Origin of the sequence: Citrobacter sp. Ca225, assembly GCF_030337175.1 — a bacterium.
In the GTDB taxonomy this organism is placed as follows: domain Bacteria; phylum Pseudomonadota; class Gammaproteobacteria; order Enterobacterales; family Enterobacteriaceae; genus Citrobacter_A; species Citrobacter_A amalonaticus.
Window position 1 is genome coordinate 1 of the sequence record NZ_JAOWCD010000090.1, and the last position, 115,343, is coordinate 115,343.

99 protein-coding genes and 5 pseudogenes (1 of these 104 running past the window's edge) are annotated in these 115,343 nt (G+C 54.4%); 50 read left to right on the forward strand and 54 right to left on the reverse strand.

The genetic code is table 11. The features are described from left to right. Both OGW13_RS16695 and OGW13_RS16700 read right to left on the reverse strand, forming a co-directional pair. A pseudogene (locus tag OGW13_RS16695) lies at nt 1-413 on the reverse strand (IS5-like element ISKpn26 family transposase); the annotation flags it as partial. 69 nt (nt 414-482) lie between these two features. Next, nucleotides 483-1,037: pseudogene (locus tag OGW13_RS16700) on the reverse strand (molybdopterin-dependent oxidoreductase); the annotation flags it as partial. A 477-nt stretch (nt 1,038-1,514) separates the two neighbouring features. On the opposite strand from OGW13_RS16700, the gene OGW13_RS16705 reads away from it, so the two are divergent. The 12 genes from OGW13_RS16705 (at nt 1,515) to pmrB (ending at nt 17,971) form a co-directional block, all read left to right on the forward strand. Further along, nucleotides 1,515-2,465, forward strand: a complete 951-nt coding sequence (locus OGW13_RS16705; RefSeq protein ID WP_109739563.1) for a nickel/cobalt transporter — start codon at nt 1,515-1,517, stop codon at nt 2,463-2,465. Nucleotides 2,466-2,586: 121 nt separating this feature from the next. Continuing rightward, nucleotides 2,587-4,218, forward strand: coding sequence for a sensor histidine kinase (locus tag OGW13_RS16710; RefSeq protein ID WP_044264069.1), 1,632 nt, complete (start codon nt 2,587-2,589; stop codon nt 4,216-4,218). Then, nucleotides 4,215-4,934, forward strand: a complete 720-nt coding sequence (dcuR, locus tag OGW13_RS16715) for a two-component system response regulator DcuR (RefSeq protein ID WP_042999101.1) — start codon at nt 4,215-4,217, stop codon at nt 4,932-4,934. The genes OGW13_RS16710 and dcuR overlap by 4 nt, the downstream gene beginning before the upstream one ends. Before the next feature lie 635 nt (nt 4,935-5,569). Continuing rightward, the gene (gene dcuB / locus OGW13_RS16720; RefSeq protein ID WP_042999100.1) at nt 5,570-6,910 is read left to right on the forward strand and encodes an anaerobic C4-dicarboxylate transporter DcuB; all 1,341 of its coding nucleotides are present in this window, start codon (nt 5,570-5,572) and stop codon (nt 6,908-6,910) included. Nucleotides 6,911-6,986: 76 nt separating this feature from the next. Next, entirely contained in the window at nt 6,987-8,633 is a 1,647-nt protein-coding gene (fumB, locus tag OGW13_RS16725) for a class I fumarate hydratase (protein ID WP_042999099.1), read from the forward strand. A gap of 144 nt (nt 8,634-8,777) precedes the next feature. Continuing rightward, nucleotides 8,778-9,413 (forward strand): DUF2238 domain-containing protein, encoded by a 636-nt coding sequence (locus OGW13_RS16730; protein WP_042999098.1) that lies wholly within the window; start codon nt 8,778-8,780, stop codon nt 9,411-9,413. A gap of 230 nt (nt 9,414-9,643) precedes the next feature. Beyond that, nucleotides 9,644-11,911 (forward strand): arginine decarboxylase, encoded by a 2,268-nt coding sequence (gene adiA / locus OGW13_RS16735; protein ID WP_125340059.1) that lies wholly within the window; start codon nt 9,644-9,646, stop codon nt 11,909-11,911. A 333-nt stretch (nt 11,912-12,244) separates the two neighbouring features. Further along, nucleotides 12,245-13,006 (forward strand): AraC family transcriptional regulator, encoded by a 762-nt coding sequence (locus tag OGW13_RS16740; protein ID WP_042999096.1) that lies wholly within the window; start codon nt 12,245-12,247, stop codon nt 13,004-13,006. A gap of 128 nt (nt 13,007-13,134) precedes the next feature. Then, a complete protein-coding gene (gene adiC, locus OGW13_RS16745; RefSeq protein WP_042999095.1) occupies nt 13,135-14,472 on the forward strand; it encodes an arginine/agmatine antiporter in 1,338 nt (445 codons plus the stop codon). 98 nt (nt 14,473-14,570) lie between these two features. Next, nucleotides 14,571-16,214 carry a phosphoethanolamine transferase EptA gene (gene eptA, locus OGW13_RS16750; RefSeq protein WP_200050783.1) on the forward strand — a complete coding sequence of 548 codons (1,644 nt, stop codon included), beginning with the start codon at nt 14,571-14,573 and terminating at the stop codon, nt 16,212-16,214. Continuing rightward, on the forward strand, nt 16,211-16,885 hold the full coding sequence (gene basR, locus OGW13_RS16755) for a two-component system response regulator BasR (RefSeq protein ID WP_042999093.1): 675 nt from the start codon (nt 16,211-16,213) through the stop codon (nt 16,883-16,885). The genes eptA and basR overlap by 4 nt, the downstream gene beginning before the upstream one ends. Beyond that, nucleotides 16,886-17,971, forward strand: coding sequence for a two-component system sensor histidine kinase PmrB (pmrB, locus tag OGW13_RS16760; RefSeq protein ID WP_287116308.1), 1,086 nt, complete (start codon nt 16,886-16,888; stop codon nt 17,969-17,971). It begins immediately after the preceding gene. On the opposite strand, the gene pmrR is transcribed toward pmrB, so the two are convergent. Both pmrR and proP read right to left on the reverse strand, forming a co-directional pair. After that, nucleotides 17,968-18,057 (reverse strand): LpxT activity modulator PmrR, encoded by a 90-nt coding sequence (gene pmrR / locus OGW13_RS16765; RefSeq protein WP_042999091.1) that lies wholly within the window; start codon nt 18,055-18,057, stop codon nt 17,968-17,970. The genes pmrB and pmrR overlap by 4 nt on opposite strands. A gap of 60 nt (nt 18,058-18,117) precedes the next feature. Beyond that, nucleotides 18,118-19,620, reverse strand: coding sequence for a glycine betaine/L-proline transporter ProP (gene proP / locus OGW13_RS16770; protein ID WP_042321219.1), 1,503 nt, complete (start codon nt 19,618-19,620; stop codon nt 18,118-18,120). A 701-nt stretch (nt 19,621-20,321) separates the two neighbouring features. Between proP and kdgT the strand changes: the two genes are divergently transcribed. Beyond that, complete coding sequence (gene kdgT / locus OGW13_RS16775; RefSeq protein WP_042999090.1) at nt 20,322-21,320, forward strand: 2-keto-3-deoxygluconate transporter; 999 nt, start codon at nt 20,322-20,324, stop codon at nt 21,318-21,320. A gap of 17 nt (nt 21,321-21,337) precedes the next feature. On the opposite strand, the gene OGW13_RS16780 is transcribed toward kdgT, so the two are convergent. Together OGW13_RS16780 and crfC are read right to left on the reverse strand one after the other, a co-directional pair. Beyond that, nucleotides 21,338-22,228, reverse strand: a complete 891-nt coding sequence (locus tag OGW13_RS16780) for a diguanylate cyclase regulator RdcB family protein (protein ID WP_061069537.1) — start codon at nt 22,226-22,228, stop codon at nt 21,338-21,340. Continuing rightward, on the reverse strand, nt 22,225-24,579 hold the full coding sequence (gene crfC / locus OGW13_RS16785; RefSeq protein WP_042999088.1) for a clamp-binding protein CrfC: 2,355 nt from the start codon (nt 24,577-24,579) through the stop codon (nt 22,225-22,227). Before crfC ends, OGW13_RS16780 begins: the two co-directional genes overlap by 4 nt. 529 nt (nt 24,580-25,108) lie before the next feature. Between crfC and OGW13_RS16790 the strand changes: the two genes are divergently transcribed. The 16 genes from OGW13_RS16790 (at nt 25,109) to phnP (ending at nt 37,067) form a co-directional block, all read left to right on the forward strand. Further along, a complete protein-coding gene (locus OGW13_RS16790) occupies nt 25,109-25,444 on the forward strand; it encodes a zinc ribbon domain-containing protein YjdM (protein ID WP_287116309.1) in 336 nt (111 codons plus the stop codon). Nucleotides 25,445-25,525: 81 nt separating this feature from the next. After that, a complete protein-coding gene (gene yjdN, locus OGW13_RS16795) occupies nt 25,526-25,972 on the forward strand; it encodes a VOC family metalloprotein YjdN (RefSeq protein ID WP_044257322.1) in 447 nt (148 codons plus the stop codon). 132 nt (nt 25,973-26,104) lie between these two features. Continuing rightward, complete coding sequence (gene phnC / locus OGW13_RS16800; protein ID WP_109739568.1) at nt 26,105-26,893, forward strand: phosphonate ABC transporter ATP-binding protein; 789 nt, start codon at nt 26,105-26,107, stop codon at nt 26,891-26,893. A gap of 148 nt (nt 26,894-27,041) precedes the next feature. Beyond that, nucleotides 27,042-28,058: a phosphonate ABC transporter substrate-binding protein gene (gene phnD, locus OGW13_RS16805; protein ID WP_042999084.1), complete on the forward strand. Its 1,017-nt coding sequence runs from the start codon at nt 27,042-27,044 to the stop codon at nt 28,056-28,058. A gap of 97 nt (nt 28,059-28,155) precedes the next feature. Further along, on the forward strand, nt 28,156-28,935 hold the full coding sequence (phnE, locus tag OGW13_RS16810; RefSeq protein WP_042999083.1) for a phosphonate ABC transporter, permease protein PhnE: 780 nt from the start codon (nt 28,156-28,158) through the stop codon (nt 28,933-28,935). 20 nt (nt 28,936-28,955) lie between these two features. Further along, complete coding sequence (gene phnF / locus OGW13_RS16815) at nt 28,956-29,681, forward strand: phosphonate metabolism transcriptional regulator PhnF (protein WP_044257327.1); 726 nt, start codon at nt 28,956-28,958, stop codon at nt 29,679-29,681. After that, complete coding sequence (gene phnG / locus OGW13_RS16820; RefSeq protein WP_044257329.1) at nt 29,682-30,134, forward strand: phosphonate C-P lyase system protein PhnG; 453 nt, start codon at nt 29,682-29,684, stop codon at nt 30,132-30,134. Then, entirely contained in the window at nt 30,131-30,715 is a 585-nt protein-coding gene (gene phnH, locus OGW13_RS16825) for a phosphonate C-P lyase system protein PhnH (protein ID WP_042999080.1), read from the forward strand. Before phnG ends, phnH begins: the two co-directional genes overlap by 4 nt. After that, the gene (locus OGW13_RS16830) at nt 30,715-31,782 is read left to right on the forward strand and encodes a carbon-phosphorus lyase complex subunit (protein ID WP_222167474.1); all 1,068 of its coding nucleotides are present in this window, start codon (nt 30,715-30,717) and stop codon (nt 31,780-31,782) included. Before phnH ends, OGW13_RS16830 begins: the two co-directional genes overlap by 1 nt. A 46-nt stretch (nt 31,783-31,828) precedes the next feature. Then, nucleotides 31,829-32,620: an alpha-D-ribose 1-methylphosphonate 5-phosphate C-P-lyase PhnJ gene (phnJ, locus tag OGW13_RS16835; RefSeq protein WP_231622300.1), complete on the forward strand. Its 792-nt coding sequence runs from the start codon at nt 31,829-31,831 to the stop codon at nt 32,618-32,620. Further along, nucleotides 32,617-33,375 (forward strand): phosphonate C-P lyase system protein PhnK, encoded by a 759-nt coding sequence (phnK, locus tag OGW13_RS16840; protein WP_061069534.1) that lies wholly within the window; start codon nt 32,617-32,619, stop codon nt 33,373-33,375. The genes phnJ and phnK overlap by 4 nt, the downstream gene beginning before the upstream one ends. A 72-nt stretch (nt 33,376-33,447) precedes the next feature. Then, nucleotides 33,448-34,134 carry a phosphonate C-P lyase system protein PhnL gene (phnL, locus tag OGW13_RS16845; protein ID WP_099433565.1) on the forward strand — a complete coding sequence of 229 codons (687 nt, stop codon included), beginning with the start codon at nt 33,448-33,450 and terminating at the stop codon, nt 34,132-34,134. After that, nucleotides 34,131-35,267 carry an alpha-D-ribose 1-methylphosphonate 5-triphosphate diphosphatase gene (gene phnM / locus OGW13_RS16850; RefSeq protein ID WP_044328957.1) on the forward strand — a complete coding sequence of 379 codons (1,137 nt, stop codon included), beginning with the start codon at nt 34,131-34,133 and terminating at the stop codon, nt 35,265-35,267. Before phnL ends, phnM begins: the two co-directional genes overlap by 4 nt. Nucleotides 35,268-35,269: 2 nt before the next feature. Next, on the forward strand, nt 35,270-35,824 hold the full coding sequence (gene phnN / locus OGW13_RS16855) for a ribose 1,5-bisphosphokinase (protein WP_130097436.1): 555 nt from the start codon (nt 35,270-35,272) through the stop codon (nt 35,822-35,824). After that, entirely contained in the window at nt 35,811-36,245 is a 435-nt protein-coding gene (gene phnO / locus OGW13_RS16860) for an aminoalkylphosphonate N-acetyltransferase (RefSeq protein WP_044257341.1), read from the forward strand. The genes phnN and phnO overlap by 14 nt, the downstream gene beginning before the upstream one ends. Before the next feature lie 63 nt (nt 36,246-36,308). Then, nucleotides 36,309-37,067, forward strand: coding sequence for a phosphonate metabolism protein PhnP (gene phnP, locus OGW13_RS16865; RefSeq protein ID WP_090050336.1), 759 nt, complete (start codon nt 36,309-36,311; stop codon nt 37,065-37,067). Here phnP and yjdP read toward each other — a convergent pair. After that, complete coding sequence (gene yjdP / locus OGW13_RS16870) at nt 37,064-37,399, reverse strand: DDRRRQL repeat protein YjdP (protein ID WP_042999071.1); 336 nt, start codon at nt 37,397-37,399, stop codon at nt 37,064-37,066. The genes phnP and yjdP overlap by 4 nt on opposite strands. A gap of 277 nt (nt 37,400-37,676) precedes the next feature. On the opposite strand from yjdP, the gene fdhF reads away from it, so the two are divergent. Continuing rightward, nucleotides 37,677-39,824: a formate dehydrogenase subunit alpha gene (gene fdhF, locus OGW13_RS16875; RefSeq protein ID WP_080343192.1), complete on the forward strand. Its 2,148-nt coding sequence runs from the start codon at nt 37,677-37,679 to the stop codon at nt 39,822-39,824. A gap of 103 nt (nt 39,825-39,927) precedes the next feature. Then, complete coding sequence (gene yjcO / locus OGW13_RS16880; RefSeq protein ID WP_042999069.1) at nt 39,928-40,617, forward strand: Sel1 family TPR-like repeat protein YjcO; 690 nt, start codon at nt 39,928-39,930, stop codon at nt 40,615-40,617. Between the two features lie 97 nt (nt 40,618-40,714). Here yjcO and gltP read toward each other — a convergent pair whose 3' ends face one another. The 7 genes and pseudogenes from gltP to nrfA all read right to left on the reverse strand — a co-directional run bounded on the left by gltP (nt 40,715) and on the right by nrfA (nt 48,609). Continuing rightward, the gene (gltP, locus tag OGW13_RS16885) at nt 40,715-42,025 is read right to left on the reverse strand and encodes a glutamate/aspartate:proton symporter GltP (RefSeq protein WP_042999068.1); all 1,311 of its coding nucleotides are present in this window, start codon (nt 42,023-42,025) and stop codon (nt 40,715-40,717) included. 397 nt (nt 42,026-42,422) lie between these two features. Continuing rightward, the gene (gene nrfG, locus OGW13_RS16890) at nt 42,423-43,031 is read right to left on the reverse strand and encodes a heme lyase NrfEFG subunit NrfG (RefSeq protein WP_044264103.1); all 609 of its coding nucleotides are present in this window, start codon (nt 43,029-43,031) and stop codon (nt 42,423-42,425) included. Further along, a pseudogene (gene nrfF / locus OGW13_RS16895) lies at nt 43,018-44,917 on the reverse strand (heme lyase NrfEFG subunit NrfF). Before nrfF ends, nrfG begins: the two are co-directional and overlap by 14 nt. 26 nt (nt 44,918-44,943) lie before the next feature. Then, nucleotides 44,944-45,900, reverse strand: a complete 957-nt coding sequence (gene nrfD, locus OGW13_RS16900) for a cytochrome c nitrite reductase subunit NrfD (protein WP_042999064.1) — start codon at nt 45,898-45,900, stop codon at nt 44,944-44,946. Continuing rightward, nucleotides 45,897-46,568 carry a cytochrome c nitrite reductase Fe-S protein gene (gene nrfC, locus OGW13_RS16905; protein WP_042999063.1) on the reverse strand — a complete coding sequence of 224 codons (672 nt, stop codon included), beginning with the start codon at nt 46,566-46,568 and terminating at the stop codon, nt 45,897-45,899. The genes nrfD and nrfC overlap by 4 nt, the downstream gene beginning before the upstream one ends. Next, on the reverse strand, nt 46,565-47,128 hold the full coding sequence (gene nrfB / locus OGW13_RS16910) for a cytochrome c nitrite reductase pentaheme subunit (protein WP_042999062.1): 564 nt from the start codon (nt 47,126-47,128) through the stop codon (nt 46,565-46,567). Before nrfB ends, nrfC begins: the two co-directional genes overlap by 4 nt. A 44-nt stretch (nt 47,129-47,172) precedes the next feature. Next, a complete protein-coding gene (gene nrfA, locus OGW13_RS16915; RefSeq protein ID WP_042999061.1) occupies nt 47,173-48,609 on the reverse strand; it encodes an ammonia-forming nitrite reductase cytochrome c552 subunit in 1,437 nt (478 codons plus the stop codon). Between the two features lie 429 nt (nt 48,610-49,038). On the opposite strand from nrfA, the gene acs reads away from it, so the two are divergent. From acs to actP, 3 genes are all read left to right on the forward strand, one after another. Then, a complete protein-coding gene (acs, locus tag OGW13_RS16920; protein WP_044257356.1) occupies nt 49,039-50,997 on the forward strand; it encodes an acetate--CoA ligase in 1,959 nt (652 codons plus the stop codon). Nucleotides 50,998-51,232: 235 nt separating this feature from the next. Then, on the forward strand, nt 51,233-51,547 hold the full coding sequence (locus tag OGW13_RS16925; protein WP_042999058.1) for a DUF485 domain-containing protein: 315 nt from the start codon (nt 51,233-51,235) through the stop codon (nt 51,545-51,547). Then, a complete protein-coding gene (gene actP / locus OGW13_RS16930) occupies nt 51,544-53,193 on the forward strand; it encodes a cation/acetate symporter ActP (RefSeq protein ID WP_042999057.1) in 1,650 nt (549 codons plus the stop codon). Before OGW13_RS16925 ends, actP begins: the two co-directional genes overlap by 4 nt. Nucleotides 53,194-53,235: 42 nt before the next feature. Here the strand turns inward: actP and OGW13_RS16935 are convergent, their stop codons facing one another. Further along, nucleotides 53,236-53,925 carry an LrgB family protein gene (locus OGW13_RS16935; RefSeq protein WP_044257358.1) on the reverse strand — a complete coding sequence of 230 codons (690 nt, stop codon included), beginning with the start codon at nt 53,923-53,925 and terminating at the stop codon, nt 53,236-53,238. Beyond that, nucleotides 53,918-54,328, reverse strand: coding sequence for a CidA/LrgA family protein (locus OGW13_RS16940; RefSeq protein ID WP_042999055.1), 411 nt, complete (start codon nt 54,326-54,328; stop codon nt 53,918-53,920). The genes OGW13_RS16935 and OGW13_RS16940 overlap by 8 nt, the downstream gene beginning before the upstream one ends. Before the next feature lie 103 nt (nt 54,329-54,431). Between OGW13_RS16940 and OGW13_RS16945 the strand changes: the two genes are divergently transcribed. Continuing rightward, nucleotides 54,432-55,334: a LysR family transcriptional regulator gene (locus OGW13_RS16945; protein ID WP_042999054.1), complete on the forward strand. Its 903-nt coding sequence runs from the start codon at nt 54,432-54,434 to the stop codon at nt 55,332-55,334. 368 nt (nt 55,335-55,702) lie between these two features. Here the strand turns inward: OGW13_RS16945 and mgtU are convergent, their stop codons facing one another. The 4 genes from mgtU to OGW13_RS16970 form a co-directional block, all read right to left on the reverse strand. Continuing rightward, nucleotides 55,703-55,789, reverse strand: a complete 87-nt coding sequence (mgtU, locus tag OGW13_RS16955) for a magnesium transporter protection protein MgtU (RefSeq protein ID WP_252869633.1) — start codon at nt 55,787-55,789, stop codon at nt 55,703-55,705. A 12-nt stretch (nt 55,790-55,801) separates the two neighbouring features. Further along, a complete protein-coding gene (gene mgtR / locus OGW13_RS16960) occupies nt 55,802-55,894 on the reverse strand; it encodes a protein MgtR (protein ID WP_094030729.1) in 93 nt (30 codons plus the stop codon). A gap of 18 nt (nt 55,895-55,912) precedes the next feature. Continuing rightward, on the reverse strand, nt 55,913-58,645 hold the full coding sequence (mgtA, locus tag OGW13_RS16965; protein ID WP_287116310.1) for a magnesium-translocating P-type ATPase: 2,733 nt from the start codon (nt 58,643-58,645) through the stop codon (nt 55,913-55,915). A gap of 155 nt (nt 58,646-58,800) precedes the next feature. Beyond that, the gene (locus OGW13_RS16970) at nt 58,801-59,496 is read right to left on the reverse strand and encodes an MgtC family protein (protein ID WP_042999052.1); all 696 of its coding nucleotides are present in this window, start codon (nt 59,494-59,496) and stop codon (nt 58,801-58,803) included. A gap of 107 nt (nt 59,497-59,603) precedes the next feature. On the opposite strand from OGW13_RS16970, the gene OGW13_RS16975 reads away from it, so the two are divergent. Continuing rightward, on the forward strand, nt 59,604-59,741 hold the full coding sequence (locus OGW13_RS16975) for a hypothetical protein (protein WP_155273573.1): 138 nt from the start codon (nt 59,604-59,606) through the stop codon (nt 59,739-59,741). 491 nt (nt 59,742-60,232) lie between these two features. Here the strand turns inward: OGW13_RS16975 and OGW13_RS16980 are convergent, their stop codons facing one another. The 4 genes from OGW13_RS16980 to soxR all read right to left on the reverse strand — a co-directional run bounded on the left by OGW13_RS16980 (nt 60,233) and on the right by soxR (nt 65,112). After that, nucleotides 60,233-61,879, reverse strand: coding sequence for a Na+/H+ antiporter (locus tag OGW13_RS16980; protein ID WP_042999051.1), 1,647 nt, complete (start codon nt 61,877-61,879; stop codon nt 60,233-60,235). A 149-nt stretch (nt 61,880-62,028) separates the two neighbouring features. Then, the gene (gene ghxP / locus OGW13_RS16985; protein ID WP_042321123.1) at nt 62,029-63,378 is read right to left on the reverse strand and encodes a guanine/hypoxanthine transporter GhxP; all 1,350 of its coding nucleotides are present in this window, start codon (nt 63,376-63,378) and stop codon (nt 62,029-62,031) included. Between the two features lie 346 nt (nt 63,379-63,724). Beyond that, nucleotides 63,725-64,393, reverse strand: coding sequence for a glutathione S-transferase family protein (locus OGW13_RS16990; RefSeq protein ID WP_109739577.1), 669 nt, complete (start codon nt 64,391-64,393; stop codon nt 63,725-63,727). A gap of 254 nt (nt 64,394-64,647) precedes the next feature. Then, nucleotides 64,648-65,112: a redox-sensitive transcriptional activator SoxR gene (gene soxR, locus OGW13_RS16995; protein ID WP_042321119.1), complete on the reverse strand. Its 465-nt coding sequence runs from the start codon at nt 65,110-65,112 to the stop codon at nt 64,648-64,650. Between the two features lie 86 nt (nt 65,113-65,198). Here soxR and soxS point away from each other — a divergent pair, with 86 nt between their 5' ends. Then, a complete protein-coding gene (soxS, locus tag OGW13_RS17000) occupies nt 65,199-65,522 on the forward strand; it encodes a superoxide response transcriptional regulator SoxS (RefSeq protein ID WP_042321117.1) in 324 nt (107 codons plus the stop codon). Nucleotides 65,523-65,524: 2 nt separating this feature from the next. Here the strand turns inward: soxS and pdeC are convergent, their stop codons facing one another. Next, complete coding sequence (pdeC, locus tag OGW13_RS17005; RefSeq protein ID WP_042999049.1) at nt 65,525-67,111, reverse strand: cyclic di-3',5'-guanosine monophosphate phosphodiesterase PdeC; 1,587 nt, start codon at nt 67,109-67,111, stop codon at nt 65,525-65,527. Between the two features lie 596 nt (nt 67,112-67,707). On the opposite strand from pdeC, the gene OGW13_RS17010 reads away from it, so the two are divergent. Both OGW13_RS17010 and OGW13_RS17015 read left to right on the forward strand, forming a co-directional pair. Further along, on the forward strand, nt 67,708-67,989 hold the full coding sequence (locus OGW13_RS17010; protein ID WP_042999048.1) for a YjcB family protein: 282 nt from the start codon (nt 67,708-67,710) through the stop codon (nt 67,987-67,989). A gap of 558 nt (nt 67,990-68,547) precedes the next feature. Beyond that, complete coding sequence (locus OGW13_RS17015; protein ID WP_287116321.1) at nt 68,548-71,256, forward strand: cation-transporting P-type ATPase; 2,709 nt, start codon at nt 68,548-68,550, stop codon at nt 71,254-71,256. Between the two features lie 65 nt (nt 71,257-71,321). Here OGW13_RS17015 and OGW13_RS17020 read toward each other — a convergent pair whose 3' ends face one another. The 3 genes and pseudogenes from OGW13_RS17020 to ssb1 all read right to left on the reverse strand — a co-directional run bounded on the left by OGW13_RS17020 (nt 71,322) and on the right by ssb1 (nt 73,038). Beyond that, nucleotides 71,322-71,753, reverse strand: coding sequence for a universal stress protein (locus OGW13_RS17020; protein ID WP_042999046.1), 432 nt, complete (start codon nt 71,751-71,753; stop codon nt 71,322-71,324). Nucleotides 71,754-72,040: 287 nt separating this feature from the next. Beyond that, a pseudogene (tnpA, locus tag OGW13_RS17025) lies at nt 72,041-72,304 on the reverse strand (IS200/IS605 family transposase); the annotation flags it as partial. Between the two features lie 206 nt (nt 72,305-72,510). Further along, nucleotides 72,511-73,038 (reverse strand): single-stranded DNA-binding protein SSB1, encoded by a 528-nt coding sequence (ssb1, locus tag OGW13_RS17030; protein WP_042999045.1) that lies wholly within the window; start codon nt 73,036-73,038, stop codon nt 72,511-72,513. Between the two features lie 252 nt (nt 73,039-73,290). Between ssb1 and uvrA the strand changes: the two genes are divergently transcribed. Then, complete coding sequence (uvrA, locus tag OGW13_RS17035) at nt 73,291-76,113, forward strand: excinuclease ABC subunit UvrA (RefSeq protein ID WP_042999044.1); 2,823 nt, start codon at nt 73,291-73,293, stop codon at nt 76,111-76,113. Nucleotides 76,114-76,154: 41 nt separating this feature from the next. Here uvrA and OGW13_RS17040 read toward each other — a convergent pair whose 3' ends face one another. The 5 genes from OGW13_RS17040 to dnaB all read right to left on the reverse strand — a co-directional run bounded on the left by OGW13_RS17040 (nt 76,155) and on the right by dnaB (nt 81,439). Then, nucleotides 76,155-76,511 (reverse strand): MmcQ/YjbR family DNA-binding protein, encoded by a 357-nt coding sequence (locus OGW13_RS17040; RefSeq protein WP_042999043.1) that lies wholly within the window; start codon nt 76,509-76,511, stop codon nt 76,155-76,157. Between the two features lie 126 nt (nt 76,512-76,637). Next, nucleotides 76,638-77,351, reverse strand: a complete 714-nt coding sequence (gene aphA, locus OGW13_RS17045; protein WP_287116311.1) for an acid phosphatase AphA — start codon at nt 77,349-77,351, stop codon at nt 76,638-76,640. Nucleotides 77,352-77,524: 173 nt separating this feature from the next. Further along, nucleotides 77,525-78,718: an aromatic amino acid transaminase gene (gene tyrB / locus OGW13_RS17050; RefSeq protein ID WP_046401383.1), complete on the reverse strand. Its 1,194-nt coding sequence runs from the start codon at nt 78,716-78,718 to the stop codon at nt 77,525-77,527. A gap of 130 nt (nt 78,719-78,848) precedes the next feature. Beyond that, a complete protein-coding gene (gene alr / locus OGW13_RS17055) occupies nt 78,849-79,928 on the reverse strand; it encodes an alanine racemase (RefSeq protein ID WP_054176724.1) in 1,080 nt (359 codons plus the stop codon). Between the two features lie 95 nt (nt 79,929-80,023). Next, a complete protein-coding gene (gene dnaB, locus OGW13_RS17060; protein ID WP_042321088.1) occupies nt 80,024-81,439 on the reverse strand; it encodes a replicative DNA helicase in 1,416 nt (471 codons plus the stop codon). 64 nt (nt 81,440-81,503) lie between these two features. On the opposite strand from dnaB, the gene OGW13_RS17065 reads away from it, so the two are divergent. Further along, nucleotides 81,504-82,487, forward strand: a complete 984-nt coding sequence (locus OGW13_RS17065; protein WP_287116312.1) for a quinone oxidoreductase — start codon at nt 81,504-81,506, stop codon at nt 82,485-82,487. A gap of 179 nt (nt 82,488-82,666) precedes the next feature. Here OGW13_RS17065 and pspG read toward each other — a convergent pair whose 3' ends face one another. The 3 genes from pspG to OGW13_RS17080 all read right to left on the reverse strand — a co-directional run bounded on the left by pspG (nt 82,667) and on the right by OGW13_RS17080 (nt 85,433). Continuing rightward, a complete protein-coding gene (gene pspG, locus OGW13_RS17070) occupies nt 82,667-82,909 on the reverse strand; it encodes an envelope stress response protein PspG (RefSeq protein WP_044257370.1) in 243 nt (80 codons plus the stop codon). A 133-nt stretch (nt 82,910-83,042) separates the two neighbouring features. Further along, nucleotides 83,043-84,038, reverse strand: a complete 996-nt coding sequence (gene dusA, locus OGW13_RS17075; RefSeq protein WP_042999037.1) for a tRNA dihydrouridine(20/20a) synthase DusA — start codon at nt 84,036-84,038, stop codon at nt 83,043-83,045. A gap of 84 nt (nt 84,039-84,122) precedes the next feature. Beyond that, complete coding sequence (locus OGW13_RS17080; RefSeq protein WP_044253349.1) at nt 84,123-85,433, reverse strand: conjugal transfer protein TraF; 1,311 nt, start codon at nt 85,431-85,433, stop codon at nt 84,123-84,125. Nucleotides 85,434-85,714: 281 nt separating this feature from the next. Here OGW13_RS17080 and zur point away from each other — a divergent pair, with 281 nt between their 5' ends. Continuing rightward, nucleotides 85,715-86,230, forward strand: coding sequence for a zinc uptake transcriptional repressor Zur (gene zur / locus OGW13_RS17085; RefSeq protein WP_042321076.1), 516 nt, complete (start codon nt 85,715-85,717; stop codon nt 86,228-86,230). Nucleotides 86,231-86,307: 77 nt separating this feature from the next. Here the strand turns inward: zur and OGW13_RS17090 are convergent, their stop codons facing one another. The 4 genes from OGW13_RS17090 to OGW13_RS17105 all read right to left on the reverse strand — a co-directional run bounded on the left by OGW13_RS17090 (nt 86,308) and on the right by OGW13_RS17105 (nt 89,158). Continuing rightward, nucleotides 86,308-86,517, reverse strand: a complete 210-nt coding sequence (locus tag OGW13_RS17090) for a CsbD family protein (protein ID WP_043001802.1) — start codon at nt 86,515-86,517, stop codon at nt 86,308-86,310. Between the two features lie 130 nt (nt 86,518-86,647). After that, nucleotides 86,648-87,973: an MATE family efflux transporter DinF gene (dinF, locus tag OGW13_RS17095; RefSeq protein ID WP_287116313.1), complete on the reverse strand. Its 1,326-nt coding sequence runs from the start codon at nt 87,971-87,973 to the stop codon at nt 86,648-86,650. Between the two features lie 85 nt (nt 87,974-88,058). Continuing rightward, on the reverse strand, nt 88,059-88,667 hold the full coding sequence (gene lexA, locus OGW13_RS17100; RefSeq protein ID WP_042321072.1) for a transcriptional repressor LexA: 609 nt from the start codon (nt 88,665-88,667) through the stop codon (nt 88,059-88,061). Between the two features lie 122 nt (nt 88,668-88,789). Continuing rightward, a complete protein-coding gene (locus OGW13_RS17105) occupies nt 88,790-89,158 on the reverse strand; it encodes a diacylglycerol kinase (protein WP_042999034.1) in 369 nt (122 codons plus the stop codon). Between the two features lie 170 nt (nt 89,159-89,328). Here OGW13_RS17105 and plsB point away from each other — a divergent pair, with 170 nt between their 5' ends. After that, complete coding sequence (plsB, locus tag OGW13_RS17110; protein ID WP_042999033.1) at nt 89,329-91,749, forward strand: glycerol-3-phosphate 1-O-acyltransferase PlsB; 2,421 nt, start codon at nt 89,329-89,331, stop codon at nt 91,747-91,749. Between the two features lie 130 nt (nt 91,750-91,879). Here the strand turns inward: plsB and ubiA are convergent, their stop codons facing one another. From ubiA to malK, 5 genes are all read right to left on the reverse strand, one after another. Further along, nucleotides 91,880-92,752 (reverse strand): 4-hydroxybenzoate octaprenyltransferase, encoded by an 873-nt coding sequence (gene ubiA / locus OGW13_RS17115; protein WP_044253361.1) that lies wholly within the window; start codon nt 92,750-92,752, stop codon nt 91,880-91,882. Nucleotides 92,753-92,764: 12 nt separating this feature from the next. After that, nucleotides 92,765-93,262: a chorismate lyase gene (gene ubiC, locus OGW13_RS17120; protein ID WP_042999031.1), complete on the reverse strand. Its 498-nt coding sequence runs from the start codon at nt 93,260-93,262 to the stop codon at nt 92,765-92,767. A gap of 179 nt (nt 93,263-93,441) precedes the next feature. Beyond that, entirely contained in the window at nt 93,442-94,386 is a 945-nt protein-coding gene (gene malM / locus OGW13_RS17125) for a maltose operon protein MalM (RefSeq protein ID WP_044253364.1), read from the reverse strand. A 107-nt stretch (nt 94,387-94,493) separates the two neighbouring features. Next, nucleotides 94,494-95,819, reverse strand: a complete 1,326-nt coding sequence (locus OGW13_RS17130) for a maltoporin (RefSeq protein WP_042999029.1) — start codon at nt 95,817-95,819, stop codon at nt 94,494-94,496. 74 nt (nt 95,820-95,893) lie between these two features. Then, nucleotides 95,894-97,003 carry a maltose/maltodextrin ABC transporter ATP-binding protein MalK gene (malK, locus tag OGW13_RS17135; protein ID WP_042321056.1) on the reverse strand — a complete coding sequence of 370 codons (1,110 nt, stop codon included), beginning with the start codon at nt 97,001-97,003 and terminating at the stop codon, nt 95,894-95,896. Between the two features lie 369 nt (nt 97,004-97,372). Here malK and malE point away from each other — a divergent pair, with 369 nt between their 5' ends. The 3 genes from malE to malG all read left to right on the forward strand — a co-directional run bounded on the left by malE (nt 97,373) and on the right by malG (nt 101,228). Continuing rightward, the gene (gene malE / locus OGW13_RS17140) at nt 97,373-98,563 is read left to right on the forward strand and encodes a maltose/maltodextrin ABC transporter substrate-binding protein MalE (protein ID WP_042999028.1); all 1,191 of its coding nucleotides are present in this window, start codon (nt 97,373-97,375) and stop codon (nt 98,561-98,563) included. 126 nt (nt 98,564-98,689) lie between these two features. After that, a complete protein-coding gene (malF, locus tag OGW13_RS17145; RefSeq protein WP_287116314.1) occupies nt 98,690-100,234 on the forward strand; it encodes a maltose ABC transporter permease MalF in 1,545 nt (514 codons plus the stop codon). Nucleotides 100,235-100,337: 103 nt separating this feature from the next. Beyond that, the gene (malG, locus tag OGW13_RS17150) at nt 100,338-101,228 is read left to right on the forward strand and encodes a maltose ABC transporter permease MalG (protein ID WP_044253369.1); all 891 of its coding nucleotides are present in this window, start codon (nt 100,338-100,340) and stop codon (nt 101,226-101,228) included. Nucleotides 101,229-101,320: 92 nt separating this feature from the next. Here the strand turns inward: malG and psiE are convergent, their stop codons facing one another. Then, nucleotides 101,321-101,731 carry a phosphate-starvation-inducible protein PsiE gene (gene psiE, locus OGW13_RS17155; protein ID WP_042999025.1) on the reverse strand — a complete coding sequence of 137 codons (411 nt, stop codon included), beginning with the start codon at nt 101,729-101,731 and terminating at the stop codon, nt 101,321-101,323. A gap of 140 nt (nt 101,732-101,871) precedes the next feature. Here psiE and OGW13_RS17160 point away from each other — a divergent pair. Further along, nucleotides 101,872-102,382, forward strand: a pseudogene (locus tag OGW13_RS17160) (GNAT family N-acetyltransferase). Between the two features lie 10 nt (nt 102,383-102,392). Beyond that, nucleotides 102,393-102,857 carry an acyltransferase gene (locus OGW13_RS17165; RefSeq protein WP_287116315.1) on the forward strand — a complete coding sequence of 155 codons (465 nt, stop codon included), beginning with the start codon at nt 102,393-102,395 and terminating at the stop codon, nt 102,855-102,857. Between the two features lie 12 nt (nt 102,858-102,869). On the opposite strand, the gene OGW13_RS17170 is transcribed toward OGW13_RS17165, so the two are convergent. From OGW13_RS17170 to pgi, 5 genes are all read right to left on the reverse strand, one after another. After that, nucleotides 102,870-104,966, reverse strand: a complete 2,097-nt coding sequence (locus tag OGW13_RS17170) for a YjbH domain-containing protein (protein ID WP_090050358.1) — start codon at nt 104,964-104,966, stop codon at nt 102,870-102,872. Further along, complete coding sequence (locus OGW13_RS17175) at nt 104,966-105,703, reverse strand: capsule biosynthesis GfcC family protein (protein WP_042999021.1); 738 nt, start codon at nt 105,701-105,703, stop codon at nt 104,966-104,968. The genes OGW13_RS17170 and OGW13_RS17175 overlap by 1 nt, the downstream gene beginning before the upstream one ends. Further along, nucleotides 105,700-106,338: a YjbF family lipoprotein gene (locus OGW13_RS17180; protein ID WP_042999020.1), complete on the reverse strand. Its 639-nt coding sequence runs from the start codon at nt 106,336-106,338 to the stop codon at nt 105,700-105,702. Before OGW13_RS17180 ends, OGW13_RS17175 begins: the two co-directional genes overlap by 4 nt. 63 nt (nt 106,339-106,401) lie before the next feature. Next, nucleotides 106,402-106,644 carry an exopolysaccharide production protein YjbE gene (gene yjbE / locus OGW13_RS17185; RefSeq protein ID WP_042321038.1) on the reverse strand — a complete coding sequence of 81 codons (243 nt, stop codon included), beginning with the start codon at nt 106,642-106,644 and terminating at the stop codon, nt 106,402-106,404. Between the two features lie 404 nt (nt 106,645-107,048). Continuing rightward, nucleotides 107,049-108,695, reverse strand: a complete 1,647-nt coding sequence (pgi, locus tag OGW13_RS17190) for a glucose-6-phosphate isomerase (protein ID WP_042999019.1) — start codon at nt 108,693-108,695, stop codon at nt 107,049-107,051. A 293-nt stretch (nt 108,696-108,988) separates the two neighbouring features. Here pgi and lysC point away from each other — a divergent pair, with 293 nt between their 5' ends. Next, nucleotides 108,989-110,338, forward strand: a complete 1,350-nt coding sequence (gene lysC, locus OGW13_RS17195) for a lysine-sensitive aspartokinase 3 (RefSeq protein ID WP_042999018.1) — start codon at nt 108,989-108,991, stop codon at nt 110,336-110,338. A 97-nt stretch (nt 110,339-110,435) separates the two neighbouring features. Here the strand turns inward: lysC and OGW13_RS17200 are convergent, their stop codons facing one another. From OGW13_RS17200 to OGW13_RS17210, 3 genes are read right to left on the reverse strand one after another with little or no spacing between them, the layout of a single operon-like run. Continuing rightward, nucleotides 110,436-111,221 (reverse strand): nucleotidyltransferase domain-containing protein, encoded by a 786-nt coding sequence (locus OGW13_RS17200; RefSeq protein WP_287116316.1) that lies wholly within the window; start codon nt 111,219-111,221, stop codon nt 110,436-110,438. A gap of 6 nt (nt 111,222-111,227) precedes the next feature. Next, on the reverse strand, nt 111,228-112,454 hold the full coding sequence (locus tag OGW13_RS17205; RefSeq protein WP_042999016.1) for an RtcB family protein: 1,227 nt from the start codon (nt 112,452-112,454) through the stop codon (nt 111,228-111,230). 5 nt (nt 112,455-112,459) lie between these two features. After that, entirely contained in the window at nt 112,460-113,587 is a 1,128-nt protein-coding gene (locus OGW13_RS17210; protein ID WP_044264155.1) for a slipin family protein, read from the reverse strand. 451 nt (nt 113,588-114,038) lie between these two features. On the opposite strand from OGW13_RS17210, the gene rtcR reads away from it, so the two are divergent. Beyond that, on the forward strand, nt 114,039-115,343 hold the 5' portion of the coding sequence (gene rtcR, locus OGW13_RS17215) for an RNA repair transcriptional activator RtcR (RefSeq protein WP_222167490.1). It continues 276 nt past the right edge of the window; the window shows 1,305 of its 1,581 coding nt (coding positions 1-1,305); its start codon is at nt 114,039-114,041; its stop codon lies beyond the right edge, outside the window.

Sequence of the window (115,343 nt, forward strand, 5' to 3'; positions counted from 1 at the left end):
TGGGTCATCATGACGCCTGCTTCGGCCAGCCAGCGATTGATGGTCTTGAACAATTGACGGGCCAGTTGATGCTGCTCGAGCAGGTGGCGGAAATTCATGATGGTGGTGCGATCCGGCAGGGCGCTATCCAGGGATAATCGGGCAAACAGGCGCATGGAGGCGATTTCGTACAGGGCATCTTCCATGGCACCGTCGCTCAGGTTGTACCAATGCTGCATGCAGTGAATACGCAGCATGGTCTCCAGCGGATAGGGCCGTCGGCCATTGCCCGCCTTGGGATAAAACGGCTCGATGACAGCGGTCATATTCTGCCATGGCAGAATCTGCTCCATGCGGGAGAGGAAAATCTCTTTTCGGGTCTGACGGCGCTTAGTGCTGAATTCACTATCGGCGAAGGTGAGTTGATGGCTCATGATGTCCCTCTGGGATGCGCTCCGGATGAATATGATGATCTCATATCAGGAACTTGTTCGCACCTTCCTTAGCAGACGTTTCCAGGCAGGCGTGCCCTGGGTATGATAATAAGCGCCCGACTGATAATTATAATAAATTGCCTCACGGCCATATTTTTCCGTCACGCGTTTTAATTCTGCAGCGATAAATGCTGTCGCTTCATCCCAGGAAATACGTTTGAATTTCCCTTCGCCACGTTTACCTACGCGTTTCATCGGATATTTAATCCGGTCCGGACTATATACCCGCCAGCGACTGGAACGACCGCGCAAACACGGACGAATCTGATGTTCGCCAAATACCGCGTCGTCTTTTGCATCCTCCGGTTCAATACGCACGATGCGGTCATCTTTAACGATCACTTTCAGCGGGCAACGGCTGCCACAGTTGACCAGGCAGGCACTGTGGCGAACGGTTTCGCCATTTCCGCCTTGCGCAGGAGCGTCAGTCGTTTCAGCCTGCGCGGTGGTAGAGAAAGGCAACGTAATCGCGTTACTGAGTGCAACAGCGGCACCTATTTTTGCGGTGCCTGTCACCGCATCCCGTCGGGACAGCGTTGTGTTTAGCCACTTTTTTATTTCCATCTTTTTTCTCACATTGCATCCATAGTTATTATTAATAAGTAATCATATAGGGCTAAACACGGCTGATGGTTGATTATGATCAAACGCGCTTTTATGGAAAAATAAAGTGGTAAAACCATGACACTCTTATCATTTTTCATCTGATAAAAAGCAGTGATTTAACTGAAAATGACATTTTTGTAAACATATAAGAGATAAAAACAGAACAACAGCATAATCATTGTATAGTTAATTATATTGCGATTATATATTCCGTCAGGCAAGCGCAATAAAATTCTTATTTTTGGAACGTATGCCAAAAAGAGTATTCCTGGTCAAAATGAATATTCCTGGCGTTCAGGAACATATTACTTTTTATGCTAATTTAGCAATAATATGATTTTTTGTTATACAAAAAGAAGAAAGCCTTCTGCGTGAACTGAGTTCTTACCGTAAACGGGCTATACTGTTTCATCATCCCCATAGCCAGACTGAATCATGATCGTATCCGGACGCCATCCCTCTCTGCGCCTGTCGCTGGCAGGACTCCTGACGCTGACACTGTTTGGGATCGGCTATACCCTGCATCTGCACTGGGGAGCATTTATTCAGTGGTGTCTGGCGACGCAAATCACCCTGCATCGCTATCTGGTGATGTATCTGCTGCAGTTGAATAATCATCAGTACAGCGGCGGTTTCTGGTTACTGACGGGGGCGTTTCTGTACGGCGTACTGCATGCCATCGGACCGGGACACGGAAAGTTCATCGTGACGACCTATCTGAGTACCAATAAGGAAAGCCTGCTGGCTGCTCGGGTCGTGCCTTTTATTGGCAGCCTGATGCAAGGAGTCAGTGCGATCCTGTTTGTGTTTATCCTCGCGATTGGCTTTAACCTGGCAGCCGGCGATTTAAGCACCAGCCGATGGTACGTTGAAAAAATCAGCGCTGCGCTGATCGCCGGATTCGGCGCGTTTCTCATTTATCAGGCACTTAAATCCATACGCCCGATAACCTTCACCCGATTTACTCCCTTGCATAGCCATGACGAGAAGTGCGGCTGCGGACATCACGGCGTCGGGCAGACGCTGGTGGACGGTAACTGGAAAACCCGGCTGGGGGTGATTCTCGCCATCGGCGCCCGACCATGCAGCGGGGCAATCATGATCCTGCTGTTTTCCAATGCTCTCGGTATCGTCACCTGGGGCATTGCAGCGGTGATGACCATGTCCTTTGGCACTGCGCTGTCGATCATGGGACTGTCTCTGGCGGTACGTTATGCCCGAAATCAGACACTCACATGGTTCGGTACAGGACATCCCGCTCTGAAATGGCTTGCGCCTGCAGCGAAAATAGTCGGCGGTGTGGTGCTGATCCTGTTTGCCACAATTCTGTTCTTAACGGTGATCCCGATTAGCGCCAACGGCGATTATATTGCCGCAGGTTGCTGATCCGACCTGCGTAATAATGATCCGATAATGGGACACCTGCCCCAGTGAATTTCCCTGCCACCTTTGAATTACGCGTCCCAATAGGGATAATATCCACACGAACTGTGAACCCGGGACCACCATGAGACACTCCCTGCCTTGTCGCAAGCTACGTGAACGGCCGATGAAACTCGGTACGACGGTGATACTGATGGTCAGCGCCGTGTTGTTTTCTGTCTTGCTTGTCGTCCATCTGTTCTACTTCTCACAAATCAGCCACATGACGCGTGATGCGCTGGCAGACAAAGCGCTGGCCGTTGCCCGGACGCTGGCAGACTCGCCGGAGATCCGTGCGGGGTTGATGAAAAAACCCGAGGATAGCGGGATTCAGGCGATTGCCGAAGCGGTGCGCAAGCGAAACGATATGCTGTTCATTGTTGTCACCGACATGAAAAGCCTGCGTTATTCTCATCCGGAAGCCCAACGCATCGGGCAACCATTTAAGGGCGACGATATTTTGCTGGCGCTGGATGGCAAAGAGAATATCGCCATCAACCGGGGCTTTCTCGCCCAGGCGCTGCGCGTTTTCACCCCCATTTATGACGACAATCACCACCAGATTGGGGTGGTGGCAATCGGCCTGGAACTGAGTCGGGTGACCGAACAGATTAACGACAGTCGCGGCAGCATCCTCTGGTCCGTACTTTTTGGCGTGCTGGTTGGCCTGCTGGGAACATGGGTGCTGGTGAAAGTGCTCAAACGCATCCTGTTTGGCCTGGAACCGTATGAAATTTCTACCCTGTTTGAACAGCGCCAGGCGATGCTGCAATCAATCAAAGAGGGGGTCATCGCCGTTGACGACAAAGGCGAAGTGACGTTAATCAACGAGGCCGCCCAGGAGTTGCTGGATTACCGTAAGTCACAGGATGACCCCCAGTTTTCCACGCTCAGCCATGCATGGTCGCAGGTGGTGGATCTCAGCGAAGTGCTGCGCGACGGTACGTCGCACCGCGACGAAGAGATCAACATCAAAGATCGGTTGCTGCTCATTAATACCGTCCCGGTTCGCAGCGACGGCAAGATTATTGGCGCGATCTCCACCTTCAGGGACAAAACGGAAGTTCGCCAGTTGATGCAGCGACTGGATGGCATGGTGAACTATGCCGACTCACTCCGTGAACGATCCCACGAATTCATGAATAAATTACATGTGATTCTGGGATTGTTACATCTGAAGAGTTATAAGCAGCTTGAAGACTATATTATTAAGACGGCAAACAACTATCAGGAAGAGATCGGCTCACTGTTAGGCAAAATTAGATCGCCGGTCATTGCTGGCTTTTTACTTAGTAAGATTAATCGCACATCCGATTCAGGGCACAAACTGGTGATTAGCCATGACAGCCAGGTACCGGACAGCGGCAATGAAGATCAAATTGCGGTATTGATTACCGCGCTCGGAAATCTGATTGAAAACGCGATCGACGCGTTAGCACAGCAGTCAGGAGGTGAGATCAGCGTCTCCTTATACTATCGCAATGGTTGGCTACATTGTGAAGTCAGTGACGATGGTCCCGGCATTGAACCGCACCGCCTTGACGCTATTTTTGATAAAGGCGTCTCGTCTAAAGGAACTGAACGCGGCGTTGGTTTAGCGCTTGTTAAACAACAAGTTGAAAGTCTTGGTGGCAATATTTTTGTGGAATCCGAACCTGGCGTTTTCACACAATTTTTTGTACAAATACCCTGGGATGGGGAGAGGGCCAGCACATGATCAATGTCTTTATTATCGATGACGACGCCATGGTCGCGGAGTTAAATCGCCGCTATGTCGCACAGATCCCCGGTTTTCAGTGCTGCGGAACCGCCTCAACGCTGGAAAAAGCCAAAGAGGTTATTTTTAATAGCGATGTTCAGATTGACCTGATTCTGCTGGATATTTACATGCAGAAAGAGAACGGGCTGGACCTGCTCCCGCTTCTGCATGCCGCCGGCTGCAAAAGCGATGTCATTGTCATCTCTTCTGCCGCCGATGCCATGACGATCAAGGATTCGTTGCACTACGGCGTTGTAGATTACTTAATCAAGCCGTTTCAGGCCTCACGCTTTGAGGAAGCCCTCACCAGCTGGCTGCAAAAGAAAAGGGACATGGATAAGCACCAGTATTATGAGCAGTCAGAGCTGGACCAACTGATTCACGGCAATGCGTCCAGTGAGCAGGACACCCGCCGCCTGCCGAAAGGGTTGACGCCGCAGACGCTGCGCACGCTGTGTCAGTGGATCGATGCACATCAAGATTATGAGTTTTCAACCGATGAACTGGCAAATGCGGTGAATATCTCTCGCGTCTCCTGCCGCAAATATCTTATCTGGCTGGTCAACTGTCATATTCTGGTTACCAGCATCCATTATGGCGTTACGGGCAGGCCGGTTTACCGTTACCGTATTCAGGCAGAACATTATTCTTTACTTAAGCAATATTGTCAGTAGAAGATAAATCTTAACCTTGCATTATTTCGTTATATATTGGTAACAATTATTACAATAATGAAAAAATAAAAAGGTTAAGGTTACTTCCTGCAAATTCAGAAATTGTGCCAGATCAAATATAATTGCATCATTCCACATTTTTCAATGCGTTATTATTATCCGACACGCCATTGTTTTTAATTTCAAAAACGCTAACAAAAGTTAATAAAGTATTATCCCCTGCGCAGAGTGTGTATTTTTAATCACAAAGGAGTAGTCTGGAAATAACCGGACGGATTAACAAAAACGATAAACGGTAGCAACGGAGCTCATGCTACATCTTAAGGATAAGCACACTCTGTGAGCAGATGATATGTTCATGTTTTTCATAAAGATACAAAAAATAGCCCGAACCTGCCTCTGCTCTTCTTTTTCAACACTGCCCATCGCCAGAGAGTCGTGCTCTCTGAAAACAGCCTGAAAAAAACGATAAGAGTTTTCCTGTCCTTAGGAATAACGTTATTCGATGTTTAAAAACTAATCGCACTTTCAGACGAAACGAATATTAGCCAGGCTCTGCGCCCATTACACAAAAAACAGAACATGGCTGTGATCCATTTATCAAAATTGACTGGTTTTATCGCGAGGGTAAATAAATGCTATTTAGTATACAACTTCTCATAATATTAATATGTTTGTTTTATGGTGCCAGAAAGGGCGGTATCGCGCTGGGTTTGTTAGGCGGTATCGGCCTGGTCATTCTGGTGTTCGTTTTCCACCTCCAGCCGGGTAAACCACCGGTTGACGTCATGCTGGTGATCATCGCCGTGGTCGCGGCCTCAGCAACGCTACAGGCCTCAGGCGGTCTGGATGTGATGTTGCAGATCGCAGAGAAACTGCTGCGCCGCAACCCGAAATATGTCTCTATCGTTGCCCCGTTTGTGACCTGTACCCTGACTATCCTGTGCGGTACCGGCCACGTGGTCTACACGATTCTGCCCATCATTTACGACGTGGCGATTAAAAATAACATCCGCCCGGAACGTCCGATGGCCGCCAGCTCCATCGGCGCACAAATGGGGATCATTGCAAGTCCGGTATCGGTGGCGGTGGTTTCTCTGGTTGCCATGCTGGGTAATGTGACGTTTGAAGGCAAACACCTCGAATTCCTCGACCTGCTGGCGATCACTATCCCGTCCACGCTGATTGGTATTCTGGCTATCGGTATTTTCAGCTGGTTCCGTGGTAAAGATCTGGATAAAGATGAAGACTTCCAGAAATTCATCTCCGTACCGGAAAACCATCACTACGTGTATGGCGATACCGCTACGCTGCTGGACAAAAAACTGCCGAAAAGCAACTGGCTGGCGATGTGGATCTTCCTTGCCGCCATTGCTGTCGTCGCTATCCTGGGTGCCTTCTCTGAACTTCGCCCTTCATTCGGTGGCAAAGCGCTGTCGATGGTGCTGGTTATCCAGATGTTCATGCTGCTGACCGGCGCACTGATTATTATCCTGACCAAAACCAATCCCGCTTCAATCTCTAAAAACGAAGTCTTCCGTTCAGGTATGATCGCGATTGTGGCGGTGTACGGTATCGCCTGGATGGCGGAAACCATGTTCGGCGCGCACATGACAGAAATCGAAGGTGTGCTGGGTAACATGGTGAAAGAGTATCCGTGGGCCTATGCGATTGTTCTGCTGCTGGTGTCTAAATTCGTTAACTCTCAGGCAGCGGCGCTGGCGGCTATCGTTCCGGTCGCGCTGGCGATTGGCGTTGACCCGGCCTACATCGTGGCGTCTGCCCCGGCGTGCTACGGCTACTACATTCTGCCGACCTATCCAAGCGATCTGGCCGCCATTCAGTTCGACCGTTCAGGTACCACCCGCATTGGTCGCTTCGTCATCAACCACAGCTTTATTCTCCCGGGTTTGATTGGCGTGAGCGTCTCCTGCGTCTTTGGCTGGATCTTTGCTGCCATGTACGGATTCCTGTAAAGGTCTCCCGCGTGCCGTCCGTCACCGGGCGGCACGTCACTTATGATATTAAAAGAAATCAATAGGCTGGAAGCACATGTCAAATAAAGCGTTCTTCTATCAGGCACCTTTCCCGATGGGGAAAGACGAAACAGAGTACTACCTGCTCACTTCCGATTATGTCAGCGTGAGTGAGTTTGAAGGTGAGTCCATACTGAAGGTTGAGCCGCAAGCCCTGACGCTGCTGGCGCAACAAGCCTTTCACGATGCCTCCTTCATGCTCCGCCCCGAACATCAGCAACAAGTCGCCTCCATTCTTCATGACCCCGAAGCCAGCGAAAACGATAAATACGTTGCCCTGCAATTCCTGAGAAACTCTGAAATCGCCGCCAAAGGCATTCTGCCGACCTGTCAGGATACCGGCACGGCGATTATCATGGGGAAAAAAGGCCAGCGTGTCTGGACTGGTGGCGGTGATGAAGCGGCGCTGTCAAAAGGGGTGTACAACACCTATATCGAAGACAATCTGCGCTATTCGCAAAACGCCGCGCTGGATATGTACAAAGAGGTGAATACCGGTACCAACCTGCCGGCACAGATCGACCTCTACACCGTCGATGGTGATGAGTATAAATTCCTGTGCGTAGCGAAAGGCGGCGGTTCCGCCAACAAAACTTACCTGTACCAGGAAACCAAAGCGCTGCTCACCCCGGGCAAGCTGAAAAACTTCCTCGTTGAGAAGATGCGGACGCTGGGAACAGCAGCCTGCCCGCCGTACCATATCGCCTTTGTGATTGGCGGCACTTCTGCAGAAAGCACGCTAAAAACCGTGAAGCTCGCCAGCACGCATTACTACGATGCGCTGCCGACCGAAGGCAACGAGCATGGTCAGGCGTTCCGTGATACACAACTGGAACAGGAACTGCTGGAAGAGGCACAAAAACTCGGTCTTGGCGCGCAGTTTGGCGGTAAATATTTCGCCCACGATATCCGCGTGATCCGCCTGCCGCGTCACGGTGCCTCCTGTCCGGTCGGCATGGGCGTTTCCTGCTCGGCGGATCGTAACATCAAAGCCAAAATCAACCGCGAAGGGATTTGGATCGAAAAACTGGAGCACAACCCAGGTCAGTACATCCCGGAAGCGTTGCGTCAGGCCGGTGAAGGCGAAGTGGTGAAAGTTGACCTCAACCGCCCGATGAAAGAGATCCTGGCACAGCTTTCACAGTACCCGGTTTCCACCCGTCTGTCGCTGACCGGAACCATTATCGTCGGTCGTGATATTGCGCATGCGAAGCTGAAAGAACGTATCGACTCTGGCGAAGGGTTGCCGCAGTACATTAAAGATCACCCGATCTACTACGCCGGTCCGGCAAAAACACCGGCGGGCTATCCTTCAGGCTCATTAGGCCCGACCACCGCAGGCCGAATGGACTCCTATGTTGATCTCCTGCAATCGCACGGCGGCAGCATGATCATGCTGGCAAAAGGCAATCGCAGCCAACAGGTGACCGATGCCTGCCATAAACACGGCGGCTTCTATCTGGGCAGCATTGGCGGCCCGGCAGCGGTCCTGGCGCAACAGAGTATCAAGCATCTGGAATGCGTTGAGTATCCGGAACTGGGTATGGAAGCGATCTGGAAAATTGAAGTGGAAGATTTCCCGGCGTTCATCCTGGTCGATGACAAAGGCAATGATTTCTTCCAGCAGATAGTGAACAAGCAGTGCGCTAACTGCACGAAATAACCTCTTCGGCCCGGCACCGGACTGCTCTCAACGTTTGAAGGCAGTCCGGTGATCCCCCCGGGCCACCTTTTCCCGTCATGGCTGGCATTGAATTTTCGACCACTTCGGTGAATAGTAGCCTTTTCCATCACTTGCGAAATCACCATGATCCGCACATTAAACCCCACCCTGCTGAATATCGGCGCACTGATCCTGACGCTTATCCTGATCTACACTGGCTTCTCGGCAGGTGAGAAAACCACCTGGCTGATGGAAGTTACGCCGGTCATTATTGTGATACCGCTGCTGCTGACAACCGCAAAGCGCTACCCGCTCACTCCTCTGCTTTATACCCTGATTTTTTTCCACGCCATCATCCTGATGGTGGGCGGTATGTACACCTATGCCAAAGTCCCTGTGGGCTTTGAAGTGCAGGAGTGGCTGGGCTTAAGCCGAAATCCGTATGATAAGCTCGGCCATTTCTTCCAGGGCCTGGTTCCGGCACTGGTGGCGCGCGAAATTCTGCTACGCACAAAGAGTGTTCGCAGCGGTAAGATGCTGGCATTTCTGGTTTGCTGCGTGGCGCTGGCGATTAGTGCCACCTATGAGTTAATTGAATGGTGGGCCGCGCTGGCGATGGGACAGGGCGCGGACGATTTCCTTGGCACGCAGGGCGACCCGTGGGATACCCAGTCAGACATGTTCTGCGCGTTGCTGGGTTCATTGACTACGGTAACGTTGCTGGCGGGAGTGCATAGCCGTCAGTTGCAGCGCTATGGATTAACGCCCCCCGACGCATAACGTATTTATCTGCCGGAGGCATACACAGGCTCCGGCGATATCACTATCAGCTCAAAAAATAATTCAGCTGTCGATAAACCATCGCCAAAAACGGCTGGCAAATCACTTTAATCCATTGTTTATAAACAATTATTGATGAATCCCCGTCGTTTCGCGCCCTCTTTACACCTTTTTTAGTCAGGATAATACTTGCCCGCATCACAGATTCCTCCACAACCGGGTAAGAGATGATGAAAGTATTAATTGTTGAAAGTGAATTTCTGCATCAGGACACCTGGGTTGGCAAGGCCGTGGAACGTCTGGCAGACGCCTTAAGTCGGCAAAATGTTGCCGTCATTAAGTCCACGTCTTTCGACGACGGCTACGCCATCCTGTCGGCAAACGAAGCCATTGATTGCCTGATGTTCAGCTATCAAATGGAACAGCCTGATGAACATCAAAATGTCAGAGAACTGATCGGTAAGCTTCATGAGCGCCAGCAAAATGTGCCGGTCTTTCTGTTAGGTGACAGAGAGAAAGCCACCGCCTCGCTGGACCGCGATATGCTGGAGCTTGTCGATGAGTTCGCCTGGATCCTCGAAGACACCGCTGACTTTATCGCGGGGCGCGCGGTCGCCGCCATGACCCGTTATCGTCAGCAACTGCTGCCGCCGCTGTTTAGTGCGCTGATGAAATATAGCGATATCCACGAATACTCCTGGGCTGCACCGGGCCACCAGGGCGGCGTTGGTTTTACCAAAACGCCTGCCGGCCGCTTCTATCATGATTATTACGGCGAAAACCTGTTCCGCAGCGACATGGGGATTGAACGTGCTTCGCTGGGTTCTCTGCTCGATCACACCGGGGCCTTTGGCGAAAGCGAAAAATATGCTGCACGGGTCTTTGGCGCAGACCGTTCCTGGTCCGTCGTGGTCGGGACATCCGGCTCCAACCGTACCATTATGCAGGCCTGTATGACCGATAACGATGTGGTGGTGCTGGACCGTAACTGCCATAAATCGATTGAACAGGGGTTGATCCTGACCGGGGCGAAACCGGTGTATATGGTGCCCAGCCGTAACCGCTACGGCATCATTGGCCCTATCTACCCACAGGAAATGCAGCCGGAAACCTTACAGAAAAAAATCAGCGAAAGCCCGCTGACCAAAGAGAAGACAGGACAAAAACCGTCTTATAGCGTGGTGACCAACTGTACCTACGACGGTGTCTGCTATAACGCGAAATCCGCACAGGCGTTACTGGCGCAAACTACCGACCGCATTCACTTCGACGAAGCCTGGTACGGCTACGCCCGCTTTAACCCGATTTACGCCGACCACTATGCGATGCGCGGTGAACCGGGCGATCACAGTGGTCCTACCGTTTTTGCCACCCACTCTACGCACAAACTGTTGAACGCCCTCTCTCAGGCGTCTTACATCCATGTGCGTGAAGGTCGCGGCGCAGTGAATTTTTCCCGCTTCAATCAGGCGTACATGATGCATGCCACCACCTCGCCGTTGTATGCCATCTGCGCATCCAACGATGTGGCGGTGTCCATGATGGACGGCAACAGCGGCCTGTCGCTGACTCAGGAAGTGATCGACGAAGCCATCGACTTCCGCCAGGCCATGGCGCGTCTGTATAAAGAGTTCAGCGCCGACGGCGACTGGTTCTTCAAGCCGTGGAACAAAGAAGTGGTCACCGATCCGCAGACCGGGAAAACATTCGATTTTGCTGACGCACCGGCGAAACTGCTGGCAACAGACCAGAACTGCTGGGTGATGCGTCCGGGCGAATCCTGGCACGGCTTTAAAGACTTACCCGATAACTGGAGCATGCTTGACCCGATCAAGGTCAGCATTCTCGCACCGGGGATGGGTGACGACGGCGAACTGGAAGAGACGGGGGTGCCTGCCGCGCTGGTCACCGCCTGGCTTGGACGTCACGGAATCGTGCCAACCCGCACCACCGATTTCCAGATTATGTTCCTGTTCTCGATGGGCATCACCCGTGGGAAATGGGGAACCCTGATCAACACCCTGTGCTCATTTAAACATCACTACGATGCCAACACCCCACTGGCGCAGGTCATGCCGGAACTGGTCGACGAACACCCTGAAACCTACGCCAATATGGGCATTCACGACCTGGGCGATCGGATGTTCGCCTGGCTGCGGGAAAACAACCCAGGCGCGAAACTCAACGCCGCCTATTCCGGCCTGCCGGTTGCCGCAATGACGCCGCGTGAAGCCTATAACGCTATCGTTAACGACAACATCGAAATGGTGGCCATTGATAAACTGCCGGGTCGCATTGCAGCAAACTCGGTGATCCCTTATCCGCCGGGAATTCCGATGCTGCTTTCCGGAGAGAACTTCGGTGATGAAAACAGTCCGCAGGTGGGCTATCTCCGCGCCCTGCAATCCTGGGATCACCACTTCCCTGGTTTCGAACATGAAACCGAAGGCACTGAAATCATTGATGGCGTCTATCACGTAATGTGCGTGAAAGCGTAAATCAATTCCGACGACTGCGTCATGACATGGCCACCCTGACGCAGCCTGGTTTAGGCCGTAGGGTTATGACGAGCGTTTCCTGAGTATTGCTGAGAAAAACTACCATTGTCATACCTTTTTGCGCGGGTGCTCCCCGCGCTTTTTTTATCCCTTATGCATGGTTTCCACCGCGTAAAAGTTTCTGTACATAGCAATTATCTGTCGCCTATTGTATTTCCAGACAAAACCATTATTTTAATGCGGACTTCATTCGTCATACAAATCGAAATATCTGCTTTATCTCTCCCCTTTGGCGAGAAAGGATATTTTATGTTCATATTCGGGAGTTAGGGTATGAGAATTTTCAGCAATAATCCTTGCATTGTCGTGTTAACCGAAAAAGACGTTTGGCTACGAGTAAACGGTAAAGAGGCTATCAATTTAAAAGCGAATCATATGGCACTCATCGCCTGTGAAAACAATATCATCGATATCTCATCGATTAATAACGCACTGGTCGCACATATTAGCCGAGATATAATTAAAGATTATCTTCGCTTTTTAAATAAAGATCTTTCAAATATTCCACTCTGGCAACGGAGTTCCTCACCGGTATTAACCGCTGAATGTGTGACCCCCGATGTCTTCCGGGTGGCAGCACAACACAGCATTGCGCATACCGACAGCCCTGGCGAAGAAGAACGTACACGCTGCCTGTTGTTCGCCGTGTTATCCCGCTTTCTCGACAGTAAGAAGTTTTTGTCCCTGCTGATGTTTATGTTGCGAAACCGCGTCAGCGACAGCGTTTACCATATTATCGAGAGTGACATTCATAAAGCATGGAATCTTAATCAGGTCGCCCGTTGTCTCTGTCTGAGTCCAAGTTTGCTAAAGAAGAAACTCAAAAGCGAAAATACCAGCTACAGTCAAATCATCACCACTTGCCGCATGCGCTACGCTGTTAATCAACTTCTGATGGATGGCAAGAATATATCCCAGGTCTCCGAACTGTGTGGTTATAACAGTACATCTTACTTTATCTCTGTGTTCAAAGAGTATTATGGCATGACCCCGCTACATTATGTCAGCCAGTTTAAAGACCGTACGGCAGCGTGATTTTTGAGCATTTTGTAATGAGCTACGATAATATCAGCATTAGCGATAACCCACGTCGCACATAATTCAACCGACACCTGAAGGCGTATTATGAGACATCATTTATTGTTCCCTTCAGGAGATTAATTATGTCCTCGGATGCTGATGCTCACAAAGTGGGCTTAATCCCCGTCACCTTAATGGTGTCGGGGAATATCATGGGTTCAGGGGTTTTCCTGCTCCCTGCGAACCTGGCCGCCACCGGCGGGATTGCAATCTACGGATGGTTAGTCACGATTATCGGCGCGCTGGCGCTGTCGATGGTCTACGCAAAAATGTCGTCCTTAGATCCCAGTCCCGGCGGTTCTTACGCGTATGCTCGTCGTTGCTTTGGGCCGTTCCTCGGTTACCAGACCAACGTGCTGTACTGGCTGGCCTGCTGGATCGGTAACATCGCGATGGTGGTTATCGGCGTCGGTTACCTGAGCTACTTCTTCCCCATTCTGAAAGATCCGCTGGTGCTGACCCTGACCTGCGTCGTGGTGCTGTGGATCTTCGTTCTGCTCAATATTGTCGGTCCGAAAATGATCACCCGCGTTCAGGCCGTCGCCACCGTGCTGGCGCTGGTCCCCATCGTCGGTATCGCGGTGTTTGGCTGGTTCTGGTTCCGTGGCGAAACCTACATGGCGGCCTGGAACGTGAGCGGCATGAACACCTTCGGCGCGATTCAGAGCACCCTTAACGTCACCCTGTGGTCATTCATCGGGGTCGAAAGTGCCTCGGTAGCGGCAGGGGTGGTCAAAAACCCGAAACGCAATGTGCCGATTGCCACCATTGGCGGGGTGCTGATCGCGGCTGTGTGCTACGTGCTCTCCACCACCGCCATCATGGGGATGATCCCTAACGCCGCGCTGCGCGTCTCCGCTTCACCGTTCGGTGATGCGGCACGTATGGCGCTGGGTAACACCGCCGGCGCGATTGTCTCCTTCTGCGCGGCAGCAGGCTGTTTAGGTTCGCTGGGCGGCTGGACGCTGCTGGCCGGACAGACTGCAAAAGCCGCCGCCGATGACGGTCTGTTCCCACCGATTTTTGCCCGTGTAAATAAGGCGGGCACACCGGTTGCCGGGCTGATTATTGTCGGGATTCTGATGACTATCTTCCAGTTCAGCAGTATGTCGCCGAACGCCGCGAAAGAGTTTGGTCTCGTCTCTTCAGTGTCCGTCATCTTTACGCTGGTGCCCTATTTGTACACCTGTGCCGCGCTGCTGCTGCTCGGTCACGGACACTTCGGCAAAGCGCGTCCGCTCTATCTGCTGGTAACCTTTGTGGCCTTTATTTACTGCATCTGGGCAGTGGTGGGGTCCGGCGCGAAAGAGGTGATGTGGTCATTCGTGACCCTGATGATCATCACCGCGCTGTACGCCCTGAACTACAACCGGATCCACAAAAACCCCTTCCCACTGGATGCGCCGGTTAACCGCAGTTAATCCCCTCTTTTACACGATGAAGCCAACCTTAAGTTCTTAAGGTTGGCTTAACTTTACTTTGCGAGGATCTGCGCTAGTTAGTCTACGGAAGCTCCACCATGTTAAAGCGCATTGTCAAAAGACCTCTTCTCAGCCTGCTGGCCTGGTTACTACTGGTTTCATTCTATTTGTCTGTTTGTCTGAACATCGCGTTCTACAAACAGGTTGTGCAGGATCTGCCGCTGGATTCCCTGCGTAACGTGCTGGTCTTCTTGTCGATGCCGGTCGTGGCGTTCAGCGTCATGAATATTGTCCTGACGCTGGCCTCTTTCCTGTGGCTGAACCGCCTGCTGGCCTGCCTGTTTATTCTAATGTCCGCGTCGGCGCAGTATTTCATCATGACCTACGGCATCATCATTGACCGCTCAATGATTGCCAATATGGTGGATACGACGCCTGCCGAAACGTTCGCCCTGATGACGCCGCGAATGGTGCTCACGCTCGGTCTTAGCGGCATTGTGGCGGCCATCGTTGCCTGCTGGATTAAAATCAAACCGACCACGCCTGTCCTGCGCAGCGTGCTGTATCGCGCTGCCAACGTGCTGGTATCCGTGTTATTGATCGTGCTGGTGGCGGCCTTTTTCTATAAAGATTACGCCTCACTGTTTCGCAACAATAAAGAACTGGTCAAAGCTCTCAGCCCGTCTAACGGCATTGTCGCCAGCTGGTCATGGTACTCCCATCAGCGCCTCGCGCACCTGCCGCTGGTACGCATCGGGGAAGACGCCCATCGTAATCCGGTGATGCAGCAAGAGAAGCGCAAAAATCTGACTATCCTGATCGTCGGTGAAACCTCACGTGGCGAAAACTACTCGCTCGGCGGCTACTCCCGCAAAACCAATCCGCTATTGGCAAAAGATAATGTGGTTTACTTCCCACGCACCACGTCGTGTGGTACCGCTACGGCGGTCTCTGTACCGTGCATGTTCTCTAACATGCCGCGTAAGCATTACGACGAAGAGCTGGCGCAGCATCAGGAAGGGATGCTCGATATTATCCAGCGCGCGGGCGTTAACGTACTGTGGAATGACAACGATGGCGGCTGTAAAGGCGCCTGCGATCGCGTGCCGCATCAGAATATGACGGCGTTAAACCTGAAAGGGGAATGCATCGACGGCGAATGCTATGACGAGGTTCTGTTCCACGGTCTGGAAGAGTACATCAACAACCTGCAAGGTGACGGGGTGATTGTACTGCATACCATCGGCAGCCACGGCCCGACCTACTACAACCGCTACCCGCCGCAGTTCAGGAAATTTACCCCAACCTGCGATACCAATGAAATCCAGACCTGTTCACAGGAACAATTAGTGAACACGTACGATAATACCGTGCTGTATGTCGACTATATTGTTGATAAAACAATTAATCTTCTGAAAGCGCATCAGGATAAATTTACCACCAGCCTGGTGTATCTTTCCGACCACGGCGAGTCGCTGGGTGAAAACGGCGTTTATCTGCACGGCCTGCCGTATGCCATTGCGCCAGACTCCCAGAAGCATGTGCCGATGCTGCTGTGGCTGTCAGAGGATTATCAGCAGCGCTATCAGGTTGATGCCAGTTGCCTGCAAAAACAGGCGCGTACTCAGGATTACTCGCAGGACAATCTTTTCTCGACCATGCTGGGACTGACCGGCGTACAGACCACGCAATATCAGGCCGCAGATGATATTCTGCAGCCCTGCAGGAGAACCACGCAATGAAAATACTGATTGTTGAAGACGATACGCTGCTTTTGCAGGGCCTGATTCTGGCGGCACAAACCGAAGGGTACGCCTGCGATGGCGTGTCGACCGCCCGTGCGGCTGAGCAATGTCTGGAAACCGGTCATTACAGTCTGGTGGTGCTGGACCTCGGCCTGCCTGACGAAGATGGCCTGCATTTCCTTGCTCGCATCCGGCAGAAAAAATATACCCTGCCGGTGCTGATCCTTACTGCGCGGGACACGCTCGGCGATAAGATTTCCGGGCTGGACGTCGGGGCCGACGATTATCTGGTGAAACCTTTTGCGCTGGAAGAGCTGCACGCCCGGATCCGCGCGCTGCTGCGTCGTCACAATAACCAGGGCGAGAGTGAACTGGTCGTCGGCAACCTGACGCTGAACATGGGCCGTCGACAGGTGTGGAAAGAGGGAGAGGAGTTAATTCTTACCCCTAAAGAGTACGCGTTGCTGTCGCGTCTGATGCTGAAATCGGGAAGCCCGGTGCACCGGGAAATTCTCTATAACGACATCTATAACTGGGATAACGAACCGTCCACCAATACCCTGGAAGTGCATATCCATAACCTGCGCGATAAAGTGGGCAAATCCCGTATTCGTACCGTGCGCGGCTTTGGCTACATGCTGGTGGCGACCGCGACTGAGGAAAGCTAATTGAATCTGAAGCGTTTTCTACGCCAGCCCATGACCCTGCGTCGGCGGCTGATGATCACCATCGGCATGATTTTGCTGGTTTTCCAGCTTATCAGCACCTTCTGGCTCTGGCATGAAAGCACTGAGCAGATCCAGCTGTTTGAACAGGCGCTACGGGATAACCGCAATAACGATCGCCACATCATGCATGAAATCCGCGAGGCGGTCGCCAGTCTGATCGTCCCCAGCCTGTTTATGGTGGGGTTAACGCTGTTCATCTGCTATCAGGCCGTTCGCCGCATTACCCGTCCGCTCGCCAACCTGCAACACGAATTAGAAACCCGCACGGCGGATAATCTCTCCCCTATCGACATTCACAGCTCAACGGTCGAAATTGAAGCGGTCGTTTCGGCGCTCAACCAGTTGGTCAATCGACTGACCACGACCATCGAAAACGAGCGTCTGTTTACCGCCGACGTGGCGCACGAACTGCGAACACCGCTATCGGGCGTCCGTTTGCATCTGGAACTGCTGTCAAAAGCGCATCACGTGGATGTCGCGCCGCTGCTGGGTCGTCTTGATCAAATGATGGACAGCGTCTCGCAGCTTTTACAACTCGCCCGCGTGGGTCAGTCTTTTTCATCGGGAAATTATCAGCATGTCAGATTGCTGGAAGATGTGATCCTGCCATCTTACGATGAGCTGAGCACGATGCTGGTACAGCGCGAACAGACACTCCTGCTGCCTGACAGTCAGGACGATGCGGCTGTTCAGGGCGACGCGACGCTGCTGCGGATGCTGCTGCGTAATCTGGTGGAAAATGCCCATCGCTACAGTCCGGAAGGCACCACCATCGCCATTACGCTGAACGTTGATGACGAAGCAACAATGACAATGGCGGTAGAAGATGAAGGACCGGGGATCGATGAAAGCAAGTGCGGCGAACTCAGCAAAGCCTTCGTCCGCATGGACAGCCGTTACGGTGGAATCGGTCTGGGGTTAAGCATCGTCAGCCGCATTACGCAGCTGCACCACGGGCAGTTTTTCCTGCAAAATCGCAGTGGAACCACCGGAACCCGCGCCTCGGTGCTGTTGAAGAAGGTTTAGTAGGTTGAGACCCAAATGTACAGGAAGCTACTGACAATCAGTACGCTGAATACGGTCGTGACACTTTCATAAATACGCTGTTTCATCACACTCTCCTCCAGGGTATGGAAGAGAGTGTGCCAGTCAGAGATTAAGCAAACCTTAATTTACTCGTCAATTCGCGGATGCTGCTGCACCAGGCGCGTACGCTTCGCCTGCAGGTCCGCAATCTCCTGATCGATATCCTCAATTTTCTGCTCGATATTATCGTAGTGTTCACCGAGAATTTCTTTCGCTTCCTGAATATCCGAGGCGGCGGGCGTTGCCCCTTTCAGCGGCTGATTCGCGGTCTCTTTCATGGTGATACCGGTAATGAAACCAATCACCGCAATCACCATCAGGTAGTAAGCAGGCATCATCAGATTCTGCGAGCTTTCCACCAGCCAGGCCGCCAGCGTTGGCGTCAGACCGGCAATCAGTACCGAAATATTAAATGCCGCCGCCAGCGCACTGTAACGAATATGTGTCGGGAACATAGCTGGCAGTGAAGACGCCATGACCCCGGTGAAGCAGTTGAGGATCACCGCCAGCATCAGCAGACCGGCAAAAATCAGGCCGATAATATTACTGTTAATCAGAATAAAGGCCGGGATTGCCAGGGCAAACAGCGCGATGCTACCCATGATCACGAATGGACGACGACCAAAACGGTCACTCAGTAGTCCCATCACCGGCTGGACAAACAGCATCCCGATCATAATGGCGATGATAATCAGCACGCCGTGATCTTCAGAGTAATGCAGGTTATGCGACAGATAGCTCGGCATATAGGTCAACAGCATGTAGTAGGTGACGTTGGTAGCAATCACCAGGCCAATACAGGCCAACAGGCTGCGCCAGTGCTTAGTGGCGATCTCTTTAAAGGACACTTTTGGTCCGTCCTGCAAGCCTTCGCGGTCGCCCTGTTCCAGCTTATCGACGTGCTGCTGGAACGCCGGGGTCTCTTCCAGTGCATGACGCAGATAGAGTCCGATAATCCCTAACGGCAGGGCGATAAAGAACGGAATACGCCAGCCCCATTCCAGGAAGTTCTCTTCTCCGACCACCGTCGAGATCAGGACGACCACACCCGCCCCCAGCACGAACCCGGCAATGGAGCCGAAGTCCAGCCAGCTTCCCATAAAGCCGCGTTTACGGTCCGGGGAATATTCGGCCACAAAAATAGACGCGCCGGTGTACTCACCGCCGACGGAGAAGCCCTGCGCCATCTTACACAGCAGCAGCAGGATGGGTGCCCAAATGCCTATCGAGGCGTAGGACGGTATCAGACCGATACAGAAGGTACTGATCGACATAATCACGATGGTGATGGCAAGAATCTTCTGGCGACCATATTTATCGCCGAGCATACCGAAGAACAAACCACCGAGCGGACGAATCAGAAAGGGAACAGAGAAAGTAGCAAGGGCGGCAATCATCTGCACGCTGGGGTCAGCCCCCGGGAAGAACACTTTACCTAATGCGTAAGCAACAAAGCCATAAACCCCAAAATCAAACCACTCCATCGCATTACCCAACGAAGCAGCGGTAATCGCCTTTCGCAATTTACCGTCATCGATAATCGTGACATCACGAAGCGTAATCGGTTTTACTTTTTTCCTTTTCAGCATAGCTGTCCTCGTAGACTAAGCCCTGTCTCGCGGCATATCGACTGCACTGGCGCACTGGGCGCAACGTCACCGTCGAGCGCGGGGTTGCTCAGACGCAACTCCTGTAACAAGCGTAGCAGGTTTACTTACACGGACTGGTTAAGGTCTGTACAACCGAACCTGTTGACGCCTGATTTGGGCGGTTAATGAGCTATCTACCCTACCAGTGTTTAAAATTGTGATCAACTTCACATATATGTTTAGGTTTCGTCAACGGAGGTAAATAAGGTGATCCTGAGTCTCTTTTTTTAAAGCACAGAGTTGTTCTTTTTTACGTTTTCGACCTCTATTTTGTTGTGCTTGCTTCATAAAAAGTCACTGCAGTTATTATTATTCTGCCAGGCAATTCCCTCTCATTTTTCACAACTTCTTTACGGTAATTTTAAATATTCAGATCGCGCGGGAATGTTTACATTGATTATGTGACAAAGATAACTAAAACAGCGTTTCGTTTTGATTGAATCAACATTCCAATGAATGCAAGATAATAGTCGTTGCAATACCACCGGGAAGCGAAAAACGCCGATACACGGTGCAATCGCTACGTAGAACATAAAGAGAATGTAGGTTTCCCTGCCTTCTTTTCAGATACAACCTTCTGAATTTTAATATTTTTTTGCCACCTTACCCGTATGTTCCACGGGCAAGAAGTGAGGACATTTATGAGAATTAAAGCCACCATTGAACGCATCCCTGGTGGGATGATGTTGATTCCATTGCTGCTGGGTGCGGTTGTAAATACCCTGGCACCGAATACCGGTGCTTATTTTGGTTCCTTTACAAAAGGCATGATTACCGGCACGGTACCAATTCTTGCTGTGTGGTTTTTCTGTATTGGTGCATCAATTGATTTACGCGCAACCGGTACGGTTCTGCGTAAATCCGGCACGCTGGTCATTACCAAAATTGCCGTGGCGTGGGTAGTGGCAATGATTGCCGCCTCGTTTATTCCGGATACCGGTATTCAGACCGGTTTCTTTGCCGGTCTTTCCGTACTGGCGATTGTTTCCGCGATGGATATGACCAACGGCGGTCTGTATGCCAGCCTGATGAACCAGTACGGTACGAAAGAAGAGTCCGGCGCGTTCGTTCTGATGTCGCTGGAATCCGGTCCGCTGATGACAATGGTGATTCTGGGCGCTGCGGGTCTGGGCTCCTTTGAACCGCATCACTTTATCGGCGCAGTACTGCCGTTCCTGATCGGCTTCACGCTGGGCAACCTTGACCACGATCTGCGTGCGTTCTTCAGCAAAGCAACGCCGGTACTGATTCCGTTCTTCGGTTTTGCGCTGGGTAACACCATTAACCTGGGTGTGATTGTTGATACCGGTCTGTTGGGCATCCTGCTGGGTGTGGCGGTCATTGTCATCACCGGTATTCCACTGATTATTGCGGACCGTGTGATCGGTGGTGGTAATGGTACTGCAGGTGTCGCGGCGTCCTCTGCGGCAGGTGCCGCCGTTGCCAACCCGGTGATCATCGCGCAAATCAACCCGGCGTTTGAACCGGTTGCCGCCTCCGCGACGGCGCTGGTCGCTGCCAGCGTAGTGGTCACGGCGATTCTGGTGCCGATTATTACCGCGCTCTACGCCAAACGCTTCGCCAGGCTACCGGCTCCTGCTGGTGTGGAAGAAACGACAGCGGAATCCGCACACCACTAATCATCAGCCCTCTCCTCTCAAAACCTGAGGGGAGAGGGTGGAAACACCTCTTCAACCATCGCATCCACCAGTCGCTTTGCCGAACAGAGTCGCGGCATACCCAACGCAACCGGCTGCCAGCGCTGCGTCACAGACCAGCACACCGGATGTTTATCCGCCTCACACCAATCTCCCAACCAGCTCAGCATGTCGCTGTACTCACCTGAACCGGCGGTCGCGGTGGTACTCAACCACTGATGATAATAGTGACGCGTCGTCGGTGCGGCATTGATACTGTGGGCCAGATAGTTTGTCGCCATCGCCCGGAGATTATCTTTCAGCATCGCTGCCACGTCAGGATTCGCCAGACGACAGGCATCGCCAAACGGTCCCCAACGCAACTCTTCGAGCGCAATAAAACACCGCCCCGGCAGCGACCATCCTTCATACGCCCCCGCCAGCCATCGGGTAAATACCTGTTCACTGTGTTCCCCGGCCTGAACCGTGAGACCACGCTGGCTCAGCGCCTTCTCCTTCCAGGCACTGCGCTGGCGAAACCACTCGCTGAGGGTGGTAAGTTGCTGAACCAGTCCTGGGACGGACGGTCCGCGAGAGAGATCCGTCTGTTGAAGGACCTGAAGTCGCGCAGCGATCCGCGTCAGCGCCAGATGCCCCGGATCGAGCATACCCGCCAGCTTTTCCACCAGCTTCAGGCGCATCATCAGATGCTCGCTGAACATCCCGGCCATCGCCCACGCCCGCAACTGCGTCTGGGACAGAATCTCCTGCGTCAGGCGCTCGCGAAACTGCTGCTGTTGCAATGTGCCGTCAGCCCGTTTCGGTTCTTCTCCCTGAACCAGATCGACCATAAACTTCGGGTGGATACACTCCAGCGTCCGTCCGGGGCCTTCCAGTAACGCGTTTGTCATGTGTGTTCGGCCACAAAAAGGGTTTGAATGTCGTCACGGAGCAGGCGAGAGTCTTCATAGATCCAGGCGGTGGTGGCAATACTGTGCTGCAACTGCTGACTCAGACTCTGAACAGCTGATTCATTCTGCTGACGAACCAGCAAACTCTCGCGCAGGCTCTCCTGTAATCCCGCCAGGCACAATGAGAAATCGGCAAAAAACGTTGCCATACCTGCCGTAACTGAAACATCGACCTGCGCGGCTAAAGCTTTACGAATTTGTTGGCAGAAGTGGCTGACGTACTCTGCCAGACTCTGGTGCAGCGCATTAATATCAATCAGATAGCGTGTCTTCGCTTCGACATAATCATTCCAGCCCCAGTTCGGCTGATTCAGCCAACGAGAGAAGGTTTCACGCACCCCACTCACGCGAGGTTCGTCACTTTCGACGCGGTCCTGCTGGGCAATCGCCTCGCTGAATAACTGGCGCGTCGTGAAGTTAAACATGGAGGCGTGAAAGGCCGGAAAGCTGATTCGGGGGCGAAACCCCGCATGACTCAACTCCTCTTTCACCCGCATTTCGATAGGGCGCATCGCCTCATTCAGTGACCGGCTGAGCGTGGCTTCCAGTTGTTCAAAACGCATCGCCAGGTCGCGGCTGATGTTTTCCTGCGCCGCCAGCAGGACGCCCTCACAGGTGGAACGTAGTTTACTGAGGATCACCTGCGCCTGCGCTTCGTCATGCAGCACCAACACCTCTCCGTCAAGCTCCGCCTGCGGCAGCGGCGACCAGCTATCGCCACACGACAATTTCAGGATCTGTTCACGGCTGAAAAAAGTCCCGATGTTGCGCAAGATCGTGGCCTGCTGCTGGTTGAGAAAGTCGTTGGCCGACGTCAGCGCCAGCCCGACCTCATGGCGGATCTCGTCGCTGACGCTGTCCTGGCTCACTTTCAGTTGCTGCATGTCCGCTTCCAGACGCATGATATTTTGCTGCAGCGTGTCAAAGGCCACCGTCAGACAGTGATAGCGGAAATCCAGATATTCGCGGGCGCTGTGGGCGTAATTCAACAATTTATGCGAGGCGGAACGCAGCGCATACAGCGACGCATTGGCATAGGCGGCATGAATTAAGGTCTGAATCGGCTGTTCAAACAACGAATCTTCCCACAGCAAATCCGCCGCATGACGCAGGTGTTCGATATCATCCAGATCGGCGCTTCGCCAGCGCCGACCGAGCGCGGCTTCAGCAAAGTCCTGTACCCAGCGCTGCTCTTCGTGATCCGGCAGATGACCGTGGTTTGCCAGCTCATGGCGTGCCCGATTGGCCAGATATCCCCACATCGAGGAGACCGGATAAATCTGCGCCGGGTTAATACAACCCTTCATCAGGGTACCGGAAATCAACGCCCTCACCTGTTCTTCATCATCGCTGTTGCGATCTTTCTGGTCGAATTTATTCACCAACGCATACAACGGCACCGATTTTCCCACTGCGGCAATGGCCTGACGCACCTCTTCATCGGAAATCGATTTCAACTGCGTATAGTCCATCACCGCCAGAACGGCGGAGGCGCGAGCCAGTTGCTCATTGAGCATTTTTTGCAGATGCGGCTGCCCGGCTTCATTTGGCCCGGGTGTGTCCAGTAACGTCAGTTGACCCGGATAGTTCTCCAGCCCCGCCAGGTGCACAAACTCCACCTCAATCACCGGAATATGTTCAATCGCCGCATAGGCAGAAAAGGGAAAATCGACCTCCAGCGCTTTCGACAGGCGCACCAAATCGTTAAGGCTTTTCAGGCAGTGAAAGATCGGCTGTGCACCAAGATAATGGCGCTCAAACGCTTCCCCTCTTTCGATGCGCTGCATGAGGCCGTTCATGTCTTTATCAATTTCCAGCACCTGCGTCAGATTCTGCCGATCGCAGGCGCGCATGCTCTCTTGCAGGGTCTTCATCAGCGCATCGATGGGCGCAACGTGGGAAAAATGCAGCACCGGTTCTTTCTGACCAGGCGTATGGCGAATGAGTGTCGGCAGCGCGGTCATTGGACGGTTGCGATTGGGCAGCACCTCCGTGCCGACAATCGCATTGATCGTCGTCGATTTTCCCGCTTTCATGGTGCCGACGATCGCCAGCACCATTTCCAGTCGCGAGATTTTTCGCAACTCATTGTTCAGCGTGGCCTGCTGGGCCTCGACACCCCGGGTACTGAAATGCATGGGCTGAACGTTGAGATCGTCCTCACTTTTTAATGATGAAGTGCTCTCCAGAGTGGCCGTTGGCATTTTTTTTACGGTCTTAAGATGCTCTAAAGAGAGCATCAGCAAGCGTTCCGCTTCCTGGCTCAATTCATATATTGTCTGTGTGTACATAAAAAATGTTTCCTTAACGCAAATTTTTATTGCTTTTATTTAGCCGTTTCGTTTATTAGTGAATTCTCGGCTTTAATAATTACGTATGGAAAAAAGAATTTATTAATTAATCTATTGATATCAATGAATTTATTATTTTAATTGCTATTTTTTTGAATAACACTCAGTGGCATAAGAAAGTAAAAAATCGTAGTTCAGATTTATAAAAACCCAGGCCAATTTTGGTTAATTTTACCTACCAGAAATAAGGGGCAAGGTGAGGTAAACGAACCCTAAGTAAAACTCGCTCAGCCAATTAGTTAGAATATTTCTCGTCACCTTATCTCAAATAACAAACGGTAGCAATTTCCCTTAAAAATAATAGCGCTTTTTTTCTGTCTGGCAGACAGGTTGGGTCACAGTACGGTATTTACCTTAAAAACAGAGTAGTCCCGACAACGTTAAGGATTTTGTGTATAATTGCGTCCTTTTTCGGCAATCTGCCATTTTTTGGGCGCTTTTGCCCTTGCTGACTTTTGAGGAAATCGACATGTCATTACCCCACTGCCCACAATGCAACTCCGAATACACTTACGAAGATAACGGCATGTACATCTGCCCGGAATGCGCCCATGAATGGAACGATGCAGAACCAGCGCATGACAGCGACGAACTGATCGTTAAAGATGCCAACGGCAATCTGCTGGCTGACGGCGACAGCGTCACCGTCGTGAAAGATCTGAAAGTCAAAGGCAGCTTTTCAATGCTGAAAATCGGCACGAAAGTAAAAAACATTCGTCTGGTGGAAGGCGACCACAACATCGATTGCAAAATTGATGGCTTTGGTCCGATGAAGCTGAAATCAGAATTCGTGAAAAAGAACTGATGTAAATTGCCCGGTGGCGCTTCGCTTACCGGGCCTGCGATAACTACACTTAACTGGCTTCTCTTACCTGAGGTAAAGATTATGTCGTTAAGTCCCTACATCTCTTTTGCCGGAAACTGTGCCGACGCCATCGCGTACTATCAAAAGACGCTGGGTGCAGAACTCCTTTATAAAATCAGCTTCGGTGAAATGCCCAAACCGGCGCAGGACAGCGAAGACGGATGCCCGTCCGGAATGACATTCCCCGATACCGCTATCGCTCATGCCAACGTGCGCATTGCCAATAGCGACATCATGATGAGCGATAGCATTCCTACAGGAAACGCTCACTATTCAGGTTTCACGCTGGTCCTCGACACGCAAAATGTCAACGAAGGGAAGCAATGGTTTGACAATCTCGCCGCAGAGGGTCAAATCGAAATGGACTGGCAGGAAACCTTCTGGGCGCATGGCTTTGGCAAAGTCAGCGATCGCTACGGCGTACCGTGGATGATCAACGTCGTCAAACAACCCCAGCCAACCGAGTAACCTCACGGGAGGCATGCCTCCCGTTCTGTCATCAAACTCACCTTAACTCTTCATCGGCAGGTAACGTCCCCTTAACCCAAACGTCATATTGATCCGCCACGATAGGGCCACTTTTTTTAGAGAGGCCGCATCATGGAAACGATCATTCGCGTCGAAAAACTCTCCAAAACGTTCAATCAGCATCAGGCGCTGCATGCGGTTGATCTGAACATCTGTGCCGGTGAAATGGTCGCTCTGCTGGGGCCGTCGGGTTCCGGCAAATCAACCCTTTTACGTCATCTCAGCGGTTTGATTACCGGCGATAAATCAGCAGGTAGCCGCGTCGAACTCCTCGGTCGCACCGTTCAACACGAAGGTCGACTGGCGCGCGATATCCGCAAAAGCCGCACGCATACCGGTTACATCTTCCAACAGTTCAATCTGGTGAATCGCCTGACGGTGCTGGAGAACGTGCTGATTGGCGCGCTCGGCAGCACGCCGTTCTGGCGCACCTGTTTTAGCTGGTTTAGCGCAGCGCAGAAACAGCGCGCGCTCCAGGCACTGACTCGCGTCGGGATGGCGCACTTTGCGTACCAGCGCGTCTCTACGCTCTCCGGTGGTCAGCAGCAGCGCGTGGCCATTGCCCGGGCGCTGATGCAACAGGCCAAAGTGATCCTCGCCGACGAGCCGATTGCCTCACTGGACCCGGAATCCGCGCGCATCGTGATGGACACCCTGCGCGACATCAACCAGACCGACGGTATTACCGTCGTCGTCACGCTGCATCAGGTGGATTACGCCCTGCGCTACTGCGAACGGATTGTCGCGTTGCGTCAGGGACACGTTTTCTACGACGGCAGCAGCCAGCTCTTTGATAACGAAAGATTTGACCATCTCTACCGCAGCATGAACCGCGTCGAACAGAACGCGCAGGCTGCTTAATTCAAAAAGACCAGGCGTTATTGACGCAGACAGACTGGAGGCGGCCAGCGCGGAAAAACGGAGCGTACACATAGTACGTGAGGATGTTGAGCACTGCCCGAACTCAGGCTGGCAAGTGAAATAGCCTGGAACAACGTGAGGATAAAACATGAATTACAAGGCCGTTGCCGCGCTGGCGTTTACCAGCATGTTCAGCGTCAGTACTCTGCTCAGTCCCGCCTTTGCCGAAGAGCAGGAAAAAGCGCTGAACTTTGGCATTATTTCGACCGAATCACAGCAAAACCTGAAACCTCAATGGGATCCGTTCCTGAAGGATATGGAGAAGAAACTGGGCGTGAAAGTGAACGCTTTCTTCGCGCCGGACTACGCCGGGATCATCCAGGGTATGCGCTTTAATAAAGTCGACATCGCCTGGTACGGTAACCTGTCAGCAATGGAAGCCGTGGATCGCGCCAACGGCCAGGTCTTTGCCCAGACCGTCGCCGCCGATGGATCGCCGGGTTACTGGAGCGTGCTGATCGTCAACAAGGACAGCCCGATCAACAACCTCGACGATCTGATCGCCAAACGCAAAGATCTCACCTTTGGTAATGGCGATCCTAACTCTACCTCCGGCTATCTCGTCCCTGGCTATTACGTCTTCGCGAAAAACAATATCGCCGCCAGCGACTTCAAACGCACCGTCAACGCCGGTCATGAAACTAACGCCCTTGCGGTCGCCAACAAGCAGGTGGATGTCGCCACCAACAACACCGAGAACCTCGATAAGCTGAAAACGTCCGCGCCGGACAAGCTGAAAGCGCTGAAGGTTATCTGGAAGTCGCCGCTGATCCCAGGCGATCCGATTGTCTGGCGTAAGAACCTCTCTGAAGCCACCAAGGACAAGGTGTACGACTTCTTCATGAACTACGGCAAAACTCCGGAAGAAAAAACCGTACTGGAACGCCTGGGTTGGGCGCCGTTCCGCGCCTCCAGCGACCTGCAACTGGTGCCGATTCGCCAGCTCGCCCTGTTTAAAGAGATGCAGGGCGTGAAGGACAACAAAGGACTGAACGCTGAAGAGAAGACCAGCAAATCGTCTGCGATTAAAGCGCAACTGGACGATCTTGACCGTCTGACTGCGGCGCTGAGCGCCATGACCAGCGTCACCAAAGCGGTGCAGTAAACCTGACGCCCGCTGGCGCTTCACTTACCGGGCCTACAAACGTAGGCCGGATAAGGCGGAGCCGCCTTCCGCCAATAACGTACGCACGGAGCTAAACATGCAAACCATCACCGTTGCCCCGCCAAAGCGCAGTTGGTTCTCGCTCGTCAGTTGGGCCATTCTGCTCGCCGTGCTGGTCGTGTCGTGGAAAGGCGCCGAAATGGCCCCGCTCACGCTGATTCAGGATTCCGCCAACATGGCGACGTTTGCCGCCGACTTCTTTCCGCCGGACTTTAGCCAGTGGCAGGACTACCTCGGCGAAATGGCGGTGACCCTGCAAATCGCCGTCTGGGGAACCGCGCTGGCCGTGATCCTCTCCATTCCTTTCGGCCTGATGTGCGCCGACAACCTCGTGCCCTGGTGGATCTACCAGCCGATGCGCCGTCTGATGGATGCCTGCCGCGCCATTAACGAAATGGTGTTTGCGATGCTATTTGTGGTCGCTGTCGGCCTCGGTCCGTTTGCGGGCGTCATGGCGCTGTTTATCCATACCACCGGCGTGCTCTCCAAGCTGCTGTCCGAAGCGGTGGAAGCCATTGAACCCGGTCCGGTTGAAGGCATTCGCGCCACTGGCGCTAACAAAATTGAAGAAATTCTTTACGGTGTACTGCCCCAGGTGATGCCGCTGCTGATCTCCTACTCGCTGTACCGCTTTGAATCCAACGTCCGTTCAGCAACTGTCGTCGGGATGGTGGGCGCAGGCGGCATTGGCGTCACGTTGTGGGAGGCAATTCGCGGTTTCCAGTTCCAGCAAACCTGCGCCCTGATGGTGTTAATCATTGTGACCGTCAGCCTGCTGGATTTTCTCTCCCAGCGTTTACGTAAGCACTTTATCTGATTAGCGAGGCATTGATTGCTATGCACTTGTCTACACATCCGACCAGTTATCCGACGCGTTATCAGGAGATTGCCGCGAGACTTGAGCAGGAGCTACGTCAACATTACCGCTGCGGCGACTATCTGCCCGCCGAGCATCAGCTTGCCGCGCGTTATGAGGTTAATCGCCACACCCTGCGCCGCGCCATCGACCAGTTGGTGGAACGCGGCTGGGTCCAGCGTCGTCAGGGCGTCGGCGTACTGGTGCTGATGCGCCCGTTCGATTATCCGCTTAACGCCCAGGCACGCTTCAGTCAGAACCTGTTGGATCAGGGAAGTCATCCCACCAGCGAAAAACGGCTGGCGGTACTGCGCCCGGCCTCCCGTCACGTTGCCGATGCGCTCAGCGTGCAGGAAGGCGATAACGTCATCCACTTGCGCACCTTGCGGCGGGTAAACGGCATCGCCCTGTGTCTGATTGACCATTACTTTTCCGACCTGACCCTCTGGCCGCTGCTGCAGGGTTTTAACCACGGCTCGCTGCACGACTATTTGCGCGAACAGTCCGGCCTGACGCTCAAGCGCACCCAGACGCGCATCAGCGCCCGGCGTGCGCAGGCGAAAGAGAGCAAGGTGCTGGAAATCCCCAACATGGCGCCGCTGCTCTGCGTGCGCACCCTGAACCACCGTGAAGGCGAGGAACGTGCGATGGAGTATTCCGTCAGCCTGACCCGCGCCGACATGATCGAATTCACTATGGAGCACTGAATGCATTTCGATACCGCCACCCGCCAGCGCTGGATGCGCGCGCTGGCTTACAGCAAGGCCGATGCCCTGAATGCGCGACTCCAGGCGTTAAAGCTGGCACCGGAATATGAACTGATTCGCCCCCCGGAATGCGGACTGATGCAAATTCAGGCGCGCATGGGCGGCACCGGCAACCGTTTCTTTGCCGGAGACACCACGCTGACCCGCGCGGTGGTTCGCCTGAAAAGCGGCACGCTGGGTTACAGCTACCTGCTGGGACGCAACAAACGCCACGCCGAGCAGTGCGCCGTTATCGACGCTTTACTGCAGGAACAGACACATTTCCAGAACCTGATGGAAACCTTAATTCGCCCGCTGGAAGCAGAACGCGATGCGGAAATCACCGCCCGTCGCGCCGAGGTCAACGCCAGCCGGGTCGACTTCTTTACGCTGGTGCGCGGAGATAACGAATGACCCTACAGACCGCCTTTACCCTGCCCGTCCAGGACGCCCAACAAAGCTTTCGCCGTCTGCTGAAAGCGATGAGCGAACCGGGGGTGATTGTTGCCTTACATCAATTGAAACACGGCTGGCAGCCGTTGAATCTGGCGACCACCAGCGTCCTGCTGACGTTAGTCGACGGCGATACGCCGGTGTGGCTGTCGCCTGCGATGAATAACGACATCGCCAGCCAGAACCTGCGTTTTCACACCAATGCTCCGATGGTCGAACAACCCCAACTGGCGGCCTATGCCGTAGCCGACGAGCGCATCAGCAGCGAACAGCTTAATGCGCTTTCTGCCGGTTCTGCGGTCGCGCCAGAAAACAGTGCCACGCTCATCGTACAGGTTTCCAGTCTGAGTGGTGGGCGGATGTTACGCCTGACCGGGGCTGGTATCGCCGAAGAGCGAATGATCGCACCGCAGTTACCAGACTGCCTGATCCACGAACTCACCGAACGTCCGCATCCGTTCCCGCTGGGCGTTGACCTCATCCTTACCTGCGGCGAACGGCTGCTGGCTATCCCGAGAACCACCCATGTGGAGGTGTGCTGATGTACGTAGCCGTCAAAGGGGGCGAGAAGGCGATAGCCAACGCCCATGCGTTACAGGAGCAGCGACGCCGGGGCGACGATACCGTTGCCGAACTGAGCGTGGCGCAGATCGAACAACAGATGCATCTGGCTGTTGATCGCGTCATGACCGAAGGCGGTATTGCCGATCGCGAACTGGCGGCGCTGGCGCTCAAGCAGGCCAGCGGCGATAACGTCGAAGCCATCTTTCTGCTGCGTGCTTACCGCACCACGCTGGCAAAGCTGGCGGTAAGCGAACCGCTGAACAGTGGGGAAATGCGCCTGGAACGCCGTATCTCAGCAGTCTATAAGGATATTCCGGGCGGACAGCTGTTAGGACCAACCTACGACTACACCCATCGTCTGCTCGATTTTACGCTGCTGGCGAATGGCGAAACGCCGCCGCTGCGGACTACAGAAAGTACACAGGACGCCGCCCCGCACGTCTTTTCGCTGCTGGCGAATCAAGGGCTGGCGAAGCCCGAAGAAGATAACGGCGCCACGCCGGATGACATCACCCGCACGCCGCCGGTTTACCCCTGCTCCCGTGCGTCACGCCTGCAACAGCTGATGCGCGGCGATGAGGGCTATCTGCTGGCGCTGGCCTACTCCACCCAACGCGGCTACGGGCGCAATCACCCCTTCGCAGCCGAAATCCGTAGTGGGTACGTTGCGCTGGAAACGGTACCGGAAGAGCTGGGATTTGCGGTCAACGTCGGCGAAGTGCTGATGACCGAATGTGAAATGGTCAACGGCTTTGTCGCCCCGGACAACGATGCGCCTCACTTTACCCGCGGCTACGGACTGGTGTTCGGCATGAGCGAACGCAAAGCGATGGCAATGGCGCTGGTGGACAGAGCCTTACAGGCACCCGACTACGATGAAACGGTCACAGGACCGGCGCAGGACGAAGAGTTCGTGCTGGCGCACGCGGATAACGTCGAGGCGGCGGGTTTTGTTTCGCACCTCAAGCTCCCCCACTACGTCGATTTCCAGGCCGAGCTGGAACTGCTCAAACGCCTGCAACAGGAGGCCGCCCGTGACCACTAACCTCTTCGGCTACAACTTTGCTTATCTGGATGAGCAAACCAAACGCATGATCCGTCGCGCGATCCTCAAAGCGGTGGCGATCCCCGGCTATCAGGTGCCATTCGGTGGCCGCGAAATGCCGATGCCTTACGGCTGGGGAACCGGTGGGATCCAGATTACCGCCAGCGTGATTGGTGAACCGGACGTGCTGAAGGTTATCGATCAGGGCGCAGATGACACCACCAACGCGGTATCGATCCGCAACTTCTTCAAGCGCGTCACCGGAGTCAATACCACCGAGCGCACGGAAGACGCCACGTTAATCCAGACCCGTCACCGGATCCCGGAAACGCCGCTGACGGAAGATCAGATCCTGATCTTCCAGGTGCCGATCCCTGAACCGCTGCGTTTTATCGAACCTCGCGAAACGGAAACCCGCACTATGCATGCGCTGGAGGAGTACGGGATCATGCAGGTGAAGCTGTATGAAGATATCGCCCGCTTCGGCCATATCGCCACCACTTACGCCTACCCAGTGAAAGTCAACGGACGCTATGTGATGGACCCGTCGCCGATCCCGAAATTCGACAACCCGAAGATGGACATGATGCCCGCCCTTCAGTTGTTTGGCGCGGGACGCGAAAAACGCATCTATGCCGTACCGCCGTATACCCGCGTGGAAAGTCTCGATTTCGACGATCATCCGTTCACCGTACAGACCTGGGATGAGCCCTGCGCCATCTGCGGTTCAACGCGCAGTTATCTTGATGAAGTGGTGCTCGATGACACCGGCAAACGCATGTTTGTCTGCTCCGACACCGACTACTGCCGCCAACAGAGCGAGGCACTCAGCCAATGACGCAACCGTTGCTTTCGGTTAATAACCTGACCCATCTCTACGCGCCGGGCAAAGGCTTCAGCGATGTCTCCTTTGACCTGTGGCCTGGCGAAGTGCTGGGCATTGTCGGGGAGTCCGGTTCCGGCAAAACCACCCTGCTGAAATCCCTCTCCTCGCGCCTGACGCCGCAGTCGGGCGAGATTCAGTACCAGAACCGTTCACTGTACGCCATGAGCGAAGCCGACCGCCGCCGGCTGTTGCGCACTGAATGGGGCGTGGTACATCAGCACCCGTTGGATGGCCTGCGTCGTCAGGTCTCGGCGGGCGGTAATATCGGCGAACGCCTGATGGCGACCGGCGCACGCCACTATGGCGAGATCCGCGCCACCGCCCAGCGCTGGCTGGAGGAGGTCGAAATTCCGGCCTCTCGTATCGACGATCTACCGACCACCTTTTCCGGCGGCATGCAGCAGCGTCTGCAGATCGCCCGCAACCTCGTCACTCACCCGAAGCTGGTATTTATGGATGAGCCGACCGGCGGTCTCGACGTCTCCGTCCAGGCGAAACTGTTGGATCTGCTGCGCGGGCTGGTGGTGGAACTGGATCTGGCGGTGGTGATTGTCACTCACGATTTAGGCGTGGCGCGCCTGTTGGCAGACCGTCTGCTGGTGATGAAACAGGGTCAGGTGGTGGAAAGTGGATTAACCGACCGCGTGCTCGACGATCCACATCATCCGTATACCCAGTTGCTGGTGTCGTCCGTATTGCAGAACTGATTTTTTGTTTTGCCGGGTGGCGGCTACGCCTTATCCGGCAATCGAATGCACAAATGCTTAAAGAGGCTAAAAATGAACGCGATCCGCGTTGAAAACGTCAGTAAAACCTTTGTGCTCCACCAGCAAAACGGCGTGCGCCTGCCGGTGCTGCAAAATGCCTCGCTGGAAGTCAAAAACGGTGAATGCGTCGTTCTATATGGCCATTCCGGCAGCGGAAAATCGACGCTGCTGCGTTCGCTGTATGCCAATTATCTGCCCGATGAGGGGCATATTCACATTCGCCATCACGACGAATGGGTCGATCTGGTGCACGTTCCGGCGCGCAAAGTGCGGGAAGTCCGCCGCGCCACGATCGGTTGGGTGAGCCAGTTTCTGCGGGTGATCCCACGGATCTCCGCGCTGGATGTGGTAATGCAGCCGCTGCTGGATCTCGGCGTACCGCGCGAGGCGTGCGCCGCCAAAGCCGCAAGCCTGTTGACCCGTCTGAACGTGCCGGAACGCTTGTGGCACCTCGCCCCATCAACCTTTTCCGGCGGTGAACAACAGCGCGTGAACATCGCGCGCGGATTTATCGTCGATTATCCGATTCTGTTACTCGACGAACCGACCGCGTCGCTGGATGCCAGAAACAGTGCCGCCGTGGTGGCGCTGATTGAAGAGGCGAAAGCGCGCGGTGCGGCCATTGTCGGCATTTTTCACGATCAAACTGTGCGCGACCGCGTAGCGGATCGTTTGCACCTGATGGGAACAACACCATGATTATCAATAATGTAAAGCTGGTGCTGGAAGATGAAGTGGTGCAGGGATCGCTGGAAATGCAGGATGGCGTGATTCGCGCGTTTGCGCAAAGTCAGAGCCGTCTTCCGCAAGCGCTGGACGGAGAAGGCGGCTGGCTGCTGCCGGGGCTGATTGAGTTGCACACCGATAATCTCGACAAATTCTTTACCCCACGGCCGAAAGTGGACTGGCCCGCCCATTCCGCAATGAGCAGCCACGACGCGCTGATGGTCGCCAGCGGTATCACCACCGTGCTGGACGCGGTGGCGATTGGCGATGTCCGCGACGGCGGCGATCGTCTGGAAAACCTGGAGAAAATGATTAACGCCGTGGAGGAGACGCAAAAGCGTGGGGTGAACCGCGCCGAGCATCGCCTGCATCTGCGCTGCGAACTGCCGCACCACACCACGCTGCCGCTGTTCGAGAAGCTGGTCAGCCGCGAACCGGTTACGCTGGTTTCGCTGATGGATCACTCGCCGGGCCAGCGTCAGTTCGCCAACCGCGAGAAGTATCGTGAATATTATCAGGGTAAATATTCGCTGACCGATGAACAAATGACGCGTTACGAAGAGGAACAACTGGCCCTGGCGGCTCGCTGGTCGCAGCCCAACCGGACTGCCATCGCGCAACTGTGCCGCGAGCGCAACATTGCACTGGCAAGCCATGATGACGCCACCTCCGGGCATGTGCAGGAATCCCACCAGCTTGGCAGCGTGATCGCCGAATTTCCCACCACGTTCGAAGCCGCAGAAGCCTCGCGCCAGCACGGCATGAACGTACTGATGGGCGCACCGAACATTGTGCGCGGTGGCTCTCATTCCGGCAACGTCGCGGCGCACACGCTGGCAGAATTGGGGTTGCTGGATATCCTCTCGTCAGATTACTACCCCGCCAGCCTGCTGGATGCCGCGTTTCGCGTCGCAGACGACGCGGCTAACCGTTTCACCCTGCCGCAGGCGATCCGCCTGGTGACCGCCAACCCGGCGCGGGCGCTCAGTCTCCGCGATCGCGGCGTGATCGCCGAAGGTAAGCGCGCCGATCTGGTACTGGCGCACCGTAAAGGCGATCACATCCACATCGACCACGTCTGGCGCCAGGGAAAGAGGGTGTTCTGAGTATGGGAAAACTGATCTGGCTGATGGGGCCGTCCGGCTCCGGGAAGGACAGTCTGCTGACCGCACTCCGTCAGCAAGAACATGCGCATCTGCTGGTGGCGCACCGTTATATTACTCGCGCGGCGAATGCCGGGAACGAAAATCATGTCGCCCTGAGCGAGCAAGAGTTTTTCACCCGCGCCGGGCATAACCTGCTGGCGCTAAGCTGGCATGCTAACGGCTTTTATTATGGCGTCGGCGTGGAGATCGATCTCTGGCTTAACGGCGGCTTCGACGTGGTGGTCAACGGCTCACGCGCGCATCTACCCCAGGCGCAGGCGCGCTACGGCACGGCGCTGCTGCCGGTCTGCTTGCAGGTCTCCCCTACGATTTTGCGCCAGCGCTTACAGGCGCGCGGGAGGGAAAGCGAACCCGAGATTGCCGCGCGTCTCGAACGCGCCGCCCGCTACGCCCCGTTTGGCTGCCATACGCTCAATAACGACGGCAGTTTGCACCAGTCCGTCGATTCGCTGTTAACGTTAATGGGACGCAAGGAGCCACGCCATGTCTGCCTGTGAACTTCGTCGCGCCACCGGACAAGACGCCGGGGCCGTGTACGCGCTCATCTGCGAACTGAAGCAAGCCCAGTTTGATTACCCGACCTTTTGCGCCGGATTCACCGCCAATTTGCAGGATGACCGACTGCGTTATCAGTTGGCGCTGCTTGAGGGCCAGGCGGTTGGACTCATTGGCCTGCATCTGCAGTATCATTTACACCACGCCAACTGGATTGGCGAGATTCAGGAACTGGTGGTGATGCCGCAGGCGCGGGGTCTGAAAATCGGTAGCCAGTTACTGGCATGGGCAGAACAGGAAGCCCGCGAGGCAGGCGCAGAGATGACAGAGCTGTCCACCAGCGTGAAGCGTCATGACGCCCACCGTTTTTATCGGCGCGAAGGCTACGAACAAAGTCATTTTCGCTTCACAAAAGCATTGTGAGGTACGTAGGCCGGATAAGCCGCTCGCGTCGCCATCCGGCACGATACGACAAGGGGAATCACGATGAGTCTGAGCATCACGCTAAGCGGCACCGGCGGTGCGCAAGGGGTACCCGTGTTTGGCTGCGATTGTGCAGCCTGTCGCCGCGCACGCCTGCAGGAACCGTATCGCCGACGCCCGTGTAGCGGCGTGATCAAATTCAACGATACGGTGACGCTGCTGGATGCGGGCATACCGCACCTGATGGACGACTGGCCGGCGGGCAGCTTTCGACAGTTTTTACTCACCCATTATCATATGGATCACGTACAGGGATTGTTTCCGCTACGCTGGGGCGTCGGGGCGTCCATCCCGGTGTACGGCCCGCCGGACGAACAGGGGTGCGACGATCTGTTTAAGCATCCCGGCATTCTCGACTTTAGCCACACCGTCGAGCCGTTTGTGGTGTTTGAGTTACAAGGATTGCAGGTCACACCGCTACCGCTGAATCACTCAAAGCTGACGTTGGGTTATCTTCTGGAGACAGCGCACAGCCGCGTGGCATGGCTGTCTGACACCGCCGGACTGCCCGATAAAACGCTCACCTTTCTGCTCAACAATCAGCCACAAGTTATCGTCATCGACTGTAGCCATCCGCCACGTCCCCAACCGCCGCGCAATCACTGTGATTTAAATACGGTCATTGCGCTTAATGAAGTGATTCGCTGCCCGCAGGTGATCCTCACGCATATCAGCCACGCGTTCGATGTCTGGCTGATGGATAATCCGCTCCCGGACGGATTTGAAGCAGGCTATGACGGGATGCAGATTATGGTCGATTAACGCCCGTAATCCTCTTCCATTCGGCTTTCTTCATCTTCCAGTTGGCGGCGTTCACGATCGAGCTGGCGCTGACGTTCATCAAGCTGCCGTCTGCGATCCTCAAACTGACGCCGGCGATCATCATATTGTCTGCGGCGATCGTCGCTCATTTCGTTCTGCCACCTGTCGTCGCGCGAATCCTCGTAATCCCGCCCGCTATCGCTGTCAGGCTTATAAGCATCGTTGATCGCCTGCTGAATGTTGCCGATAGCATCATCAATGATATCGGCCTGTGCCGGCACGGTAGCCAGCGACAGCAGGCTGAATAAAAAGAGTGTCAGGGTGCGTTTCATAGAACCAGCCTCAAAAGGGGACGGTTTCTACGTTAGTTATCGCCCTGTGCGACGAGTAGCGGAGGAATCTCAATTTCGTATCGGGTTCCGTTACAGCCTCCGTCGGCACAACGCCAAATCGTCACGTCAAATATGACGACAGCCTGTTTTTCGTCAGGGTTTTGTCCAAAAATTATCCGTAATATCAGGGAAAGCCCCCAATTAAAATGTGGCATAAAAGATGCATACTCAGGTCGACAAGCGTGTATGCGCGATTTGATTAACTGGAGCGAGACCGATGAAAAAAGTCGTCACGGTTTGCCCGTATTGCGCATCAGGTTGCAAGATAAACCTGGTGGTCGATAACGGCAAAATCGTCCGGGCTGAGGCGGCGCAGGGGAAAACCAATCAGGGTACTCTGTGTCTGAAGGGCTATTACGGCTGGGATTTTATTAACGATACCCAGATCCTGACCCCACGCCTGAAAACGCCTATGATTCGTCGCCAGCGTGGCGGCAAACTGGAATCAGTTTCCTGGGATGAAGCGCTGAATTACGTCGCCGAACGCCTGAGCGCCATTAAAGCGAAATACGGCCCTGATGCCATCCAGACGACCGGCTCGTCGCGCGGCACCGGGAATGAAACCAACTACATCATGCAAAAATTTGCGCGCGCCGTTATTGGTACCAATAACGTTGACTGCTGCGCTCGCGTCTGACACGGCCCATCGGTTGCAGGTCTGCACCAGTCGGTCGGTAACGGCGCAATGAGCAATGCCATTAACGAAATTGATAACACCGATTTAGTGTTTATCTTCGGTTACAACCCGGCGGATTCCCACCCGATTGTGGCGAATCACGTGATTAACGCTAAACGTAACGGGGCGAAAATTATCGTCTGCGATCCGCGCAAAATTGAAACCGCGCGCATTGCCGACATGCACATCGCACTGCGAAACGGCTCGAATATCGCACTGTTGAACGCGATGGGCCATGTCATTATTGAAGAAAATCTGTACGACCAGGCGTTTGTCGCCTCCCGTACGGAAGGTTTTGAAGAGTACCGCAAGATTGTCGAAGGCTATACGCCGGAGTCCGTCGAGGAGATAACCGGCGTTAGCGCGAGTGAAATTCGTCAGGCGGCGCGGATGTATGCCGGTGCGAAAAGCGCGACCATCCTGTGGGGCATGGGCGTCACCCAGTTCTATCAGGGTGTAGAAACCGTGCGTTCACTGACCAGCCTCGCGATGCTGACCGGCAACCTCGGTAAGCCCAGCGTGGGCGTTAACCCGGTACGTGGCCAGAACAACGTTCAGGGCGCGTGCGATATGGGTGCGCTGCCGGATACCTATCCGGGCTATCAGTATGTGAAAGATCCGGCTAACCGCGAGAAATTCGCCAAAGCCTGGGGCGTGGACAGCCTGCCTGCGCACACTGGCTATCGCATCAGCGAGCTGCCGCACCGTGCGGCGCATGGCGAAGTGCGTGCGGCGTACATTATGGGCGAAGATCCGTTGCAAACGGATGCGGAACTCTCCGCTGTGCGCAAAGGCTTTGAGGATCTGGAACTGGTCATCGTGCAGGACATCTTTATGACCAAAACCGCATCGGCGGCAGATGTCATTTTACCGTCGACGTCGTGGGGCGAGCATGAAGGGGTCTTTACCGCTGCTGACCGTGGTTTCCAGCGCTTCTTTAAAGCCGTTGAGCCGAAGTGGGATCTGAAAACCGACTGGCAAATCATCAGTGAGATCGCCACCCGGATGGGGTATCCGATGCACTACAACAACACCCAGGAGATCTGGGATGAGTTGCGTCATCTGTGCCCGGATTTCTACGGGGCGACTTACGAGAAGATGGGCGAACTGGGCTACATCCAGTGGCCTTGCCGCGACACGTCAGACGCCGATCAGGGGACCTCATACCTCTTTAAAGAGAAGTTTGATACCCCGAACGGCATGGCACAGTTCTTCACCTGCGACTGGGTTGCGCCGATCGATAAACTCACCGACGAGTACCCGATGGTACTGTCGACGGTGCGTGAAGTCGGCCACTACTCCTGTCGTTCGATGACCGGTAACTGTGCGGCCCTGGCCGCGCTGGCGGATGAACCCGGCTATGCGCAAATCAACGCGGCCGATGCGGCGCGTCTGGGCATTGAAGATGAAGCACTGGTGTGGGTTCACTCACGTAAAGGCAAAATTATCACCCGCGCGCAGGTCAGCGAGCGCCCGAACAAAGGGGCTATCTATATGACCTACCAGTGGTGGATTGGTGCCTGTAACGAGCTGGTGACCGAGAACTTAAGCCCGATTACCAAAACGCCAGAGTACAAGTATTGCGCCGTGCGCGTGGAGCCGATTGCCAATCAGTCCGCCGCCGAGCAGTACGTGATTGATGAATACAACAAGCTGAAGGCTCGCCTGCGCGAAACCGCAATGGGCTAACCACAACGTTGATGCATCTCAACAGCCTCCACCCTGGAGGCTGTTTTTTTATCCATACGATCTCTTTATACTGTCCATTCCGTACCCTAATTAAAACTTAATAATGAAACCACTTCTTGCATTGATGTTATTGATGACATTCTTTGCCCGTGCTGCCGATCCTGAGCCTGGAAGCCAGTATTTGCAGGCCGCAGAGGCAGGTGACAAACGCGCGCAATATTACCTTGCTGACAGCTGGTTTAGCTTCGGCGATTTAAGCAAAGCCGAATACTGGGCACAGAAATCCGCCGACAATGGCGATGCGGACGCCTGTGCGCTGCTGGCGCAGATTAAAATCACTAATCCGGTCAGTCTGGATTACCCGGAAGCAAAAATGCTGGCGGAGAAGGCCGCCCGGGCGGGCAGTAAAGCGGGCGAAATTACGCTGGCACGCATTCTGGTGAATACGCAGGCCGGTAAAACCGATTACCCCAAAGCCATCTCCCTGCTGCAAAACGCCTCTGAAAATCTGGAGAGTGATGTGGCCGTAGATGCGCAGATGCTGCTCGGTTTGATTTACGCCAACGGTGTCGGGATTCAGGCTGATGATGATAAAGCGACCTGGTACTTCAAACGCAGTTCCGCCATCTCTCGCACCGGGTATTCCGAATACTGGGCGGGAATGATGTTTCTGAACGGCGAACAGGGCTTTATTGAGAAGAATAAACAGAAGGCGCTGCACTGGTTGAATCTGAGCTGTACCGAAGGATTCGATACCGGCTGCGAAGAGTTTGACCGATTAACGAACGGCTGACTCAGATTACCTGATGGCGCTTTGCTTATCAGGCCTACAAGCGATGTCGACTCGTAGGCCGGATAAGGCGCAGCGCCATCCGGCAGACCGTTTACCGTTACTGGGCAGTCTTATCGAATTTCCCCAGTACTTCGCGCTCATACGCCAGCGCTTTTTTGCGATCAAACTTGTGTTCCCATTTGGCAATCACCAGTACCGCCAGCGCATTCCCCACCACGTTCAGCGCCGTACGCGCCATGTCGAGAATACGGTCGACACCGGCGATAAAGGCCAGGCCTTCCAGCGGGATGCCCACGCTACCAAGCGTTGCCAGCAATACCACGAAGGAGACGCCCGGCACGCCAGCAATCCCTTTCGATGTCACCATCAGCGTCAGCACCAGCACGATTTCCTGCCACAGCGACAGGTCGATACCGTACAACTGCGCGATGAAGATCGCCGCAATACTCTGGTACAGGGTCGAGCCATCGAGGTTAAACGAGTAGCCGGTCGGCACCACAAAACTGGTGATCGAGGCTGGCGCGCCGTAGGCTTCCATCTTCTCGATAATTCGCGGCAGTACGCTTTCAGAGCTGGCGGTGGAGTACGCCAGAATCAATTCATCTTTCAGAATGCGGATCAGGATCCAGATACTCAGTCCGCAAATACGCGCGACGATACCCAGCACCACCAGCGCGAAGAACAGGATCGCGAAGTGAACCAACAGCACCAGCTTCGCCAACGGCCACAGCGAGGCAAAACCGAAGTTCGCCACGGTCACGGCGATCAGCGCGAATACCCCGACGGGTGCATAGCGCATGACCATGTGCGTCACTTTAAACATGGTTTCGGAAATGGAGCGGAACACCGTCACCAGCGGCTCACGATGCGTTGCCGGTAGCGAGGAAAGCCCCAGACCAAACAGCACCGAGAAGAAGATGATTGGCAGCATGTCGCCTTTCGCCATCGAAGCAACGATGTTTGTCGGGACCAGCGACAGAATGGTGCCCATCAGGCCATGCGCGTGGCTCTGCACCTCTGCCGTCGTGTTCTGGTATTTCGAAATGTCCACGGTCGCCAGTTGCGACATATCAATGCCGGAACCCGGCTGGAAGACGTTCGCCAGCGTAATCCCGAGGATAATGGCAATCGTCGTGATCACTTCGAAATAGAGAATGGTTTTCGCGCCGATACGTCCCAGTTGTTTCGCATCGCCGACACCGGCAATCCCGACAATCAGCGTGGAGATCACAATCGGCACGACGATCATTTTAATCAGATGGATAAAGATATCCCCTGCCGGAGAGAGCAGGTTTGCAATCAGCCACTCGCGGCTGTCGCTGTGATAATGCAGATAACTGCCGAGTAAAATGCCCAGCACCATGGCAATCAGGATCTGCCAGGCCAGACTGAGTTTAAAACTTTTCATAACGACGAACTTCCTCAATGGAACGCCACTCCTGTTCATCGCGCAGGAATGGATACATACTGAAAGGGTATGAATTGTGTTGCGTTGGTTAGTAGAGTTTTTTAACGCTATACCCTAAATAGTCCGAGTTGCAGGAAGCCAACACACCTGCAGCTTGAAGTATGACGGGTGTATAATCAGTACCATTTGCAGGGCATCTTGCGCAACCCTTTAAGAACAGGGCTTTTCGCTGAAATATTGCATAATAACGCGAATTTATCGGGTTTATATTGCATAACTATTTGTTATGGAAAGATTTTTAAATCTGCGTTTTTGAATTATAACTGTCGTGAATTATTTTGGCGGCGAGGTTCATTTGCCTGTTTTTTAAACAGATAAATCGCGCAAAAACACAAATCTATTTCTGTCGGTTCTGTAATAACTTTGCCATATTTATCGAGTCTATCAGCTGCGCACGATTCACCCGCGGCGAATTCAAATCCAGGACTTTTTGCCACTGCAAAATCGCCTGTTTGTAATCCGCCTGCATAAATGCATCCGACGCCAGTAGCATCAGCGCAGTCACTTCCCCGGCATCCAGCGCCAGCGCCTTATCAATCATCTCGCGGGTCGCCGGCGTCATGTGCTGCCCGGCCTGGTAGTAGAGCACGGTCGCCAGCGCCGAATAGATCTCCGCATTCTCTCCACGGTTACGCAGCGCCTGATCATAAGCCAGCAGCGCATTATCGTAATCATTGCGCCACAGATAATACTCGCCGAGGAGCGCCCACTTTTCGCTGTCCTGTGGGTTGGCGCGAATCTGTTTTTGCAGGGCTATCAGTTTGGCCTCCGGCGTCGCGGTTTCTGCGAATTCATGCAGCGGATCGGCCAGTCGTCGTTGTTCGTCTCGCACGGCCTGCCATTTCGGCGACAGCAGATAGCCGCACAGACAGACGATGACCATCAGCACTGCCGCCAGAGTCAGTCGTCTGACAGGCATCGGGCGTGACGGTTCAGGTTGTCTCATCGTTGCCCCCTTTTCGCCTGCTGACGCGCCACAAAATCCCTCCAACCAGCAGCAACAGCAGGCACGGCAATGCCCACAGCAGCAGCGTCTGCCCGGTGAGCGGCGGGTTATAGCGGACAAAATCACCGTACCGCGCAGTCATCCAGGCGGTGATTTCAGCTTCATCTTTCCCTTCTGCCACCATCGTATAGACCTGGTGGCGCATGCTGACCGCAACCGGCGCATTGGATTCCAGCAAGTTTTGATTCTGGCACTGCGGACAGCGAAGCTGGCTGGCAATCGACAACGCCTTTTCCTGCTGCTGTGGGTTCTCAAAAGCCCAGGTATCAACCACCTGAGCGTGAGCGGAAAAGGAGATAACCAGCAGTAAGATAAACGCAATGATGGTGCCTGATGACGCTGCGCTTATCAGGCCTGCGCCGTGCTTAAACCATGCGCCGCCATCCGGCAATCCCCCCGACAAAAACCGCGGTTCATTACGCATCGCGCTTTCTCCCACGCCAGCCGCTGAGCAGCGCCCCGGCAATCATCAACAGCCCCCCGCCCCAAATCCAGCGCACGCCGCTTTGCACATACAGGCGCAGGGCATACCGCTCCTCGCCCGTTTTTTCACCCATCACCGCATACCAGTCATGAAGCAGATCCCAGTGCATGCCAGGTTCCATCATTTGCTGGCGACGGGCGGAATAAAAGCGCCGCTCGGGCGTCAGGCTACCTATTCGTTTCTCGCCCTGCCACAGCGTAATAAGCGCCTTTTCGGTGGTGTAGTTCCCTTTCGCGGCCAGATCCAGCCGTTCAAAGCGGAAGGTGTAACCCGCCAGTTCAACCTGCTGACCTGGGCTCAGGTTAAGGCTTACCTCCTGACGACTGCCGCTGGAGAAGAGGATCCCCGCGGCAAAAACCAGCACACCTGCGTGCGCCAGCAGCGCCGGAAGCTGGCGGTGTACGGCCCTCTTCCGGCTTCTGACCATCGCTGTCACGATTACCACCAACATCAGCAAGCCAAACGGCAAGGTGGCGCGGTTAAAATAGGGCGCGCCAACGGAGAGTCGCCCCCAGCCCAGCAGGCCATAAATCATCGGGTAGAGCGTTCCAATCAGTACGATCAGCAGCACCGCGCAAAAGAGCAGCAGCGCTGCCAGAATCAGCATTTCGCGTGACCAGCCGCTCAGACGAACGGCCTGTTGGTTAGCCCGCGCGCGCCAGCCGTACAAGCCGAGCGCGGCCAGACTCAGAATGGCAAAGAGGGCAAACAGCGGCACGGCGCGCACATTATCCAGCGCAAAAGCGTGTACAGAAACGAGAATACCGGAACGGACAATCAGCGTGCCCAGCAAAGAGAGGATAAGCGTAACAATGGCCAGCAGTAGCGACCAGTGGCGAAAAATGCCGCGTTCACGCGACACATACAGGCTGTGCAGCAGCGCACTGGCAGAAAGCCAGGGTAATAAAGACGCGTTTTCCACCGGGTCCCAGAACCACCAGCCGCCCCACCCCAGTTCGCAATAGGCCCACCATGAACCGAGAATGATGCCAAGCGTCAGCGCACACCAACCGGGCAGCGCCCAGCGCCAGCACACCCAGGCGGTCAACGTCGTGAAATCACCGCGCAGCAACGACGCCAGCTTGAGTCCCCACGACAACAGGCTGTGACTATGTTGGGCCACATAGATAACGGAGAAATCGCTGGTCAGAAAGCAAAACACCAGAATCAAGAAGGCGAGCAGCAGGCACGCAAATTGCGCCCAGACGCCCACGCTCGCCAGACGCATTACGCTCTGCCAGCGCTGGCGTTCACCTGCCAGTACGGCAAGCGGGGTCAACACGTTGACCCCGAGGCTGAATAACAGTGCCAGAAAACCGGCTTCAGGAAGGAGTACGTCCAGAAATCACCTTTCCCTCACAGCCATGCTTATGCAACCGTGAGCTGTCCAGCATAAAGAATGAAAAAGCGCAGTAACAGCACGCCCGTCAGGCTGGCACCACAGACCGCCAGCACACCATGAAACGTCGAACCGCGGTTGGCCCAGGGTTTCAGTAACATTGGAACGATCAGTCCCAGCCCCGCGACGCCGAGCCAGAACCACCAGGTCCAGAAGCCACCACCCAGTGCCGCCGACAGCGCGCGCATTTTGCCGTCATCGCCCAGAGCCAGCCCCACAAAGAAGGCGGCCAGCAGGAAGATCTCCAGCCACACCACCGGGGTTTCCACACGGTGAATAAAATGCGCCTCGGTACTGTGCGGATTACCACGCTGACGTAATGCCATCGCAATCAGCGCCACCGCCGCACCGGAGGAGATCCCGGAAAACAGGAACAGCACCGGCAGGATCGGGTTATTCAGGAACGGATAGGATTTCAGTACCGAAAGCAGGAAACCGGTGTAGGCGCCCAGCAGCACCGCCAGTACTAACATTAGCGTTTCGAGTCCACGGTTGAACGGCGTTAACAGCGTCAACACTTTCTGCACCAGTCCCAGACGGGGGAACCAACGCTGTTGCAGAGCCATCACCTCTTTTTGAAAGATGATGGCCAGCCACAGAATCAGCACCACCATATAAAGCTGGAATAGCAGAACCCCCATCGACATCACCGACGTAAAGCTATAGTGGAACATCAGCTTCCAGAAGGTCCAGGGACGCGTCAGGTGGAAGATCAGAATCAGCAGGCCGAGAATAATCGCCCCCGGCCCCACGACCAGCGTGGTGCGCAGCAGCGTACTGTCCGCTCCCCCCGCCTCCGGATGGTAACGGCGCAGCAGGATTGACAGCGTCACCAGTCCGGCAGAGATGCCGATCAGAAACAGATAGATGGCGATGGGCCAGTCCCACACCAGCGATTCAAAGTGGAAAGCAGATGCGTTTGTCATTGGCTCACCTCCCCATATTTAAAGGGAACGCGGTAGACCTTCGGTTTGGTACCCAGCGCCAGCTTGTAGCGATAGGTGGTTTTCTGCCGCAGCAGCCGGGAAATATCGCTGTCAGGATCGTCCAGATTACCAAACGTCAGCGCCTTCGTCGGGCAAGACTCGACGCAGGCAGGCAGTTTGCCCGCTTTCAGATTGGTTTTACGGCAAAAATCGCATTTATCCGCTGTTTTCGTGACCGGATGGATAAAGCGCACGCGGTACGGACACGCGGCGATGCAGTACTGACAGCCGACGCAGAGATCCGGGTTCACATCCACGATGCCATTCGCGGCATCGCGATACGACGCCCCGGTCGGGCAGACGTCAACGCACGGCGCGTGATCGCAGTGCTGGCACGAATGGCGGAAGAAGCGGTACTTCACATCCGGAAACGTGCCCAGCGGTTCGCTGCGAATGATGGTCAGTCGCGACACGCCTTCCGGCACATTGTTGACTTCCCGACAGGCATCCATACAGGCGGTACAGCCGATGCATAATGATTCATCATGCACCATGCCGTATCGCACGCCGTTGATATTCAACGTTTTCGCCACCACGCGTCCTGCAGTACCGCTGACGGCCACCAGCGCGCCGACGCCGGTGATGAACTGGCGACGAGAGCAACTCATGGATGCTCCTTAAGCAAGGGCACAGACGCCGGATTAAAGTTCGGGTTGTTACGCTGATCGCTGTGGCAATCGACGCAAATCTTAACTCGTCCTTTATCGCTTAACGTCTGCATCGTGTCTTGCTTCGGATGCAGCGAATGACAACTGGCGCAGGCCACTTTAGTCACGTGGACATCGTGCGGCCAGAACGCTTTTTGCAACTGTTCAGGCAAGTGGCAGGACAGACAAACGCTGTTCTGCTGCTCCACGTTATACATCGGCTCGTTAAAGCGCATCACATCCTTCGCCCCTTCACGGTGCTGAGGCGATGGCTTGCCATGACAGTTAGTACAGGTGACCGGCAGTTTATTGTTCGGATTGGTCACGGACGCATGCTTACCATGCATCCCTTCGGTATCCGGCTTGTGACAGTCCAGACACGCGGCATCCGGGCTACGCTGTGGCGTCACCTCCCAGCGTTCCGATTCCTGCGGCGTTGGCGTGGCGGTTATTCCACTCAGGCTCCATAACAGACCTGACGCCAGCACCCCAGCAGTTAATAACGAACGTAATACGCTCATATTCACTCCGTTGAGTTATCCGCCCCTTGCGAGGCGGAATGGGGTTATTGGCTTAACAAACCGTTTTTACGCGCCTGTTCTTCCCACTGCGGGATCACCGTTTTGATAAAGTCCTGTTTATCGGCGTTAATCTGCTGCATGTTCAGACCAATGGCCGCCTGGGCTTTCTCTTTGGTGGAGATATCCGGAATTGCGATTTCATGGGTGATGCCTTTGGTTGCCAACAGACGCGCCAGCTTAGTCCGCGCATCGGCGGCTTTGTCCATCGCGATACCTAACATCCGCAGACCTTCTTCCGGGGCGTGCATATGGATACCGTGAGAGGCAATGGCCAGATCCCAGCGCCACTGCGCGTGACGGATATCGCTCAGAATCGGCTTCATTTCCGCTTCCGTTGCGCCCGCATCCCAGGCCGCTTTCGCTTCGAAGTGCGCACGAACCAGTTGATCTTCAACTTTGATTTTCAGCCCATTGATTGCCTTCTTACGCTCAGCGACCACGTTTTGCAGAGAGGCTTTGTCCTGGGTATGGCAGTTCGCACAGGTTTGCGGGAAGTTGTCGAACGGATTGCCAATCTTATGATCGGTATAGAGTTTTCCTTCGGCGTTCTGCACTTTCGGCATATGACAGTCAATACAGGTCACATTGTTTTTGCCGTGAATACCCACGCTCCAGGTTTCATATTCCGGATGCTGTGCTTTCAGCATCGGCGCTTTTGACAGCGAGTTGGTCCAGTCAGAGAAGGTAATGGCGTCATAGTATTTCTCCATGTCTTCGACTTTCATGCCGTCATCCCACGGGAACTTCACGGCTTTGTCTTTGCCGTCAAAATAATATTCAACGTGGCATTGCCCGCAAACCATCGACTGCTGGTCGAAACGACCGGCTTTATCGAATGGCTTACCGATGGTCTCCATCGCACGTTCCGCATACGGACGAGACAACGTCAGCTCAGGTTTACCTTTCGCAAAGTCAGGTGACGCCGTGTTATGGCAGTCGCCGCAGCCCAGGTTATTCACGATTTCCGGGCCGCCGCGCGCCCATTTGCCGTGGAAGTAGCCATCTTCACCGTCTTTCTGGATCAAACGCGCCACGTCCGGGCTTTTACAGCTCCAGCAGGCCATCGGCAATGGACCGTCTTCAGCGTTTTTTGGGGCACCGGTACGTAAGGTTTCACGCACGTCGGTCACCGCATAGGCGTGCCCACGCGGTTTGTTGTAATCACGGGAGAACGGATATCCCGCCCACAAGATCACCAGACGGGGATCTTCCGCTAACGCGTCTTCACGTTTTGATTGCTCTGAAGTCGCTTTCCATGAGAGGTATTGATCGGGATGCTGAGGGGCGAAGACTTCATTCTTCGCTTCAACGGTAACTGATTTTGCGGGTTCGGGCGTTTGCTCAGCATAAACCGCAGAAATGAAAAACAGCGGTACGATCAGGCTGAAGAAACGACGTGCGCGTAGTGTAATCCTTGCCATAGAGGTCTCATCCAGATTGCGCCATTGCGTTCAATGACGGTTCTTTTTTATTCTATCCATGACGATAACCACACACAGCCATGACATTGCCCTAATCTAGATGTAACAAAAAACCACACTCAAAATGTTGTCTTTAATCAATTGTAAGTGTATGTAAAATACCACTTTAGAGTTAGTCAAGCCGTTTTTTCTCTACTCCTTTCCTCTTTTTCGACCTCGATCACCGTTCGTGAATAATTAACATAACCCTCTGTAACGGAAAGATTTTACCAACTTTTGTTGGTTTCCTTCAAAAAACGTATTGCCGTTAATTTGCACAATTCCTGTATTGCGTGATCTGTCGCGCAAAAGCTAAACAAAACTGTCAAAGCCCCTACATTTAACGTTTGTGAGACATATTATTAACATCCTACAAGGAGAACAAAAGCCATGAGCCAAATTCACAAACACGCTATTCCCGCAAACATTGCGGATCGTTGCCTGATAAATCCGGAGCAGTACGAAGCGAAGTATCAACAATCTATTAACGAGCCAGATACCTTCTGGGGCGAGCAGGGAAAAATTCTCGACTGGATCACGCCGTACCAGAAAGTGAAGAACACCTCTTTCGCACCGGGCAATGTCTCCATTAAATGGTATGAGGACGGCACGCTGAACCTGGCGGCCAACTGTCTCGACCGCCACCTGCAGGAAAATGGCGAACGCACCGCCATCATCTGGGAAGGCGATGACGCCTCGCAGAGCAAACATATTAGCTATCGCGAACTGCATCGCGATGTCTGCCGTTTCGCCAATACGCTGCAGGATCTGGGGATTAAAAAAGGCGATGTGGTGGCGATCTATATGCCAATGGTGCCAGAGGCCGCCGTCGCGATGCTGGCCTGCGCCCGCATTGGTGCCATACATTCGGTGATCTTCGGCGGTTTCTCGCCGGAAGCGGTCGCCGGTCGCATCATTGATTCCAGTTCGAAGCTGGTGATTACCGCTGATGAAGGCGTGCGCGCTGGTCGCAGCATTCCGCTGAAGAAAAACGTCGACGATGCGCTGAAAAACCCGAACGTGAAAACCATCGAGCATGTGGTTGTACTCAAGCGCACCGGCGGCAACATCGAGTGGCAGGAAGGTCGCGACCTGTGGTGGAGCGATCTGATTGAAAAAGCCAGCCCTGAGCATCAACCCGCAGAGATGAACGCCGAAGATCCGCTGTTCATCCTCTATACCTCGGGCTCCACCGGTAAACCGAAGGGCGTGTTGCACACCACCGGCGGCTATCTGGTATATGCCGCAACGACCTTTAAATATGTGTTTGATTACCATCCGGGCGATATCTACTGGTGCACCGCCGATGTGGGTTGGGTTACCGGACATAGCTACCTGCTGTATGGGCCGCTGGCCTGCGGCGCTACCACGCTGATGTTTGAAGGCGTGCCGAACTGGCCGACGCCGGCGCGCATGAGCCAGGTGGTGGATAAGCATAAGGTCAATATTCTCTACACCGCGCCGACGGCGATCCGCGCCCTGATGGCGGAAGGCGATAAGGCGATTGAGGGCACTGACCGCTCATCGCTGCGCATTCTGGGATCGGTTGGCGAGCCGATCAACCCGGAAGCGTGGGAGTGGTACTGGAAAAAGATCGGTAACGAAAAATGCCCGGTGGTGGATACCTGGTGGCAGACCGAAACCGGTGGCTTCATGATCACCCCGCTGCCGGGCGCAACCGAACTGAAAGCGGGTTCCGCTACCCGCCCGTTCTTCGGCGTGCAGCCGGCGCTGGTGGATAACGAAGGCCATCCGCAGGAAGGGGCCACCGAAGGCAACCTGGTGATCACCGACTCCTGGCCTGGACAGGCGCGTACGCTGTTCGGCGATCATGAACGCTTTGAGCAAACCTACTTCTCAACCTTTAAAAACATGTACTTCAGCGGCGATGGCGCGCGTCGTGACGAAGACGGTTACTACTGGATCACCGGGCGCGTTGACGACGTGCTGAACGTCTCCGGTCACCGTCTGGGCACGGCGGAAATTGAATCCGCGCTGGTGGCGCATCCCAAGATTGCCGAAGCGGCGGTGGTCGGCATTCCGCATAACATCAAGGGCCAGGCGATTTATGCCTATGTGACGCTGAATCACGGCGAAGAGCCGTCGCCTGAACTGTACGCCGACGTGCGCAACTGGGTACGTAAAGAGATTGGCCCGCTGGCGACGCCAGACGTGCTGCACTGGACCGACTCACTGCCAAAAACCCGTTCCGGCAAAATCATGCGCCGTATTTTGCGCAAGATCGCGGCGGGCGATACCAGCAATCTGGGCGATACCTCGACGCTCGCCGATCCTGGCGTGGTAGAGAAGCTGCTCGAAGAGAAGCAGGCCATCGCGATGCCATCATAATAAAAAGATGCCGGATGGCGTTGCGCTGATCCGGCCTACGCCCCTACAAGTTCTGACCCTACCCTCTCTTCATTGGGAGGGGAAATATAAAAACCTCCCCAAAGGATTTCGTGTCACAGGAAGGCGGCAAGCGAGCACATCCCCGGTCACATCGTTCACTATGTGACTGGGGTGGGCAAGTGCGGCCAACGCATCTGTGGCATGAAAGACTCAGGGGGCCTCTGGAGACTCTGTGATGAATGACACCATTTATCAGCGGATAGAAGACAGTGCGCGTTTCAGGGAATTAGTTGAAAAAAGGCAACGGTTTGCCACGATACTGTCGATCATCATGCTGGTGGTCTATATCAGCTTTATTTTACTGATTGCTTTTGCGCCTGGCTGGCTGGGAACCCCGCTTCATGAGGGAACCAGCGTCACCCGGGGTATTCCGATTGGCGTGGGGGTGATTCTGATCTCTTTCGTTCTGACCGGCATCTACATCTGGCGAGCGAACGGCGAATTTGACCGTCTGAACAAGGCAGTACTGCACGAGGTTAACGCATTATGAAGAGAGTCCTGACGGCGCTTGCCGCCACACTACCCTTCGCGGCCAACGCGGCGGATGCCATTAGCGGTGCAGTACAACGCCAGCCAACCAACTGGCAGGCGATTGTCATGTTTCTGATTTTCGTTGTGTTTACGCTGGGTATTACGTACTGGGCCTCTAAACGCGTACGTTCACGCAGCGACTACTATACGGCGGGCGGAAATATCACCGGCTTCCAGAACGGACTGGCGATTGCGGGCGATTACATGTCGGCGGCGTCGTTCCTCGGGATCTCCGCACTGGTGTTTACCTCCGGCTATGACGGGTTGATCTACTCGCTGGGCTTCCTCGTCGGCTGGCCGATCATCCTGTTCCTGATCGCCGAGCGTCTGCGTAACCTCGGTCGCTATACCTTTGCCGATGTGGCCTCTTATCGCCTGAAGCAAGGCCCGATCCGTATTCTGTCGGCCTGCGGTTCGCTGGTGGTGGTTGCCCTTTATCTGATTGCACAGATGGTCGGTGCGGGCAAACTGATTGAACTGCTGTTCGGCCTGAACTACCACATTGCGGTGGTGCTGGTCGGCGTGCTGATGATGATGTACGTGCTGTTCGGCGGCATGCTGGCAACCACGTGGGTGCAGATCATCAAAGCCGTGCTGCTGCTGTTCGGCGCCAGCTTTATGGCCTTTATGGTGATGAAGCACGTCGGCTTTAGCTTCAATAACCTGTTCACCGAAGCGATGGCGGTTCACCCGAAAGGCTCTGCGATTATGAGCCCAGGCGGGTTGGTGAAAGACCCAATCTCCGCGCTTTCACTGGGGCTCGGCCTGATGTTTGGTACGGCAGGCCTGCCGCACATCCTGATGCGTTTCTTCACGGTCAGCGATGCCCGCGAAGCGCGTAAGAGCGTGTTCTATGCCACCGGTTTTATGGGTTATTTCTACATCCTGACCTTCATCATCGGCTTTGGCGCCATCATGCTGGTCGGTGCCAATCCGGCGTATAAAGACGCGGCGGGCGCATTGATTGGCGGGAACAACATGGCGGCGGTACATTTGGCGAATGCGGTGGGCGGTAACCTGTTCCTCGGCTTTATTTCCGCCGTGGCGTTCGCCACCATTCTGGCGGTCGTCGCTGGTCTCACGCTGGCGGGTGCATCTGCGGTTTCTCACGATCTGTATGCGAACGTGTTCCGTAAAGGGGCGACCGAACGTGAAGAGTTGCGGGTGTCGAAAATCACCGTGCTGGTGCTGGGCGTGATTGCGATTATTCTCGGCGTGCTGTTCGAGAATCAAAACATCGCTTTCATGGTGGGTCTGGCGTTTGCTATCGCCGCGAGCTGCAACTTCCCGATCATCCTGCTTTCCATGTACTGGTCGAAGCTGACCACGCGTGGCGCGATGATGGGCGGCTGGTTGGGTCTGCTGACGGCCGTCGTGCTGATGGTTCTTGGCCCCACCATTTGGGTACAAATCCTCGGCCACGAAAAAGCTATCTTCCCGTATGAATACCCGGCGCTGTTCTCCATTACCGTGGCATTCCTGGGGATCTGGTTCTTCTCTGCCACGGATAACTCGACAGAAGGGAATCGCGAGCGTGAGCAGTTCCGTGCTCAGTTTATCCGTTCCCAGACGGGCTTCGGCGTCGAACAAGGCCGTGCCCACTAATCGACATGCTTTTCCCCGGTCACGCTGACCGGGGATCCATTATCAGAACATCAGCCTTGCCACCAGCGGGGCGACCAGCACCATCACCACACCAGAAAGCATCATCACCAGGCTGGCAACCACGCCCTCCTGCTGACCAAGCTCATACGAACGCGCCGTTCCTGCGCCGTGCGACGCCGCGCCAAATCCTGCGCCTTTCGCCATCCCTTCACGAATCGACAGACGTAAAAACAGCGCATCCCCGACCGCCATGCCAAAGACGCCGGTCACCACCACGAACAGCGCCACTAAATCCGGCTGCCCACCCAATGGTTCAGCCGCCGCAAGGGCAAACGGCGTGGTCACCGAACGCACCGCCAGGCTGCGCTGAATTTCGTCCGGCAGGGTAAATAAGCGCGCCAGCCAGACGGAACTGGTCACCGCGACCACCGTTGCCGTCACCACGCCTGCGGTCAGTGACATCCAGTGACGTTTGATGATGGCGAAATTGTCGTAAACCGGCACGGCAAAAGCGATCGTTGCCGGGCCAAGCAGCCACAACAGCCAATGGGATTCACCGATATAGCTTTGCCAGGAGATATGCCCCAACACCAGCATCAACACCAGCAGCGCGGGCGTGAGGACCAGCGGCATCAACGGCAGCTTACGAAAACGACGGTACAGACGTTTATTGGCGAAATAGATAACCAGCGTAATCGCCAGGCAGAGCACGCTGAGCTGGAGATTAGTCACGGTTTAACCTGCTTATCTCATAGCGATAGACCTTATCCACCACCCATGCCGTGGCACCGAGCACCATTAGCGTACTGATCGCAATGACCGAAAAAATCCGCCAGCCGTCCACCAGCAGCAGATGGGCATAGTTCACCACCGCCACGACCGCCGGAACAAAAAACAGCAGCATCTCCGCCAGTAGCCAGCGCGCCCCGGCGCGAACCCAGCTCAGCGGCAGGATGCGACAGACAATCAGCGCCAGCATCAACACCATCCCCACCAGATTGGCCGGTAACGGCAGATGCAGCCAGGAGACAAGATATTGCGCAACGATAAACAAACCTGCATACAGCAGTACCTGAACCGGAACCTGAAGTCGTTGCAAAACGGCAGGCGTAACGCGGCTTATCGCCACAGCCATGAGGGAACATCCTGAAAAATAATAGGGAACGCCAGTATAGAGAGACCCCGCCGATGACTGAAATGAATTAAAATCATTACAGGCATAGTCGGAAGGAATACTCATGGATATCAGAACGCTGCGTTATTTTGTTGAAGTGGTGCGCCAACAGAGCTTCACCCGCGCAGCAGAGAAGCTCTTTGTCACCCAACCGACCATCAGCAAGATGTTGAAAAATCTGGAAGATGAACTGAACTGTACGCTTCTGATCCGCGACGGCCGCAAGCTATTGCTCACCGATACCGGTCGCGTGGTGTTTGAACGCGGGCTGGCGATTCTGGCCGAGTTTCGTCAACTGGAAGCCGAACTGGGCGACATCAACCATCTCAACAAAGGGCTGCTGCGCCTTGGCATTCCGCCGATGGTCGGCATGCTGATGGCCGGACCGATCGGCCTGTTTCGCCAGCGTTACCCCGGCGTAGAGCTCAAGGTTTCCGAGTTTGGCGGGTTAACGGTGCAGCAGGCGGTGATGAATGGTGAACTGGACGTTGCGATGACCGCGCTACCCGTGGAAGAAGAAAGTGGTCTGGCGACGTTACCCGTATTCAGCCACCCCCTGTGCGTACTGGTGCCACGTTCCGGTCAGTGGACCACCTGCCAGTCCGTATCGCCAGAAGCGCTGGCCGAGCATCCGCTGTTAATCTACAACGAAGATTTCGCCCTGAGCCGCCAGTTAATGCAGTTGTTCAGTGAGCATGACGTCAAGCCGCGTATCGCGGTACGCAGCGGACAGTGGGACTTTCTTGCGGCGATGGTGCAGGCGGGCGTGGGGATTGCCATTCTGCCGGAGCCCATCTGCGAACGGCTGGACAAAAATACGCTGCGCTGGATCCCGCTGGAAAGCGAGTTGCGCTGGCAGTTGGGGATGATTTGGCGCGAAGGGGTGTATCTCTCACACAGCGCCAAAGCGTGGTTATCGTGCTGCGAAGGTTTTTGGGCGGAGCAAGTGCCCTCAGTTGCCCGTTAAGCATCCCGCCATCGGTGGCCTGTGCGATATCGATTTGCGCAGAAGTGATGGTTTACCGCCATGCGGTGACAGGTCTGAATGTTCAGGGACTGAAAACCCATGCGCGCAAGATCGGTCTGATGAGGTATATCCCGGCCTGACGCAGGTAAGATCCGCCTGCTATTCGCTGAAAGTACAAAAAACCGCCTTAAAATGCCGAAATGACCATCCTCTCGTAGTGCCGGTTTGTCTGCTGGCGTACCAATAAAAAATGGTCAAATTTCAACCACCACATTCCAGGGCTGAAAAAATTCAATTTCCTGTATGTGAACAGTAGGCCGGGCATGACGTTAGCCGCTGCCCGGCAAACAGGCGAGACAAAAAGCCCCTTATCTAATCCAGATTGTCAGCAAAATAATGATGAATGCGATAATCACCACCCGGATAAAGACTTTATCCAGCGATCCTCTGTGCATCGCGCCCCCCTTTCAGAACAAGATTTGCCAGATTGCTAACAGCAGCACCAGCAGCCCCATCAGGAAAAATATCAGCGCGACGATAGTGTCCGGAGAACGGTTCATCTCAGCGCCTCCTTATCATCAGAACCACTGACCGAAACGTTTGATATAGAAACGCTTCATGCCCTGCGCCACCAGGCAATAGCTGAGCAGCGTCGCGACCAGCCACGGGAAGTAGCTTAGCGGCAGCGGCTCCAGCCCGACCATCGCTCCCACTGGCGAGAACGGAACGTAGATCCCGATCGCCATAATCACCGCGGTAGTGAGTAGCACCGGCAACGTCGCCCGACTCTGAATAAACGGAATTTTCTGCGTTCTCAGCATATGCACGACCAGCGTTTGCGACAGCAGCCCTTCAATAAACCACCCGGACTGGAACAGCGCCTGGGCTTCGACGTTATTCGCCGCAAACACGTACCACATCAGCGCGAAGGTGGTGATATCAAAAATAGACGACGTCGGTCCAATCCACAGCATAAAACGGCCGATGTTCTTCGCATCCCACTTGCGCGGTTTGCGCAAAAATTCGTTGTCCATTTTGTCCCACGGCAGCGAGAGCTGAGAGAGATCGTACATCAGGTTCTGTATCAGCAGATGAATCGCCAGCATCGGCAGGAACGGAATAAACGCGCTGGCCACCAGTACCGAAAAGACGTTGCCGAAGTTAGAACTGGCGGTCATATTCAGATATTTAATGATGTTGCCGAAGGTCTCACGGCCTTTGATCACCCCTTCTTCCAGCACCATCAGATCCTTTTCCAGCAGGATGATATCCGATGCCTCTTTGGCGATATCTGCCGCGCTGTCGACCGAAATGCCTACATCCGCATCGCGCAGGGCCGGCGCATCATTGATGCCGTCGCCGAGAAAACCGACGGTGTGCCCGTTTTTCTGCAGCATTTTCAGGATGCGCAACTTCTGCAGCGGCGTCAGTTTGGCGAATACCGCGCGCTTTTCCACTTCGCGCTCCAGTTCATTATCCGTCATCGCTTCAATCTGGGCCCCGGTCAGGATGCCGTGGGCATCAATGCCCACTTCCAGGCAAATACGCGCCGTAACCACCGGATTATCGCCGGTCAGGACTTTCACCGCCACGCCGTTGTCGCGCAGCGCGGCAATGGCTTTTCCCGCGCTCTCTTTCGGCGGATCGAGGAAAGTCAACATCCCTTCAACCGTCAGTCCCTGCTCATCGGCGGTGCACAGCGGCGTGGTCAGAGCGGAGTCATCCAGCTTGCGAGTTGCGACCAGCAGCACGCGGAAGCCCTGGGCGTTATAATCCTTCGTTTTGGCTAACAGCAGATCGCGTCGGGTTTCATCCAGCGCCACAACGTTATCGCCTTCACGAAGATGCGTGGCGACCATCAGCATCTCTTCGACAGCGCCTTTGCAGATCAGACTTTTGTCACCGTGGCGAACATCTTCCACCGAAACCGATACCCGACGGCGTACAAAATCAAACGGCAGTTCATCCAGTTTGACAAAACGCTCTTTGGTCGCTGACGCAATCCTGCCCTCGCCAAAGCGCAGCACCGCCCGGTCCATCAGGTTGCGCGCCCCGCTCTGGCTACTGCTATTCAGCCAGGCCAGCGTCAGCACCCGGTCGCTCTCATGACCGCTGACATCAAGGTGATGCTCAAGAATGATATTGTCCTGAGTCAGCGTGCCGGTTTTATCGGTACACAGCACGTCCATCGCGCCAAAGTTCTGAATGGCATTCAGCCGCTTGACGATCACTTTGCGCCGCGACATGGCGATAGCGCCTTTCGCCAGGTTAGAGCTGACGATCATCGGCAGCATTTCCGGCGTCAGGCCAACCGCTACCGCCAGGGCAAACAGCGAGGCCTCAACCCAGTCACCTTTGCTGAAGCCGTTAATCAGCAGCACAATCGGTACCATCACCAGCATAAATCGAATCAACAGCCAGCTGACGCTGTTTACCCCGCGGTCGAACGCCGTCTGGGTACGCGTGCCAACGATGGATTTCGCCAGCGAGCCAAACCAGGTACGGTTTCCGGTGGCCACCACCACCGCCTGCGCCCTGCCGCTGGTCACGTTAGTGCCCATCAGACAGATATTGCCCATCTCCAGCAGGCTTTTATTTTTGTTCGGCTCAGGAAGCCTGTCACACCCTTTGCCGGAAACGCTGGCCAGAACATCATACTTCTCAACCGGCAGCGACTCGCCGCTGAGTATCGACTGACTAACAAACAGGTCCCGGGACTCCAGCAAACGGACGTCCGCCGGAACCAGATCCCCTGCTGCCAGGAAGATGATGTCACCGGGCACCAGCTCCTCAATGGCAATCTCCTCCTGCACCGACCCCAGATTCCCGGGACCGCGACGCAGCACGGTAGCCGTGGTGCGGACCATGGATTTCAGCGCCTGCGCCGCTTTGTTGGTACGAAACTCCTGCCAGAAACGCAATAACCCGCTCAGGCTAACCATCGTGACGATAATGATGATCCCGGTCAGATCGGTCTCTTCGCCGTTACGCAGCGGTAGCCAGTAATCGGTCACGAAGCTGACGGCGGCCAGCGCCATCAGGACATAGATAAACGGGTTATTGAATGCCTGCAAAAGCTGGATCAATGCTGGCGGCGCCTGCTCATGCGCCACTTCATTGCGGCCATATTCATCCAGTCGTTCAAGGGCATCTTCGTTGGTGAGCCCGTGGCGACTGCTGTTTAACCGCGCCAGCGTATGATCCGGGCTGTTAAATGCCTCGGTTTCAATGGCGAAGCTTTTTTTATGCTGCTTATCATTTTCTGACGCAGACCGGTTTATTTTCCGGTTTACTATTTTCATGTCAGTCATGATTAATCCTCAAATTTAAGACGTCGTTATCCCTGCATAAATGATTTATGCATAATTCATTTTTACGTTATTAAACGCTTATTACTTTAATTGCCTGGGAATATTCATCATTCCCTCCTTAGACAAATGATTGTCGGAGTAGAATAGCCGCGAGGTTAACTCCCCTCGACACACCAGCGGACTGACGTAATGTTTTCGTCCCCGCCAACTCTTGACATAATAAGGTCTCGCGCTTTGCGGCAGTCGGTATTACCCACCAGTTCGATGCGAATTTCTTTATGCCCTTGTTCTTTTGCTGCTGTTGACACCAGTCCCTGAAGGCTGAGCGTCATCTCTTTACTGATATTAAGCAATAGCTGACGAATCGCGTTTTCATATTCGCTTTGACAGACAATATTCAGAACGTAGCATTTCTCTTCTTCTGTCGCGCCGGGGATCTGATTAATTCTCTGCGCCGCTTCGCGCAGTAGAATATTGGCGCAGAGGATTATCAGCGTTGCCGCCGCCGCTTGCCAGAACTGGCCCAGTCCACACAGCACGCCAATCGCCGCAGAGCACCACAAGGTTGCAGCGGTATTCAGGCCGCGCACGTTCATGCCTTCACGCATGATGACGCCGGCACCGAGAAAACCAATTCCGGAAACCACCTGCGCGGCAATACGTCCAGGGCTGTCCGGAGAGGTTGAAATGGAGCTCAGAATAAAAACCGCCGCGCCGGTGGCGACCAGCGCGTTAGTGCGCAGGCCGGCCATACGCTGACGCCACTGTCTTTCAGCGCCAATCAGCGCGCCCAATAGCATCGCAGCGAGTAAATTTGCGATATAAGGAAACATCAACATAGCTTCCTCCATTTATGTTGGAAGAATTAACTACGTGCTTTATTAAGCACACGACGAATTGTCGCCGGAAAGGCGATTAACGTCGCGTTGACGGTGGAGGGAATAATGTATTTTTAAACATGAACATGACGATTATCCTCGCAGCCATGCTGCGTTATTCTTTATGGGATGCAATCGTCTGGATGAGGAGATTGCTGCCCGCCGGTAGGCAAGCAGCGCAGAAAAAATTACGTCAGCTTGCCTTTATGTATAAATAAGGGTGACTGTCCAACATATTTCTCCTGTGTGAATTTGTGCTCATTATAATCATTCAATTATTCGAGTAAAGTTAAAATCTCGCTTTAGTGACGATTTGTTTAGAATGACCTTAATGCGCAAAGCCCACCCCGGCGCGAACCGGGGTTAATTCACTAATCAAAGACGTCATTAATTATCGACGTCACGATCGCTGCTATCAGCACCTAATCCTGCCCTACCATGCACCAATCATAGCGGGATAGAACTAAGCAGCCTGAAGGCTGCAAATTTAAAATCTGCCGTCTCCCGGTCCTGTTGTTGCCATACACTACGCGGGATACGTATGACCTGACTACTTTTCTACAGACTGAAAATCGGTATGGCTCAGAATGACGTCGTTTCGCTCACCAGGCGATTCCAGGACATATCCGTCAGGGATTCGACGGTCCGCTGAATCTGCCGCCCGGGTCGATGCCCGGTAAGCGTAGCGCCACCGGGCAACATGACGGTGTTACTGATTTTCGATCAGTAACGCTTCCAGCAGGTCGAGATCGTGCAGCAGTTTTTGCAGCGTTTCATTGCTGATTTCACGCGTGGCGCGCAGGTGATACAGCTCCGCCCGCTCTGAACGCAGCGCCGCGAGACGGAAGCGGCGTTCCAGATTCTCTTCCTGGAGCGAACTCTCAACATCGTTACGCCCGTCGGCACGACGCCGCAGGTTACCGATGACGCGGGAACTCACCTCGGTCAGCAGCTGATTATCAATGTTCTCTTCGGTATCCGCCGCCAGACGCTCTTCCATCTTCTGAATGGCGACAATCGCCACCTCCGCCGTCGCCGCGCGGGCAATCCGCTCCTCTTTCAGTTGCTGAGAATGATCGGCCACTTCCAGATGTTGCAGCAGAATCGGCAGCATAATCACGCCGACAAACAGCGAGAACAGAATCACGCCAGCGGCCAGGAAGACCAGTTCGTAGCGCGCCGGGAAGACGTTGCCATCTGGCAGCAGCAGCGGGATAGACAGGACACCCGCGAGGGTGATAGCCCCGCGAACGCCCGCAAAGGAGGCGATCAAAATTTCCCGTGTCGTCCAGGAGCCAAACTCCATCGGTTTCTTTTTCAGGAAACGCATGCTGAAGTTTTTCATCGTCCACAGCCAGCCGAAACGCACCAGCATCAGCGCCACATAAATCAGAATGATATCGGTAAATAGCATCCAGATTTCCACGTTCGGATCGGCCTCCGCTGCCACCAGCGACGACTCGAGAATGCCCGGCAGTTGCAGGCCCAACAGCAAAAAGACCATGCCGTTAAACACAAACTCAAGCATCGCCCAGGTGCTGTTGGCGCGCAGACGCATCGCCAGCGGCGCACGGCGCATCACCCCGGAGCGGGTGATGGTCATCCCGGCGGCGACCGCCGCGAGGATCCCGGAGACGCCGATATGTTCTGCGATCAGGTACGATGCGAACGGCAGCAGGAACAGCAGGACGATTTGCGTCGCTGGCTCATCGCCGCCCCAGCGGCTGAGAAAGCGCAGCGAGCGACCGTACAGCCAACTGACCACAAAGCCCGCGAGGATACCGCCGATCGCCACCTTAAAGAACTCCACCGTCGCGCCGCCGACGGTAAACACCATCGTGCCCATCGCCACCGCAACGGCAAATTTCAAAGATACCAGACCGGAGGCGTCATTCATCAGCGCCTCACCTTGCAGGATGCCCATGATTTTCTTAGGGATCCGCCCTTCACCGACAATACCGGAAAGCGCAACCGCATCGGTTGGCGACAGCACGGCAGCCAGCGCAAAGGCCGGAATCAACGGAATGCCCGGCACCAGCCAGTAAATCAGAAAACCAATCCCGACCACGGTGACCAGCACCAGCGCCAGCGCCAGACCGAAAATCTCTCGCCCATGTTCAAGAAATTCTCGCGTTGGCGTCTTCCAGCCATCCGCAAACAGCAGCGGCGGGATAAACAGGACCAGAAACAGTTCGGGGTCAAATTCTACGTGCAGACCAAACGTGGGCCACGCCAACAGCGCGCCAATAGCAATCTGCATGAGGGGTAAGGGGAGCTGGAAGGGCAATACGCGCGTAAATACCCCGGACAGCGAGACCACAAGGGTCATGATGAGTATTGTGAAGAAGATTTCCATGCGTTCCCTGTTTGCGATGTTTCTTATGTGTTTGAGAGGCGTCGTGCCTCAATTTTACCTTTCTCAGAGTATCGCAAAAGACAACGAGTGTGTGCTGAAAATAAAAACGGGCGGCAAACGCCACCCGTTTTTCGGAATCACTTTCGGAATCAAATGGCCCAGCCACCGGCATAGAACGCCACCAGCGCCACGGCGATCACTACGGTGCCGATGTTCAGCTTGCGCCATTCACCCGACACCACACGGCCAATCACCAGCGTGGCAAAACCAATCATGATGCCGGTCACGATGTTACAAGTCAGTACAATGAATACCGCCGTCACCAGACCCGCCATCGCATCGACAAAGTCAGCGAAATCGATTTTCGCCACGTTGCTCAGCATCAGCAGACCGACGTACATCAGCGCAGGCGCCGTGGCATACACCGGAACGAGGTAAGAGAGCGGGGAAAGGAACAGGATCAGCAGGAACAGCACGCCAACGGTAATGGCGGTCAGGCCAGTTTTCCCCCCCGCCGCCGTACCGGCTGCCGACTCAATGTAGACTGCTGCCGGCGCCGCACCCACCAGACCGGAGAACACGCTGCTCAGGGAGTCTGTGGTCAGTGCTTTACCGCCGTCAATAATCTGCCCGTCTTTATCCAGCAGATTCGCCTGACCCGCCACGGCACGGATGGTGCCGGTGGCATCAAACACAGCGGTCATTACCAGCGCCAGAACGCTTGGCAGAACAACCGGGTTCAGCGCGCCCATGATATCCAGGCTGCCAATCAGTGATTTACCGGTTTCATCGCTCAGCGACGGCATGGCAAAAATGCCGGAGAATTTCACCGCCGGATCGAAAATCAGACCAACGACAGAAATGCCGATAATAGTCAGCAGAATGCCGCCCGGCACTTTCAGTTTCTCCAGACCGATAATTACCGCCAGACCCACCAGCGACATAATCACCGGGAAAGTAGCGAAGTGACCAAGCGCTACGGGCAGGCCATCCAGCGGGTTCTTGATAACCAGACCCACGCCGTTCGCCGCAATCAGCAGTAAAAACAGGCCAATACCGATGCCGGTACCGTGCGCGATGCCCTGCGGTAAATTGCGCAGGATCCAGCTACGGATCCCGGTGGCGGAGATAATGGTAAACAGCACCCCCATCAGGAATACCGCACCCAGTGCGACCGGAACACTAATCTGCTGGCCCAGTACCAGACTGAACGCGGTGAAGGCGGTCAGCGAGATGGCGCAACCAATCGCCAGCGGCAGGTTGGCCCACAACCCCATGACAATAGAGCCCAGACCGGCTACCAGACAGGTCGCGACGAACACCGCCGCGGGCGGGAATCCGGCTTTACCCAGCATGCCAGGCACGACGATAACGGAGTACACCATCGCCAGAAACGTTGTTAAACCTGCCACCACTTCCTGACGGACAGTGCTTCCACGTTGTGAAATTTTAAACCAGGCGTCGAGCGAACCGCCGGTACGCGCTGAAGGCGTAGACATAGAAAACATCCCCTGAGAGTTTATTATTCGTTCTTATGCGTGGTGGACAATCCACTGCCAGCGCAACGTCAACTCCCTGTGCTCTGATCGCGACAAAGAGGGGTGTCGCAAAAAGCAAACGTTTAGCTCCGCGCATAAAAAAACGGGTTGTAAAAAAAGCAAACGATTATCCAGCGATCATACGAGGATTTTCAACTGAACTTTGCCGCTTTTTACTCATTTCTTGCACTAACGCTGAAGAAATCACCAACTGATGCGCAAACGTTATCGTCAATGCGCAATCCGGCAACATAGTTAGCCGGATCGCGTCGCAAATGCAGGAGGCAAGACGGTTAAAAAACCGTCATCAACCACCGGGAATGGCAAAAGGTCCTCCCTGCTGAATGGCACGTTGCCAGGCAGGACGCATTTCCACGCGTTTTTTCCACGCGCTGATATGGGGAAGATCGGCAATACCACCGCGCGCCAGTAGCGCAAAAAGAGGAAAACTCATCTGGATATCCGCCATGCTGAGATGGTCTCCGGCAAACCACGGACGCTCAGCGAGGTGCGCGTCAATAAAGCGCGCGTGGGTTTCCAGTTGCGGATTGAGATACGCTTTTTGTACGCCCTGCCCCAGCACGCCGCCCAGCGTGCGCAAACCAAACGGCACGGGCGGTTTCCCCAGACTGGTGAAGACCAGCTTCATTAACAGCAACGGCATCAGCGAACCCTCGGCGTAATGCAACCAGAAGCGATACTGGAGAACGGATTGTGCATCAGCCGGTTTAAACTTCCCTTCGCTGTCATAGGTGTCCTGCAAATAGTCGAGAATCGCCCCTGACTCCGCGAGGATCGCGCCGTTATCTTCCACTACGGGGGATTTCCCCAGCGGATGAATTTTCTTCAGTGCCGGCGGAGCGAGCATGTTCTTTTCACGCTGGTAACGCACAATCTGGTAAGGCAGCGATAGCTCCTCCAGCGCCCAGAGAATGCGCTGTGAGCGGGACTGGTTTAAATGATGCACCGTCAGCATGATGTTCTCCCGTCATTTCCTCATACTCACTCTAGTAAATTATGGGAGATGGCGAAAAAAATTCGCCTAAAAAGTCGCCAGATACACTGGCAAACGGGATAACGCGGCTTACACTTACAGTATCAACACAAACCGGAACCTCCACCACGTGCTCGAATGAGGGGTGTTGACGTCGGGGGAAACCCTCCCGTGAACCAGCGGGATAGAGAGAAAGACAAAGACCGGAAAACAAACTAAAGCGCCCTTGCGGCGCTTTAGTTTTGTTCATCTTCCAGCAGACGCGCGCCCGTACCCTCTTCGCCCAGCCGATCTCCGGGGTTACGTAACGGACAGTCTTTGCGCGACAAGCAGCCACAGCCGATGCAACCATCCAGCTCATCACGCAGCGCCACCAGCGTATGAATGCGACGGTCCAGCTCTTCGCGCCATTGCGAGGAGAGTTGCTTCCACTCTTTAGCGCTGAGGGTATGACCTTCCGGCAACACGCCCAGTGCTTCACTGATAGTCGCCAGTGGGATACCGATTCGCTGAGCAATCTTGATAATCGCGACATAACGCAACACGTCACGCCGGTATCTGCGCTGATTGCCGCTATTGCGGATACTGCTGATAAGCCCCTTACTTTCATAGAAATGCAATGCGGACACCGCCACGCCGCTACGCTTTGCCACTTCGCCCGGCGTGAGCATCGCTTTTATACGCGGTAATTTCTTTTCCATAAATCGCTTTACCTCAAGTTAACTTGAGGAATTATACTCGCCCGCAGACAAATAGACGAATCGAACACTGAGAAGGAGGCAGCAATATGTCCCATCAGCAAATTATTCAGACCCTTATTGAATGGATTGATGAACATATCGACCAACCGCTGAACATTGATGTGGTCGCGAAAAAATCAGGTTATTCAAAGTGGTATTTACAGAGGATGTTCCGCACAGTAATGCGCCAGACGTTGGGTGACTATATCCGTCAGCGCCGACTGCTGTTGGCCGCCGTTGAGCTGCGCAACACCGAGCGACCGATATTCGATATTGCGATGGATTTAGGTTATGTGTCGCAACAGACATTTTCCCGCGTGTTTCGCCGGGAATTTGATCGCACCCCCAGCGACTACCGCCACCGCCTGTAGTATTACTGCCCGCGCTGCATCAGGAGTGCGGGCGGTTGTTGCAGCCAGTGAATGAAGTCCTGCGGCGGCAGCGCCTTCGCAAAGTGCCACCCCTGACAGTACTGCACCCCGCGTTTAAGCAGCCAGCTCACCTGATCCGCCGTCTCCACGCCTTCTGCGATGGTTTTCAGACGCAGGCTTTGCGCCATCTCAATGATATGTTCCGCAATCAGATGGCTGGTACTGTTGGTGGTCAGCGTATCGATAAAGGACTTGTCGATCTTAAGAATATCAACGTTCAGGGAATAGAGGTTGTGCAGGTTAGAGTAGCCGGTGCCGAAATCATCAATCGCCACTTCATAGCCTGCCTGACGAAATGCCTGGATCACCGGCGTGGTTTTCGGCACATCGATAAATCCTCGCTCGGTCACTTCGACTTTTATTTGTTGCGCAAGCACGCCATGTTCGCGCGCTTTATCCGCGATCATGGCAATCAATCGTGAAGAGTGGAAATCCGATGCGGAAAGGTTGATAGAGATATACAACTGTGGATTTGCAGCCAGAAACGTCCCCATATCACTGAACACTTCTTCCACCACGTAGTCGGTAATCTGCGCGATCATCCCCTCTTTTTCCGCCAGCGGGATAAACTCCGCCGGACTCATCACCTGATCTTTACAACCCGGCCAGCGCAGCAGCGCTTCCGCCCCCACGCATTTCTCGTTTTTGATATCAATGATCGGCTGATAGTGCAGGCAAAGCTGACGCTGTTTAAGCGCGCGCTGGAGCATGCGCCGCGGCGAGTAGTATTGCCGACGCGCCCGAGACCAGAACATTAATAGCAAAATACTGCTGATGACCGCCAACGGAAGCGCGATCAGCAATTGCTGATACAGATTCTGATAAAACCGCTGCATCGAGGTCGACACAATGACCGCTATGGGGCGTTTATCCGATTGGACGACGGTATAAAAACGGTCGTCCTGCCGGAAGACAGACTGATTACGCTGGACCAGTGGCAACAGTTGAGCCGCCCAGGCCTGTTCGCTAAGGGAGAAAAAGGTGTTGGTTACCGTGTCATAGACCCCCCAGGCCAGCTCGGGGTCTTCGGACATCACTTCGCTATATGACAATGGATTGATCACGGCAACATAGTTTCCACGTTGCATATACGTCATTTTATAACCGGTGAAAAAAGGCGTATCGCGAAAGTAATAAATAGCGATATTGGGTTTTCGTTTATAGTTTGCCGTTGGCATAATATAGGGCGCTGACGGTGCCATTACCGTTGAGCATAAAAAACGATCGCCTTGCGCATAAATTAACTCGTTGATATACAGGCGCCCTCGGATAATATTCAACATTCGTTGTTGATGCGCCGGCGTACACGCTTGTCCCTGATACTGTTCAGCGGCATCGCGGGCTAAGTCTGCCTGTAAAACGACCAGTTCTGTTTTATCTAAAGCCAGATGAGCAAAAATGCTCAGTTGCTTACTGGTTTGGGACGTTGCTTGCAGGTGGGCAAACCATAGCGCCAGCATCACGGGGAGCAAAACCACCATGATTATCCCGAGGAACCTCAGCACCTTGCGTCGCACCCGATGATTCATTTCAGCCCTTTATCCCTGCATTTCATATGCCTGTTATCATCAAGACAGGATGCTAAATTACACAGGTGGTTACGTTGCATGAATCTATCAATATTAGCAACAGACTTTTATTAGCAAAAGTCTGATATTGCAGGATGGTGATAATATTCGACCATAAAGCAAACCCGCAGTGACGATTAATTTTATTAAGGGTAATCCATTCTGCGAAAGGAGTCGTGTTTTATGAAAGTTTTGTTGGCTCATTCGCAAAATGAAATTAAGTTAAATTTCTTCGTCTGCTTATTTTTTGACAATACAAACAAGGTAAAGCCATTGCCTCTTTATTACGTCGCGCTTTTCGGTTGTACCACGGTAAAAGCATGTCGATCATTGAATCAATAACCATGTTTTTATTATGGTTATAAAACAGACAAAAAAGAAGTCGACAGGCTGGCGAACGGTCGCCTAACCGTGATATAGTTCACAAATATTATGAAACAAAAACAATGTTTCATTCGGTGTTGATGTGAATGCCCATCGATAGCCAGAGTGCGCCACGCCTCCCGTGAAAACGCCGCGCTGTCCAGGGCACCTGCTATTCTCAGAGGAAATCTTTCATGGCTACCCTAACCACTGGCGTGGTTCTTCTCCGCTGGCAGCTGCTGAGCGCTGTGCTCATGTTTCTCGCCAGCACATTGAATATTCGTTTTCGTCGCTCAGATTACATTGGTCTGGCAGTGATCAGCAGTGGGCTCGGGGTTGTCGCCGCCTGTTGGTTTGCGACGGGATTACTCGGCATCACCCTGATGGATCTCTCCGCCATCTGGAACAACATTGAATCCGTGATGGTTGAAGTAATGAGCCAGACGCCGCCGGAATGGCCGATGGTATTGACCTGATGTCACCTAAGCCTCCCTGACGGAGGCTTTTTTATTGTTTCCAGATAATCCCATCGGTGTTTGTTGTGGACACACTCGATTCCCCTTCGATTTCAGCAAGCCCGCCTCGATTATTCGCTTATATGGCGCGGCCCGTTTATTCGGCAGGCTGCGCTTCATAATATATTTCCCCGTTGTCTCTGATTTCCCTAATGTCATTATTTTTCAGGATTTAAAAGTTATGTAAGGAAGACTGTTTTTATTATTCTCACCCCAGATATTTTACAAAGAAATAGGTTGAAATACCACTAATCGCCGCCACAGCGATTGCAAACATAATCAATAAAATCAATCTCTTGGTATTGTATATTCCAAACATAAACACCTCCTTTCCTAAATTTACACTTCCATTTACCCTCATAAAAAACAAGGGAAAATATCATCTTCACTCAAAGATAAAATAATATTTACCGAAATACCATTGATTAATATCAAACATCTTAAGGCATTATTCAAATAGTATGCGCGTGTTTCAAAATATTAAAATTTTATTCTTTGAGGAAATTTACTTTGACCAGAATGCCGAACAGCAATCGTCTCCATTCTGCGCCATGCGCTGGAAAAAAGCCGTACCAGCTAACCGTTGAGGAGGTTCTGAAAAATCAGCAGAGCCAACCTTCCGGGCTGACTCACAATGAGGCCAGCGCACGTCTTGCCAGAGATGGCCTTAACGCACTACCGGAAAAAGCGGGTAAACCCGCCTGGCTACGCTTTCTGGCCCATTTTCACGATGTTCTGATCTACGTCCTGATCGCCGCAGCGGCCCTCACCGCCGTAATGGGGCACTGGGTGGATACAGCCGTCATCCTCGGCGTCGCGGTGATCAACGCCCTGATTGGCCATATTCAGGAAAACAACGCGGAAAAATCGCTGAAAAGCATCCGCAATATGCTCTCCGCATCCGCTGTCGTGGTCCGTAACGGACAACATGAGACGGTCGCGACGACCGATCTGGTTGTCGGCGATATCGTGGTACTGCGTGCAGGTGACCGTATTCCCGCCGATCTTCGTGTCATGGAAGCCCATAACCTGCGGGTTGAAGAGGCTATCCTGACCGGTGAATCCACCGTTGTGGACAAAACGGCAGAGGCGCTGAGTGGCGAACTGCCGCTGGGCGATCGCAAAAACCTGCTGTTCTCTGGCACCACCATCAGCGCCGGGGCGGGGCTTGGCGTGGTAATCGCCACCGGCGAGGCGACGGAACTGGGCCATATCAACCAGATGATGACGGAGATCGAAAAGCACCGTACGCCGCTACTGGTGCAGATGGATAAACTCGGTAAAGCGATTTTCGCCCTTATTCTCGCCATGATGCTCGGGCTGTTTATCTTCAGTCTGCTGCTGCGCGATATGCCGATGGGTGAACTGCTGCTTTCGTTAATTAGCCTGGCTGTCGCGGCCGTTCCGGAAGGTTTACCGGCGATTATCTCGATCATCCTGTCGCTGGGCGTACAGACCATGGCCCGCAAACGCGCCATCATCCGCAAACTGCCTACCGTTGAAACGTTGGGTGCCATGTCGGTGATTTGTTCCGACAAAACCGGCACGCTGACCATGAACGAGATGACGGTTAAAGCCATCATCACGGCGGATAAAAATTATCGCGTGCAGGGCAACAGCTACGAACCAACGGGCGAGATCCACGTCGAGGGAAACGACGCGCAGGCAGAGATTGCGCCTGGCAGCCTGCTTGAAAGCTATCTGCGTACTATTGATCTGTGCAACGACAGCCAGTTGATTCGCGATGAACAGGGGCACTGGGGAATTACCGGCGGACCAACGGAAGGGGCGCTGAAAGTGCTGGCCACCAAGGCCATGCTGCCTGCTGTCGAGAGCGAACTGCGCAGTAAAATCCCGTTCGATTCCCAGTACAAATATATGGCGACGCACTATCGCATCGGCAACGACGAGCGCGTACTGGTGACCGGGGCACCGGATGTGCTGTTTAAACTCTGCCGGTTGCAACAAACCGCGAACGGCACGGAAGCCTTTACCCAGCCGCACTGGGAGGCCGAAATCGCCCGCTATGCCAAAGAAGGTTTGCGGATGGTGGCTGCCGCCTGGAAGCCTGCGCGTGCTGATGCCGATGCGCTGACCCATGACTGTCTGAGTGAGGGGCTCATTTTCCTCGGCATCGCCGGGATGATGGATCCGCCGCGCCCGGAAGCCATTGCGGCGATCGGTGCCTGCCAGCAAGCCGGGATCCGCGTCAAAATGATCACCGGCGATCACCCGCAAACCGCCATGAGCATTGGCGGCATGTTGGGTATCTATAACAGCACACATGCGGTGACGGGCTATGAACTCGAGCAGATGGATGAGGCTGAACTTGCCGAAGCGGCCGTCACCTACGATATCTTTGCCCGTACCAGCCCGGAGCATAAGCTGCGTCTGGTAAAAGCCCTGCAAGAAAAAGGCGAGATCGTCGGCATGACCGGGGATGGTGTCAACGACGCGCCGGCGCTGAAGCAGGCCGATGTAGGCATCGCGATGGGTATTAAAGGTACCGAAGTGACGAAAGAGGCCGCCGACATGGTGCTGACGGATGATAACTTCGCGACCATTGCCAGCGCGGTACAGGAAGGGCGCCGCGTCTACGACAACCTGAAGAAAACCATCCTGTTTATCATGCCCACTAACCTGGCGCAGGGTCTGCTGATCATCGTCGCGCTGCTGGCGGGTAATCTGATCCCGCTGACGCCAGTGCTGATCCTGTGGATGAACATGGCAACCTCCGCCACGCTGTCATTCGGTCTGGCGTTTGAAGCCGGTGAGCGCAACATCATGCGCCGCCCACCGCGCCAGAGTAATGAGAACGTGATGGATGGCTTTGCTATCTGGCGCGTAGGGTTTGTCGGTACGCTAATTGCCGCCTGTGCCTTTATGCTGGAAGCCTGGCTGCAGCCGCGCGGTCACAGCCCGGAATTCATCCGCACCGTCCTGTTGCAAACGCTGGTGACAGCGCAGTGGGTGTACATGCTCAACTGCCGCGTTTCCGATGGCTTCTCGCTGGGTCGCGGTCTGCTGATGAATAAAGGCATCTGGCTGGTCAGCGGTATTCTGTTACTGCTGCAGTTGGCGATTATCTACGTGCCGTTCCTGCAGATGTTGTTTGGTACTGAAGCTCTGCCGCTGCGCTACTGGGGAATTACCTTTGCCATCGGCATCGCGCTGTTCTTCATTGTTGAGATTGAGAAACCCCTCACCCGCAAATACCGCCGGAACTAACCGGCGGTATCCGGCAATAAAAAGGCCTCCCAAAACCGGAGGCCTTTTTCGTCTACGATGACGGATTAACGAACAACCATTACCGGCACCTTTGCGTAACGCAAAATATTAGCGGCTGCCGAGCCCAGCAGATGGGTGGCAATCCCCGGTTTGCGTGAGCCGATAATAATCATTTCGGCATTATGCGCCGCTGCCGCGTCATTCACCTCATCGCGAATATTGCCGTGTCGGACTTCAAAGCGAATCCTCTCCAGCGGCGTTTTGAATTTTCTCGCCAGCGCGAGCATTTTCTCCTGCGCATCGTTGGTCATGTACTCTTCGTATTTTTTGATATCCGAAGCAAAGCCGCGCATTGGCGACGCCTGCAGCTTAGGGAAAACGTGCAGCAGATGTAGCACGCCCTCTTCTTTATTGAGCATGTGATCGGCCCAGGCAATCGCTTTGTCAGAAAGGTCCATCGCCAGAATATCAACCGGCATTAAAATGGATTTGTTCATTCTAATTTCCTTATGTTCGCTGACAGGCTGATCGTGTTTCCCTGAAAAGCCCGGCAAGGTTCAGTCTTAATGGGTGAAAGTTGCGAACGCAGGATAATCGATAATCGTCGTCACGATTTGATCTCAGGCAGTTTATTTATCTTCCTGATAACTCTGCAGATTTATTTACGTAGCGTGAGAAAAACTGACAAAAAAATATCCTCCGGCATAGCCGGAGGTTTTTCTGATGCGCCGATAAGGCTCTGTTACTAGCCGCGCCCTAACAGGCGCATACGATCTGACATTTGCATCAGACTACTTTTCCCTTTCAGATACGCCATAAAGCCGTATACGCTCATTTTGGGTGGGCTCTCCACAAGCATATGGATATGATCTGCACAGCATTCCGCTTCCAGGATTCGTACGTTTTTCCACTCACACAGCTTTCTTAAGATGCTGCCTACCGCCCTGCGTTTCTCTCCGTAGAACGCTTGTCTTCGGTATTTTGGCGCAAAAACTATATGATATTTACAGTTCCATCGGGTGTGCGCTAAGCTCTTTTCGTCCCTCATTGGGATCCCCTTTTGATTTCTTGTTTAACTTTTGCAGTTGCCAGACCGCAAGGGGTTTTAACAAATCAAAAGGGGTTTTAATAACTGTCTCAAAATTGAAAGCTTTCCGGAACCTCCAGCCTGGCTGGGGTTTTATGCGTACAAAAAAGCCCCGTCAGAAACGGGGCTTTTCTATTTTTATTTAGCACAGCGCTAAACTGGCTTGATCAGAACGGGATATCGTCGTCGAAATCCATTGGTGGTTCATTAGACGGTGCTGCCGGGGCAGACTGCTGCTGCGGGCGAGACTGCGCGCCTCCGCTGAACTGGTTGCCACCCTGTGGCTGCTGAGGTTGACCCCAACCACCCTGTTGCTGCTGACCGCCTGCCGGTGCGCCACCACCCTGACGACCACCCAGCATCTGCATGGTACCGCCAACGTTCACCACCACTTCCGTGGTGTATTTCTCTACGCCGGACTGATCGGTCCATTTACGGGTACGCAACTGACCTTCAATGTAGACCTGAGAACCTTTACGCAGATATTCGCTGGCTACTTCCGCCAGTTTGCCGAACAGCACAACACGGTGCCATTCTGTCTGCTCTTTCATTTCACCGGTCTGCTTGTCACGCCAGGATTCGGAAGTAGCCAGCGTGATGTTGGCAACTGCGCCACCATTCGGCATGTAGCGTACTTCCGGGTCCTGGCCCAGATTACCCACGAGAATAACCTTATTTACGCCTCTGCTGGCCATGATCGAGTCTCCTGAAAACGTTTCTTAATAAGTGTAAACGCGCGATTGTAGCATTACCAATAGCGAATTTACTATGTTGCGACGCGGATTCCGCGAAACAACCTCAGCCGGACATTGTTACATAAGACTCTGCGTTTTGCATTCCAATACTGTATATCCATTCAGGTTTTATTGTGTCATAATTAACCGTTTGTGATCGCCGGTAGCACCCTGCTGCGCCGGGCAAAAAAGCGTTTAATCCGGGAAAGGTGAATGGATAAGATCGAAGTTCGGGGCGCCCGCACCCATAATCTCAAAAACATCAACCTCGTCATCCCCCGCGACAAACTGATTGTCGTGACCGGGCTTTCGGGGTCAGGCAAATCCTCGCTCGCTTTCGACACCTTGTATGCCGAAGGGCAGCGTCGTTACGTTGAATCCCTTTCTGCCTATGCGCGTCAGTTTCTGTCGTTAATGGAAAAGCCGGATGTCGATCATATTGAGGGGCTGTCTCCCGCCATCTCAATTGAACAGAAATCGACGTCCCATAACCCGCGCTCGACGGTCGGCACCATTACCGAAATCCACGACTACCTGCGTCTGCTGTTTGCCCGCGTTGGCGAACCGCGCTGCCCGGATCACGATGTTCCGCTGGCGGCGCAGACCGTAAGCCAGATGGTGGATAACGTCCTGTCGCAGCCGGAGGGCAAACGCCTGATGCTGCTGGCCCCGGTGATTAAAGAGCGTAAGGGCGAGCACACCAAAACGCTGGAAAACCTGGCAAGCCAGGGTTATATCCGCGCCCGTATCGATGGTGAAGTGTGTGACCTCTCCGATCCGCCAAAGCTGGAACTGCAGAAGAAACACACTATCGAGGTGGTGATCGATCGTTTCAAAGTGCGTGACGATCTCAGCACTCGTCTGGCGGAATCGTTTGAGACCGCGCTGGAGCTTTCCGGCGGGACGGCGGTGGTTGCCGATATGGACGACGAAAAAGCAGAAGAACTACTCTTTTCCGCCAACTTCGCCTGCCCAATCTGCGGTTACAGCATGCGCGAACTGGAACCACGCCTGTTCTCCTTTAACAACCCGGCGGGCGCCTGCCCGACCTGCGATGGGCTCGGCGTACAGCAATATTTCGACCCCGATCGCGTGATCCAGAACCCTGAGCTGTCGCTAGCGGGCGGGGCCATTCGCGGTTGGGATCGCCGGAACTTCTATTACTTCCAGATGCTGAAATCGCTGGCAGAACACTACAAGTTTGACGTTGAAGCCCCGTGGGCCAGCCTGAGCGCAAACGTACACAAAGTGGTGCTGTACGGTTCTGGTAAAGAGAGTATTGAATTCAAATACATGAACGATCGTGGCGATACCTCCGTGCGTCGCCATCCGTTTGAAGGCGTACTGCACAACATGGAACGCCGCTATAAAGAGACGGAATCCAGCGCCGTTCGTGAAGAGTTAGCCAAGTTCATCAGCAACCGCCCGTGCGCCAGTTGTGAAGGAACCCGTCTTAAGCGCGAAGCGCGCCACGTCTTCGTTGAAAATACCCCGCTGCCGACCATTTCCGACATGAGCATCGGCCATGCGATGGACTTCTTCAACAATCTCAAACTCGCCGGTCAGCGGGCGAAGATTGCAGAGAAAATCCTCAAAGAGATTGGCGACCGCCTCAAGTTCCTGGTCAACGTTGGCCTCAACTATCTGACGCTGTCCCGTTCCGCGGAAACGCTCTCCGGCGGCGAAGCCCAGCGTATTCGACTGGCAAGCCAGATTGGCGCCGGTCTGGTCGGCGTGATGTACGTGCTGGATGAGCCGTCCATCGGCCTTCACCAGCGCGATAACGAACGTCTGCTGGGGACGCTGATCCACCTGCGCAATCTCGGCAATACCGTAATTGTGGTGGAGCACGATGAAGATGCGATTCGCGCCGCCGACCACGTGATTGATATCGGTCCGGGTGCCGGCGTCCACGGCGGCGAAGTGGTTGCCGAAGGTCCGCTGGAAGCGATTATGGCGGTGCCGGAGTCCCTGACCGGCCAGTACATGAGCGGCAAACGCAAGATTGAAGTGCCGAAACAGCGCGTTCCCGCAAACCCGGAGAAAGTGCTGAAACTGACCGGCGCGCGCGGTAACAACCTGAAAGACGTGACGTTGACGCTGCCGGTCGGCCTGTTCACCTGCATCACCGGCGTGTCCGGTTCCGGTAAATCGACTCTGATTAACGATACGCTGTTCCCGATTGCACAGCGCCAGTTGAACGGTGCGACGATCGCCGAACCGGCGCCGTACCGCGATGTGCAGGGGCTGGAGCATTTCGATAAGGTCATCGACATCGATCAGAGCCCGATTGGACGTACACCGCGTTCCAACCCGGCAACGTACACGGGCGTGTTTACGCCAGTACGTGAGCTGTTTGCTGGCGTACCGGAATCACGCTCACGCGGCTATACGCCGGGGCGTTTCAGTTTTAACGTTCGCGGCGGGCGTTGCGAAGCCTGTCAGGGCGATGGCGTAATTAAAGTCGAAATGCACTTCCTGCCAGATATTTACGTGCCGTGCGACCAGTGCAAAGGCAAGCGCTATAACCGCGAAACGCTGGAGATTAAGTACAAGGGCAAAACCATCCACGAAGTGCTGGATATGACTATCGAAGAAGCACGTGAATTCTTTGATGCCGTCCCGGCGCTGGCACGTAAGCTGCAAACCCTGATGGATGTCGGTTTGACCTACATTCGTCTCGGCCAGTCGGCGACAACGCTCTCCGGCGGTGAAGCCCAGCGTGTGAAGCTGGCGCGCGAACTGTCGAAACGCGGCACCGGCCAGACGCTCTATATTCTGGATGAACCGACTACGGGTCTGCATTTTGCCGATATCCAGCAATTGCTGGACGTGCTCCATCAGTTACGCGATCAGGGCAATACCATCGTAGTGATTGAGCACAACCTGGACGTCATCAAAACGGCGGACTGGATCGTGGATCTCGGTCCAGAAGGCGGTAGCGGCGGTGGGGAAATCCTCGTCTCCGGTACGCCGGAAACCGTGGCGGAATGTGAAGCCTCACACACGGCCCGCTTCCTGAAACCGATGCTGTAAAAGACAAAACGCCGTTCATCTTTCACACTGAACGGCGTTTTTTACGGCTGTACCAGCAGCTTGCGTTTCTCTTCCGGCAGCGTATTCACCGCCTGTTGGTACGAAGCATCCACCAGATAATAAATTTGTGAATCCGGCAGCGAGCCGTCGAGGTAGACGGTGCTCCAGTGTGCCTTATTGAGATGTCGGCTCGGACGCACATCACTGTGCTGCTGGCGTAACAATTCCGCCAGTTCGGGGCTGGTTTTCAGAGATACCGCCGGGCGACCTTCCACCTCTTTCACCATGGCAAAGAGCACATCTTCAACTTTGATTTGTGTGGCTTTCCAGTCACTGTGCACACTCTGCTCCGCGCCGATTTTCGCCATGCAGTATTGCAGTAACTCCGAATTGGTCATCGTTAATCCCCTCGCAAGCGTAATACTCCACTGAAATGTCATCTATTCAGTGTGCAGCAAGACAGCAAAAGGTAAAAGCTGGCAGATCAATTTTGTTTAAAAAAACAGCAGTCGCTCACCCGCTGGTTAATACTCCGAATTTACGATCACCTCTTCACCATACGCGCCAGCCTGCGGCAACGGTCTGTAGGTCGAGTTTGAGGCGCGCAGAATACGGATCCCACGGATGCCCGCATCACGCGCGGCGGTAATGTCGTTATCCGAGTCGCCATAGAACATGCGGATATTTTTATCCTGCAGCCACTGCGTTTTGGTGTTCTGACCCGGCTTGTCTCCGGCAAAAATCACCGGATTCATATTTGCCGCCGGAATGTGGAAGTTATCTGCCAGCGTTTTCGATACGGTCTCGGTTTTGGTCGGCGAACGACCGGTGATAAAAAAGATGCTGTCGCCACGACGGACGTGCATGTCGATCAACTGACGCGCGACCTCTTTTGGAATACTGAACTCATCCCAGCCGTTGTTCATTTTCTCCCAGAATGCCGGGTTCTTCAGATACACCTCGCTGTCCGGGGACCAGGTTTTCTTTCCACGCCAGAAACCAGGACTGGAAAACAGCACAGTATCATCAATATCAAAACCGACGGCCATTGGCGGACGACCGGTCAGCGTGTTTTCGATCTGCGCCACGGAAACCCAGTGAACAGGAGCTTGTTCCGCGAGTTTCGCAACGTTAGTACCGGGATTTAATGGGGAAGGTGAAGAAGCCAGCGCGCTGGCAGGATGGTTCAACGTGAAAAGTAAGCAGATGGCGCTCAACGCCAGTGTGATTTTTCGCATATTTTTCCCTTTGAAGTCATTTAGTTATGATTTTATTAGTACGACTATTCGACAAACTCTCTGACCATAACCCCAGCGGCAGATGAAAGGAAGGATTTTCTGCGGTTTAACCCTGGAAAAAGAGGAGGATCACATATAGAAGGAAAAGGCCGGTTCAACCGGCCTGAGAGGAATTACATGACCGCAGCAAAGGCCTTCGCTACACGCTGCACATTCGCCACGTTCAGACCGGCCACGCACATACGCCCGCTGGCGATCAGATAGACGCCAAACTCGTCGCGCAGGCGATCGACCTGAGCCGCGCTTAGCCCGGTGTAGCTGAACATGCCGCGCTGTTGCAGCAAATAGTCGAAATTACGGCCCGGAATGGTGGCGGTTAGCACGTTCACCAGCTCCTGACGCATGGCCAGAATACGGGTTCGCATTGCCTCCACTTCCGCCAGCCAACTGGCTTTCAGCGCGTCATCGCCGAGCACCGTCGCGACCACCTGCGCCCCAAAGTTCGGCGGGCTGGAGTAATTACGACGTACGGTCGCCTTCAGTTGCCCCAGTACGCGGCCTGCGGTGGAGGCATCTTCACAGACGACAGAAAGCCCACCGACACGCTCGCCGTACAGAGAGAAGATTTTCGAGAATGAGTTGCTGACTAGGGCAGGCAGTCCGGCGCTGGCAATCGCGCGAATAGCATAAGCATCATCATCCATACCAGCGCCAAAGCCCTGATAAGCAATGTCGAGGAACGGGATCAGATCGCCCGCTTTCAGGATCTCAATCACCGCATCCCATTGCGCGTGCGTTAAATCCGCTCCCGTCGGGTTATGGCAGCAAGGATGCAACAGGACGATACTGCGCGCAGGCAGCGTTTTCAGGGTCGCCAGCAGATCGTTGAAACGCACGCCGTTGGTGGCATTGTCGTACCAGGGATAGGTGCTGACGGTAAATCCAGCCCCTTCAAAAATCGCGATATGGTTTTCCCACGTCGGATCGCTGACCCACACGCCGGAATCCGGGAAATAGCGCTTGAGGAAATCGGCACCCACTTTCAGCGCGCCAGAGCCGCCCAATGTCTGGATCGTCGCCACACGCTGCTGCTGGAGAACCGGATGATCAGCCCCAAACAGTAATGGCGCGATAGTATGACGATAGGTATTCAACCCTTCCATCGGCAGATACAGCGAAGCGCCGTGCGGCTGCGCGTTAAGACGCGCTTCGGCTTCCGCCACCGCTTTCAACTGCGGGATAATCCCGTCTTCGTTGTAATACAGACCGATACTCAGATTCACTTTGTCACTACGCGGATCTTCTTTGAACCGCTCCATGAGCGACAGAATCGGGTCGCCAGCGTAGGCGTCAACTTTTTGAAACACGCGATGGTTCTCCAGGTTTACAGGCAGGGGTTATGACACAATAAACCGGATGGAGAGGAAGATCGAGCGCCTGGTGGGAATATTGCCGGATAAGGCGTTTACACCGCCATCCGGCACTCCACACGCCCGCTTAATCGATATACTTCATTGCCACCCGTGAAGTCAGGCGGGTAATCAGCTCGTAAGCACTGACTTTAGTCATCGCCGCAATGCGTTCCACCGGGAGTCCCTCTCCCCATAAAATCACCGGGTCACCGGCCAGGTCTGTCGCCTGCGGCCCGAGATCAACGCAAATCATATCCATCGCTACGCGACCCACAATCGGTACTTCGCGACCGTTCACCAACACCGGCGTACCGGATGGCGCAGCGCGCGGATAACCATCGCCATAGCCCATCGCCACGACGCCAAGACGTGTATCACGTTCGCTGATCCATGTTCCGCCATAGCCTACCGGCTCGCCCGCTTTATGCTCGCGCACGGCAATCAGGCTGGAAGTCAGCGACATGACCGGCTGGCAGCCAAAATCGGCCCCTGTGGACTGGTTTTCCAGCGGCGACACGCCGTAGAGAATAATGCCAGGACGAACCCAGTCAAAGTGCGACTGCGGCCAGAGTAAAATCCCGCCGGAGGCGGCAATCGAGCGTTGACCCGCTTTGCCTTCACAAAAGGTATTGAACACATCAAGCTGCCGTTCGGTCGCTCCACATTCCGGCTCGTCCGCACGGGCAAAATGGCTGACGATATTAACTGGTTGGCGCACGTTTTTACATTGCGTCAGGCGCTGCCAGAAGGCGTCCGCTTCTTCAGGAAGCACGCCCAGACGATGCATGCCGGTGTCGAGTTTCATCCACACGGTCACCGGTTCATCCAGTTCGGCGGCTTCCAGCGCGGCCAGTTGTTCCTGGTTATGGACCGCCGTATGCAGGTGTTGTGCGGAAATGGTGGGCAGATCGGATGCCTCAAAAAAGCCTTCCAGCAGCAGGATGGGTTGCGTGATCCCCCCTGCTCGCAGACGTAAAGCTTCTTCGAGACGCGCCACACCAAAAGCGTCAGCATCGGGGAGCGTTCGCGCGGTCTCTAACAGACCGTGTCCGTAAGCGTTCGCTTTCACGACCGCAACCAGCTTGCTGGCAGGCGCCAGTTCACGCAGACGTTGCAGGTTGTGTCGCAGAGCGCGGCGGTTAATAACTACAGTTGCCGCTTGCATTGTCATTCCTTGCCTTAATAAAGAAATAATCTTCTCAATCATTTGCGTCACAGCAAGACGGTCAACGCCGCTGCGGCACAAAGGATGACGAGGATTTACTCGTCGTCGTACTGCGGTCCCGCATAATTATCGAAGCGCGACCATTGTCCGTTAAAGGTCAGTCGCACCGTCCCGATGGGGCCGTTACGCTGCTTACCAATGATGATTTCCGCAATCCCTTTCAGGTCGCTGTTCTCGTGATAAACCTCGTCACGGTAGATAAACATGATTAAGTCGGCATCCTGTTCAATGGAGCCGGATTCACGCAGGTCGGAGTTGACCGGGCGCTTATCAGCACGTTGTTCCAGCGAGCGGTTAAGCTGCGACAGCGCCACGACCGGCACATGCAGTTCTTTTGCCAGCGCTTTCAGCGAGCGGGAAATTTCAGCAATCTCCAACGTACGGTTGTCGGACAGCGATGGCACGCGCATCAATTGCAGGTAGTCGATCATAATCAGCCCGATACCGCCATGTTCGCGAGCGATACGGCGCGCGCGGGAGCGCACTTCCGTTGGCGTCAGACCGGAGGAGTCATCAATATAGATGTTACGTTTTTCCAGCAGAATGCCCATCGTGCCGGAAATGCGCGCCCAGTCCTCATCGTCCAGTTGCCCGGTACGAATACGGGTCTGATCCACGCGGGACAGCGAGGCCAGAGAACGCATCATAATCTGTTCAGAGGGCATCTCAAGACTGAAGATAAGAACCGGTTTATCCTGCAACATCGCCGCATTTTCGACGAGGTTCATCGCAAATGTGGTTTTACCCATTGACGGACGCGCCGCGACGATTATCAGATCCGAAGGCTGCAGGCCTGCGGTCTTTTTGTTGAGATCGTCATAGCCGGTGTTAACCCCCGTCACCCCGTCGTGCGGTTGCTGGAACAGTTGTTCGATACGCGCAACGGTCGCGTCGAGCACATCGGCAATGTTTTTCGGGCCTTCGTCTTTATTGGCGCGGCTTTCCGCGATTTTAAAGACGCGGGACTCGGCGAGATCGAGCAGATCCTCACTGGTGCGCCCCTGCGGATCAAAACCCGCATCCGCAATTTCATGGGCGACGGCAATCATGTCGCGCACCACCGCACGTTCGCGAACAATATCCGCATAGGCGCTGATGTTCGCGGCACTTGGCGTATTTTTGGAGAGTTCAGCCAGATACGCAAAACCGCCGACGCTGTCCAGTTGCCCTTGTCGCTCCAGCGATTCCGCGAGCGTAATCAGGTCTATCGGACTGCCGGTTTCCTGCAACCGCCCCATTTCTGTGAAGATGTGACGATGTGGACGGGTATAAAAATCTTCCGCTACCACGCGCTCGGCGACATCGTCCCAGCGCTCGTTATCCAGCATTAAACCGCCCAACACCGACTGTTCCGCTTCAATCGAGTGCGGCGGTACTTTCAGTCCGGCAACCTGTGGGTCGCGATCACGGACATCAGTCTGTTGTTTGTTGAAGGGTTTATTTCCTGCCATAGTGAATGGAGTTACCGAGATAAAAGTGAGTTGACGCTAATCTTCCGATGATACTGGAGAAATCATGGCAACACGAATTGAATTTCACAAGCATGGTGGCCCTGAGGTGCTTCAGGCCGTGGACTTTACCCCTGCCGATCCCGCAGCAAACGAAATCCAGGTCGAAAACAAAGCGATCGGCATTAACTTTATTGATACCTATATCCGCAGTAGACTCTATCCGCCTCCCGCGCTGCCCAGCGGTTTAGGGACCGAAGCAGCGGGCGTCGTCAGCAAAGTCGGCAGCGACGTCCGTCATATTAAAGCAGGCGATCGCGTGGTGTATGCGCAGTCCGCACTCGGCGCCTACAGTTCGGTCCACAACGTACCGGCCGATAAAGCCGCTATCCTGCCTGACGCCATCTCTTACGAGCAGGCTGCCGCCTCTTTCCTGAAGGGACTAACCGTTTTTTATCTGCTGCGCAAAACTTACGAAATCAAGCCCGACGAACCGTTCCTGTTCCATGCGGCCGCTGGCGGCGTAGGGCTGATTGCCTGTCAGTGGGCGAAAGCGCTGGGCGCGAAACTGATTGGCACCGTTGGCAGCGCGCAAAAGGCACAGCGAGCGCTGGATGCCGGCGCATGGCAGGTGATTAACTATCGCGAAGAGAACATTGTCGAACGGGTTAAAGAGATAACCGGCGGCAAAAAAGTCCGCGTGGTGTATGACTCGGTCGGTAAGGATACCTGGGAAGCCTCACTGGACTGTCTGCAGCGTCGGGGGCTGATGGTCAGTTTTGGCAACGCGTCAGGCCCGGTGACCGGCGTGAACCTGGGGATTCTGAATCAGAAAGGTTCGCTATACGCCACGCGCCCTTCTCTTCAGGGCTACATCACCAACGCGGAAGAGTTGACCGAAGCCAGTAACGAACTGTTTTCGCTGATCGCCAGCGGCGTGATCAAAGTGGATGTGCCAGACCGTCAGAAATATCCGCTGAAAGAGGCACGGCGCGCGCATGAAGTGCTGGAGAGTCGAGCAACGCAGGGTTCGAGTTTGCTGATCCCTTGATTCCCTTGCTCCTGAAAGAAATTGGGCTTCCCATTGGGAAGCCCTTTCTTTTTTAGTTCGGCTGTATGTAGGGTACAGCTCGATGAATCTGTTAGTCGCGCAATACTGACAGATTTGGTAGTCAATTCCTATTTGGTTCTGACGCCAAAGTTACAGGTTGTGACGCATCCCTCACATCTTTAGTAACGCCAACGGTTATTGCGCTGATATTGTGGGATTTTTGGCGACTTAATCGCTTTAATCACCCACACCACCGCAACAGCCAACAGCAGCCACGGCAAGAGTTTGATCATCAGTGCAAACATGCCGCCAAGGAACATCACGAAGGCGGCAACAACCAGCGCGGCCAGAATGCCCAATAGCGAGACGCCGGTGACCATCAGCATGATAAAGAAGCCAAGCACAAAAAGTAGTTCCAGCATGATGCTCTCCCATAATGAATTCCTGCCCAGACCATTACAAAAATCATGCCAAACTTAATTTCTTGATTTTTCAGCAAAACGCCCCGCAAAACTTTGCAGGGCGTGGTGAAATTGACTACTTTTTAGTGAAAATCTAACGCTTATCGGCCACCAGCTTCAGCGCATGCTCCAGCACATTAACATCGGCACCGGCTTTATGGGCGTTTTCGCTCAGGTAGCGACGCCACTGGCGCGCCCCCGGGATCCCCTGAAACAGCCCCAGCATGTGGCGCGTAATATGACCAAGATACGTGCCCTTGCTCAGTTCACGTTCGATATAAGGATACATGGCCCGCACCACCGTAACCGGATCGGCATCAGCAGTTGAGGAGCCAAATATTTCGCGATCGACAGCGGCCAGAATGCCAGGGTTCTGATAGGCTTCGCGCCCGACCATCACGCCGTCCATATGTTCAAGATGCGCCTTCGCCTGTTCCAGCGACGTAATGCCGCCATTAATGGACATCGTCAGCTGCGGGAAATCGCGTTTCAGTTGATATACACGCGGATAATCCAGCGGCGGGATTTCACGGTTTTCCTTCGGACTTAACCCGGAGAGCCAGGCCTTACGGGCGTGGATGATGAACATCTCGCACTCACCGCGGCCAGACACCGTATTGATGAAATCGCAAAGAAATTCGTAGCTATCCTGATCGTCAATACCAATACGGGTTTTCACGGTCACCGGAATCGACACCACGTCACGCATCGCCTTCACGCAGTCTGCCACCAATTGCGCATTGCCCATCAGACAGGCGCCAAACATGCCATTTTGTACACGATCGGACGGACAGCCGACGTTGAGGTTGATCTCGTCGTAGCCGCGCGCTTCAGCCAGCTTCGCGCAGTGCGCCAACGCTGCCGGATCGCTGCCGCCTAGCTGCAGAGCGACCGGATGCTCTTCTTCGCTGTATGCCAGATAATCTCCTTTGCCATGAATAATCGCCCCCGTCGTCACCATCTCGGTATAGAGCAGCGTCTGGCGAGACAATAAGCGCAGGAAGTAGCGGCAGTGTCTGTCCGTCCAGTCGAGCATAGGCGCGATGGAAAAACGGTGAGCGGGAAAGGCAGATTGTGATTCTGGTGACATGGTGGTTTTTTGAGCATCCTGTAAATTGGGGGCGCTACTATAGCACAGGCAAAACCGGAGACGTAATGTCTCCGGTTATCCCCATCAGAACGTCACGCTGACCTGCGCGCCTGCGCCCCAGGTTTCGTCCTCGCCATACAGTCCCATCAAGTCAAGATGTACGCGGTTGAACGGGGCAAACCCGACGCCGCCGGTAAAGACGTTGCTGTCGTTATCTTTCACGTCAGCACGATAACCGGCACGCACGGCCAGCCAGTCGAGCGGCCGGACTTCAGCACCAACACCGACATACTGTGAGTTTTCCTCGCTTTTGAAACCTTTGGTTTCGGTCAAATCACCGTCTGCACTCAGCGTCAGCAGCTCGTTTTGCCACGCCACACCGGCGGTGACCAGCGGGCGAATCTGGTACGTGTCTTTGTAGTTTCGCGTTTCACCCGTCATGCCGTGGGTGATAGTGATCGATTTGGTATCCAGATCGCGTGAAATGAGGTTCTGCCCGCTGATCCCCACCGTCCAGTGTTCACCAAAGTCCGCCGCAATCCCGGCGTCGACGTTAAAACCAGTGTCATCATTACGATAACGACTACTGTTCCAGTCGCTGCTGTCGTAGTTATAGATAGAGGTGGTGTAATTGTAGAGCCAGGTTTTTTGCAGTTTTGGCGTAACGCCAATCGACACCGGCACATCGCCGAACGTAAACTGTCGGGCAACGGCGATACCATAATCTGAAACAATTGCCGCGCGTCCCGATGCCGTCGAGTTGAGGTGTTTGGTTATCTCATCTGAGCCTTCAATCGCCGCCTTCCCGGCTTCAACGAGCGCATAGGTATCGCTGCCCTCAATCCGGCGCAGATAGTCAATATCACCCTGATCAATGGATGAACTGACCCGTCCATGCGCATAGCCCTTCGCCACGAAAGCCAGGGAAAGCGTCTCATTGGGAATGCTCACCGCCAGTCCCGCCCCTGCATTGGCGCGTGCCGTTTTCCCTTTCAGGTATTCGAGTTCATCGGCAAGATCGCGTGCCGCGCCCTGAAACTGATTCAACACGCCGCGCGGGTTGAGCAAAACTTCCTGCGGCGTCAGATTATCAACCACCTCATCGTAGTAATCGATTTTGTCGCTGATCTCATCAATTTCATCCTGAAGATTATCTTTGTCGGTGATTTGTGCACCGACCGCCGGAAGAATCACGGTAACGCTGTCTTCAGGCTTCGCTTTCGCCAGCAACGCCGGGTTAATGAGAACCCCGCTACCATAATTTGCCGACGCCACGCCCGTTCCGCCCATCGCGTCGTTACGCGCTTCCGCCCAGGTATTCGCCGCGTTCGCCTGTTGGGAAACCAGGAACGAGACCGCAATTGCCACCACCGAAAAATTAAAATTTTTATTCACAGTAAACCTATTTTATTTGCAGGTGAAATAATGCCTCAGCCAGTATCAACGCGGCTGAGTAGGACTATTGCTGTGATAAAATGGGTGAAGATGACGCTATTCGCTCCATGCAGAACTTGCTGGAACGTTTTTATTATGTGACAGCCATCAATATGTATAGAAGAGAATGCGAAACAGGGAAAGATTAGCAGGCGATTTATCGTGCCGGCCTGGATCTCGGCGTTTCTCCCATAACATGATAAAGTGAGGGTTTTCTTACTTCACGCGATCCGAGGTGCCCAATGGAAAAGACCACAACGCAAGAGTTGCTGGCGCAAGCTGAAAAACTGTGCGCGCAACGCAATGTGCGCCTGACCCCACAGCGCCTTGAGGTGTTGCGTCTGATGAGCCTTCAGGAAGGCGCAATTAGCGCTTACGATCTGCTCGACCTGCTGCGTGAATCAGAACCGCAGGCCAAGCCGCCAACGGTCTATCGCGCACTCGATTTTCTGCTTGAACAAGGTTTTGTGCATAAGGTTGAATCCACCAACAGCTATGTGCTGTGTTACCTGTTCGATCAGCCAACTCATACTTCCGCGATGTTTATCTGCGACCGCTGTGGTGCGGTGAAAGAAGAGTGTGCGGAGGGCGTGGAAGACATTATGCATACGCTGGCGGCGAAGATGGGGTTTGCCCTGCGCCACAATGTGATTGAAGCACACGGATTATGCTCAGCCTGCGTGGAAGTGGAAGCCTGCCGTCACCCTGGCGAGTGTCAGCACGATCATTCGATTCAGGTTAAAAAGAAACCCCGTTAAGGAAGTGGGCGGCATGCTATGCCGCCCGAAGCAAACAGAGGGGCTTACATCCATGTACTCACGGGTATGAGGGTAGCTTACCAGCGATAGTCGTTGCGTTTTTCCCAGCTATCGACCTCTTTCTCCGCCTGGTCTTTCTCGTAACCATAACGTTCCTGAATCTTACCGACCAGTTGATCACGCTTACCTTCAATGACTGTCATATCGTCATCAGTCAGTTTGCCCCACTGCTCTTTCACTTTACCTTTAAATTGTTTCCAGTTACCGCCGGCTTCGTCTTTATTCATCATAAAGTCCTCTTTATTAGGCTGTGAATAGTGAGAGTAAACCGCCCAACTGCGTTCGTTTTCTGCTGGACGTGAGATTAAGTGTAGTCAGAGATTCTGGGTTCAATTCACTATTCAGAATCTTTAACCATCACGAAGCCGAAAACCAGGTCCCATTCCGCCAGTGGCGCCGCCAGATCCAGGCTAATGACAGTCCGCGCAGCGTCAGGAAAACCGCCAGCGCCAGCCACAAACCGTGATTCCCCAATACGGGGAGCGCCAGCAGGGTCAGCGCAAACCCGGCAGCCGCGACCGCCATACTGTTACGCATTTCAGCCGCCCGCGTTGCACCGATAAACATACCATCCAGCAGATAGCACCAGACGCCGACCAACGGCAAAATCACTTGCCAGAGCAGATAGCGATCGGCCAGTTGCTGGATTTGCGGAAGTGATGTCAGCAGCGCGACGATCTGTTCGCCCGCGAGCAGATAAACCACTGAGAACAGCAGTGCGACAATACCTGACTGACGGCACGCCGCGCGCCAGACCTCCAGCAACTGACTGCCATCGCGGGCGCCATAGGCCTGACCGGAATGCGCCTCCACGGCGTAGGCAAAGCCATCCAGCGCATAGGCCGTAAACGTCAGCAACGTCATCAACACGGCGTTAACGGCGATGATATCACTACCCAGTCTGGCCCCCAGCACGGTAATGGCACCAAAACAGAGTTGCAGCAGCAGCGAACGCAGCATGATGTCGCGATTAAGCGCCAGAAGGCGACGAAAGTTTCCGCGCCAGGCCTGCCTGAGCATGACGAGAGAGACGCCCCGCAAGTGCAAGACCTTACGCACCATCAACAAACCGATCAGCAACGTCGCATATTCCGCAATCACCGTCGCCAGTGCGGCCCCCTGCACGTTCATATGCAGCCCCATTACCAGCCAGAGGTCGAGCACAATGTTCAGGATATTGCCGACAATCAGCAGGATCACCGGCGCACGCGCGTATTGCACGCCCAGTAACCAACCGAGCAGAACCAGATTCGCCAGTGACGCCGGCGCGCTCAGCCAGCGAATGGCCAGGAATCGCCTCGCCTGTTCCAGCACCGCTTCGCTGCCGCCGACAATGTGTAGCGCCAGGTCGATAATCGGCGTGCGGAAGATAGCAATTAATGTCCCTGCGCCCAAAGCCAGGACCAGCGGTTGCACCAGAGCCCTCGCCAGCGCCTGAGGATTCTTCGCGCCGAATGCCTGCGCCGTCAGCCCGGTAGTGCTCATCCGTAAGAAGAGCAGTAGCATAAACAGAAAGCTGGTTGCGGTTGCGCCTACTGCCACACCGCCGAGATAGACGGGGCTGTCCAGGTGACCAATGACCGCCGTATCCACCAGTCCCAGCAGCGGAACGGTGATATTGGAGAAAATCATCGGTAAGGCGAGGCGCCAGAGTGCTTTGTCAGCAGAAGCAAAAAAAGGCATGGAGACGAGCCTGAGAAGAGGTCATAACGAGAGTGGTGAGAGTGCCGGATAACGACGTAAACGCCTTATCCGGCCTACAGGAGTACTACAGCCATTCACCATTACGGATGACGCCAACGGCCAGTCCTTCGATGGTAAAATTCTGTTCGCGAAGGTCAACCAGGATTGGTTTAAATTCGCTGTTTTCGGGCAGCAGTTCAACTTTATTGCCCTGTTTTTTCAGGCGCTTGACCGTCACTTCATCGTCGATACGCGCTACAACCACCTGACCGTTACGCACGTCCTGGGTTTTGTGTACCGCCAGCAGATCACCATCCATAATGCCGATGTCTTTCATCGACATTCCGCTGACGCGCAGCAGGAAATCGGCGTTCGGCTTAAACAAAGATGGATCCACCTGATAATGGCCTTCAATGTGCTGCTGCGCCAGCAGCGGCTCGCCCGCCGCAACGCGACCGATGAGCGGTAACCCTTCCTCTTCTTCCTGCAGCAGTCGAATGCCGCGAGAAGCACCGGAGACGATTTCAATCGCCCCTTTACGTGCCAGCGCCTTCAGGTGTTCTTCAGCCGCGTTTGGGGAACGGAACCCCAAACGCTGTGCGATCTCCGCACGCGTCGGTGGCATACCTGTCTGGCTGATGTGATCCCGAATGAGATCAAACACCTCTTGTTGCCTGGCCGTTAACGCTTTCATTCCGCCCCCTGGGTGTATATACAGTTATGCTGTGAGTATATACAGCTAAAGGTGATTTTGGAACCACAAACTACACATTCGACAGCAGATTTAGCCGGTTATGGAATCAGGGTCGAAAAACGTTAGCGAAAATGTGGCCACAACAGGAGTCCCCAGGTGATCAGCGCCACAATGATAGAAAGCAGCACCGCCGCCGACCCCATATCTTTTGCGCGACCAGAAAGTTCGTGATAATCAGAGCCGATACGGTCCACTACCGCCTCGATGGCGCTGTTCAGGATTTCAACAATCATGACCAGCATGACAGAGCCTATCAGCAGAACGCGCGTAATGGCATCCACGTCCAGCCAGCAGGCGATAGCCACGGCCAGCAGCGCCGCCACGCTTTCCTGACGGAACGCGGCCTCGTTAATCCACGCGGCGCGAAAACCTTTCCAGGAATAGCCTGCAGCTTTGATAATTCGGGTGAATCCAGTGGTATTATTAGCCATTAAAAGAACCTTTTTGCATTATTGGCGTCAATGACATTGTCTTGTTAACTCATGTAATTCGAGTTAGGGCAACGCGGCGCGAAGTATGACGGGATAGACCAGAAATTCACATGACTTTCTGATATCCTTGCAACGCAATTGCATTATTAACCAGAGGCTTTACATCGTTTATGTCCGGCTGGCCACGAATTTACTACAAAATCCTGAATTTACCATTAAGTGTACTGGTAAAAAGCAAGTCTATTCCGGCAGATCCTGCCCCGGAATTGGGACTCGACACCTCTCGCCCAATTATGTACGTTTTGCCGTACAACTCCAAAGCGGACTTGCTGACGCTGCGCGCGCAATGTCTGGCGCACGATCTCCCCGACCCGTTAGAACCGCTGGAGATCGATGGCACACAGTTGCCACGCTATGTGTTCATTCACGGCGGACCGCGTGTCTTCACCTATTACACGCCGAAAGAAGAGTCCATCAAGCTGTTCCATAACTATCTCGACCTGCATCGCAGCAATCCGGATCTGGATGTGCAAATGGTGCCGGTGTCGGTGATGTTTGGACGTTCTCCGGGTCGTGAAAAGGGCGAGGTTAACCCGCCGCTGCGCATGCTTAATGGCATTCAGAAATTCTTTGCCGTCTCCTGGCTTGGCCGCGACAGCTTTGTCCGCTTCTCGCCTTCCGTCTCTCTGCGCCGAATGGCCGATGAGCACGGCACGGATAAAACCATTGCGCAGAAACTGGCGCGTGTGGCGCGTATGCACTTCGCCCGTCAGCGCCTGGCCGCTGTGGGGCCACGTTTGCCTGCGCGTCAGGATCTCTTCAACAAGCTGCTGGCGTCCAAAGCGATTGCCCGCGCGGTAGAAGACGAAGCGCGCAGCAAGAAAATCTCCCATGAAAAGGCGCAGCAAAACGCCATTGCGCTGATGGAAGAGATCGCCGCCAACTTCTCTTACGAGATGATTCGCCTGACTGACCGTATTCTGGGATTCACCTGGAACCGGCTGTATCAGGGGATTAACGTTCACAACGCAGAACGCGTTCGCCAACTGGCGCACGACGGGCACGAAATTGTTTATGTTCCCTGCCACCGCAGCCACATGGATTACCTGCTGCTCTCCTACGTGCTCTATCACCAGGGGCTGGTGCCGCCGCACATCGCTGCGGGTATCAACCTGAACTTCTGGCCGGCGGGCCCGATCTTCCGCCGCCTGGGCGCGTTCTTTATTCGTCGTACCTTTAAAGGCAACAAACTCTATTCCACGGTTTTCCGTGAGTATCTGGGCGAACTGTTCAGCCGCGGCTACTCGGTTGAATACTTTGTCGAAGGCGGTCGTTCCCGTACCGGTCGTCTGCTGGATCCAAAAACCGGCACGCTGTCGATGACCATCCAGGCGATGCTGCGCGGCGGCACCCGTCCGATCACCCTGGTGCCGATTTACATCGGTTACGAGCACGTGATGGAAGTGGGAACCTATGCCAAAGAGCTGCGCGGCGCGACCAAAGAGAAAGAGAGCCTGCCGCAGATGCTGCGTGGCCTGAGCAAGCTGCGTAATCTCGGTCAGGGCTACGTCAACTTTGGCGAGCCAATGCCATTGATGACCTACCTGAATCACCACGTGCCGGAGTGGCGCGAGTCTATCGATCCGATCGAAGCCGTGCGTCCAGCCTGGCTGACGCCGACGGTAAACGGGATTGCGGCGGAGCTGATGGTGCGTATTAACAATGCGGGTGCGGCGAACGCCATGAACCTGTGCTGCACCGCGCTATTAGCGTCTCGCCAGCGTTCGCTGACCCGCGAACAATTGACCGAGCAGCTCAACTGTTACCTGGATCTGATGCGCAACGTGCCGTATTCCTCTGATTCGACCGTGCCGTCTGTCAACGCCAGCGATCTTATCGATCACGCGTTGCAGATGAACAAATTCGAAGTCGAGAAGGATACCATTGGCGATATCATCATTCTGCCGCGCGAGCAGGCGGTGCTGATGACCTACTATCGCAATAACATCGCGCATATGCTGGTGCTACCGTCACTGATGGCGGCGATCGTCACCCAGCATCGTCATATTTCCCGCGAAGCGTTGCTGCAACACGTTGACGTGCTCTACCCGATGCTGAAAGCCGAGCTGTTCCTGCGCTGGGAGCGCGATGAGCTGGCAGACGTGATTGACGCGCTGACGGCTGAAATGCAGCGTCAGGGGCTGATTACCGTTCAGGATGATGAACTGCATATCAATCCGGCTCATTCCCGTACGCTGCAACTGCTGGCCGCGGGTGCGCGCGAAACGCTGCAGCGTTATGCCATCACCTTCTGGCTGCTGAGCGCTAACCCGTCGATCAACCGCGGGACGCTGGAGAAAGAAAGCCGCACCGTGGCGCAGCGTCTGTCCGTGCTGCACGGTATTAACGCGCCGGAATTCTTCGACAAGGCGGTGTTCAGCTCACTGGTGCTGACCCTGCGTGACGAGGGTTACATCAGCGATACCGGCGATGCGGAGCCGGGCGAAACGATGAAGGTGTATCAGATGTTGGCGGAACTCATCACGTCGGATGTACGCCTCACCATCGAGAGCGCGACGCAGAGCGAGTAAAGAAAAAGCCGGTCAAGATGACCGGCTTTTTTATGTTAGATTGCCGGATGGCGGCGTTCCGCCTGATCCGGCCTACATCGGCTTACGGTTTGGTAGGCCCGATAAGCGCAGCGCCAGCGGGCAAGATGCTTTATAAGTGCCAGTAGCTCATTGCCAGACCGATAAACAACACCAGCCCGACGTAGTTATTGTTCATGAATGCTTTAAAGCAGGCCTCGCGTTCGCGGTTGGCAATCAGTTTCTGTTGATAAACAAACAGCGCGCCCGCGACCAGCACAGACCAGTAATAACCCAGCCCCAGACCGTTCAGCCAGCCAATCAGCGCCATCAGCGCCAGCACCGCCACCTGCAAGATACCGATAATCAGCTTGTCATGTTCGCCAAACAGAATGGCCGTCGATTTAATGCCGATTTTCAGATCGTCATCGCGGTCAACCATCGCGTACTGCGTGTCGTAGGCCACCGCCCACAAGATATTGGCCAGGAACATCAGCCAGCAGCTCAAGGGTACCGACTCACTCACCGCCGCGAAGGCCATCGGGATCGACCAGCCAAACGCCGCCCCCAGCACCACCTGCGGCAGGTGGGTGTAGCGCTTCATAAACGGATAGACCCACGCCAGCGCCAGTGCTGCAACCGACAGCAATATGGTCATGGTGTTGAGCGTTAATACCAACAGAAAAGCGAGCAGTACCAGCACCACAAACAGCGTCCGGGCCTCTTTTTCCGTCACCGCGCCGCTGGGCAGTGGGCGGTTCGCCGTGCGTTTTACGTGTCCGTCAAATTTTCGATCGGCATAGTCATTAACCACGCATCCGGCGGCACGCATCAGCCAGACCCCGGCGACAAACACCGCCAGGATCCACCCTTGAGGGACGCCAGGGGTCGCTACCCACAGAGCCCATAGCGTCGGCCAGAGCAGCAGTAAGGCGCCGATGGGCTTATCCGTACGCATCAAGCGGTGAAACGCCAGCAGCTTATTTTGCGTCAGACTCCACTCCATTTTATTTTCCTCTTAGTACAACGGCGATGCAGGTAAAAACAGTTCGGTCAGCATTAGCGGCTTACCGCTCAGTCGCAGGCGGGAACGACGTCCCCACAGCCCGGCATCACAACCAATCTCAATAAAATCTCGGGTCAACGTCGATGATGTAAACAGATAACGCCCCAGCGGGGTTTTGCCTAAGTGTTGTAAGGCCAGTTCGGGGCCGGACAGCGTGGATTCAGGCACCACGGTGCGTCCAGCCAGCCAGGGTTCATCATCGGCACAGAGCAGGATTTCACGCAGCCAGTAGCGGGATTCTTTTGGCAGTCGCGTCAGCTCTTCCACCACCTCATTTTGACCGACAAATCCCTCCCTGATCAGGGTCACAGTGACCCGTTTTCCCTGTTGTTCAAAACGTTTTGTCATGGAATCTTCCAGTAGCAGCCAGTCGAGCTGTTCTGGATCCAGGGCGGGAATCTCTTCAAAATAGCGCAGCGCACGCAGTTGCGTTAACGCGGGGTGTGACATGCCTGACTCTCCGTTTCATAACTGAAAGGCATTGTATCGCAGAAAAGCGCTTACGGAAGATGGAAACATAATTAAGTGATCTGTTACGCAACAGAAACGTAACAAGTCGCAGGAAATGCTAAAAAAAAGGTGCGCCAGTTGACGCACCAGTTGTTGCAAATCAGCAATGTGGGGAGAAATTACCCCTTGCCTTTTACACTGCTGATAAAGGTGGAACGGGCAGAAGTTGATCCCAGACGTTCAGCTTCATCAAGCAGTTTCAGCGCTTTATCAACGTCACCTTTCGCGACGGCGTCTTTAATCGCTTTGTTAAAGTAGCTTTCGGTGTCGTTCAACATCGGCTCGCTTTTCTTCGCGGGCGCAGGTGCAACCACCGGCGCGGCAGCAGGTGCAGCATAGGTCGGCGCAGGAGCGGCGGTATTGCCCACCGTCACCGGACCCGGGCCGGAAGAACCAAACAATGGCCCCACCAGCACGCTGGAACTGCTGCTGGTTTTCACTTTCAGCTTCAGCAGACCGTCGGTGGTATGGCGGGCGATCGGATCCGGAATATCCGGCACCGAGTTACCCACGCCTTTGGCGTAGGCTTTCGCTGGATCGAGCAGTTTGGTGGTCTGCTGAAGATCTTTCTCGGTCGTAAAGACCAGAACATAAAGCTTCTGCTGGCCCAGCGCTGGCGTCAGGCGCATCACCCCTTCCAGACGATCCGCGCTCATCACGCCCGGTTCCTGGTAGGTGAAATAGCTGCTGGGGAAGAACGCAGAAGGCGTCATGTTCTGATCGAGAATCAGGACGTTGGGCGCGAAGACACTGGTTTGTTTGTTCACTTCGCTGGTGAGCGTTATGTTTAGCTCCCCGATGTTCGCCGGTACGCTGTAAGCGGCAACCGGACCGGAGATGCCCGCGACATCAAGACGCTGACCGCCGGTCGAAAGCTGTGTGGTTTGCGTGTTGGACTGGTCAACCGGCGTCCAGGTTAACTGCTGGAGTGCCGCCGTCGGAATCGTCGGTGCGGCGCTGGTATTCTGTGGAACGTAATTCACGTCAGCCAGGCTGATGCCCGGCGCACTGGCAACTAACCCTGCGGATAAACAAAGGGCGACGAGACTTTTCTTCATTTTCATTGTTATCACCTCAGAAAGCGTGGGTTCAGCGGTGGCCAGGCAATAGCGCGCTAAACCGCGAGAAACAGAGGGGCTTACGCCCCTCGCTACGTCAGGTTAGTGCCGGATTACCACCAGATTTCCATCTGAGCACCGAAGGACCACTCATCGTTGTCGCCACGGCTGTAGGTGCGCGCGCTGGTATCGCTGTAGGCAATGCCGTTGTCGTAACCCCATTTCTCATCCCACTTCGCGTAGGTCGCGAAGACACGGATAGCCGGGCGGGACCAGATGCTGTCGCCAGCCTGCCACTGTTGCGCCAGGGTAATTTTGTACTGGTTGTTGGTGTCGTCGGTACGCTGAGACTTCACGTTGTCGTAGCCGATTTCCATCAGGGTGCTCATGATCGGTGTCCATTTGAACATCGGACGCACACCGACGGTGTACCAGGTTGAACCGTTGTTATCGTCACGGTCGATATCCTGATACATACCGACGTACATCAGGTCCCAACGGTCGCCCAGAGAGATAGCACCGTGGTCGAGGATACGCACCAGACTACCGTTGTTGTTGATTTCGTTGTTAACGACGCCAATTTCCGTATCTGGGTTGTAGTTGTTACCCGTGAAGGAGCCCTGCGGGATCCCTTTACCCTGAGTCGTCATTGCGTCGGTAGCGTACTGAACGACAAACTTGTTGTAGCCTTTCAGCATGCTTTGCGTATGTTCAGCGGTGAACATCCAGCCGTCTTTAGTGGCACCGTCGGCATAGCTGTAGCCGTCAGTTTTGTTCGCACGACCGTAGTCAACACCCAGTTCCAGCACGCCGTCCGGGTTCGTTTCCAGACCGGCTAAACGCACGTCGAAAACGTCGTTCGCCGTGTCTTTGTAACGGTCATAGATATCATTGCTGCTGAAGATGTAAGAGCCGCCGGCTTCCTGAGAACGGGTGGCGGCCAGAGACAGTTTACCGAAGCCCAGATCGATATTTTCGATACCGGCGCCAGGACCTGAAATATCCCAGTAGTAGAAGTCGATCATGTGAACGTCATGACGCTGATAGAAGCGCTTACCTGCCCAGATGGTGGAGCCAGGCAGCCAGTCGATCAGGTTTTTACCCTGTACGTTCGCTTCACGGAATGCCGGGTCGGTGGCTTCCCAGTCATTCTGCTGTGCCACGGAGTAGGCAACGTTGGTGTCAAAATAGAAGCTCTTATCGCCCTCTTTCCAGACTTCCTGGCCCAGTTTAAGTTCCGCGTACGTTTCACATTCGTTGCCAAGACGGTATTTACTTTGAGCACCGGTTGCCTGGAAACATTGTTGTTCGCCGCCACTACCCGTCCAGCCGATACCGGAACGAGCATAACCATGGAAATCCACTGCCATTGCCTGAACAGACATAATGCCTGCTGCGACGGCAACCGCCAGGGGGAGTTTGCGCAGAGTAATCATCATTCTATCTCCTGAGATCATTGCTTTTCTTTGCACGCTTCACCGTAGGGTTTTGCGCTTTTTTTTAATGGGACACCTTAAACGCCTGGCTCTTTATGCAGCCGACGACATGCGGTGCCATCTTCACGGAACAGATGACAACGCTCTGGCGGCAGGCCAATAGCGAATGTGGCGCCCTCTTCTACCAACACCACGTCGTTCTGGCGGTACACCAGGTTTTGACGAATGGCGGGGATCTGAATATGAATCTGTGTTTCGTGACCAAGCTGTTCGACGACCTGAACCTCGCCTTCCAGCGTGACATCGGCGATATCACTGGGCAGCAGATGTTCCGGACGAATACCTAGCGACATATTTACGCCGACCTGCACATCACGGCTGTCGACCGGTAGCCAGACGTGCTGACGGTTCGGCAGTTCCACTTGCACCTGGTCGATGGCGGTTGCGGTGACTTTCACCGGCAGGAAGTTCATCTTCGGTGAACCAATAAAACCCGCGACGAAGCGGTCTGCCGGGTAGTGATACAGTTCCAGCGGCTTGCCAATCTGCGCGACGCGACCGGCATCCAGCACCACGATTTTGTCGGCCAGCGTCATCGCTTCGACCTGATCGTGGGTGACGTAGATCATCGTGCGACCCAGGCGTTTATGCAGACGGGAGATTTCGATACGCATCTGCACGCGCAGCGCGGCATCAAGGTTGGAGAGGGGTTCATCGAGCAGGAACACACGCGGTTCCGCCACCAGCGTACGGCCAATCGCCACGCGCTGGCGCTGTCCCCCTGAAAGGGCTTTCGGTTTACGCTCCAGCAGATGCGCCAGTTGCAGCACTTCGGCAACCTGGTTAACACGCTGATTCATTACCTCTTTTTTCGCGCCCGCCAGTTTCAGGCCAAACGACATATTTTCGGCAACGGATAAATGGGGGTAGAGCGCGTAGGACTGGAAGACCATCCCGACGCCACGTTCCGCAGGGGGGATATCGTTCATGCGGGTTTCCCCAATATAGAGATCTCCGCTGGTAATCGTTTCAAGTCCGGCAATCATACGGAGCAGGGTCGATTTGCCGCAGCCTGACGGTCCAACAAACACCACGAATTCCCCTTCGTGAATGTCGAGATTGATATCTTTCGATACCACCACATCACCCCAGGCTTTCGTTACATTTCGCAGCTGTACGCTCGCCATGCCTTCTCCCTTCGTTACAACCTGTCATTGACAGCAACATTCATGATGGCCCGACTATGCGGGATTCACTGCGAGCGTGAATCCTCCACCCCCCAGCTTTTTTATGGGGGAGGAGTCGGGAGGATGAGGGAAGGAAGTCTGAGACCCTGGCCGGGGGACATCGCGTAATTTCGTGATGTCCCCCGCAAAAATGAGTCTGTTTTTATGTGCGCCAGTACGCATTACTCACATTTCTGCAACACAGATCACATAAAGAGCGGGTGGGGCGTAGGGGTAAGGAGGATGGAAAGAGGATGTCAAATAAGGAGACTGAGTCACGTTGAACCACTGAAGTCTTACCACGAGCACATCACCAAAAGGATGGCAGATATGAAGATCAAGACTGGCGCACGCGTTTTCGCATTGTCCGCCCTCGCAGCAATGATGATTTCCGCACCGGCTCTGGCCAAAATTGAAGAAGGTAAACTGGTTATCTGGATTAACGGCGACAAAGGCTATAACGGCCTGGCCGAAGTGGGTAAAAAATTCGAGAAAGACACCGGTATCAAAGTGACCATCGAGCACCCGGACAAGCTGGAAGAGAAATTCCCGCAGGTCGCGGCAACCGGTGACGGTCCGGACATCATTTTCTGGGCGCACGATCGTTTTGGCGGTTACGCACAGTCTGGCCTGCTGGCTGAAATCACGCCGGATAAAGCGTTCCAGGACAAACTCTATCCGTTCACCTGGGATGCCGTGCGTTACAACGGCAAACTGATCGCCTATCCGATCGCGGTTGAAGCGCTGTCGCTGATTTACAACAAAGACCTGGTGGCAAACCCGCCGAAGACCTGGGAAGAAATTCCGGCACTGGATAAAGAGCTGAAGGCGAAAGGTAAGAGCGCGCTGATGTTCAACCTGCAAGAGCCGTACTTCACCTGGCCGCTGATTGCTGCCGACGGCGGTTACGCATTCAAGTTTGAAAACGGCACGTACGACGTGAAAGACGTGGGCGTCGACAGCGCAGGCGCGAAAGCGGGTCTGGGCTTCCTGGTTGACCTCATCAAGAACAAACACATGAACGCCGACACCGACTACTCCATCGCCGAAGCGGCCTTTAACAAAGGCGATACGGCGATGACCATCAACGGTCCGTGGGCATGGACGAACATCGATAAGAGCAAAGTGAACTACGGCGTCACCCTGCTGCCAACCTTCAAAGGCAAACCGTCTAAACCGTTCGTCGGCGTGCTGAGTGCCGGTATTAACGCCGCCAGCCCGAATAAAGAACTGGCAAAAGAGTTCCTGGAAAACTACCTGCTGACCGATCAAGGTCTGGAAGAAGTGAACAAGGACAAACCGCTGGGCGCCGTGGCGCTGAAATCCTATCAGGATCAGTTAGCGAAAGATCCACGTATCGCCGCCACTATGGATAACGCCCAGAAAGGCGAAATCATGCCGAACATCCCGCAGATGTCTGCGTTCTGGTACGCGGTTCGTACGGCGGTCATCAACGCCGCCAGCGGTCGTCAGACCGTTGACGCAGCACTGAAAGACGCGCAGGGCCGTATCACCAAGTAATGCTGTCGATGTGCCTGATGGCGCTGCGCTTATCAGGCCTACAAACGTCTGTAGGCCGGATAAGGCATTTATGTCGCCATCCGGCACATTCACGACAAGATTTCACCGTTGTAGAGGAAGATCCCCATGGATGTCATTAAAAAGAAACATTGGTGGCAAAGCGACACGCTGAAATGGTCAGTGATAGGTCTGCTGGGCCTGCTGGTGGGTTACCTTGTTGTTTTAATGTATGCACAGGGGGAGTACCTGTTCGCCATCATGACGCTGATTTTAAGCTCTGCTGGCCTGTACATTTTTGCCAACCGTAAGACCTACGCCTGGCGCTACGTTTACCCTGGCATGGCAGGTATGGGACTGTTTGTCCTGTTTCCGCTGATTTGCACCATCGCCATTGCCTTTACCAACTACAGCAGCACCAACCAGCTCACTTTCGAACGCGCCCAAGAGGTGCTGATGGACCGCTCTTATCAGGCGGGTAAATCCTTTAACTTCGGGCTGTATCCTGCCGGTGAAGAGTGGCAACTGGCCCTCACCGACGGCGAAACCGGAAAGAATTACCTCTCCGACGCTTTTAAATTTGGTGGCGAGCAAAAGCTGGCGCTGAAAGAGACAGACGCCCTGCCGACCGGTGAACGCGCAACGCTGCGCATCATCACCCAGAATCGCCAGGCGCTGAATCAGATTACCGCCGTGATGCCCGATGGCAGCAAAGTGATCATGAGCTCGCTGCGCCAGTTCTCCGGTACGCAGCCGCTGTACACCCTCGCTGATGACGGCATGTTAACCAACAACCAGAGCGGCGTGAAATACCGTCCCAATAACGGCATCGGCTATTACCAGTCCATCAATGCGGACGGCAACTGGGGTGATGAGAAGCTGAGTCCAGGCTACACCGTGACCATCGGCTGGGATAACTTTACCCGCGTCTTTACGGACGAAGGGATCCAGAAGCCATTCTTCGCCATCTTCGTGTGGACGGTGGTTTTCTCAGTGCTGACCGTGATTCTGACCGTCGCCGTGGGGATGGTACTGGCGTGTCTGGTGCAGTGGGAATCGCTGAAAGGTAAGGCCATTTACCGCGTCCTGCTGATCCTGCCGTACGCCGTGCCGTCGTTTATCTCAATTCTGATTTTCAAAGGGCTGTTCAACCAGAGCTTTGGTGAAATCAACATGATGCTGAGCGCGCTGTTTGGCATCAAACCGGCGTGGTTCAGCGATCCGACCACTGCCCGTTCGATGATTATTATCGTCAACACCTGGCTCGGTTATCCGTACATGATGATCCTGTGCATGGGCTTGCTGAAAGCGATTCCGGACGACCTGTACGAAGCCTCGGCAATGGATGGCGCAGGCCCGTTCCAGAACTTCTTTAAGATTACGATCCCGCTGCTGATCAAGCCGCTGACGCCGCTGATGATCGCCAGCTTCGCCTTTAACTTTAACAACTTCGTGCTGATTCAACTGTTAACCAACGGCGGTCCGGATCGCCTCGGAACGACCACGCCAGCCGGGTATACCGACCTGTTAGTGAGCTACACCTATCGCATCGCCTTTGAAGGCGGCGGCGGTCAGGACTTTGGTCTGGCGGCGGCAATCGCCACGCTGATCTTCCTGCTGGTCGGCGCCCTGGCGATTGTGAACCTGAAAGCCACACGCATGAAATTTGATTAATCAGCATCACCAGGCGTCATTGGCGCCGCCAGTCTGGATGCTGCCAGCATTCAGAATGGCAAGTGAAATAGCCTGGAGCGGTATTAAGGAGTGAAGAAAAATTATGGCTATGGTCCAACCGAAATCTCAAAAGTTGCGCCTCTTTATCACGCATCTGCTGCTGCTGATATTTATCGCGGCGATCATGTTCCCGCTGCTGATGGTTATCGCCATCTCGCTGCGTGAAGGTAACTTTGCGACCGGGAGCCTGATCCCGGAAAAAATCTCCTGGGAGCACTGGCGGCTGGCGCTGGGCTTTAGCGTTGAACACGCTGATGGCCGCGTCACGCCGCCCCCCTTCCCGGTACTGTTATGGCTGTGGAACTCGGTGAAAATCGCCGGGATCACCGCAATGGGTATCGTGGCGCTGTCCACTACCTGTGCCTACGCTTTTGCCCGTATGCGCTTCCCTGGCAAAGCCACGCTGCTCAAAGGAATGCTGATTTTCCAGATGTTCCCGGCGGTGCTGTCGCTGGTCGCGTTGTACGCGTTGTTCGATCGCCTCGGTCAGTACATTCCGTTTATCGGTCTGAACACCCACGGCGGGGTGATCTTCGCCTATCTCGGCGGTATCGCACTGCATGTGTGGACCATCAAAGGCTATTTCGAAACCATCGACGGCTCGCTGGAAGAAGCGGCCGCACTGGATGGAGCAACCCCGTGGCAGGCGTTCCGTCTGGTGTTGCTGCCGCTGTCGGTGCCCATTCTGGCGGTGGTCTTTATTCTGTCGTTCATTGCCGCCATCACCGAAGTACCGGTTGCCTCACTGTTGCTACGTGATGTGAACAGCTACACCCTGGCGGTCGGGATGCAGCAGTACCTCAACCCACAAAACTATCTGTGGGGCGATTTTGCCGCTGCCGCCGTGCTGTCCGCTATTCCAATCACTCTGGTCTTCCTGCTGGCGCAGCGCTGGCTGGTCAACGGCCTGACGGCGGGCGGAGTCAAAGGCTAAGTTTCATCGAAGTACCTGTAATGCCACTGCACCCTCAACTTGTTTTATCCAACTTGTGACTGTAATTCGGCGCTCCACGGAGCGCCCTTTTTTTACTCGCGCTTCAGGCGTTTCGAATTACACATCCAGAGGGTGATCACCAGCAGCAGGATCGCCGCCGAATAGATCAACACGTCCATTGGCGATTTGTGATCGACGATGATCAGCCGGACAATCGCGGTGATCCCGATATAGATGAAATAGCGCAGCGGAAAGTGAAAGCCTGACTGAAAGTACTTCACAATCAGCGCGATAAATTCGAAATAGAGAAAGTAGACAACCAGCCCTTCCACCAGCTCATACTTGCTGGCTTGTTCAGGCGCGAAAAGCACATCAGCCAGATGCAGTGTCTCTTTGCCGAGGAATACGACCAGGATCAGGCCCAGACTCAACAGCCCAAGGTTCAACACGGTCTGTAGGATCGTAGAGATAAACTCCACGCGCGGACGAGATAGTGACGTCATAACAGCACCTCTTTCTCAGTGGTGAGGTTCCTGTATAACGCAAAAATGTGACGGAGTTCTATATTTTTTGTTTATGTTTTGTGCAATCAGAAAAGGGTGTGACAATCCTTTCAACCCTAACATTCTGAAAGGAAGGCGAAATGCTTCGGTTTCAAATGGCAATACAAGACGATGCCAGCCTGTTGAGCACAATGGGATATACCAGCTATCGTCATCATTTTGCCCATCTGTGGAAAAACGATGACGAACTGGCGGCGTATCTTGAGCAGGAATATTCTCTGCCCGCCATCGCCAGAAGTCTCGCAGAAGCGGGCACCTTCTGGTTGATCGCTTTTACTGACGTCCCGATTGGTTTTGCGAAGTATTCGTTACATCAGGCCCTTGAGCCACAAGACCCGCCGGGGACATTGCTGCATAAGATCTACCTTCTGCCGGGCGAAACTGGCAAACAGTACGGTGAACAGCTTTTTGCCGAAGTGGTCCGTCAGGCCAAAGCGCAAGGGGAAACACGGATCTGGCTGGAGGTACTGGCGGATAACCCCCGGGCACGTCAGTTCTATGAACAGCAGGGAATGACCTTTGTGAAAGACACTTTTTTTTTCCACCACGTCGCAGACCACTACGCTTCACGTTATGAAAAAACCGCTCTGAGAGACCCAAAATGGCAACGACTCATCAGTCCACCCTCCGCAATGTCACCTGTGGTGAAAATGTAGTGATTTATGAACCCGCCAATCTCTACGACTGCCGGCTTGGCGACAACGTTTTTGTCGGCCCCTTTGTCGAAATTCAGGGAAATACGCAGATTGGCGCAGAGACAAAAATCCAGTCGCATAGCTTCATTTGCGAATATGTCACCATCGGTTCCCGCTGCTTTATCGGCCACGGCGTCATGTTCGCTAACGATATGTTTCGGGAAGGAAAACCCAATGCCGACCGCAGCAGTTGGGGACGAATTACTCTTGGTGACGATGTCTCCATTGGTAGCGGCGCGACAATACTGGCGGTCAGTATCTGCGATGGCGTAGTTATCGGTGCGGGTAGCGTGGTGACCAAATCAATCACCGAAAAAGGCGTATATGTGGGTAATCCAGCCAGATTATTACGCCGTCTTCCGGCTGGATAAAACCACGTTAACTCAGCGGAAATTCACACTTTTATCGCTGGTCATGTCATAGAGCTGGAATTTACGTCCGAGCTGCTGACCCCCATCACGCGTCAGCGGCGTCCAGCCGATGGCCGCACGACTGCGGGTCGGGCCGGAAGAGAAGAGATCCAGCGGAATCGACACGTAGACGCCTTTGGTGAAATCCCCTTCGCCATACTCATCCGGCGAGACGTTGGTAAGCGTGGCGTAACCACCCACCACCACGCCGCTGTCAAAGCGTTTAGAGATATCCAGCGTGCCGCCTTTATCCCCCGCCAGATACTGACCGACGCTTGCTTTCACCAGCACGTCCTGGGCGAATGACGGCGTCCAGTAGGCCGTCAAGTGTCCGGTCTTCACGCTGTAGTCGGTGAATTTCATCATGTCCTGCGCGCTGCGCCAGTCACGCTGTTTCACGTAGTTTGCATCCAGACCAAACGCCCAGTTGCTGTCGACCGGACGGTACAGCACTTCTGCCCCCGCCCCGCCATACATGGTTTCAAGATAACCCCCGTAGACCTGACCATAGAAACCGTTACCCAAGTACTGGAAATAGTTAGCTTGCAGGTTGTTCACATAAACGTCGTTCTGCACATATTCACGCACGCGGGTACGCACACGCGGCAGCTTCGAATCGTTCGGTGGATTGGTGTAGTTGAATTTATCGTAGTTATTGGCGAGATTGCCAAACAAGCTTCCGGTGGTCAGCAGGTGATCGGTCATCCACAGATCCGCCGTCGCCATCACACCCAACTGGTACATGTAGAAGTTTTCCGGTCCACCCACGGACTGGTTCAGCACCGGATCGAGGTGGAAGTCGAAGCGCGACTTGTCGATATACCAGCCCTGCTCAGTGCGTTCCGGCACTATCGGCTCAAGGCGCTGTTGCGCCAGCGGCGTTTCCTGTCCCAGCGGTTCGCCTTCCAGATGGCGTTTCAGGCTGCTGACGTCCGTTTCGGTAGTGACCTGCGGCAGGTTGAGACGGTTTTCCGTCACGCGGATCGTGCGGATCCCCTCTGGCAAATCGTTCATCACGATCCGATTCGCCCGTTCAATACCTTCACGCGAGTCGCGGTATTTCACCTGCTCGCCGGTCACGTACAGCGTATCGCCTTTCACCTGAATCTGCGGATCTGCCAGTCCGGCGTTGTATTTCAGCAGCGTCAACTGATTCGCCACCACTGAGTGTTGCAGGATCGCGTCCTGCGGTTGCGGCTGGTATTTCGGCCGCGCGTTATCGTTATACGATGGGCGTAAGTCGTTGAAATTAGTCCGCAGCGTTACCCCAAACATAAAGGTGTTACCACGTTCATAGCTGAGGTTAACGTCGGCCCAATCGGTGACGCGGTAAATGGCGCCGACGTTAAACTTGCTTTTCTGTTCCAGCTTGCCCGCAAAATCCTGCTGGTAGTTATTGCCCTCATATTCCAGCTTCAGTCGCAGGGGCTGCCACGGCGTCTGGTACTCAACGCCGCCAAACAACGATGCCGGGCCGTGGAACATCTGGCTGCCATCAATGGAGCCAGCTTGTTTATAGCGGTTATCGCGGTAGCAATATTTATCGCTGTACGAACAGAGCGGGTTACTGACGTTGCCGCTGGTTCCCAGATATCCCCAGCCGAGGCCGAGTGAGAAATCAAACGGTCCCCAGGCTTTGTTCGCCACGAGGTATTCCGCATCAAACAGGCCAGTCCCGCCGATATCTCGCGCACCGACCGACACCTGCGGCATCCAGTAGCTCTCTTCCCACAGGCGTAACTTCAGATCGAACGCTTTATCTTTGTAGGTTTGATCGCCGGAAAACGATTCGACGCTGCTGTACTTTTTGGTCCGCACATCGGTGTAGCGCAGCGTGGTTTCCAGCCAGGGGAAAAGCTGTACGGAGGCGGAGTAGTAACGGTACTGATCGTTATCACGATAGTTGAGGCTCAACTCCCCTTCACGCGCCATGCGCGCGGTTGGGGTCTGTAATAATCCCACGCCGCCAAAATCCGACTGAGAGGGTCCAATCGGCGCCGGATACGTTTCGGCATGGCAGGCTGCGCTGATGCCCAGCGCCAGTAAGCTGAGCAGATATGTTTTTTTCATTATTCAGGTATCCGCTGCGTCAGGGTATGAAGAATGTCGGCGTTCAGCGCTTCCGGTTCGCTGCTCCAGAGAGAATCATCCAGCCCGACAACAATGATGCTGCCAGGCATCGGTTCAACGTGACGCTTATTCCAGTACGCCACCGGCACCTTCTGCGTTCGGCCATCGGGATAAACAAGCCACGCATAGCTGCGATCCGCGCCGCTGAGCCGGTCTTGTCCATCGAGATAGCTGACGACGTCGCGTCCGGGCATAAACGGCTGCTTACCGGGACGGCTTATCAGGCCAAAGAGCGTGACGTCCGTCGGCTGCCCGCCGACCCACAGCGTGTAGTTGCCCTGCAACGGCGGATTGCCGCGTTCGCTGACCCGCACGATGTCCGGATCGAGATTCACCAGCTGTCGACCCGTCACCTTCAGCGCCTGAACTTGCTGGCGCAACGCGTTAATGGCGGCGGCATCGTCCCCGCTTGCGTTGGCGCTTAACGCCGCCAGACGCGCCAGCAGCGCCTGCTGTTGGCCCTGCGCTTTCACGGTCGCTTTCTCTTCAGCGATCACCGCGCCAGGCCACCAGCTGTTCGCCAGTCTGGGCTGTCCCACCAGATCGATAAGATGATCAGCGCCGGTAAGCGTTTTCGGCTCTGTGCTACCGGCGCTAAAGACCTTAACGGTCCCCGCAGCAAAAACAGATGACGCGCTCAGACTGAAGATCAGCGCTGCAAGAGTCCGTTTCATCATGATTTTGCCGCCTTAATCAGCGTGGTTTTCACCGGGAAAAAGTTCGCGCCCAGATACTGCTCCGACTGGCGAATTTGCCCTTCGTTATCGATCCAGTAACGGTTATGCCAGCGCGCTTGATCGGTCGTGACAGTTTCGTCCAGCACGCGAACCGGCGTCTCTTCGCTACCGACTTTTACCGTGTCGTTGCCATCCCATGTAAAGACGGAGCGCGCGGTGGCATAGCGCACCTGCTTGTATTCCGTCCAGCCCATCGTGCGGGTCCAGGTGGCACCGTCGACGATCTGATTCGGTTTACTCAGCGGGTCATCTGCGAGGTTATTCACATCGATAAGGTTGTCGCCGCCAAGCAACGTTTTCACCAGACGACCATGCTGGGTCACGAGAGTGGCCTGATCCTGCGTCACCCATTTCTGCTGCCCGTTCTCTGCGAAAGCGAGCACCACAAACAGCTGCGGCCCGCCGTTGAGCTGCATGTACTGGCTGGCGTAGGGCATGTTTTGGATATCATCGTCCGTTAGCTGGACGCCGGGCGTGCCAAACAGACTGTCCCACAGTGAGTTGCCCAGCTGCTTTGTGGTGGCTGAGCAGGCCTGTAACAGCAGGCAAAGTAATATGAGCGCAGGTCGCTTCACGACTCTTCTCCAGAGGGGCAAAATAACCACACCGAAGTGTGGTTAGAGTTAAACGTACCGGTGTTACTGGGTACTGGTGGTGGTTGTGGTGGTGGTCCCGGTATTGGAACCGTCACCGCCGCCGGTTGCCGCCAGAGCGACACCCACCGCCGAACTTACGGTGCTCACGCTGGATGCCGAGGAGCTACCCGCCGACACCGACGTTGCTGCCGAGCCTGCTGCTTCACCCACCTGAACGGGGGCTGCATAGACAGAACTCGCCGCAAGCGCAGATATGGCAAAAATGCCATACAGAACTTTTTTCATAACAATTTCCCTTCATTGAATGAATGGAGATTTGCCCAAAAGCGTTTCGGGCGGGATCGAGTATACACAACTAAAGCATGCGAATTACGGCAGGGGGAAATAGCGGAATGGTTTTAGGATAATTGGACTTTTGTTGAATTATTTACTTTAATTAAAATAACAATAAACATTAAAAACAATTAGTTATCATTAAAACCTGACATCTGAACGATCCGTATTATCCTAAAATAACACGGCGTTATTTTCCGGTTATTTATTATTTTAGGATTATGCTCAATATAGAACGGTGGAGAACAACACGGACAACCGGAATTATCTTATAAAAAAAGCCGATAATAATATCGGCTGATTTCATTATTAATTTGCCGGATAAGGCATTCGCCGCCATCCGGCACGCTGGCAGATTAACGCCAGGCTTTATAACGGTTAATCAATCCGTTAGTCGAGCTGTCGTGGCTTTCGATCGCCTTATCATCTTTCAGCTCCGGCAGAATACGGTTTGCCAGCTGTTTACCCAGCTCAACGCCCCACTGGTCGAAGGTAAAGATGTTCAGGATGATGCCCTGTGTAAAGATTTTGTGCTCATACAGGGCGATCAGCGCCCCCAGGCTGAACGGGGTGATTTCACGCAGCAGGATGGAGTTAGTCGGGCGGTTGCCCTCAAACACTTTGAACGGTACCACGTGTTCCAGCGTGGCCGGATCTTTACCCTGGTCACGGTATTCCTGCTCCACCACTTCGCGGGATTTCCCGAACGCCAGCGCTTCAGTCTGGGCGAAGAAGTTAGACAGCAGCTTCGGATGGTGATCGGACAGCGGGTTATGGGTAATCGCCGGGGCGATAAAGTCACAAGGCACCATTTTGGTTCCCTGATGAATCAACTGGTAGAACGCGTGCTGACCGTTGGTTCCCGGCTCACCCCAGATGATCGGACCCGTCTGGTAATCCACCGGGTTGCCGTTACGGTCAACATATTTCCCGTTGGACTCCATATTGCCCTGCTGGAAGTAGGCCGCGAAACGGTGCATATACTGGTCGTACGGCAGGATGGCTTCGGTTTCAGCACCGAAGAAATTGTTGTACCAGATGCCGATCAGCGCCAGCAGCACCGGCAGGTTGCTCTCCAGAGGCGTGGTCGAGAAGTGCTTATCCATCGCATGCGCGCCGGACAGCAGTTGCACAAAGTTGTCGTAGCCGACAGACAGGATGATCGACAGACCAATCGCTGACCACAGAGAATAACGACCGCCCACCCAGTCCCAGAACTCGAACATGTTGGCGGTATCAATACCGAACTCACCAACCGCTTTCGCATTGGTAGACAGTGCAGCGAAGTGTTTCGCAACGTGTTTTTCATCACCGGCGGTTTTCAGGAACCAGTCACGCGCGCTGTGGGCGTTGGTCATGGTTTCCTGCGTGGTGAAGGTCTTGGACGCCACGAGGAACAGGGTAGTTTCCGGATTCACTTTCTTCAGCACTTCGGCGATATGGGTACCGTCGACGTTAGAAACAAAGTGCATATTCAGGTGATTTTTGTATGGGCGCAGCGCTTCGGTCACCATGAACGGGCCGAGGTCGGAGCCGCCAATACCGATGTTGACCACGTCGGTGATCGCTTTACCGGTATAACCTTTCCACTGACCCGAAATAATGGCTTCGGAGAAAGATTTCATCTTCTCCAGCACCGCGTTGACTTCCGGCATCACATCTTTGCCGTCAACCATAATCGGGGTATTGCTACGGTTACGCAGCGCCACATGCAGCACGGCACGATCTTCCGTACGGTTGATTTTCTCGCCGGAGAACATGGATTTGATGGCGCCTGCCAGATCGGTCTCTTTCGCCAGATCCTGCAGTTTCGCCAGCGTCTCTTCGGTAATGCGGTTTTTGGAGTAATCCACCAGCATCAGATCGTCAAACGTTGCGGAGAATTTGCTGAAGCGATCGTTATCCTTCGCGAACAAATCCGCGAGGGTAACGTCCTTCATGTCGTCAAAGTGTTTTTGTAGTGCCTGCCAGGCAGAGGTCTGCGTTGGATTGATGTTTTTCATTAGCAATACTCTTCTGATTTGAGAATTGTGACTGAGATCGATTGTAACGCCAGTCACAGAAAAGTGTGATTGTTTTAGTGCCGTTGCCCTGGCTTCGGTCAAATACAGTGAAAAAACAGCGTTGTTATAAGTACGGTTACTCAGCCACTTGCCAGCATGAAAAATCCGCATAATCCCGGCGTTGACAGTGTCGTCTGCACATTTTATTTATAAATACGGTATTTGCGCCTGCACCGGTTTCTGTTCTGCCTTTGTGCCCAGGTCGCTTTCTCACTCCCTGACACGAGGTTGTTATGACAGAAATCGTTGTTTCCAAATTTGGCGGTACCAGCGTCGCTGATTTTGATGCCATGAACCGCAGCGCCGACGTGGTGCTTTCCGATGCAAACGTGCGCGTAGTGGTGCTCTCAGCTTCTGCTGGCATCACCAATCTGCTGGTGGCGCTGGCAGAAGGACTGGAACCACAGGCTCGCTTTGAGAAGCTCGACGCCATCCGCAAAATTCAGTTCGATATCCTGGAGCGTCTGCGTTATCCCAACGTCATTCGTGAAGAGATTGAACGCCTGCTGGAAAATATCACCACGCTGGCGGAAGCGGCCTCATTAGCCACCTCCCCGGCACTGACGGATGAACTGGTCAGCCACGGCGAACTGATGTCCACCCTGCTGTTTGTTGAGATCCTGCGTGAGCGTAACGTTCAGGCGCAGTGGTTTGATGTGCGTAAAGTGATGCGAACCAACGATCGCTTTGGCCGTGCCGAACCTGACGTAGCGGCGCTGGCGGAGCTGGCAACATTGCAACTGACCCCGCGTCTGAGCGAAGGGCTGGTGATCACGCAAGGGTTCATCGGCAGCGAAGGCAAAGGGCGTACCACCACACTCGGACGCGGCGGCAGCGACTACACAGCCGCCCTGTTGGCCGAAGCGCTGCATGCGGCGCGTGTCGATATCTGGACGGATGTTCCGGGCATCTATACCACCGATCCTCGCGTGGTGCCTGCCGCCCAGCGTATCGATGAAATCGCCTTTGAAGAGGCGGCGGAAATGGCCACCTTCGGCGCGAAAGTGCTGCATCCGGCCACCCTGCTGCCGGCGGTGCGCAGCGATATCCCGGTCTTCGTTGGATCCAGTAAAGATCCGAAAGCAGGCGGCACGCTGGTTTGTAACAAAACGCAGAATCCACCGCTGTTCCGTGCGCTGGCGCTGCGTCGTAAGCAGACGCTGCTGACCCTGCACAGCCTGAATATGCTGCACTCGCGCGGTTTCCTGGCTGAAGTGTTCGGCATTCTGGCGCGCCATAATATCTCCGTAGATTTGATCACCACCTCTGAAGTGAGCGTGGCGCTGACGCTGGACACCACCGGTTCCACCTCCACCGGCGATACGCTGCTGACGCAGTCGCTGCTAATGGAACTGTCGGCCTTGTGTCGGGTGGAAGTGGAAGAAGGTCTCGCGCTGGTCGCGTTGATTGGTAACGATCTGTCGAAAGCCTGCGGTGTCGGCAAAGAGGTGTTCGGCGTACTGGAACCGTTCAATATCCGCATGATTTGCTATGGCGCTTCCAGCCATAACCTCTGTTTCCTGGTGCCTGGCACCGAAGCAGAACAGGTGGTACAGAAACTGCACCATAATTTGTTTGAGTGAGACAGGCCTGAATGCCGGATGGCGATGAAACGCCTTATCCGGCCTGGAGGCCAGCCGGTGTCGGCCCGATAAGCGTGAGCATCATCGGGCAACAAGGTCATGACATCACCGTCTCGTAAAGCAGTCGATCCAGTGCCTTCACGTCGCCTTCGCGGCTATCCGGTAACGTTGGCGGGATTTCGCCTCGCGCCAGTTCGGCGTGGATAAACGTATGTAGCAGCGGACGACGCGGACCATACTCCGCCTCCCCAGCCCGCTGTTTGCGCACCAGCAGTTCATCTATTTCCTGACGTAACGGCGCATCCAGATCGCTTCCCGCCAGCAGTTCGGCAAACCGCATGGGCGGAACGCCTTTTCCTGCTTCAACCCAACGCACCGCCAACAGCGGACGCAGGACGTAGAAGTACTTTTTCAGACGCACCGTTTCCCCCTGCAAGTAGCCGCGAAAGTTTTTTCGCGCCATCGAGTAGTAGTGCCAGCGCGCACGAAGCGGAGAAAACCACTGCGGTATCATCGCTTTAAGCGCACTGACCGTAGCATCATCCTGCTGATAAACCACCGGGGAATCCAGCCACTCGATCAGCGTTGGGTTAGCGCCCTTCAGCAGACCCAGCGCTTTACGCCACTCCCAGCCGCACACATCCAGCTCATCGTCGATTGGCAGCTCGATGACGTCACGCGGCGCATCAACCCGCAAATACCACTCCGGCGGATGAACATACAAAAACCGCACATCGTAATCGCTATCCGTCGAGGCAAATCCCCAGCCACGACTCCCCGATTCGCAGGCATACAGCACCCTGACGCCGTAGCGGGTTTCTATCTCTTTGAGCTGCCACATGACCCGTTCGCACATTGCGGCACTCACTGCATTTTTGGTCATCTTCTTTTATCCTTTTACACATACCACCTGCCGCAACGTATGCACAATTTCTACCAGCGAAGACTGCGCCGCCATTACGGCATCAATGTCTTTGTAGGCCAGCGGAATTTCATCAATCACCTCGCTGTCTTTACGGCATTCAACGTGGGCCGTCGCGCGGATCTGATCCGCTACGGTAAAGCGTTTTTTAGCCGCCGTTCGGCTCATGGTTCTGCCCGCACCATGACTGCAGGAACAAAAGCTCTCTTCATTTCCCAACCCGCGCACAATGAAGCTTTTCGCCCCCATCGATCCGGGGATGATCCCCATCTGGCCTTTTTGTGCGGAAACGGCACCTTTACGCGTGACCAGCACCTCTTCACCAAAATGACGCTCTTTTTGCACGTAGTTATGGTGGCAATTCACTGCTTCTTGTTGCGTGATAAACGGTTTACTCACGCTACGCGACAGCGCGGCCAGCACGCGGGACATCATGACCTCCCGGTTTTGTCGGGCAAAATCCTGCGCCCATTCCACCGCTTCAATGTAGTCGTTGTAGTGCCGACTCCCTTCCTGGAAATACGCCAGGTTTCGGTCAGGCAAATTCGCGATATGTTGTTGCATATCCTGCTGCGCCAGCGTGATAAAGACGTTACCGATGGCATTCCCCACACCACGCGAACCACTGTGCAACATCACCCAGACGCGCTGCTGCTCATCCAGACACACTTCAATGAAGTGATTACCGGTTCCCAACGTTCCGAGATGCTTATAGTTATTGGTTTTCAGCAGCGAGGGATACTTGTCAGTCAGGCGCGTAAAGCGCGGTGCCAGTGTCCCCCAGTGAGTACTCACCTCCTCTGGCGGCGTGTCCCACGCCCCTTTATCGCGACGGGATCGCGTATTGGTTCGCCCGTGGGGAACGGCCTGCTCAATCGCGCTCCGCAACCCGCTGAGGTTATCCGGCAGATCGCCAGCCAGCAGCGAGGTACGTACCGCAATCATCCCACAGCCGATGTCCACCCCCACTGCTGCCGGAATAATCGCTCCTTTGGTCGGAATCACGCTGCCAATCGTTGACCCTTTCCCCAGATGCACATCCGGCATGACCGCCAGGTGTTTAAAAATAAATGGCATCTTCGCCGTGTTCAGCAATTGCTGGCGTGCCTCGGGTTCCACCGGGACGCCGTGCGTCCACATTTTCACCGGCGCCGCGTTCTGCGACGTCAACAGCGCATAGTCGTGATGTGCCATGTTTCTTATCCTTTAATGTTCACTAAGCCGTGCAGAACCTGGTCCAGGCCACCGAATACCGAGATTTTATCGATACGCTCTGCCACTCTTTCGAGGGTTTCCAGCTCTTTTAAACGCAAAGCCACCGGGTTGTTTTCCATCACTTTCGCCGTATTCAACAACGAGCGCGTCGCTGCCGTTTCTTCACGACGGCGGATCACGTTGGCCTGCGCCGATTTTTCCGCTTCAACCAGACGGGACAGAATCGTTTTCATATCCCCCGGCAACACAATGTCCTTCACACCCAGCGACGCCACGTCGATGCCATACGGTGTCATCCGGTCTTTCACCTGTGCGCTGACCACCTCATCAATTACCTGTTTATCTTCCAGCAGCTCATCAAGCGTGCGCGTCCCGACGGCCTCCCGCAGCGCAAACTGCAGTTCGCGGTACAGATGATCGAGCGGTTTAGTGAGCTGTGCAAACGCCAGCAACACATCGCGGTAACGCCAGTTCGCTGCCAGATTCAGGCGCAGGTTGACCTTATCTTTGGTCAAAATTTCCTGACCGCCTACTTCCAGCACCTGCAAACGGGTATCCACCACTTCGGCGTCAACCAGATGATTCACTTTCCAGTACGCCGTCAGACCCGGCGGCAGCAGTGCCTGCGTCTCGCCATCAATTTTCAACACTCCGGCGTGCCAGGCAGGCACCTGTACGGTAAGCATCGCTTCACGACCTTTTACCGCGCCGCTACGTCGCGGTTGCAGAACCGCATTCATGACCTCAGCAGGCACCTGAACCTGACGCGTATCCATCCGTACCAGTTTCAACGCCTCGTCAGCCCGCCAGTACAAACGGCGCGTTGACGGCGGCAGGATCTCCTGCAACACCTCATTCATGTATAACGCGCCCGCTTCGCTGTCGTTAAGATCAACGGCCAGGGCATAACGTGTTACCCAGTCTGGCTGAAAGCGGCGTAAATAATTCGCCAGCGCTTCCGGCACTTCGCTGCCGTCCAGATTAACCACCAGCACCTCTGGCGTGTTGAACCACGGCAGACGGTGTTCACCCGCCTCCAGAACCTGATAGTAGTCGCCGTTTTTGGCTAACAGACCTAATTGTCCTTTACGAATAGTGATTTTCTTCGTCATTTTTCTCTTTTCCTTATCAAGTCAGGTGCGGGTGCGGAGGCGACGCTACAGGGGAATTCCCTTTTGCCTGCGGCGCGGCATCGTGACCGGCGACCTGTTTTGGGGCCTGTTAACTGCGCAGTGCCCGTTTTTATTTCTATGATTAACAACCAGTTTCATTGGGAGAATGAATCGGGAATCGAACCCATTGTTCAGGTGTCATCGGTTGACGGAACACTTCCGGAATACAGCCTCAGCCGTTCCTGATGTGCCGGCGGGGTTTAACCCCCTGCGTTTTCAACGTGTTGACGAGAGGGTTATTGCCAGAAGCGTGCCAGAACGAGAAAATGACGAAATTATTTTTTATTTAATTGATTAATAAGGAATTAATTTTCACCATCAAAAATGATGATTGCAGACGTCTCGCCTGTTTTTTATCCTTACCTATCTAACTTTATCTTTTGGGATAAACATGAAAAAGCGACGGGTGGTGATTGGTGTACTGGGCACGGTGCTGGATAAACGCGGCAAACGGGCAAACCGGTTAAAGAAATGGCGGCCCACGGTCGGACTGTGCCAACAGCCGGATTTCCCGATCGATCGGCTGGAGCTTATCCACCAGCCACGCGATGCCGGGATGTGTCAGCAGTTAGCGGAAGATATTAGCCTGCTCTCTCCACATACTGAGGTTCGTCCACATGCCATCCCCATTACCGATCCCTGGGATTTCGAAGAGGTCTACGCCGCGTTCCTCGACTTTGCCACTCATTACACCTTCGATACCGAGAATGAAGAGTATCTGGTGCACATCACTACCGGCACTCATGTGGCGCAAATTTGCTGGTTCCTGCTGACGGAAGCCCGCTATCTGCCCGCCAGCCTTCTGCAAACCGGACCCGCACCGAAGGGCGCTCCGCAGGAGGATGTTGCCGCTGGCACCTGCTCAGTGATCGATCTTGATTTAAGCCGCTATGCCACACTCACCAGTCGCTTTCAGCGTGAGCAGCAGCAATCAATCTCCTTCCTCAAAGGCGGTATCGAGACGCGCAATGCCACGTTCAATAAACTGATTGACCGTATTGAGCGCGTTGCCTTGCGCTCTGGCGATCCTATCCTGCTCACCGGCCCCACCGGTGCGGGGAAATCCTTCCTCGCAAAACGGATTTTTCAGCTTCGTCAGTCACGGCATCTGGTGGGTGGAAAACTGGTGGCAGTGAACTGCGCGACGCTGCGCGGCGATAACGCCATGTCGACGCTGTTTGGTCATGTGAAAGGTGCGTTTACGGGCGCACTGTCGTCACGAACGGGACTGTTACGTGAAGCCGACGGCGGGGTGCTGTTTCTGGATGAGATCGCGGAACTGGGGCTGGATGAACAGGCCATGCTACTGAAAGCGATCGAGGAGAAAACCTTCTTCCCGTTTGGCTCAGATAAAGAGGTGTACAGCGATTTCCAGTTGATAGCCGGAACCCATCGCGATATGCCGCAGTGGGTCGCCGAAGGGCGTTTTCGCGAAGATCTCTACGCACGGATAAACATGTGGCGCTTTGCCCTGCCCGGCCTTGCACAGCGGCGTGAAGACATCGCCCCTAACGTGGAGTATGAGCTGCAACGCTTCTCCCGCAGCCGACAGAATCAGATTCGTTTTGATAAGGAGGCGCGTGAACGCTATCTGGCGTTTGCCTGTTCACCTCAGGCGCAGTGGCGCGGCAATTTCCGCGAACTGAGTTCCTCCGTCGCGCGAATGGCGACGCTGGCCGAGCAAGGACGTATCACG

Excerpts from the sequence above, each read along its gene's own strand:
- OGW13_RS16705 (WP_109739563.1), top strand. The coding sequence starts at position 1,515 with ATGATCGTATCCGGACGCCATCCCTCTCTGCGCCTGTCGCTGGCAGGA.
- OGW13_RS16710 (WP_044264069.1), top strand. The coding sequence starts at position 2,587 with ATGAGACACTCCCTGCCTTGTCGCAAGCTACGTGAACGGCCGATGAAA.
- dcuR (WP_042999101.1), top strand. The coding sequence starts at position 4,215 with ATGATCAATGTCTTTATTATCGATGACGACGCCATGGTCGCGGAGTTA.
- dcuB (WP_042999100.1), top strand. The coding sequence starts at position 5,570 with ATGCTATTTAGTATACAACTTCTCATAATATTAATATGTTTGTTTTAT.
- fumB (WP_042999099.1), top strand. The coding sequence starts at position 6,987 with ATGTCAAATAAAGCGTTCTTCTATCAGGCACCTTTCCCGATGGGGAAA.
- OGW13_RS16730 (WP_042999098.1), top strand. The coding sequence starts at position 8,778 with ATGATCCGCACATTAAACCCCACCCTGCTGAATATCGGCGCACTGATC.
- adiA (WP_125340059.1), top strand. The coding sequence starts at position 9,644 with ATGAAAGTATTAATTGTTGAAAGTGAATTTCTGCATCAGGACACCTGG.
- OGW13_RS16740 (WP_042999096.1), top strand. The coding sequence starts at position 12,245 with ATGAGAATTTTCAGCAATAATCCTTGCATTGTCGTGTTAACCGAAAAA.
- adiC (WP_042999095.1), top strand. The coding sequence starts at position 13,135 with ATGTCCTCGGATGCTGATGCTCACAAAGTGGGCTTAATCCCCGTCACC.
- eptA (WP_200050783.1), top strand. The coding sequence starts at position 14,571 with ATGTTAAAGCGCATTGTCAAAAGACCTCTTCTCAGCCTGCTGGCCTGG.
- basR (WP_042999093.1), top strand. The coding sequence starts at position 16,211 with ATGAAAATACTGATTGTTGAAGACGATACGCTGCTTTTGCAGGGCCTG.
- pmrR (WP_042999091.1), bottom strand. The coding sequence starts at position 18,057 with ATGAAACAGCGTATTTATGAAAGTGTCACGACCGTATTCAGCGTACTG.
- proP (WP_042321219.1), bottom strand. The coding sequence starts at position 19,620 with ATGCTGAAAAGGAAAAAAGTAAAACCGATTACGCTTCGTGATGTCACG.
- kdgT (WP_042999090.1), top strand. The coding sequence starts at position 20,322 with ATGAGAATTAAAGCCACCATTGAACGCATCCCTGGTGGGATGATGTTG.
- OGW13_RS16780 (WP_061069537.1), bottom strand. The coding sequence starts at position 22,228 with ATGACAAACGCGTTACTGGAAGGCCCCGGACGGACGCTGGAGTGTATC.
- crfC (WP_042999088.1), bottom strand. The coding sequence starts at position 24,579 with ATGTACACACAGACAATATATGAATTGAGCCAGGAAGCGGAACGCTTG.
- OGW13_RS16790 (WP_287116309.1), top strand. The coding sequence starts at position 25,109 with ATGTCATTACCCCACTGCCCACAATGCAACTCCGAATACACTTACGAA.
- yjdN (WP_044257322.1), top strand. The coding sequence starts at position 25,526 with ATGTCGTTAAGTCCCTACATCTCTTTTGCCGGAAACTGTGCCGACGCC.
- phnC (WP_109739568.1), top strand. The coding sequence starts at position 26,105 with ATGGAAACGATCATTCGCGTCGAAAAACTCTCCAAAACGTTCAATCAG.
- phnD (WP_042999084.1), top strand. The coding sequence starts at position 27,042 with ATGAATTACAAGGCCGTTGCCGCGCTGGCGTTTACCAGCATGTTCAGC.
- phnE (WP_042999083.1), top strand. The coding sequence starts at position 28,156 with ATGCAAACCATCACCGTTGCCCCGCCAAAGCGCAGTTGGTTCTCGCTC.
- phnF (WP_044257327.1), top strand. The coding sequence starts at position 28,956 with ATGCACTTGTCTACACATCCGACCAGTTATCCGACGCGTTATCAGGAG.
- phnG (WP_044257329.1), top strand. The coding sequence starts at position 29,682 with ATGCATTTCGATACCGCCACCCGCCAGCGCTGGATGCGCGCGCTGGCT.
- phnH (WP_042999080.1), top strand. The coding sequence starts at position 30,131 with ATGACCCTACAGACCGCCTTTACCCTGCCCGTCCAGGACGCCCAACAA.
- OGW13_RS16830 (WP_222167474.1), top strand. The coding sequence starts at position 30,715 with ATGTACGTAGCCGTCAAAGGGGGCGAGAAGGCGATAGCCAACGCCCAT.
- phnJ (WP_231622300.1), top strand. The coding sequence starts at position 31,829 with ATGATCCGTCGCGCGATCCTCAAAGCGGTGGCGATCCCCGGCTATCAG.
- phnK (WP_061069534.1), top strand. The coding sequence starts at position 32,617 with ATGACGCAACCGTTGCTTTCGGTTAATAACCTGACCCATCTCTACGCG.
- phnL (WP_099433565.1), top strand. The coding sequence starts at position 33,448 with ATGAACGCGATCCGCGTTGAAAACGTCAGTAAAACCTTTGTGCTCCAC.
- phnM (WP_044328957.1), top strand. The coding sequence starts at position 34,131 with ATGATTATCAATAATGTAAAGCTGGTGCTGGAAGATGAAGTGGTGCAG.
- phnN (WP_130097436.1), top strand. The coding sequence starts at position 35,270 with ATGGGAAAACTGATCTGGCTGATGGGGCCGTCCGGCTCCGGGAAGGAC.
- phnO (WP_044257341.1), top strand. The coding sequence starts at position 35,811 with ATGTCTGCCTGTGAACTTCGTCGCGCCACCGGACAAGACGCCGGGGCC.
- phnP (WP_090050336.1), top strand. The coding sequence starts at position 36,309 with ATGAGTCTGAGCATCACGCTAAGCGGCACCGGCGGTGCGCAAGGGGTA.
- yjdP (WP_042999071.1), bottom strand. The coding sequence starts at position 37,399 with ATGAAACGCACCCTGACACTCTTTTTATTCAGCCTGCTGTCGCTGGCT.
- yjcO (WP_042999069.1), top strand. The coding sequence starts at position 39,928 with ATGAAACCACTTCTTGCATTGATGTTATTGATGACATTCTTTGCCCGT.
- gltP (WP_042999068.1), bottom strand. The coding sequence starts at position 42,025 with ATGAAAAGTTTTAAACTCAGTCTGGCCTGGCAGATCCTGATTGCCATG.
- nrfG (WP_044264103.1), bottom strand. The coding sequence starts at position 43,031 with ATGAGACAACCTGAACCGTCACGCCCGATGCCTGTCAGACGACTGACT.
- nrfD (WP_042999064.1), bottom strand. The coding sequence starts at position 45,900 with ATGACAAACGCATCTGCTTTCCACTTTGAATCGCTGGTGTGGGACTGG.
- nrfC (WP_042999063.1), bottom strand. The coding sequence starts at position 46,568 with ATGAGTTGCTCTCGTCGCCAGTTCATCACCGGCGTCGGCGCGCTGGTG.
- nrfB (WP_042999062.1), bottom strand. The coding sequence starts at position 47,128 with ATGAGCGTATTACGTTCGTTATTAACTGCTGGGGTGCTGGCGTCAGGT.
- nrfA (WP_042999061.1), bottom strand. The coding sequence starts at position 48,609 with ATGGCAAGGATTACACTACGCGCACGTCGTTTCTTCAGCCTGATCGTA.
- acs (WP_044257356.1), top strand. The coding sequence starts at position 49,039 with ATGAGCCAAATTCACAAACACGCTATTCCCGCAAACATTGCGGATCGT.
- OGW13_RS16925 (WP_042999058.1), top strand. The coding sequence starts at position 51,233 with ATGAATGACACCATTTATCAGCGGATAGAAGACAGTGCGCGTTTCAGG.
- actP (WP_042999057.1), top strand. The coding sequence starts at position 51,544 with ATGAAGAGAGTCCTGACGGCGCTTGCCGCCACACTACCCTTCGCGGCC.
- OGW13_RS16940 (WP_042999055.1), bottom strand. The coding sequence starts at position 54,328 with ATGGCTGTGGCGATAAGCCGCGTTACGCCTGCCGTTTTGCAACGACTT.
- OGW13_RS16945 (WP_042999054.1), top strand. The coding sequence starts at position 54,432 with ATGGATATCAGAACGCTGCGTTATTTTGTTGAAGTGGTGCGCCAACAG.
- mgtU (WP_252869633.1), bottom strand. The coding sequence starts at position 55,789 with ATGCACAGAGGATCGCTGGATAAAGTCTTTATCCGGGTGGTGATTATC.
- mgtR (WP_094030729.1), bottom strand. The coding sequence starts at position 55,894 with ATGAACCGTTCTCCGGACACTATCGTCGCGCTGATATTTTTCCTGATG.
- mgtA (WP_287116310.1), bottom strand. The coding sequence starts at position 58,645 with ATGACTGACATGAAAATAGTAAACCGGAAAATAAACCGGTCTGCGTCA.
- OGW13_RS16970 (WP_042999052.1), bottom strand. The coding sequence starts at position 59,496 with ATGGAGGAAGCTATGTTGATGTTTCCTTATATCGCAAATTTACTCGCT.
- OGW13_RS16975 (WP_155273573.1), top strand. The coding sequence starts at position 59,604 with ATGAACATGACGATTATCCTCGCAGCCATGCTGCGTTATTCTTTATGG.
- OGW13_RS16980 (WP_042999051.1), bottom strand. The coding sequence starts at position 61,879 with ATGGAAATCTTCTTCACAATACTCATCATGACCCTTGTGGTCTCGCTG.
- ghxP (WP_042321123.1), bottom strand. The coding sequence starts at position 63,378 with ATGTCTACGCCTTCAGCGCGTACCGGCGGTTCGCTCGACGCCTGGTTT.
- OGW13_RS16990 (WP_109739577.1), bottom strand. The coding sequence starts at position 64,393 with ATGCTGACGGTGCATCATTTAAACCAGTCCCGCTCACAGCGCATTCTC.
- soxR (WP_042321119.1), bottom strand. The coding sequence starts at position 65,112 with ATGGAAAAGAAATTACCGCGTATAAAAGCGATGCTCACGCCGGGCGAA.
- soxS (WP_042321117.1), top strand. The coding sequence starts at position 65,199 with ATGTCCCATCAGCAAATTATTCAGACCCTTATTGAATGGATTGATGAA.
- pdeC (WP_042999049.1), bottom strand. The coding sequence starts at position 67,111 with ATGAATCATCGGGTGCGACGCAAGGTGCTGAGGTTCCTCGGGATAATC.
- OGW13_RS17010 (WP_042999048.1), top strand. The coding sequence starts at position 67,708 with ATGGCTACCCTAACCACTGGCGTGGTTCTTCTCCGCTGGCAGCTGCTG.
- OGW13_RS17015 (WP_287116321.1), top strand. The coding sequence starts at position 68,548 with ATGCCGAACAGCAATCGTCTCCATTCTGCGCCATGCGCTGGAAAAAAG.
- OGW13_RS17020 (WP_042999046.1), bottom strand. The coding sequence starts at position 71,753 with ATGAACAAATCCATTTTAATGCCGGTTGATATTCTGGCGATGGACCTT.
- ssb1 (WP_042999045.1), bottom strand. The coding sequence starts at position 73,038 with ATGGCCAGCAGAGGCGTAAATAAGGTTATTCTCGTGGGTAATCTGGGC.
- uvrA (WP_042999044.1), top strand. The coding sequence starts at position 73,291 with ATGGATAAGATCGAAGTTCGGGGCGCCCGCACCCATAATCTCAAAAAC.
- OGW13_RS17040 (WP_042999043.1), bottom strand. The coding sequence starts at position 76,511 with ATGACCAATTCGGAGTTACTGCAATACTGCATGGCGAAAATCGGCGCG.
- aphA (WP_287116311.1), bottom strand. The coding sequence starts at position 77,351 with ATGCGAAAAATCACACTGGCGTTGAGCGCCATCTGCTTACTTTTCACG.
- alr (WP_054176724.1), bottom strand. The coding sequence starts at position 79,928 with ATGCAAGCGGCAACTGTAGTTATTAACCGCCGCGCTCTGCGACACAAC.
- dnaB (WP_042321088.1), bottom strand. The coding sequence starts at position 81,439 with ATGGCAGGAAATAAACCCTTCAACAAACAACAGACTGATGTCCGTGAT.
- OGW13_RS17065 (WP_287116312.1), top strand. The coding sequence starts at position 81,504 with ATGGCAACACGAATTGAATTTCACAAGCATGGTGGCCCTGAGGTGCTT.
- pspG (WP_044257370.1), bottom strand. The coding sequence starts at position 82,909 with ATGCTGGAACTACTTTTTGTGCTTGGCTTCTTTATCATGCTGATGGTC.
- dusA (WP_042999037.1), bottom strand. The coding sequence starts at position 84,038 with ATGTCACCAGAATCACAATCTGCCTTTCCCGCTCACCGTTTTTCCATC.
- zur (WP_042321076.1), top strand. The coding sequence starts at position 85,715 with ATGGAAAAGACCACAACGCAAGAGTTGCTGGCGCAAGCTGAAAAACTG.
- OGW13_RS17090 (WP_043001802.1), bottom strand. The coding sequence starts at position 86,517 with ATGAATAAAGACGAAGCCGGCGGTAACTGGAAACAATTTAAAGGTAAA.
- dinF (WP_287116313.1), bottom strand. The coding sequence starts at position 87,973 with ATGCCTTTTTTTGCTTCTGCTGACAAAGCACTCTGGCGCCTCGCCTTA.
- lexA (WP_042321072.1), bottom strand. The coding sequence starts at position 88,667 with ATGAAAGCGTTAACGGCCAGGCAACAAGAGGTGTTTGATCTCATTCGG.
- OGW13_RS17105 (WP_042999034.1), bottom strand. The coding sequence starts at position 89,158 with ATGGCTAATAATACCACTGGATTCACCCGAATTATCAAAGCTGCAGGC.
- plsB (WP_042999033.1), top strand. The coding sequence starts at position 89,329 with ATGTCCGGCTGGCCACGAATTTACTACAAAATCCTGAATTTACCATTA.
- ubiA (WP_044253361.1), bottom strand. The coding sequence starts at position 92,752 with ATGGAGTGGAGTCTGACGCAAAATAAGCTGCTGGCGTTTCACCGCTTG.
- ubiC (WP_042999031.1), bottom strand. The coding sequence starts at position 93,262 with ATGTCACACCCCGCGTTAACGCAACTGCGTGCGCTGCGCTATTTTGAA.
- malM (WP_044253364.1), bottom strand. The coding sequence starts at position 94,386 with ATGAAAATGAAGAAAAGTCTCGTCGCCCTTTGTTTATCCGCAGGGTTA.
- OGW13_RS17130 (WP_042999029.1), bottom strand. The coding sequence starts at position 95,819 with ATGATGATTACTCTGCGCAAACTCCCCCTGGCGGTTGCCGTCGCAGCA.
- malK (WP_042321056.1), bottom strand. The coding sequence starts at position 97,003 with ATGGCGAGCGTACAGCTGCGAAATGTAACGAAAGCCTGGGGTGATGTG.
- malE (WP_042999028.1), top strand. The coding sequence starts at position 97,373 with ATGAAGATCAAGACTGGCGCACGCGTTTTCGCATTGTCCGCCCTCGCA.
- malF (WP_287116314.1), top strand. The coding sequence starts at position 98,690 with ATGGATGTCATTAAAAAGAAACATTGGTGGCAAAGCGACACGCTGAAA.
- malG (WP_044253369.1), top strand. The coding sequence starts at position 100,338 with ATGGCTATGGTCCAACCGAAATCTCAAAAGTTGCGCCTCTTTATCACG.
- psiE (WP_042999025.1), bottom strand. The coding sequence starts at position 101,731 with ATGACGTCACTATCTCGTCCGCGCGTGGAGTTTATCTCTACGATCCTA.
- OGW13_RS17165 (WP_287116315.1), top strand. The coding sequence starts at position 102,393 with ATGGCAACGACTCATCAGTCCACCCTCCGCAATGTCACCTGTGGTGAA.
- OGW13_RS17170 (WP_090050358.1), bottom strand. The coding sequence starts at position 104,966 with ATGAAAAAAACATATCTGCTCAGCTTACTGGCGCTGGGCATCAGCGCA.
- OGW13_RS17175 (WP_042999021.1), bottom strand. The coding sequence starts at position 105,703 with ATGATGAAACGGACTCTTGCAGCGCTGATCTTCAGTCTGAGCGCGTCA.
- yjbE (WP_042321038.1), bottom strand. The coding sequence starts at position 106,644 with ATGAAAAAAGTTCTGTATGGCATTTTTGCCATATCTGCGCTTGCGGCG.
- pgi (WP_042999019.1), bottom strand. The coding sequence starts at position 108,695 with ATGAAAAACATCAATCCAACGCAGACCTCTGCCTGGCAGGCACTACAA.
- lysC (WP_042999018.1), top strand. The coding sequence starts at position 108,989 with ATGACAGAAATCGTTGTTTCCAAATTTGGCGGTACCAGCGTCGCTGAT.
- OGW13_RS17200 (WP_287116316.1), bottom strand. The coding sequence starts at position 111,221 with ATGACCAAAAATGCAGTGAGTGCCGCAATGTGCGAACGGGTCATGTGG.
- OGW13_RS17205 (WP_042999016.1), bottom strand. The coding sequence starts at position 112,454 with ATGGCACATCACGACTATGCGCTGTTGACGTCGCAGAACGCGGCGCCG.
- OGW13_RS17210 (WP_044264155.1), bottom strand. The coding sequence starts at position 113,587 with ATGACGAAGAAAATCACTATTCGTAAAGGACAATTAGGTCTGTTAGCC.